The 95,944-nt window shown below is 72.3% G+C and carries 92 protein-coding genes, 1 tRNA gene and 4 pseudogenes; 50 read left to right on the top strand and 47 right to left on the bottom strand.

Annotated features, from left to right (window positions below; all coding sequences use genetic code 11):
- A pseudogene (locus AAW13_RS46160) lies at positions 1 to 552 on the top strand (serine/threonine protein kinase); the annotation flags it as partial.
- A 134-nt stretch (positions 553 to 686) separates the two neighbouring features.
- The gene (locus tag AAW13_RS35775; RefSeq protein ID WP_046732261.1) at positions 687 to 2,216 is read left to right on the top strand and encodes a substrate-binding domain-containing protein; all 1,530 of its coding nucleotides are present in this window, start codon (positions 687 to 689) and stop codon (positions 2,214 to 2,216) included.
- Positions 2,217 to 2,222: 6 nt separating this feature from the next.
- On the opposite strand, the gene AAW13_RS35770 is transcribed toward AAW13_RS35775, so the two are convergent.
- Genes AAW13_RS35770 through AAW13_RS35760 form a run of 3 tightly spaced genes read right to left on the bottom strand, consistent with a single transcriptional unit; the run spans position 2,223 to position 5,417 of the window.
- On the bottom strand, positions 2,223 to 3,275 hold the full coding sequence (locus AAW13_RS35770) for a Gfo/Idh/MocA family protein (RefSeq protein ID WP_240528830.1): 1,053 nt from the start codon (positions 3,273 to 3,275) through the stop codon (positions 2,223 to 2,225).
- 1 nt (position 3,276) lies between these two features.
- On the bottom strand, positions 3,277 to 4,266 hold the full coding sequence (locus tag AAW13_RS35765; protein ID WP_046732260.1) for a Gfo/Idh/MocA family oxidoreductase: 990 nt from the start codon (positions 4,264 to 4,266) through the stop codon (positions 3,277 to 3,279).
- On the bottom strand, positions 4,263 to 5,417 hold the full coding sequence (locus AAW13_RS35760) for a Gfo/Idh/MocA family protein (RefSeq protein WP_046732269.1): 1,155 nt from the start codon (positions 5,415 to 5,417) through the stop codon (positions 4,263 to 4,265). Before AAW13_RS35760 ends, AAW13_RS35765 begins: the two co-directional genes overlap by 4 nt.
- Positions 5,418 to 5,537: 120 nt before the next feature.
- Between AAW13_RS35760 and AAW13_RS35755 the strand changes: the two genes are divergently transcribed.
- Complete coding sequence (locus tag AAW13_RS35755) at positions 5,538 to 6,578, top strand: LacI family DNA-binding transcriptional regulator (RefSeq protein WP_046732259.1); 1,041 nt, start codon at positions 5,538 to 5,540, stop codon at positions 6,576 to 6,578.
- 191 nt (positions 6,579 to 6,769) lie between these two features.
- Here AAW13_RS35755 and AAW13_RS35750 read toward each other — a convergent pair whose 3' ends face one another.
- Positions 6,770 to 7,525 (bottom strand): SLATT domain-containing protein, encoded by a 756-nt coding sequence (locus AAW13_RS35750; protein WP_046732258.1) that lies wholly within the window; start codon positions 7,523 to 7,525, stop codon positions 6,770 to 6,772.
- A 296-nt stretch (positions 7,526 to 7,821) separates the two neighbouring features.
- On the opposite strand from AAW13_RS35750, the gene AAW13_RS35745 reads away from it, so the two are divergent.
- The 4 genes from AAW13_RS35745 (at position 7,822) to AAW13_RS35730 (ending at position 10,128) form a co-directional block, all read left to right on the top strand.
- The gene (locus AAW13_RS35745; RefSeq protein ID WP_063777090.1) at positions 7,822 to 8,166 is read left to right on the top strand and encodes a YbaB/EbfC family nucleoid-associated protein; all 345 of its coding nucleotides are present in this window, start codon (positions 7,822 to 7,824) and stop codon (positions 8,164 to 8,166) included.
- Between the two features lie 107 nt (positions 8,167 to 8,273).
- Positions 8,274 to 8,873 (top strand): recombination mediator RecR, encoded by a 600-nt coding sequence (gene recR, locus AAW13_RS35740; RefSeq protein WP_046732256.1) that lies wholly within the window; start codon positions 8,274 to 8,276, stop codon positions 8,871 to 8,873.
- A complete protein-coding gene (locus AAW13_RS35735) occupies positions 8,866 to 9,531 on the top strand; it encodes a DUF5063 domain-containing protein (protein ID WP_046732255.1) in 666 nt (221 codons plus the stop codon). The genes recR and AAW13_RS35735 overlap by 8 nt, the downstream gene beginning before the upstream one ends.
- A gap of 69 nt (positions 9,532 to 9,600) precedes the next feature.
- Entirely contained in the window at positions 9,601 to 10,128 is a 528-nt protein-coding gene (locus AAW13_RS35730) for a VOC family protein (protein ID WP_046732254.1), read from the top strand.
- Positions 10,129 to 10,398: 270 nt separating this feature from the next.
- Here the strand turns inward: AAW13_RS35730 and AAW13_RS46155 are convergent, their stop codons facing one another.
- A complete protein-coding gene (locus AAW13_RS46155; protein ID WP_046732253.1) occupies positions 10,399 to 10,773 on the bottom strand; it encodes a hypothetical protein in 375 nt (124 codons plus the stop codon).
- A 108-nt stretch (positions 10,774 to 10,881) separates the two neighbouring features.
- Between AAW13_RS46155 and AAW13_RS46150 the strand changes: the two genes are divergently transcribed.
- Together AAW13_RS46150 and AAW13_RS35720 are read left to right on the top strand one after the other, a co-directional pair.
- A complete protein-coding gene (locus AAW13_RS46150; RefSeq protein ID WP_167391767.1) occupies positions 10,882 to 11,049 on the top strand; it encodes a hypothetical protein in 168 nt (55 codons plus the stop codon).
- Between the two features lie 83 nt (positions 11,050 to 11,132).
- Complete coding sequence (locus tag AAW13_RS35720; RefSeq protein ID WP_046732252.1) at positions 11,133 to 11,642, top strand: SgcJ/EcaC family oxidoreductase; 510 nt, start codon at positions 11,133 to 11,135, stop codon at positions 11,640 to 11,642.
- Here the strand turns inward: AAW13_RS35720 and AAW13_RS35715 are convergent.
- A pseudogene (locus AAW13_RS35715) lies at positions 11,608 to 11,883 on the bottom strand (sensor histidine kinase); the annotation flags it as partial. The gene AAW13_RS35720 and the pseudogene AAW13_RS35715 sit on opposite strands and share 35 nt — an antisense overlap.
- Positions 11,852 to 12,022: pseudogene (locus AAW13_RS47155) on the bottom strand (response regulator); the annotation flags it as partial. The pseudogenes AAW13_RS47155 and AAW13_RS35715, both read right to left, overlap by 32 nt.
- Positions 12,023 to 12,234: 212 nt before the next feature.
- Between AAW13_RS47155 and AAW13_RS35700 the strand changes: the two are divergent.
- From AAW13_RS35700 to AAW13_RS35685, 4 genes are all read left to right on the top strand, one after another.
- Positions 12,235 to 13,506: an aspartate kinase gene (locus AAW13_RS35700; protein ID WP_046732250.1), complete on the top strand. Its 1,272-nt coding sequence runs from the start codon at positions 12,235 to 12,237 to the stop codon at positions 13,504 to 13,506.
- A complete protein-coding gene (locus AAW13_RS35695) occupies positions 13,506 to 14,591 on the top strand; it encodes an aspartate-semialdehyde dehydrogenase (protein ID WP_046732249.1) in 1,086 nt (361 codons plus the stop codon). Before AAW13_RS35700 ends, AAW13_RS35695 begins: the two co-directional genes overlap by 1 nt.
- Before the next feature lie 475 nt (positions 14,592 to 15,066).
- Positions 15,067 to 15,741 (top strand): SigE family RNA polymerase sigma factor, encoded by a 675-nt coding sequence (locus AAW13_RS35690; protein ID WP_206306332.1) that lies wholly within the window; start codon positions 15,067 to 15,069, stop codon positions 15,739 to 15,741.
- 200 nt (positions 15,742 to 15,941) lie between these two features.
- Entirely contained in the window at positions 15,942 to 17,090 is a 1,149-nt protein-coding gene (locus AAW13_RS35685; protein ID WP_071659790.1) for a hypothetical protein, read from the top strand.
- Between the two features lie 49 nt (positions 17,091 to 17,139).
- Here the strand turns inward: AAW13_RS35685 and AAW13_RS35680 are convergent, their stop codons facing one another.
- Positions 17,140 to 17,931, bottom strand: a complete 792-nt coding sequence (locus AAW13_RS35680; protein ID WP_046732248.1) for an SURF1 family protein — start codon at positions 17,929 to 17,931, stop codon at positions 17,140 to 17,142.
- Positions 17,932 to 18,088: 157 nt separating this feature from the next.
- Here AAW13_RS35680 and AAW13_RS35675 point away from each other — a divergent pair, with 157 nt between their 5' ends.
- Positions 18,089 to 19,894 carry a S9 family peptidase gene (locus AAW13_RS35675; protein ID WP_240528829.1) on the top strand — a complete coding sequence of 602 codons (1,806 nt, stop codon included), beginning with the start codon at positions 18,089 to 18,091 and terminating at the stop codon, positions 19,892 to 19,894.
- A gap of 173 nt (positions 19,895 to 20,067) precedes the next feature.
- Here AAW13_RS35675 and AAW13_RS35670 read toward each other — a convergent pair whose 3' ends face one another.
- Entirely contained in the window at positions 20,068 to 21,981 is a 1,914-nt protein-coding gene (locus AAW13_RS35670) for an NAD-binding protein (protein ID WP_046732246.1), read from the bottom strand.
- A gap of 174 nt (positions 21,982 to 22,155) precedes the next feature.
- On the opposite strand from AAW13_RS35670, the gene AAW13_RS35665 reads away from it, so the two are divergent.
- Both AAW13_RS35665 and AAW13_RS35660 read left to right on the top strand, forming a co-directional pair.
- A complete protein-coding gene (locus AAW13_RS35665; protein WP_420855509.1) occupies positions 22,156 to 23,274 on the top strand; it encodes a permease in 1,119 nt (372 codons plus the stop codon).
- Positions 23,271 to 24,062, top strand: coding sequence for a TIGR03943 family putative permease subunit (locus tag AAW13_RS35660; RefSeq protein WP_046732245.1), 792 nt, complete (start codon positions 23,271 to 23,273; stop codon positions 24,060 to 24,062). Before AAW13_RS35665 ends, AAW13_RS35660 begins: the two co-directional genes overlap by 4 nt.
- A 31-nt stretch (positions 24,063 to 24,093) precedes the next feature.
- On the opposite strand, the gene AAW13_RS47700 is transcribed toward AAW13_RS35660, so the two are convergent.
- From AAW13_RS47700 to AAW13_RS35645, 3 genes are all read right to left on the bottom strand, one after another.
- Positions 24,094 to 24,345, bottom strand: coding sequence for a hypothetical protein (locus AAW13_RS47700; RefSeq protein WP_338059075.1), 252 nt, complete (start codon positions 24,343 to 24,345; stop codon positions 24,094 to 24,096).
- A 179-nt stretch (positions 24,346 to 24,524) separates the two neighbouring features.
- Positions 24,525 to 24,656 carry a DUF397 domain-containing protein gene (locus AAW13_RS47150; protein ID WP_240528832.1) on the bottom strand — a complete coding sequence of 44 codons (132 nt, stop codon included), beginning with the start codon at positions 24,654 to 24,656 and terminating at the stop codon, positions 24,525 to 24,527.
- Entirely contained in the window at positions 24,619 to 25,533 is a 915-nt protein-coding gene (locus tag AAW13_RS35645; protein WP_046732244.1) for a helix-turn-helix domain-containing protein, read from the bottom strand. The genes AAW13_RS47150 and AAW13_RS35645 overlap by 38 nt, the downstream gene beginning before the upstream one ends.
- A 153-nt stretch (positions 25,534 to 25,686) precedes the next feature.
- On the opposite strand from AAW13_RS35645, the gene AAW13_RS35640 reads away from it, so the two are divergent.
- Positions 25,687 to 26,142 (top strand): ATP-binding protein, encoded by a 456-nt coding sequence (locus AAW13_RS35640; protein WP_046732243.1) that lies wholly within the window; start codon positions 25,687 to 25,689, stop codon positions 26,140 to 26,142.
- A gap of 220 nt (positions 26,143 to 26,362) precedes the next feature.
- Here the strand turns inward: AAW13_RS35640 and AAW13_RS35635 are convergent, their stop codons facing one another.
- From AAW13_RS35635 to AAW13_RS35610, 6 genes are all read right to left on the bottom strand, one after another.
- Positions 26,363 to 27,589: a GNAT family N-acetyltransferase gene (locus AAW13_RS35635; protein ID WP_046732242.1), complete on the bottom strand. Its 1,227-nt coding sequence runs from the start codon at positions 27,587 to 27,589 to the stop codon at positions 26,363 to 26,365.
- A gap of 151 nt (positions 27,590 to 27,740) precedes the next feature.
- Positions 27,741 to 29,012 (bottom strand): cation:proton antiporter, encoded by a 1,272-nt coding sequence (locus AAW13_RS35630; protein WP_046732241.1) that lies wholly within the window; start codon positions 29,010 to 29,012, stop codon positions 27,741 to 27,743.
- A 7-nt stretch (positions 29,013 to 29,019) separates the two neighbouring features.
- Positions 29,020 to 29,505 carry a cation:proton antiporter regulatory subunit gene (locus AAW13_RS35625; protein ID WP_206306331.1) on the bottom strand — a complete coding sequence of 162 codons (486 nt, stop codon included), beginning with the start codon at positions 29,503 to 29,505 and terminating at the stop codon, positions 29,020 to 29,022.
- Between the two features lie 151 nt (positions 29,506 to 29,656).
- Positions 29,657 to 30,028, bottom strand: a complete 372-nt coding sequence (locus tag AAW13_RS35620; protein ID WP_046732240.1) for a peptidoglycan-binding domain-containing protein — start codon at positions 30,026 to 30,028, stop codon at positions 29,657 to 29,659.
- A 136-nt stretch (positions 30,029 to 30,164) separates the two neighbouring features.
- A complete protein-coding gene (locus AAW13_RS35615; RefSeq protein WP_046732239.1) occupies positions 30,165 to 31,529 on the bottom strand; it encodes an alkaline phosphatase in 1,365 nt (454 codons plus the stop codon).
- 231 nt (positions 31,530 to 31,760) lie between these two features.
- Complete coding sequence (locus AAW13_RS35610) at positions 31,761 to 32,666, bottom strand: sulfite exporter TauE/SafE family protein (protein ID WP_046732238.1); 906 nt, start codon at positions 32,664 to 32,666, stop codon at positions 31,761 to 31,763.
- Positions 32,667 to 32,819: 153 nt separating this feature from the next.
- Between AAW13_RS35610 and AAW13_RS35605 the strand changes: the two genes are divergently transcribed.
- Together AAW13_RS35605 and AAW13_RS35600 are read left to right on the top strand one after the other, a co-directional pair.
- Positions 32,820 to 33,815 carry an ATP-binding cassette domain-containing protein gene (locus AAW13_RS35605; protein ID WP_046732237.1) on the top strand — a complete coding sequence of 332 codons (996 nt, stop codon included), beginning with the start codon at positions 32,820 to 32,822 and terminating at the stop codon, positions 33,813 to 33,815.
- Positions 33,812 to 34,621 carry an ABC transporter permease gene (locus tag AAW13_RS35600; protein ID WP_046732236.1) on the top strand — a complete coding sequence of 270 codons (810 nt, stop codon included), beginning with the start codon at positions 33,812 to 33,814 and terminating at the stop codon, positions 34,619 to 34,621. Before AAW13_RS35605 ends, AAW13_RS35600 begins: the two co-directional genes overlap by 4 nt.
- Here AAW13_RS35600 and AAW13_RS35595 read toward each other — a convergent pair.
- Positions 34,599 to 37,817: an ATP-binding protein gene (locus tag AAW13_RS35595; protein ID WP_046732235.1), complete on the bottom strand. Its 3,219-nt coding sequence runs from the start codon at positions 37,815 to 37,817 to the stop codon at positions 34,599 to 34,601. The two genes, AAW13_RS35600 and AAW13_RS35595, sit on opposite strands and share 23 nt — an antisense overlap.
- Before the next feature lie 228 nt (positions 37,818 to 38,045).
- Between AAW13_RS35595 and AAW13_RS35590 the strand changes: the two genes are divergently transcribed.
- The gene (locus AAW13_RS35590; RefSeq protein ID WP_046732234.1) at positions 38,046 to 38,744 is read left to right on the top strand and encodes a GNAT family N-acetyltransferase; all 699 of its coding nucleotides are present in this window, start codon (positions 38,046 to 38,048) and stop codon (positions 38,742 to 38,744) included.
- Positions 38,745 to 39,044: 300 nt separating this feature from the next.
- Here AAW13_RS35590 and AAW13_RS35585 read toward each other — a convergent pair whose 3' ends face one another.
- On the bottom strand, positions 39,045 to 39,704 hold the full coding sequence (locus tag AAW13_RS35585; RefSeq protein WP_046732233.1) for a zinc ribbon domain-containing protein: 660 nt from the start codon (positions 39,702 to 39,704) through the stop codon (positions 39,045 to 39,047).
- Between AAW13_RS35585 and AAW13_RS47695 the strand changes: the two are divergent.
- Positions 39,703 to 40,797, top strand: a pseudogene (locus AAW13_RS47695) (sensor histidine kinase); the annotation flags it as partial. The gene AAW13_RS35585 and the pseudogene AAW13_RS47695 overlap by 2 nt on opposite strands.
- 402 nt (positions 40,798 to 41,199) lie before the next feature.
- Here the strand turns inward: AAW13_RS47695 and AAW13_RS35575 are convergent.
- Positions 41,200 to 41,808, bottom strand: a complete 609-nt coding sequence (locus tag AAW13_RS35575) for a response regulator transcription factor (RefSeq protein ID WP_046732232.1) — start codon at positions 41,806 to 41,808, stop codon at positions 41,200 to 41,202.
- Between the two features lie 257 nt (positions 41,809 to 42,065).
- Here AAW13_RS35575 and AAW13_RS35570 point away from each other — a divergent pair, with 257 nt between their 5' ends.
- Positions 42,066 to 43,061, top strand: a complete 996-nt coding sequence (locus tag AAW13_RS35570) for an MBL fold metallo-hydrolase (RefSeq protein ID WP_420855508.1) — start codon at positions 42,066 to 42,068, stop codon at positions 43,059 to 43,061.
- On the opposite strand, the gene AAW13_RS35565 is transcribed toward AAW13_RS35570, so the two are convergent.
- A complete protein-coding gene (locus AAW13_RS35565) occupies positions 43,031 to 43,543 on the bottom strand; it encodes a flavin reductase family protein (RefSeq protein WP_046732231.1) in 513 nt (170 codons plus the stop codon). The genes AAW13_RS35570 and AAW13_RS35565 overlap by 31 nt on opposite strands.
- Positions 43,544 to 43,832: 289 nt before the next feature.
- Here AAW13_RS35565 and AAW13_RS35560 point away from each other — a divergent pair, with 289 nt between their 5' ends.
- Positions 43,833 to 45,365, top strand: a complete 1,533-nt coding sequence (locus tag AAW13_RS35560) for an acyl-CoA carboxylase subunit beta (protein WP_240528831.1) — start codon at positions 43,833 to 43,835, stop codon at positions 45,363 to 45,365.
- A 179-nt stretch (positions 45,366 to 45,544) separates the two neighbouring features.
- Positions 45,545 to 46,354, top strand: a complete 810-nt coding sequence (locus AAW13_RS35555; protein WP_046732230.1) for an AfsR/SARP family transcriptional regulator — start codon at positions 45,545 to 45,547, stop codon at positions 46,352 to 46,354.
- 98 nt (positions 46,355 to 46,452) lie between these two features.
- Here AAW13_RS35555 and AAW13_RS35550 read toward each other — a convergent pair whose 3' ends face one another.
- Complete coding sequence (locus tag AAW13_RS35550) at positions 46,453 to 46,881, bottom strand: nuclear transport factor 2 family protein (protein ID WP_046732229.1); 429 nt, start codon at positions 46,879 to 46,881, stop codon at positions 46,453 to 46,455.
- A 297-nt stretch (positions 46,882 to 47,178) separates the two neighbouring features.
- Here AAW13_RS35550 and fabG point away from each other — a divergent pair, with 297 nt between their 5' ends.
- The 4 genes from fabG (at position 47,179) to AAW13_RS35530 (ending at position 51,235) form a co-directional block, all read left to right on the top strand.
- The gene (gene fabG, locus AAW13_RS35545; RefSeq protein WP_071659787.1) at positions 47,179 to 47,964 is read left to right on the top strand and encodes a 3-oxoacyl-ACP reductase FabG; all 786 of its coding nucleotides are present in this window, start codon (positions 47,179 to 47,181) and stop codon (positions 47,962 to 47,964) included.
- The gene (locus AAW13_RS35540; RefSeq protein ID WP_046734697.1) at positions 47,964 to 48,701 is read left to right on the top strand and encodes an SDR family NAD(P)-dependent oxidoreductase; all 738 of its coding nucleotides are present in this window, start codon (positions 47,964 to 47,966) and stop codon (positions 48,699 to 48,701) included. The genes fabG and AAW13_RS35540 overlap by 1 nt, the downstream gene beginning before the upstream one ends.
- 58 nt (positions 48,702 to 48,759) lie before the next feature.
- Positions 48,760 to 49,794 carry an LLM class flavin-dependent oxidoreductase gene (locus tag AAW13_RS35535; RefSeq protein WP_046734701.1) on the top strand — a complete coding sequence of 345 codons (1,035 nt, stop codon included), beginning with the start codon at positions 48,760 to 48,762 and terminating at the stop codon, positions 49,792 to 49,794.
- A 484-nt stretch (positions 49,795 to 50,278) separates the two neighbouring features.
- Positions 50,279 to 51,235 (top strand): DUF6081 family protein, encoded by a 957-nt coding sequence (locus AAW13_RS35530; protein WP_143145067.1) that lies wholly within the window; start codon positions 50,279 to 50,281, stop codon positions 51,233 to 51,235.
- A gap of 182 nt (positions 51,236 to 51,417) precedes the next feature.
- Here the strand turns inward: AAW13_RS35530 and AAW13_RS35525 are convergent, their stop codons facing one another.
- Together AAW13_RS35525 and AAW13_RS35520 are read right to left on the bottom strand one after the other, a co-directional pair.
- A complete protein-coding gene (locus tag AAW13_RS35525; protein ID WP_079179093.1) occupies positions 51,418 to 52,671 on the bottom strand; it encodes a flavin-dependent monooxygenase in 1,254 nt (417 codons plus the stop codon).
- Entirely contained in the window at positions 52,671 to 53,081 is a 411-nt protein-coding gene (locus tag AAW13_RS35520; protein ID WP_046734698.1) for a DoxX family protein, read from the bottom strand. The genes AAW13_RS35525 and AAW13_RS35520 overlap by 1 nt, the downstream gene beginning before the upstream one ends.
- 219 nt (positions 53,082 to 53,300) lie before the next feature.
- On the opposite strand from AAW13_RS35520, the gene AAW13_RS35515 reads away from it, so the two are divergent.
- Both AAW13_RS35515 and AAW13_RS35510 read left to right on the top strand, forming a co-directional pair.
- Positions 53,301 to 54,179, top strand: a complete 879-nt coding sequence (locus AAW13_RS35515; protein WP_046734699.1) for an NmrA/HSCARG family protein — start codon at positions 53,301 to 53,303, stop codon at positions 54,177 to 54,179.
- Between the two features lie 11 nt (positions 54,180 to 54,190).
- Positions 54,191 to 55,396: an acyltransferase family protein gene (locus tag AAW13_RS35510; RefSeq protein ID WP_046734700.1), complete on the top strand. Its 1,206-nt coding sequence runs from the start codon at positions 54,191 to 54,193 to the stop codon at positions 55,394 to 55,396.
- A gap of 8 nt (positions 55,397 to 55,404) precedes the next feature.
- On the opposite strand, the gene AAW13_RS35505 is transcribed toward AAW13_RS35510, so the two are convergent.
- Positions 55,405 to 56,904 carry a DHA2 family efflux MFS transporter permease subunit gene (locus AAW13_RS35505; protein ID WP_052768780.1) on the bottom strand — a complete coding sequence of 500 codons (1,500 nt, stop codon included), beginning with the start codon at positions 56,902 to 56,904 and terminating at the stop codon, positions 55,405 to 55,407.
- Between the two features lie 110 nt (positions 56,905 to 57,014).
- On the opposite strand from AAW13_RS35505, the gene AAW13_RS35500 reads away from it, so the two are divergent.
- Both AAW13_RS35500 and AAW13_RS35495 read left to right on the top strand, forming a co-directional pair.
- Positions 57,015 to 57,800, top strand: coding sequence for a TetR family transcriptional regulator (locus tag AAW13_RS35500; protein WP_063777123.1), 786 nt, complete (start codon positions 57,015 to 57,017; stop codon positions 57,798 to 57,800).
- Positions 57,797 to 58,228, top strand: coding sequence for a PPOX class F420-dependent oxidoreductase (locus AAW13_RS35495; protein ID WP_206306330.1), 432 nt, complete (start codon positions 57,797 to 57,799; stop codon positions 58,226 to 58,228). Before AAW13_RS35500 ends, AAW13_RS35495 begins: the two co-directional genes overlap by 4 nt.
- Before the next feature lie 45 nt (positions 58,229 to 58,273).
- Here the strand turns inward: AAW13_RS35495 and AAW13_RS35490 are convergent, their stop codons facing one another.
- A complete protein-coding gene (locus tag AAW13_RS35490) occupies positions 58,274 to 59,218 on the bottom strand; it encodes a TIGR03619 family F420-dependent LLM class oxidoreductase (RefSeq protein WP_052768781.1) in 945 nt (314 codons plus the stop codon).
- A gap of 316 nt (positions 59,219 to 59,534) precedes the next feature.
- On the opposite strand from AAW13_RS35490, the gene AAW13_RS35485 reads away from it, so the two are divergent.
- Both AAW13_RS35485 and AAW13_RS35480 read left to right on the top strand, forming a co-directional pair.
- Entirely contained in the window at positions 59,535 to 60,398 is an 864-nt protein-coding gene (locus tag AAW13_RS35485) for an SAM-dependent methyltransferase (RefSeq protein ID WP_079179091.1), read from the top strand.
- 3 nt (positions 60,399 to 60,401) lie between these two features.
- Entirely contained in the window at positions 60,402 to 60,965 is a 564-nt protein-coding gene (locus AAW13_RS35480; RefSeq protein WP_052768782.1) for a hypothetical protein, read from the top strand.
- 190 nt (positions 60,966 to 61,155) lie between these two features.
- On the opposite strand, the gene AAW13_RS35475 is transcribed toward AAW13_RS35480, so the two are convergent.
- The 6 genes from AAW13_RS35475 to AAW13_RS35450 form a co-directional block, all read right to left on the bottom strand.
- Positions 61,156 to 62,103, bottom strand: coding sequence for an aromatase/cyclase (locus AAW13_RS35475; protein ID WP_046733491.1), 948 nt, complete (start codon positions 62,101 to 62,103; stop codon positions 61,156 to 61,158).
- Positions 62,100 to 62,360 (bottom strand): acyl carrier protein, encoded by a 261-nt coding sequence (locus AAW13_RS35470; RefSeq protein ID WP_046733492.1) that lies wholly within the window; start codon positions 62,358 to 62,360, stop codon positions 62,100 to 62,102. The genes AAW13_RS35475 and AAW13_RS35470 overlap by 4 nt, the downstream gene beginning before the upstream one ends.
- A 42-nt stretch (positions 62,361 to 62,402) precedes the next feature.
- Complete coding sequence (locus AAW13_RS35465) at positions 62,403 to 63,647, bottom strand: ketosynthase chain-length factor (RefSeq protein ID WP_071659786.1); 1,245 nt, start codon at positions 63,645 to 63,647, stop codon at positions 62,403 to 62,405.
- Positions 63,644 to 64,909 (bottom strand): beta-ketoacyl-[acyl-carrier-protein] synthase family protein, encoded by a 1,266-nt coding sequence (locus AAW13_RS35460; protein ID WP_071659785.1) that lies wholly within the window; start codon positions 64,907 to 64,909, stop codon positions 63,644 to 63,646. The genes AAW13_RS35465 and AAW13_RS35460 overlap by 4 nt, the downstream gene beginning before the upstream one ends.
- Before the next feature lie 111 nt (positions 64,910 to 65,020).
- On the bottom strand, positions 65,021 to 65,956 hold the full coding sequence (locus AAW13_RS35455) for a M56 family metallopeptidase (protein ID WP_046730330.1): 936 nt from the start codon (positions 65,954 to 65,956) through the stop codon (positions 65,021 to 65,023).
- Positions 65,957 to 65,964: 8 nt separating this feature from the next.
- Positions 65,965 to 66,348, bottom strand: a complete 384-nt coding sequence (locus AAW13_RS35450) for a BlaI/MecI/CopY family transcriptional regulator (protein WP_046730331.1) — start codon at positions 66,346 to 66,348, stop codon at positions 65,965 to 65,967.
- Between the two features lie 152 nt (positions 66,349 to 66,500).
- Between AAW13_RS35450 and AAW13_RS35445 the strand changes: the two genes are divergently transcribed.
- From AAW13_RS35445 to AAW13_RS35415, 7 genes are all read left to right on the top strand, one after another.
- Positions 66,501 to 67,271, top strand: coding sequence for a hypothetical protein (locus AAW13_RS35445; RefSeq protein WP_046730332.1), 771 nt, complete (start codon positions 66,501 to 66,503; stop codon positions 67,269 to 67,271).
- Between the two features lie 202 nt (positions 67,272 to 67,473).
- Positions 67,474 to 67,770, top strand: a complete 297-nt coding sequence (locus tag AAW13_RS35440; RefSeq protein WP_046730333.1) for a hypothetical protein — start codon at positions 67,474 to 67,476, stop codon at positions 67,768 to 67,770.
- Positions 67,771 to 67,935: 165 nt separating this feature from the next.
- Positions 67,936 to 68,937 carry an ion transporter gene (locus tag AAW13_RS35435; protein WP_046730334.1) on the top strand — a complete coding sequence of 334 codons (1,002 nt, stop codon included), beginning with the start codon at positions 67,936 to 67,938 and terminating at the stop codon, positions 68,935 to 68,937.
- 361 nt (positions 68,938 to 69,298) lie between these two features.
- Positions 69,299 to 69,574, top strand: a complete 276-nt coding sequence (locus tag AAW13_RS35430; protein WP_046730335.1) for a hypothetical protein — start codon at positions 69,299 to 69,301, stop codon at positions 69,572 to 69,574.
- Positions 69,575 to 69,718: 144 nt separating this feature from the next.
- Positions 69,719 to 69,925: a hypothetical protein gene (locus tag AAW13_RS35425; protein WP_046730336.1), complete on the top strand. Its 207-nt coding sequence runs from the start codon at positions 69,719 to 69,721 to the stop codon at positions 69,923 to 69,925.
- A gap of 184 nt (positions 69,926 to 70,109) precedes the next feature.
- Complete coding sequence (locus AAW13_RS47140; RefSeq protein ID WP_046730337.1) at positions 70,110 to 70,451, top strand: hypothetical protein; 342 nt, start codon at positions 70,110 to 70,112, stop codon at positions 70,449 to 70,451.
- Positions 70,452 to 71,049: 598 nt separating this feature from the next.
- Complete coding sequence (locus tag AAW13_RS35415; RefSeq protein ID WP_046730338.1) at positions 71,050 to 71,532, top strand: lipoprotein; 483 nt, start codon at positions 71,050 to 71,052, stop codon at positions 71,530 to 71,532.
- A gap of 156 nt (positions 71,533 to 71,688) precedes the next feature.
- Here AAW13_RS35415 and AAW13_RS35410 read toward each other — a convergent pair.
- From AAW13_RS35410 to AAW13_RS35400, 3 genes are all read right to left on the bottom strand, one after another.
- Positions 71,689 to 71,762 (bottom strand) — tRNA-Pro (locus AAW13_RS35410).
- A 74-nt stretch (positions 71,763 to 71,836) separates the two neighbouring features.
- Positions 71,837 to 72,604, bottom strand: a complete 768-nt coding sequence (locus tag AAW13_RS35405) for a Pr6Pr family membrane protein (protein WP_046730339.1) — start codon at positions 72,602 to 72,604, stop codon at positions 71,837 to 71,839.
- Between the two features lie 63 nt (positions 72,605 to 72,667).
- On the bottom strand, positions 72,668 to 73,594 hold the full coding sequence (locus AAW13_RS35400; RefSeq protein WP_046730340.1) for a metallophosphoesterase: 927 nt from the start codon (positions 73,592 to 73,594) through the stop codon (positions 72,668 to 72,670).
- A gap of 94 nt (positions 73,595 to 73,688) precedes the next feature.
- Here AAW13_RS35400 and AAW13_RS35395 point away from each other — a divergent pair, with 94 nt between their 5' ends.
- The gene (locus tag AAW13_RS35395) at positions 73,689 to 74,156 is read left to right on the top strand and encodes a GatB/YqeY domain-containing protein (protein WP_046730341.1); all 468 of its coding nucleotides are present in this window, start codon (positions 73,689 to 73,691) and stop codon (positions 74,154 to 74,156) included.
- Positions 74,157 to 74,400: 244 nt separating this feature from the next.
- Here AAW13_RS35395 and AAW13_RS35390 read toward each other — a convergent pair whose 3' ends face one another.
- Positions 74,401 to 76,692: a transglycosylase domain-containing protein gene (locus AAW13_RS35390; RefSeq protein WP_046730342.1), complete on the bottom strand. Its 2,292-nt coding sequence runs from the start codon at positions 76,690 to 76,692 to the stop codon at positions 74,401 to 74,403.
- Between the two features lie 549 nt (positions 76,693 to 77,241).
- Here AAW13_RS35390 and wblA point away from each other — a divergent pair.
- The gene (gene wblA, locus AAW13_RS46470; protein ID WP_063777071.1) at positions 77,242 to 77,580 is read left to right on the top strand and encodes a transcriptional regulator WblA; all 339 of its coding nucleotides are present in this window, start codon (positions 77,242 to 77,244) and stop codon (positions 77,578 to 77,580) included.
- A 27-nt stretch (positions 77,581 to 77,607) separates the two neighbouring features.
- Here wblA and bagB read toward each other — a convergent pair whose 3' ends face one another.
- Together bagB and bagA are read right to left on the bottom strand one after the other, a co-directional pair.
- Positions 77,608 to 79,116 carry an ATPase BagB gene (bagB, locus tag AAW13_RS35375; RefSeq protein ID WP_046730344.1) on the bottom strand — a complete coding sequence of 503 codons (1,509 nt, stop codon included), beginning with the start codon at positions 79,114 to 79,116 and terminating at the stop codon, positions 77,608 to 77,610.
- Positions 79,113 to 80,090: an ATPase BagA gene (gene bagA / locus AAW13_RS35370; protein ID WP_046730345.1), complete on the bottom strand. Its 978-nt coding sequence runs from the start codon at positions 80,088 to 80,090 to the stop codon at positions 79,113 to 79,115. The genes bagB and bagA overlap by 4 nt, the downstream gene beginning before the upstream one ends.
- Before the next feature lie 107 nt (positions 80,091 to 80,197).
- Between bagA and AAW13_RS45225 the strand changes: the two genes are divergently transcribed.
- The 4 genes from AAW13_RS45225 (at position 80,198) to AAW13_RS35350 (ending at position 82,732) form a co-directional block, all read left to right on the top strand.
- Positions 80,198 to 80,356 carry a Sp36 family protein gene (locus tag AAW13_RS45225; protein ID WP_019992579.1) on the top strand — a complete coding sequence of 53 codons (159 nt, stop codon included), beginning with the start codon at positions 80,198 to 80,200 and terminating at the stop codon, positions 80,354 to 80,356.
- The gene (locus AAW13_RS35360; RefSeq protein WP_046730346.1) at positions 80,356 to 80,820 is read left to right on the top strand and encodes a RidA family protein; all 465 of its coding nucleotides are present in this window, start codon (positions 80,356 to 80,358) and stop codon (positions 80,818 to 80,820) included. The genes AAW13_RS45225 and AAW13_RS35360 overlap by 1 nt, the downstream gene beginning before the upstream one ends.
- A gap of 134 nt (positions 80,821 to 80,954) precedes the next feature.
- Positions 80,955 to 81,905, top strand: coding sequence for an NUDIX hydrolase (locus tag AAW13_RS35355; protein ID WP_079179090.1), 951 nt, complete (start codon positions 80,955 to 80,957; stop codon positions 81,903 to 81,905).
- A complete protein-coding gene (locus tag AAW13_RS35350; RefSeq protein ID WP_046730347.1) occupies positions 81,902 to 82,732 on the top strand; it encodes an MBL fold metallo-hydrolase in 831 nt (276 codons plus the stop codon). The genes AAW13_RS35355 and AAW13_RS35350 overlap by 4 nt, the downstream gene beginning before the upstream one ends.
- A 110-nt stretch (positions 82,733 to 82,842) precedes the next feature.
- On the opposite strand, the gene AAW13_RS35345 is transcribed toward AAW13_RS35350, so the two are convergent.
- Together AAW13_RS35345 and AAW13_RS35340 are read right to left on the bottom strand one after the other, a co-directional pair.
- Positions 82,843 to 83,712, bottom strand: a complete 870-nt coding sequence (locus tag AAW13_RS35345) for a nucleotidyltransferase domain-containing protein (RefSeq protein WP_240528827.1) — start codon at positions 83,710 to 83,712, stop codon at positions 82,843 to 82,845.
- 42 nt (positions 83,713 to 83,754) lie between these two features.
- Entirely contained in the window at positions 83,755 to 84,429 is a 675-nt protein-coding gene (locus tag AAW13_RS35340; RefSeq protein WP_018547939.1) for a Crp/Fnr family transcriptional regulator, read from the bottom strand.
- Between the two features lie 274 nt (positions 84,430 to 84,703).
- On the opposite strand from AAW13_RS35340, the gene nth reads away from it, so the two are divergent.
- From nth to AAW13_RS35325, 3 genes are all read left to right on the top strand, one after another.
- A complete protein-coding gene (gene nth / locus AAW13_RS35335) occupies positions 84,704 to 85,783 on the top strand; it encodes an endonuclease III (protein ID WP_079179089.1) in 1,080 nt (359 codons plus the stop codon).
- Between the two features lie 118 nt (positions 85,784 to 85,901).
- Complete coding sequence (locus AAW13_RS35330) at positions 85,902 to 86,609, top strand: NUDIX hydrolase (protein ID WP_240528826.1); 708 nt, start codon at positions 85,902 to 85,904, stop codon at positions 86,607 to 86,609.
- A 13-nt stretch (positions 86,610 to 86,622) separates the two neighbouring features.
- Positions 86,623 to 87,822, top strand: a complete 1,200-nt coding sequence (locus AAW13_RS35325; RefSeq protein WP_046730350.1) for a MarP family serine protease — start codon at positions 86,623 to 86,625, stop codon at positions 87,820 to 87,822.
- A gap of 25 nt (positions 87,823 to 87,847) precedes the next feature.
- Here AAW13_RS35325 and AAW13_RS47135 read toward each other — a convergent pair whose 3' ends face one another.
- The 6 genes from AAW13_RS47135 to AAW13_RS35290 all read right to left on the bottom strand — a co-directional run.
- A complete protein-coding gene (locus AAW13_RS47135) occupies positions 87,848 to 88,027 on the bottom strand; it encodes a hypothetical protein (RefSeq protein WP_071659784.1) in 180 nt (59 codons plus the stop codon).
- Positions 88,028 to 88,154: 127 nt separating this feature from the next.
- Positions 88,155 to 89,075 (bottom strand): alpha/beta fold hydrolase, encoded by a 921-nt coding sequence (locus AAW13_RS35315; protein ID WP_046730351.1) that lies wholly within the window; start codon positions 89,073 to 89,075, stop codon positions 88,155 to 88,157.
- Positions 89,072 to 89,557, bottom strand: coding sequence for a phage holin family protein (locus AAW13_RS35310; RefSeq protein ID WP_046730352.1), 486 nt, complete (start codon positions 89,555 to 89,557; stop codon positions 89,072 to 89,074). Before AAW13_RS35310 ends, AAW13_RS35315 begins: the two co-directional genes overlap by 4 nt.
- 168 nt (positions 89,558 to 89,725) lie before the next feature.
- A complete protein-coding gene (nhaA, locus tag AAW13_RS35305) occupies positions 89,726 to 91,117 on the bottom strand; it encodes a Na+/H+ antiporter NhaA (RefSeq protein WP_046730353.1) in 1,392 nt (463 codons plus the stop codon).
- Between the two features lie 186 nt (positions 91,118 to 91,303).
- The gene (gene acs / locus AAW13_RS35300; RefSeq protein ID WP_046730354.1) at positions 91,304 to 93,262 is read right to left on the bottom strand and encodes an acetate--CoA ligase; all 1,959 of its coding nucleotides are present in this window, start codon (positions 93,260 to 93,262) and stop codon (positions 91,304 to 91,306) included.
- Between the two features lie 184 nt (positions 93,263 to 93,446).
- Positions 93,447 to 95,944: bifunctional SulP family inorganic anion transporter/carbonic anhydrase (locus tag AAW13_RS35290; RefSeq protein WP_107483486.1), on the bottom strand; the 2,498-nt coding region annotated here is incomplete at its 5' end.

Genomic DNA, 95,944 nt, shown 5'->3' with positions numbered 1-95,944 from the left:
GAACCCCACCGCACCCGCTCCACCGCCCTGCTCGTCACCGTCGCCCTGATCGTGATGCTGGCCGCGGGCGGCTCGGTCTACGCGCTCATGAACAACGGCAGCGGTGACGACGACAAGGCGGCCGGAAGACCCACCCCCACCTCCTCGGCCGCCGCCCCCACCACGTCCGGGGAACCCACGCCCACCCCGTCGGCCTCCGCGTCGGCCCATCCGGTGGTGCCGACCGCGTTCCTGGGCACCTGGACCACCGCCATAGACAACTCCACCGGCCACAACACCCGCGAACTGACCATCCGCCAGGGAGCGGTGGGCGACACGGTCCTCACCCTGGTCGCCGACGGCCCCGGTTACCACTGCGAGTTCACCGCGAAGCTCGCCGAACGCCCGGGCTCGGACGGCCCGCTGGACATAGGGCCCTCCAAGGTCACGGCGGGCAAGCCGCGTACGTCGTGCACGGCGGGCGAGCCCACCCGGGTGACCCTGCTGTCGGACGGCAGGCTGAAGCGGGCGACGAAGAACGGCGACGAGAGCCTGACGTACGGCAAGGACTGAACTCAGCACGGTCAAGGGGTAGTTGAACGTTCGGCGAACATCGGGACAGCTGCCCCTTTTGTCCCTTCGCATCCCCTCCCCGCCCCTTACGGTGACCCCACCATTCGACTCCGGGGAGTGGCGGGGGCACCCACATGGAGTGGCTGAGCGCGGAGAACATCGTGGCCGTCGGCACCGCGGTCGCCGGCATCGTCGCCTCCGCGGGCATCTTCTGGTACGAACGCCGGGTGCCACGCCGTAAACGCATCGGCTACCGCGTGCAGATGGACAACCCGATCGGCGACGACGTCCGTTCCGGGCGGATCGGCAGACGCCTCGGCCTGTTCGACGAGGCCCCGGACATGGCCGACGCCACCCTGGTACTGCTGCGCATCGAGAACGACGGCTCCCAGGGCATCGGCCGTGACGACTACACCAGTCCCGAACTGCACGGTCTCACCGCGGTGTTCACCGACCGGACGATCCGTGGTGTCTCGGTCACCCAGCCGACCGACAGCGACCACCTCATGCCGCACTTCACCCGGGAGCGCGGCTTCGGCTACTCGGGCAACACCCTGCGCATCCCGCGTGTCCCGCTCAACGCGGGCGAGCACTTCAAGCTGCTCGTGCTGCTCTCCGGCGGTGACGTCGGCCGGGAGATACGGCTCATCGGCGGCCTGCACGACGGCGAGCTGCACACCAACCGCAGCGCCACCCCGGACGACGCGACCCCCCTGTTCAGCCGCGCCTCCCGGCTGATCACCATCATGCTGACACTGAGCGTCGTCGCCCTCGCCACGATCGTCGTGGTCCGCGACGACAGCCCGCCGCCGATGGGCTGCGCCAAGGGCTCGCTGCGGGTCTACGGCTCGACGGCGTTCGCACCGGTGATGGCGGACGCGGCCGGGAAGTACGAGAAGGAGTGCGAGGGGGCCTCGATCCAGGTGGACGCCCGCGGTTCCACGGCCGGGATCAGGGACCTGAACAGTGCCGGGGCGGCCCGGAAGAAGAAGGGCTCACCGCCGCTGATCGCCCTCTCGGACGGTCCCAAGCCCGCCGGGATGCCCGAACTGAAGGAGAAACCGGTCGCGTTGGTGGTCTTCGCGCTGGTCGTCAACGACGCCGTGAAACTGACGGACCTCTCCACGGCCGACGTACGGCGGCTGTACCGGGGCGAGATCACCGACTGGAGGCAGCTGGGCGGCCCAGACCTGCCGGTGGTGCTGGTCAGCCGGGACGCCGACTCCGGTACCCGGCAGGTCTTCCAGCGGCGGGTGCTGGGACGCGGTGAGATCGCCAACTCGTCCGTCGACTGCGTCCACAAGGACGACCCGACGGCGAAGGTGATCCGCTGCGAACTGGACTCGACCGACCAGGTGCTGTCGGAGGTGGCCCGGCTCAAGGGCGCGGTCGGCTACGCCGAGCTGAACGTGGCGGCCGACGCGAAGGGGCTGCACGTCCTCTCCCTGGACGGCGACGCCCCGTCGGTCGAGGCGATCGAGCGCGGCAGCAGCCCGTACCCGTACCGGGAGATCGAGTACGCGTACACGTACGGGCAGCCGCCGGCGGACTCGTTGGCGTCGAGCTTCCTGTCGTACGTCAGCAAGGGCAACGGCGAGGAAGTGATCCGGTCGTACGGGCATGTGCCCTGTTACACGCCGGTGGGAATGAGGCTGTGCGCGTGAGCGCCCTCACGGTGCGAACTCGATGCCGCACGTCCGCCGGATGCCGTCCATCGCCCGCAACGTGACGATCGACGCCTCCAGCGGGCGGAGCGGCGACTCCCGGTGTCCTTCCGCCACGCGTCTCGCCACTTCCGCCGCCTCGAAGTGCAGGGCCTCGTGGGCGGTGCGCGGTTCCGAGTAGGTCAGGGCCGGGCCGCCGCCCGCCGGGGTCAGGTGGACGTCGCCGGGCTGGTAGAAGGGGCCGGGCAGGGTGAGGGTGGCGTGGCTGCCGGCGATGGTCGCGGTGGTCGGGGTGTCGCTGAACAGCGTGGTGTGGACCACGGCCTGGTTGCCGTCGCCGTCCCGCAGGACGGCGGAGAGCTGGCCGTTCACGCCGGCCGGGTGCGGCTGGCCGGCGGCGAGGATCTCGGCGGGCTCGCCGAGCACCCAGGTGGCGAGGGAGACCGGGTAGGTGCCGAGGTCGAGGAGCGGTCCGCCGGCGAGGTCGGCGCGCAGGATGCGGTGGCCGGGCGCGAAGTGCTCACCGTGGTCGGCGAGGACGGAGTGGACGTCGCCGAGGACACCGGAGTCGAGGATCTGCCGGACGACGTCGAAGCGGGGGAGGAAGAAGGTCCACAGCGCCTCGGCGCAGAACAGGCCTCGGGCGGCGGCCAGTTCGGCCAGCTCCGTCGCCTCGGTCGCGTCCAGGGCCAGCGGCTTCTCCACGAGGGTGTGCCTGCCCGCCTCCAACGCCAGCCTCGCGCAGTCGAGATGGGCGGTGTGCTCGGTCGCCACATAGACGACGTCGACGTCCGTCGCCGCGACCAGCTCCTCGTACGAGCCGTAGGAGGCCGGGATGCCGTGCCGGCCGGCGAACTCCCCCGCGCGGGCCGCGTCGCGGGAGCCGACGGCGGTGAACCGCTGCCGGGTGTGCCGCTGGACCGAGCGCACGAACCGCTCGGCGATCCAGCCGGTGCCGAGCACACCCCAGCGCAGGGCGGGCGCCGCCATGGGGTCCGGGGTGCGCGGGGCGGGGAGTGCGGTGGGGAAGGCGGGCGGCCCGGTGCGGGGCGTGGGCAACTCAGACCTCCGGGACCCGGACGGCGGTCGTACGGCCGTCGGCGTGCATGGAAGCGATGACGGCCTCGGCGACCGCGGAGGCCACCAGCCCGTCGTACGCGGTGGCCAGCGGAGCCGGCCGCTCCGCTGCCACGGCGTCGACCCACGCCTGCAACTCCAGGCGGTAGGCGTCGGCGAACCGCGGCCGCCAGTCGGCCGGGTAGCCGGTGGCACGGGTACGGGCGGTGTCGGACACCAGCCGGGCCGGGTCGGTCAGCGCCAGCGTGCCGTGCTCGCCGACGACCTCGCAGCGGACGTCGTAGCCGTACCCGGCGTTGAGGAAGGTCTCCACGGTGGTCAGCGCACCGTCGGCGGTGCGCAGCAGCATCAGCTGCGGGTCGCGCAGCCCGGTCGCCGCCGAGGTGGGCCGGGCCGCATGCCAACTCACCTCCACGACCGGTGAGTCCAGCAGCCAGGGCACGGTGTCGAACTCGTGGATCGCCGAGCCGGTGACGCTGAACTCGTCGGTCGCGCCGGGCGCGGAGGACACCCCCCGGCTCCGGCAGTGCACGAGAAGGGGAGCACCGGCCGTACCGGCGCCGAGGGCTGCCCTGAGTTCGACGTAGCCGGGGTCGAAGCGGCGCATGAAACCGACGGAGATCAAGTCCGCGCGGTCCTCCCGGAGGACCCTTACGCACTCCGCCGCGGTCGGTGCGAGCGGCTTCTCGCACATGACCGGCTTCCCGGCCCGGACGGCGGCGATCGCGAGGTCCGCGTGGGTGCTGTCGTGGGAGGCGATGACGACGGCGTCGACCTCGGGGGCGGCGATCAGCGCGAGGGGGTCGTCGGTGGCCCGTGCCCCCGGTACGGCCGCCGCCACCTCGGCCGCCCGCCCCTTGTCGAGGTCGGCGACGAGGACGACCGCGGCGCCCGACACCCAGCGGTGCAGCGTGTTCACATGGTCGGCGCCCATGTTCCCGGCGCCGACGACCCCGATCCGGACGACGCTCATCCCAGGCTCACCCACGTGCCCTGCTCGGCGGAGCGGCTCATGGCGTCCAGGGCGGTCGCGCTGTGCACGGCGTCCTCCAGGGTCGCGCCGTACGTCGTGCCCTCGGCGACGGACCGCAGGAAGTTGTACGCCTCGATCACCTTGAGGTCGTCGTAGCCCATGGCGTTGGCCGCGCCGGGCTGGAACGCCGCGTACTCGCCGTGGCCGGGGCCGACGAAGACCGTGCTGACGGGCTGGTCCTGGTAGGAGGTGCCGCGGCTGACGCCGAGCTCACCCAGCCGCCGGTAGTCCCAGAAGACGGCGCCCCTGGTGCCGTGCACCTCGAAGCCGTAGTTGTTCTGCTCGCCGACCGAGACCCGGGAGGCCTCCAGGACACCGCGGGCGCCGGAGGCGAAGCGCAGCAGACAGCTGACGTAGTCCTCGTTCTCGACCGGGCCGAGTTCGCCGCCGGTGGCGAGGGTGTGACCGGCGGTGGCACCGGTGGGCCGGGCACGCTCCGGGATGAAGACGGCGGTGTCCGCGGTGAGCGCGGTGATGTCACCGAGCAGGAAGCGGGCCAGGTCGACACCGTGCGAGGCCAGGTCGCCGAGGACCCCGCCACCGCCGCGCGCCCGCTCGTACCGCCAGGTCAGGGCACCGTCCGGGTGGGCCGCGTAGTCGCTGAAGAGCCGGACGCGGACGTGCGTGACGGTGCCGAGCTCACCGGAGGCGATCAGCTCACGGGCGTACGCGACGGCGGGCGCGTTGCGGTAGTTGAAGCCGACGGTGCTCCGCACGCCCGCCTTGGCCGTTGCCTCCGACACCGCGCGGGCGTCCGCCGCCGTCAGGCCGACCGGCTTCTCGATCCAGATGTGCTTGCCCGCGCCGGCCATCGCGACGCCGATCTCGCGGTGCAGGAAGTTCGGGGCGGTGATGCTGACGGCCTGGATCCGGGGGTCGGCGGCGATCTCACGCCAGTCGCGGGTGGTGGACGCGAACCCGAACTGGGCGGCGGCCTCCTCGGCCCGGCCCGGCACCTCCTCGGCGACGGCGACCAGCTCGGGCCGTACGGGCAGCTGCGGGAAGTGGTGGGGAATCCGCTGGTAGGCCTGGGTGTGCACCCGTCCCATCCAGCCGAATCCGACGACGGCGACGCCGAGCGTACTCACGATGGCTGCCCTTCTTTGGACCGTTCCAGAGGTTGCCCGCTCACGATGCGGGCGTGCTTCCGCTGATGTCAAGACATACGGGCGTCTTTACAATGCTCGGGTGAGTGTGGAACGGTCCACGGCATGAGCGCCCCGACCATCCGTGACGTCGCCGCGCGCGCCGGCGTGTCGAAGTCGCTGGTCTCCCTGGTCCTGCGCGGCGCGGCCGGGGTCCGCGAGGACAAGCGGCGGGCGGTCCTCGCGGCCGTCGAGGAGCTCGGCTACCGGCCCAACGCGGCGGCCCGCAGCCTGAGTGAGCGCCGCACCCGCACGGTCGGCGTCCTCCTGAACGACATGCGCAACCCCTGGTTCGTGGAACTCCTCGACGGCCTCAACCGGCGGCTTTACGACGCCGGGCTGCGGATGCTGCTGGCCGACGGGCACCTCAACCGCAGGCTCGGCGAGGACCTCACCCAGACGTTCACCGAACTGCACGTGGACGGCCTGATCGCGGTCGGCACACTGCCCGACCCCGGGATGCTGCGGACGGCCGCCGACCGCGTCCCCACGGTGGTGGCCGGCACCAGGGAGCCGGTCCTGCCGTCCGTGGACATCGTCGCGAACGACGACGAGCTGGGCGCCCGCCTCGCCACCGAGCACCTCATCGGCCTGGGGCACCGGCACATCGCGCACATCGCCGGGCAGGGCGCGGTCGGCGAGGTGCGCCGGCGCAGCTTCGAGGCGACGATGCGCGCACACGGCCTCGCGGATTCGGCGGCGGTGGCGCAGGGCGACCTGACGGAGGAGGGCGGCTACCGGGCGACGGTCCGCCTGCTGAGCGGGGCCCGCCGGCCGACGGCGATCTTCGCGGTCAACGACATGACGTGCGTGGGCGCGCTGTCGGCCGCCGAGGAGACGGGGCTGGTGGTCCCCCGGGACCTGTCCCTGGTCGGGTACGACAACACGTACCTCTCCCGGCTGCGGCACCTGTGGCTCACGACGGTGGACAACGCGAGCGAGGAGGTGGGACGCCGGGCCGCCGAACGTCTCCTGGCGAGGATCGCGGAGCCGGAACGGCCGGCCGAGCTGGACCTGGTGACCCCGTTCCTGGAGGTACGGGGGACGACGGGCGCGCCGTCGGGGACGCCGTCGGGGGCGCCGTCGAGACCGCCGTCGGGGGGCTGAACGCCGTACGCCGTCCGCGGCGCCGTCGTGGCTGCTCGCGCAGTTCCCCGCGCCCCTGGCGGGGCACGTCGCCCGCGGGGCCGCCGTGGCTGCTCGCGCAGTTCCCCGCGCCCCTTCAGGGGCGCGGGGAACTGCGCGAGTGACCCCCGCGCACCCGCAGCCGACCTGCGACGCGGGCTCCTCACCTCATCTCACCTCGGCTCCGGCGGGCGCTGTCTCGGCATGTTCGGCCGGGTCCCGTTCGTGCTCGGCGGCAGTGGCGGGTACCGGCCGTTCAGATGCCCCGCGTCCCCCCGCGGCCCCGCCGCCACCGCCGCCTGGATCGCGAGCGGCGCCGACCCCGTCCGGAACTCGACCATCCAGTCGGCCGTCTCGGTACGGACCAGCTCGGTCACGTCCTCCGAGAACCTCCGCAGCACCCCCAGGCACCGCTCCGCCGCCTCGCTCGCCGTCCCCTCCGCGGGACCCAGCACCTCGCGCACGCTCTCCGACGCCCAGTCGAACTGGAGCACCTGGAGCCGCCGCTGCACCGCCTGCGCGGTTGCCATGTCCCTCATCCAGCCCGACGTCACCCCGAAGAACCGGTCCACGCCGACGCACGCCACCGCCGTCAGCAGCGCCAGATACCCCCAGGGCGCGACCCCGCCGACCACCCCGGTGAGGTCGAGGAGCGGCAGTGCCGCCCCCAGCACCGCGCCCACGGCCGCCCCGCTCCGCAGCGCCCGTGCCCCGCGCCGTTTCCACACCCGGTCCGCCAGATACCACTCGGCCGTCTCCAGCGCCCCGCGCTCCACCCACCGGTACAGCTCGTCGAGCCGCTCGGCCGGCTCGCCCCAGTCCCCGAGCGGGAACGCCCGGCCGGTCAGATCACCCGGCCGCAGTCCGGCCGCACCCTCGCCCCGCCCGTCCTGAGGCGGTCCCTCGGGCTGCATCTCCGGCTGACCCACCCGGCACTCCCTTACTGATCCCGACCGGTCACGTTCCGTGACACGGGCCATGGCATTGAACATGACGCCGGCCACGGCACGGGACCTGACCATGGATGCTGACGACGGGAACCCTTCCTACCGCCCAATGGGTGGCGAAGGCTTGGCTTTCGCCACTTTTCCGCCTGGAAGTGGCGCTTGATCAGGTATAGACCCCCGCTGATTCTCACTCGAAAGAGTGGCGGGGCGATGGCTGCGTCGACCACGTAGGCTCATCCACAACGGGACAACCGAGAATCGACACCCAGGAGCTGATCGTGATCCCCGGTGGTGGCCAGCCCAACATGCAGCAGCTGCTCCAGCAGGCCCAGAAGATGCAGCAGGACCTGGCACGGGCCCAGGAGGAGCTGGCGAACACGGAGGTCGACGGACAGGCGGGCGGCGGCCTGGTGCGGGCCACCGTGACCGGCTCCGGCGAACTGCGCGCGCTGAAGATCGACCCGAAGGCGGTGGACCCGGAGGACACCGAGACTCTCGCCGACCTGATCGTCGCGGCCGTACAGGCGGCCAACGAGAACGCGCAGACACTCCAGCAGCAGAAGCTGGGCCCGCTGGCACAGGGCCTGGGCGGCGGCAGCGGCATCCCGGGTCTGCCGTTCTGATCTCGCCGTTCTGATGTTCGTCGCCCACCAGACACCCGTACCGCCTTCCTAGGACAGGCGGCAGCCAACTACGGTACGTACCGAAAGACTCCAGGAAGGGCAGTCCGTTGTACGAAGGCGTGGTCCAGGACCTCATCGACGAGCTGGGGCGACTGCCCGGCGTCGGTCCGAAGAGCGCGCAGCGGATCGCCTTCCACATCCTCCAGGCCGAGCCCACGGACGTACGGCGTCTGGCGCAGGCCCTCCTGGAGGTGAAGGCGAAGGTCCGCTTCTGCGCGACCTGCGGCAACGTGGCACAGGAGGAACTGTGCAACATCTGCCGCGACGCCCGCCGCGACCCCACGGTGATCTGCGTGGTGGAGGAGCCGAAGGACGTCGTCGCGATCGAGCGCACCCGGGAGTTCCGCGGCCGCTACCACGTGCTGGGCGGCGCGATCAGCCCCATCGAGGGCGTCGGCCCCGACGACCTGCGCATCCGGGAACTCCTCGCCCGCCTGGCCGACGGCACGGTGACCGAACTCATCCTGGCCACGGACCCCAATCTCGAAGGCGAGGCGACGGCCACGTACCTCGCCCGCATGATCAAACCCATGGGCCTGAAGGTCACCCGCCTGGCCAGCGGCCTCCCGGTGGGCGGCGACCTGGAATACGCGGACGAGGTCACCCTCGGCCGCGCCTTCGAGGGGAGACGACTCCTAGATGTCTGACGCCACGCTGCACGACACGACGCTGAACCCGGACGACTTCGCGGTCCAGATCGCGGACCAGGTGGAGAGCTTCCTGGTGGCCGTCACGGAGGTGGCCAAGGGCGACGAGCCGGATTCGGCGGTCCCCTTCCTCCTTCTGGAGGTCTCCCAGCTCCTGCTGGCCGGCGGTCGCCTCGGCGCGCACGAGGACATCGTCCCCGACGAGCGCTACGAGCCCGACATGGGTCCGGAACCGGACGTCGACCAGCTCCGCGAGAACTTCGCGCGGCTGCTGGACCCCATCGACGTCTACTCCGAGGTCTTCGACCCCTACGAGCCGCGCAAGGCCCCCGTCCCGGCCCGCCTCTCGGACGACCTTGCCGACATCGTCACCGACCTCCGCCACGGCATGGCCCACTACCGCGCGGGCCGCACCACGGAGGCCCTGTGGTGGTGGCAGTTCTCCTACTTCTCCAACTGGGGCCCGACCGCCTCCGCGGTCCTGCGCGCCCTCCAGTCCATCCTCATCCACGTCCGCCTGAACCAGCCCCTGGAGGAACTGGACGGCCTGGACACCGACCAGGCCACCATCGGCGACGAAACCCTGGAGTTCGAAGCGGGCCAGGTCATGCAGCAGGAGATCGGCGGCCCCTTGGGAGCACGCACCCCGGCCAAGTAGGACACTCTGCGTCCTAAGCGGTTCCTATGGTCGGCGGTGACATTTCCCGACACCACCGAGGAGACCGCGATGCCCGAGCGGAACAGCGTCGCACCGGACGGTCACACCACGGTCGCGCCCTGGGTCGTCACCGACGACACCGGGGCGTTCCTGGACTTCGTCACCGAGGCGTTCGGGGGTGAGGAGCTGGGGCGGGTTCCCACCGAGGCCGGTTCGATCGGGCACGCCGAGATCCGGATCGGCGACACCGTCGTGCTGGCCTTCGACCGGAGCCCGGACTGGCCCGTCATGCCCAGTCTGCTGCGGGTGTTCGTCGCCGACGCGGACGACACGTTCGCGCGTGCCGTCACGGCAGGCGGCCAGGTCCTCACCGCCCCCGCCGACCACGCCTTCGGACAACGCGGCGGACGCGTCAAGGACCCCTTCGGCAACATCTGGTGGGTGGTCGCGCACGTCGAGGACGTGCCCGAGGAGGAGATGTGGAGCCGGCTGCGTGAGCCCCGGTACGCGGAGGCCATGCGCGTGGCCCAGGAGACCTTCGACGCCGAACTGGGCGGCCGGGGCCGCAGCAGCCCGCCCGTGCAGCCAGGCGGCTGATCCTTCGCTCTGACCCGCCATTCGCAGTTCGGCCCGGGGCTCAAGCCCCGGGCTTCGAGCTCTTCCATGGGGTTTGGGCTGGTTTGATCCGACCCAACCAACCGGGTCTGTAGGCGAGTTGAAGCCGCCTACCTCGAAAGAGTGACGTTCCGTGATCGGCTTGCGTCGGCACGTGAAGGCGCTCTGGGTTCGCGGCACACAGATCGGCCCCGGTCGGTGCGGGAACACCGGCTCCGGGGCCTCGACCTACGTATCGAGGAACCTCGGTACCTACGCGAACGAGGAGCCCCGACAGTGGCTTACGCCCAGCCTAGCCCTGCCCTGCCGTCCCCGTCGCTCCCCATGGCCAAAACGGGTTACGGGAAACGCCCCGCGGGTGACGAAGACCCGTACGCCGACCCGGACTTCGCACACCTGAGCCCCCGCGACCGTGAGATCGCCGTCTTCGTCGACCATCTTCATGAGGGTCATGCGATGGGCTACAAGGCGATCGCCGCCGAGCACCCTCGCTACGGCCAGCAGGAGGACCAGGCGGCGGGCGTGGTGGTCGGGGAGGTGGCCGGCCGCCCGCCAGGCCACCACGCTGGTCGCGCCGGCCGCGCAGTTCAGCACGATGCCGGTCAGGGGTATCAGCGTCGTCGTCATGGTGTAACTGGCTACACCAACGGTTCGGGAGCACGCTCCCTCGTCGCGGGCGCCGGGAGACGGAATCGTTGATCTCGCCAGGTCAGCCAACGAGAACAAGGACCTCCGATGAAAGCCCTGCTCGCCTCCCGCCCCGTCCTGTGGTTCCTCTTCCTCTTCAACCTCGTCGTCGCCGCCGTCGCGCCCCTCGTCGTCGACGGCACCCAGGGCGTGCTGACCGCCGTAGGGATGGGCGTCGTCTCGCTCGGCGCCGGGATCAGCCTGCTGCACCGGTGAGCGGACGCGAATTGGCCAGGCCCTGCACGTCCGTTGTACGTCGGCTGCACAGGCGCTAACCAGCGGAAAGACAGTCTTGGGTCATGACCCGAACGACTCGCAGGACCCGTGTACGCGCCGCCCTCGTCACAGCCACCGCCCTCGTCACCGCCGCCACGGTGAGCGTGGGGGTCAGCCAGGCCGGCGGCTCGAAGGCGCCCCAGAAGCCCAGCAAGAAGCAGATAGCCGCACTCTTCGACCGGTGGAACGCGGCCCTGCGCACCGGTGACCCGGAGAAGGTCGCCGACCTGTACGCGAAGGACGCGGTGCTGCTGCCGACCGTCAGCAACAGGATCCGTACCGACCACGCGGGGATCGTCGACTACTTCGAGCACTTCCTGCGGAACAAGCCGGTGGGCGAGAAGAAGCGGACCGTCGTCGACATCCTCGACTCCGACTCGGCCATCGACACCGGGATCTACGCGTTCACGCTCACCGACCCGAAGACCGGCGCCGAGCGGGTGGTCGAGGCCCGGTACACGTACGAGTACGAGAAGCGCGGCGACCGGTGGCTGATCGTCAACCACCACTCCTCGGCGATGCCCGAAGGGTGACCGACACCCACAGCCCACCGCCGGGAGCGTCCCGCAGGGCGACCGTGCCGCCGTCGTCCGTCACCAGCTGACGTACGACGGACAGGCCGAGGCCGGAGCCGGAGCGGCCGGTCAGGCCCTGGCCGCGCCAGAAGCGGTCGAACGCGCGGGACTTCTCCGCGTCGGTCATGCCCGGGCCCTCGTCCAGGACGGAGAGCGTCACCTCGTCGGCCGTCGCCTCGACGGCCACCGTGATCGAGGAGTACGACGTCGTAGGGGCCGGGGTGGGCGAGTGCGGCGGCGCCCGTGGTGACCCACTCGGCGTCGAAGCCGTACCGCCTCAGGCCGCGCCGCAGCGATTCCGCCACCGGTTCGTCGTCTTCCACCAGCAGTACGCGCACGCCTCGTACCTTAATTCTTGAAACTTAATGCACAGGGCCCTCTGTGAGGCAGGGCACTTTTCGCGTGGCCGGGCGTGCGCTGGGCAGGTTCCGATCCGGAAGCGAGCGGCCGAACACTCCCGGCGCGACGTCTCACCATGCGGGAGCAGGCTGGTGGAATTCGGACGCTCGTTAAACTGAGCCGACACAAACGAACCGAGCGAGGAGCGCACGTGGGCCTTGTCGTGCAGAAGTACGGAGGCTCCTCCGTTGCCGATGCCGAGGGCATCAAGCGCGTCGCCAAGCGGATCGTGGAAGCGAAGAAGAACGGCAACCAGGTGGTTGTCGTCGTTTCCGCGATGGGCGACACGACGGACGAGTTGATCGATCTCGCCGAGCAGGTATCCCCGATGCCTGCCGGGCGTGAGTTCGACATGCTGCTGACCGCCGGAGAGCGTATCTCCATGGCCCTGCTGGCCATGGCGATCAAAAACCTGGGCCACGAGGCCCAGTCGTTCACCGGCAGCCAGGCGGGCGTGATCACCGACTCCGTCCACAACAAAGCCCGGATCATCGACGTCACGCCCGGCCGCATCCGCACCGCGCTCGACGAGGGCAACATCGCCATCGTCGCCGGGTTCCAGGGCGTCAGCGCCGACAAGAAGGACATCACCACGCTGGGGCGCGGCGGGTCCGACACCACGGCCGTGGCCCTCGCCGCCGCGCTCGACGCCGAGGTCTGCGAGATCTACACCGACGTCGACGGTGTGTTCACCGCCGACCCGCGCGTGGTGAAGAAGGCGCGGAAGATCGACTGGATCTCCTTCGAGGACATGCTGGAGCTCGCCGCCTCCGGTTCCAAGGTGCTGCTCCACCGCTGTGTGGAGTACGCCCGCCGTTACAACATCCCGATCCACGTGCGGTCCAGCTTCAGCGGACTACAGGGCACGTGGGTCAGCAGCAAGCCGATTGGGGACAAGAAGGTGGAGCAGGCCATCATCTCCGGTGTCGCGCACGACACCTCCGAGGCCAAGATCACGGTCGTCGGTGTGCCGGACAAGCCGGGTGAGGCCGCCGCCATCTTCCGGACCATCGCGGACGCCGAGATCAACATCGACATGGTCGTCCAGAACGTGTCCGCCGCGGCCACCGGCCTGACGGACATCTCCTTCACGCTGCCCAAGACCGAGGGCCGCAAGGCCATCGACGCGCTGGAGAAGAACCGTCCGGGCATCGGCTTCGACTCGCTGCGCTACGACGACCAGATCGGCAAGATCTCACTGGTCGGCGCGGGTATGAAGACCAATCCGGGGGTCACCGCCTCGTTCTTCGAGGCGCTGTCCGACGCCGGCGTGAACATCGAGCTGATCTCGACCTCCGAGATCCGCATCTCGGTCGTCACCCGCGCCGACGACGTGCCGGAGGCCGTGCGCGCCGTGCACTCCGCCTTCGGCCTGGACTCGGACACCGACGAGGCCGTGGTCTACGGGGGCACCGGCCGCTGATGGCAGCGACTGCCAAGCCGGCGCTCGCGGTCGTGGGGGCGACCGGGGCCGTCGGCACGGTCATGCTCCAGATCCTGTCCCAGCGGGCGGACGTCTGGGGCGAGATCCGCCTGATCGCCTCCGCGCGCTCGGCCGGCCGCAAGCTGACCGTGCGCGGGGAGGAGGTCGAGGTCGTCGCCCTGTCGGAGGCCGCCTTCGACGGGATCGACGTCGCCATGTTCGACGTGCCCGACGAGGTGTCCGCGCGCTGGGCGCCGGTCGCCGCGGCCAGGGGCGTGGTCGTGGTGGACAACTCGGGCGCCTTCCGGATGGACCCGGAGGTGCCCCTCGTGGTCCCCGAGGTCAACCCGCACTGCGCCCGCAACCGGGGCCGCGGGATCATCGCCAACCCCAACTGCACCACCCTGTCGATGATCGTCGCCCTGGGCGCGCTGCACGCCGAGTTCGGGCTGCGCGAGCTGGTGGTGTCGTCGTACCAGGCGGTGAGCGGCGCCGGGCGGGCCGGCGTGGAGACGCTGCGGGCCCAGCTGTCGATGGTGGCCGGTACGGAGCTGGGCACCAAGCCCGGTGACGTGCGGCGGGCCGTCGGGGACAGCACCGGGCCGTTTCCGGAGCCGGTCGCGCTCAACGTCGTCCCGTGGGCCGGGTCGCTGCGGGAGGACGGCTGGTCCTCGGAGGAGATGAAGGTCCGGGACGAGTCCCGCAAGATCCTCGGGCTGCCGAGGCTGCCGGTCGCGGTGACGTGTGTCCGGGTACCGGTGGTCACCACGCACTCCCTGACCGTGCACGCCCGCTTCCAGGGCGAGGTCACGGTCGAGAAGGCCCGGGAGATCCTCGACACGGCCCCGGGTGTCGTCCTCTTCGACAACCCCGCCGCCGGCGAGTTCCCGACGCCGGCCGACGTGGTGGGCACCGATCCGACCTGGGTCGGGCGGGTCCGGCGGGCGCTCGACGACCCGACCGCCCTGGAACTTTTCGTCTGCGGCGACAACCTCCGCAAGGGGGCCGCGCTGAACACCGCGCAGATCGCCGAGCTGGTGGCGGCCGAGCTGACCGGCCGTTCAGGAACGGCGGAGTTTGCGTGAACAGCCGGTGACCACGGGAAACGCCCTTGATGGGAGCGCGCCCACGGTTAGGATTCCCGTAAGAAATGTGGTCCGGAGCATGGTCCGGACCTCTTGAACCCGGGGCCCTCGGCGTTCGAAGATTTTCCTCCCCGTCCTCCGCAACCACGCGGGCGGCGGGGAGCGTCTTTGCGATCGCCCACTTACCGGGCGCTTACGTGGCCGCGGCCTTCGGGGCGTGGGGACGCATGATCCTGGCGTGGGGACGCCGTGATCTGGGCGTGGGGACGCCCGTTCATATGGGACACAAGGGAAGAGCGGGACGAATGTCGGCGATCGAGGCACCGTCGGGTGTGCTGCCGGACGCGCGAAGAGCGAGGTCGAGCACGTCCGGCGAGCTGGCCGGCGGAGGTGGCGCGAACGCGTCCGGCACGTCCGCCGCAAAAGTGACGCCCGGCACGTACAACCCCGCCGGGGGTGAACGTGTCCAACTTGCGTGGCAGACGTACTCGAACTCAGTGCGCCCCGCGGCGCGACGGCCCTCCGGCCGCCCCGCGCCGGCCTGCGCCCCCGCGTGTCCGGCGCGCCCGGCGGCATGCCGGTGATCGCGCCCATGCCCGCAGCGCGGCCCACCCGCATACCCAGCCAGCGCGACGACGCGGAAGGGACGGCCGCCGCCGGTACGACGGTCGACCACCTCACCGAGACCTACCGGGCCCACTACCGTTCGCTCCTCGGTCTCGCCGCGCTCCTCCTCGACGACACCGCCTCCTGCGAGGACGTCGTCCAGGAGGCGTTCATCCGAGTCCACTCCGCCCGCAAACGCGTCCGCGACCCGGAGAAGACCCTGGCCTACCTCCGCCAGACGGTCGTCAACCTCTCCCGCTCCGCGCTGCGCCGCCGCATCCTCGGCCTCAAGCTCCTCTCCAAGCCGATGCCCGACATGGCGAGCGCGGAGGAAGGGGCCTACGACCAGCTGGAGCGGCGTGACCTCATCAAGGCGATGAAGGGTTTGCAGCGCCGGCAGCGCGAGGTCCTGGTGCTGCGGTACTTCGCCGACATGACCGAGGCCCAGGTCGCCGAGACACTCGGCATCTCGCTGGGATCGGTGAAGGCGTACGGCTCGCGCGGCATCGCGGCGCTGCGGGTCGCGATGGAGGCCTCGGCATGACGGACAGCCCCGAGGGAGGCGACTCACATGATCGCCACGAGCCCTACGCCTGGCACGAGCCGACGGGGGACCAGGAGGCTCCCGGCTCGGGAGGCCACGCGGTTCCCGGCCCGGGAGACCGCGAGGACGGCGGTCCGGGGGAACCGGATTCGTCAGGTCACGAGCAAGAGCACAAGCAATCGCACGCTGGGAACGGAACTGTGAACCACGGCCCCGACGAAAAGGGCCCGGAGGGCCTCGGACAGGGCTCTGAAGGGCTCCGGAGCGGGCTCGGCCCCTTCGGCTCCGGCTTCGGCCGCGGTGCCGAAGGCCCCGCCGCCCCGGACGGACCCTCCGACGACGCCCTGGACGCACTCGGCACGGACGAGCTGGCCCTGCGCCGGCTGCTGCACACCGCGGTCGACGACCTCGCGCCCCGCGACGGCGCCCTCGACCGGCTGCGCCGCGCGGTGCCCGCCCGCCGGGCCCGCAAGCGCCAGGCCGCCGTCGGCATGGCCGCCGCCGCCCTGTTCATCGGCACCGCGATCCCGGCCCTCGTGCACGTCTCGAACTCCGGCGGCACCGACCCCAACACCTCCATGGCCGGCCAGGCCTCCCAGGCCCAGGGCGGCTCCGCCGGCGGCAAGGACCCGGACGGCGGCTCCGGCACCGCGGGCGGCTCCGGCGGCCAGACGGCCAGCCGGCCCCCCGGCGACACCAAGGGCGGCGGCAAGGACGAGAGCACCGGGACGGTCGGCGGCACCAAGGTCGTCCCCACGGCGGGCGCCGCCAGCAGCGCCCCCGTCTGTACCTCGGCCCAGCTCGGCACCCCGTCCGCCACCGTCGGCGCCCCCGACTCGACGGGCGTCGTCTACGGCACCTTCCGCGTCGTGAACGTCTCGACGGCGAGCTGTACCGTCGGCGGCCCCGGCAGCGTGAGCTCCCTCGCGCAGGGCGCGGCCGATCCCACCAAGGTCCTCACCGTCCGGCACACCTCGGGTGACGCGGCGGCCGGGCTGCCCGACCCGACGACCGAGCTCACCGGCCTGGTCCTGGCGCCCGGCGCGGCCTACGAGGAGAAGTTCGGCTTCGTCCCGTCGGAGACCTGTCCCACCACCGGCTCCAGCGGCGGTTCCACCGACAGCCCCTCGACCTCCCCGAGCCCGTCCGAGGACGCGAGCAGCGGCACCGGTACGACCACGAGCGGGTCCGAAGGCGTCACCACCCAGCTGCTCACCGAGGACGGCACGGCCGACGGCAGCATCGCGGTGTCGTACACCCCCGAGGCCGGGTCCCCGACCGGCTCGACGACGGTGCCGAACGCATGCGCCGGGACGGTCTACTGGACCGGGGTCCTGTCCGCGGTGTGACGCCCGGCGTGGCCGCGGCCCCGGGCGCGGGTGTCCGCGGCGGGGCCGGTCAGACCGCCGCGGTCGGCCGGCCGGCCTCCTCGTCCGGGACCAGGCCGAGCTCCGCGTCCCGCGCGAACTCCACCTCGCGGCGCAGCAGCCGGAACCACATGAACACCACGAACCCCGCGAACACGAACCACTCGCCGGTGTAGCCGAGGTTCTGGAACGCCTTCAGATCGAGCCCCGAGTTGTCCGGCGCGGTCGCCGGTACGGCCGTCATCCCCGAGTCGGCCTTGTCCAGGGTGATCCACGCGTCGTACACCGGGTACGGCACCAGGTTCACCAGCGAGGCCGCGCTGATCGCCGCCGTCTGTCCCGACGGCAGCCCGCCCTGGGCGCTGACGCCGTTGTCCCCCGGCGTCTCGGAGGCCTGGAGCGCGCCGGTGACGGTGACCTCGCCGGTGGGCGGCGCGGGAGCCCGGGAGGCGTCCGCCTTGCCGGGCAGCCAGCCGCGTACCACGGGCAGGGCCTTGCCGGAGTCGGTGCGCAGCAGGGTCAGCACGTAGTAGCCGTCGTGGCCGTCGAGCTGCCGGCCGGGCACCAGCAGCTGCTTGGCGTACCGGCCGCTGACGGTGGCGCGCTTGCCGGAGGTGGTCTGGTCGACGGGGAGCAGGTCGGCCAGCGGCCGGGCCGCTTCCGTCCGGGCCGTCTCGACCTGCTTGTCGGCGGTGCGGTGCGCGTCGACCCGCGCCTCGAATCGGCTCAGCTGCCACGACCCCATGAAGATGCAGAACGGGATGGCGAGCAGCACGAAGACGTTGATGCCCCACCAGCGGGGTGTCAGCAGGAACCGGTACACCCTGTCCACGGTACGGGGCGCTTTGCGGGGGGTTGGGGGTGGGGTGGCCCGCGTCGGCCCCTCCGCTCCCGGCTGTTCGCAAAGTTATCCACAGGCCACGGGCGCGACCCAGCGCATTGTGGGCGGGGGCAGGCACTATGGGGCCATGACTGCGGCCATGAGTGAGAGCGACATGCCGGACTGGGAGAAGCGCTTCCGCGCCCCTCGGGTCTCCCTGCCGGACTGGGCGGAGGACGCCCCCGACCGTTCCCTGTTCGTGTCGAACGCGACGGGGACGTACGAGCTGTACGCCTGGGACCGCGCCAGCGGAGAGCAGAGGCAGGCGACGAACCGGCCGAACGGCACGACGGACGGGCTGCTCTCCCCGGACGGCGCGTGGATCTGGTGGTTCGACGACAAGGACGGTGACGAGTTCGGCGTCTGGCGCCGCCAGCCCTTCGGGGGCGGCGCCGACGAGGAGGCGGCACCGGGCCTGGAGCCGTCCTACCCCTCGGGCCTGGCACTCGGCCGGGACGGCCGCACGGCGGTCGTCGGCCGCTCCACGGATGCCGAAGGTACGACGATCTACCTGGTCAGAGCCGGTGAGGCACCGTCCGAGATCTACCGGCACGCGGAGTCCGCGGGCGTCGGCGACCTCTCCCACGACGGGTCGCTGATCGCGATCGAGCACACCGAGCACGGTGACGCGATGCATTCGGCGCTGCGGGTGGTCCGCCCCGACGGCACGAAGGTGGCGGAGCTGGACGACACCAGGGGCGGCGCGGAGGAACTGGGCCTGGAGGTGCTGGGCTTCGCCCCGGTCGACGGCGACCCGCGGCTGCTCATCGGCCATCAGCGCCGGGGCCGCTGGGAGCCGCTGGTCTGGGACGTCGTGACCGGCGGGCAGACGGACCTGACCCTGGACCTGCCGGGCGACGTGAGCGCCGAGTGGTATCCGGACGGCAGCGCCCTGCTGATCGCGCACAGCCACAAGGCCCGCAGCGAACTCTTCCGCTACGACCTGGGGACGCACGAGCTGACCCGGATCCCCACCCCGCCGGGATCCGTCTCCGGGGCCACGGCCCGCCCGGACGGCACGGTCGAGTACCTCTGGTCGTCGGCCGCCGAGCCGCCGGTGGTCCGCTCCACGACGGGCGCGGTCGTCCTGGACCCGCCGGGGATGAAGTGTCCCCCGTCGGTCCCGGTCACGGACGCGTGGGTGGAGGGTCCGGGCGGCCTCATCCACGCCCTGATCCAGAAGCCGGCCGGCGCGGTCGGCCCGCTGCCCACCGTCTTCGACCTGCACGGCGGCCCGACCTGGCACGACAGCGACGGCTTCGCGGCCGGCCCGGCGGCCTGGGTGGACCACGGCTACGCGGTGGTCCGCGTCAACTACCGCGGCTCCACCGGCTACGGCCGCGCCTGGACGGACGCGTTGAAGCACCGGGTGGGCCTGATCGAGCTGGAGGACGTCGCGGCGGTGCGGGACTGGGCGGTCGAGTCCGGTCTCGCCGACCCGGACCGGCTGATCCTGACCGGCGGTTCCTGGGGCGGCTACCTCACCCTCCTCGGCCTCGGCACCCAGCCCGCGTCCTGGGCGGTGGGCATCGCCGTCGTCCCGGTCGCCGACTACGTCACGGCGTACCACGACGAGATGGAGTCACTGAAGGCGATGGACCGCACGCTGCTGGGCGGCACGCCGGAAGAGGTCCCCGACCGCTTCGCGGCCTCCTCGCCCCTGACCTACGTCGACGACGTGAAGGCCCCCGTCTACATCTCGGCCGGCGTCAACGACCCGCGCTGCCCGATCCGCCAGATCGACAACTACGTCAGCCGCCTGGCGGCCCGCTCGGCCCCCCACGAGGTGTACCGCTACGACGCGGGCCACGGTTCCCTGGTGGTCGACGAACGCATCAAACAACTGAGGCTGGAGATGGAGTTCGCGGAACGCCACCTGAAGGAGAAGGCCGAGGCACCCCTTTGACCGCACGGCACACTGAGCACACCGGCTGGGAAGCCGAGCACTGCTGACGCGCGGTACTGAAGCGCCCCGTAGGGGCGCTGGGGGTACTCTCGGCCGAAGGCTGGGGGAGGAACCGCGCGCTCAGCCCCCGCCCAGCCGCGGATACGAAGCGGCCGCCCCCACCCGCCCCCCTCTCAACTCACCGAGACGGGTGGCTGGGTGGGCGGCACCCGCCCCGACAACTCGGCCAACCCCCTCCGAGTCGCGGCCACCACCACCCGGTCGCCGCCCCGCATCACGTACTCCCCGTCCGCGACCCCCGCCCGGCCCTCCAACCCCAGCACCCGCCAGGCCCCCGCCCGGAACGCGCCCGCCACGGTCCGCCCCTCCAACTGCGGATGCCCGCCCACCGCCAGCACCGCCACCAGCAGCACCTTCCGCTCCACCGGCACCGCCCCGAGGATCTGCCGCCCCAGCATCGCCCCCGCGAAGGACGGCGCCGCCAGGTACGACACGCTCCGGCTCCGGGTGAGCGCCCGCGGATGCGCCGCCCGCAGCGTCCGGTACACGGCGGTCGCGAAGTCGTCGTCGTACAGCCGCAGCACGGCCTTGAGATCCGGCCGCACGGACCGCGCGTACAGCACGGCCTCCAGATTCGTCGTGTCCGCGCTGGTCACCGCGAGCAGCGCCTGCGCCCGATGGATCTTGGCGGCCTCCAGGACCCCTTCCTGGGTGACGTCCCCGAGCACCACCGGCACCCGCAGCCGCCGTGCCACCGCCAGCCCGCGCGCGTCCGGATCGGACTCCACGCACACCACCGGGACGTGCAGTTCGTGCAGCCGGGTCAGCACCCGCGTGCCGATCTTGCCCAGCCCGAGCAGCACCACGTGCCCGCTCAGCCCGCGCGGCGGCTTCCGCAACGCGGACGCGGTCCGGAAGGTCCCGAGCGCTTCGAGCACCGCCGCCAGCAGTACCGGCAGCAGCAGCAGGCCCATCAGCCCCGACAGCAACTGGAGGATCTGCCGGCCGACCGAGGCCCCGATCGCGGGATCGTCGATGGCGAACAGGTCGAGGAGCGTGTAGTAGAAGGCCCGTACCGGATGGATGCCCGTCACCACGGACAGCGCGATCGCGAGCGCGATCACGCACCCCGCGAGCCCGGCCAGCGACCACCTGAGCCGTCGCGAGAACAGCGAGGCGAGCGCCGGTACGACGCCGGCCCCGACCCCGCCGCCGCGTCCGCCCGGTGCCGTCGTCCCTGCGGACGTCGACACCTGCTCCAGCACCATCACGCCCCGCTCGCCCGCGGCCCGTACCTCCGCCTCGTCGGGCAGCAGCCGCGGCCCCTGGTCACCCGCGACGCCCGCGGGCAGTGGACCGGTGTTGTTGGGGGAGAGCAACGCCAGCGGGAAAGAGCCCGGTCGGGTGCCCTGCCGGGTCACCGCACCGGACCCGGGCGGCAGTTCGACCGCCCGCAGCACCAGCCCGTCGGTCTGGATGACCTTGCCGTTCCCGGCGAGCGCGGTGGCGGCGAGCGCGGGGGCCGCGGTGTCGGCGTCGGAGAGCACGGTCGTGGCGGCGTCCCCCGCACCGCCGTCCGCGTCCCCGATCGCCAACGCGGCCGCCTGGTCGAGGAGTTCCTCGATGTGCTGGCCGAGCCGCCGGTTGTACAGCCGCAGCACCAGCCGCAGCCGGGGGTTCAGCCGACGGGCGGTGAGGGCGGCGCGGATGTTGGTCTCGTCGTCGTCATAGACGAGGGCGAGCGCGGCGGCCCGTTCCACACCCGCCTCGGCGAGCACGGCCTCGGTCGCCTCGGGGGCCTCCAACACGCGTTCCCCGTGCGGGCCTTCCCCGGTGCCCGGACCGGGGCCGCCGGTCCCACCGGCGCTGCCGCTGCCGCCGTTCCCGCCGTTGCCGCCCGCCCGTGCGACGGCGGCGCTGACCACCCGGTCCAGCAGCGCGGCCGAGGCGGCACGGGCGCGTCCCACGACCGGTGGGCGGGCGGTGCGTTCGTTCGGCGGCACGACCAGGGTGACCTGTTCGCCGTACACCGTGCGCAACTCGGCGGCCAGCCGGTGCGCGAGCCCGTCGTCCCCGCACACCACCATGGGTGCCGGGCCACCACCTTGATACGGAACGCTCGCCACGAGGGAAAAGACTGCCTCAACGGGACGCATGGTTCCAGCAACGAAGTGAACAGCCGCCCCGGTCCGCCCGTAGGGAGGGGGAGGGAGCATAATCCCGGATCTGACCGAAGTGCCGGAGGTATCCGACCCGTGGCCATCACCGAGAAAGCCGCCCCGCCCGGGCCGGCCCCCCACGACGAGCGCCCCGGCGGTGCCGACACCACCGAACACGCCGAACGCACCGATCACGCCGATCACGCCGAACGCACCGGGCGCGCTGACCGTCCTGCCGGCCCTGTCGGCGCCGCCCGTTCCGAGCAGGAGGGCTGGCACCTCAACTCGCCCTTGGTCCTGACCCTGTTGCTGCTTCTGGTCGTGGTCTTCCAGGGTCCGGTGCGCGGTGCGCTCGCGAAGCCGGTGATGCAGAGCTGGATGACGGTGTTCGTGGCGGTGGTCGTCCAGGCGCTCCCCTTCCTCGTGCTGGGCGTACTGCTCTCCGCGGCGATCGCGGTGTTCGTACCCCCCTCGTTCTTCGCGCGCGCCCTGCCCAGCCGCCCCGCCCTGGCCGTTCCGGTCGCGGGCCTGGCCGGTGTGGTCCTGCCGGGCTGCGAGTGCGCGTCGGTCCCGGTGGCCGGAGCCCTGGTCCGCCGGGGCGTCACGCCCGCCGCGGCCATCGCCTTCCTCCTCTCCGCCCCGGCGATCAACCCGATCGTGCTGACGGCGACGGCCGTGGCGTTCCCGCGCGACCCCGAGATGGTGCTGGCCCGGTTCGGCGGCAGCCTCCTGGTGGCGTGCGCGATGGGCTGGCTGTGGCAGCGGCTCGGCCGCACCGACTGGCTGCGCACGCCGGCGCACGCGCACCACGAGGGCGAGACGAGGATGGAGGCCTTCTGGTCCTCGGTCCGGCACGACACCATGCACGCGGGCGGCTTCCTGGTGCTCGGCGCGATGGCCGCGGCGACGCTGAAGGCCGTGGCCCCGGCGGAGTGGCTGCGGACCGCGGCCGCCAACCCGGTGGTGGCGATCCTGGCCCTGTCGGTCCTGGCCGTGCTGCTGTCCATCTGCTCGGAGGCGGACGCGTTCGTGGCGGCCTCCCTGACCCAGTTCTCCCTCACCGCCAAGCTGGCGTTCCTGATCGTGGGCCCGATGATCGACCTCAAGCTCTTCGCGATGCAGGCGGGCACGTTCGGCCGCGGCTTCGCCCTGCGGTTCGCCCCCGCCACCTTCGCCGCGGCCATCGCGGGCGCGGTCCTGACCGGGGCGGTGCTGCTGTGAACCGGCAGGCACAGGCGGCGGTGATGTTCCTGGTGGGGGCGGCCCTGCTGCACGCGGGCCTGACCGACCTCTACCTCCGCTACGTCAAGGCGGGCCTGCAACCGCTCATCCTGGCGGCGGGCGCGGTCCTGATCGTCGCGGCCCTGGCGACGGCGTGGTACGAGTGGCGAGCCCGCACCCGCACCCGCACCACATCCGGAGACGACCACACCCACGACCACGACCAGACCCACGACCACGACCAGACCCACGACCACGACCAGACCCACGACCACGCCCATCCGGAACCCCGTATCTCGTGGCTCCTGGTCCTTCCCCTCCTCGCCCTGATCCTCGTCGCCCCGCCCGCGCTCGGCTCCTACAGCGCGGTGCGCGCGGGCACGGCCCTGCAACAGCCTTACGGCTACATGAAGTTGCCGAAGTCGGACCCGATCCCGATCAACCTGGTCGACTACGCGGGCCGCGCGGTCTACGACCACGGCCGTTCGTTCGGCGGCCGGAGCGTGCGCATCACCGGTTTCGTGGCCCTGGACAAGAGCGGCGCCCCCTACCTGGTGCGGATGGCCCTCAACTGCTGTGCGGCGGACGCCCAGCCGGTGAAGGTGGCCCTGACGGGCAAGATCCCCCCGGTCCTCCAGCCGGACGCCTGGCTCCAGGTGACGGGCACCTACACCGCACGCGTCACCCACGACCCGGTGAACAACGGCCCGATCCCGTACCTGAACGTCACACAGGCCAAGCCGATCCCGGTACCGTCCGACCCGTACGACGAGAGCTGGAACAACTGACCCCGGTCAGGGCCATGCGCGCTCGACACGGTCACACCGCACCGCGTACACCGCCGGGCCGCCCTTCGCGACGGCCTGGTTTGGACACGAGGCCGTAGGGGGTGTCGAAGGCGTCCCGTACGGCGGATGCCGCCTCCCTGATCTCGCTCATGCGGAGTCCCAGGGTGCGCGGAGAACGAAGGACGTGTGCCTCGGCCACCGCGATGAACGGCACCGAAGGCTGCCCTTTCCGTACTGGCTCGACCTGGTGCACCGGCGGCGCTCCGGCGGCCCGGCCCTTCACCCACGACACGAGGGTCGACTGCGGACACCCTCGATCGGGATGCCAGTCCCGGCCGGGGAGGGTGGGTGGGCGGGTAGTTCTTTCCCCCGGTTCTTCAAGGAGGTCAGCGGCCCACCGGACCCTCGCGGACAAGGGTCCGGCGAGCCCGGGACATGGACGGCGTCCGGAGCCCGGCGGGCTCAGTGACGGCGGTCCCTGACCTTCAACTCGCCTATGAAAGCGGCCCAGGCGGTGGCGTCGAAGCACAGCGCCGAACCCTGCGGGACCTTGCTGTCACGTACGGGGACGGCGCCGGGGAACCCGTCGGCCACCTCCACGCAGTCGCCCCCCTCCTGATTGCTGTAGCTGCTCCTGCGCCAGGCGGCGTCGTTCAGATCGGGACGGGACGTTCGCTCCACGGTGACTGTCCTCCATCACGGATCGGATCATGTCGAGCGACATGAGCGGGGGCAGGGCTGCCGCCCGTAGCCGATCGTAGGTCAGCGCGAAGCTCCTGACCTCGTGCGGATCCTCGACGAGTTGGCCGTAGTGAGCGCCCTCCGTGTAGGCGGCTTCCGAGCCGTCCGGCATTGTCAGGAGCGTGAGCGAGCCGCCCATGACGTCGTGCTCACCCTGGTCGAACGGCAGTACCTGCACGGTGAGATGAGACCCCGTCGCGACGTCGAGCACTCGCTCCAACTGCTCCCGCATGACCACCGGGCCGCCGACCGGCCGCCTCAGTACCGCCTCGTCGAGGACCACCCACAACTCCGGCCGGTCGGCCCCGCCGAGCCGTTCCTGACGGCCCATACGGGCGGTGACCCGCTCCTCCAACTGTTCCTTGCCGTCGAGTGTTCGGCCGACACTCAGCACGGCTCGCGCGTAGTCCTCCGTCTGCAACAAACCCGGCACCACGTGCGCCGCGTACTGCCGGATGACCACCGCCCGCTCCGAGTACGCCATGAACTTCCGTGACCAGTCCGGAAACGCCTCCCGGTGCACGTACGGCCACAGCTCCGCCAGCAGGTCGTCGGTGCCCAGGACCGTGTCCAGCGCCCGCGCCAGTTCGAGCGTCGGCTTCGCTCCGGAGGCCCGCTCGATCTGGGTGATCCGGGTGCTCACCACGTGCACGGCGGCGCCCAGTTCGGCCTGGGTCAGCCCGGCGGCGAGGCGCAGCCTCCGTACCCGCGCGCCGAACAGCGCCGCCATCGACGTACTGGAGTCGATTCCGTTGGCCAAGGCGTCACTTCCGTCCCTTACGAACCGAGAAGTAAGGCTGTGTCACCTTCCGAGCCTAGGACGCCGGGACGACTCTTGAGTACGGAACGTGACGACTCGTGTACAGGTGAGGATTGGCGGGCTGTGCTGACAGAAACGGTCACATCGGAGAAGGAACCCAAGGAGCCCCGTTGGAGCGCGCAGTTCGCGTCCTCCGCCCAAGGGGCGCGGCACGCTCGGCACCAGGCCGTGCGGTGCCTGGCGGAGTGGGGCTTTCCCGCCGCGTCGGACGCGTCGTGCACGGTCGCTCTCGTCGTCGCCGAACTCGCCGCCAACGCGGTGCGGCACGGCCGGGTGCCGGGGCGCACCTTCGGTCTCCGGCTCGACTTCGACACCGCGGCGGACCTGGTGCGCGTCGAGGTCGCTGACGCCGCCGCGAAGAGGCCGCCGGCCGCCGCGCCCTCGTCCTTCCCCGACGGGGAGTCGGGCCGCGGTCTGCTCCTCGTGGACGCCCTGGCCCTGCGGTGGGGCTGGATGCCTCGTCAGCCCGTGGGCAAGACGGTCTGGGCGGAGGTGTCCGTGACGGCTTGTCGCCAGTGACGCCCGGCTTGTTCGGCCGCGACGAGGTCTACCGCGCACGACGCGGTCGACGGTCGGTGCTTCCCAACAGCCTGGCCTGCTCACTCTTCAACTGCGTGAACCGGTCGCGGGTGTACTCCCGCAGCCCGCGGCCGGGGAACCCCACGACCGACAGATGCTCCGTGAAGTCACCCTGCGCCCAGCGCGCGGCCCGCCACGTCCTGGCCGGTCTTGTCCTGCTTCAGAACCAGTGCAGGCAGTGCGGCGAGCGGTCGGCGCGGAACAGGGCGTCGGCGAGGGTGGCCGCGTCCGGGCGGTGGGCCGTGATGTGCCCGGCACGCACGAGCGTGCCGGGGGCGGTGCCGCCGAGGTAGACCGAGCCCAGGTCGGTGATGTCCAGGGAGAGGTCGGGGGCCCGGTCCGTCGGGACGCAGTCGGCCTTGCCGTCGCGGACGGTCAGCAGGTAGCGGTCGTGCTCGCCGAGGAACGGGTCGTCGACGTCGAGGACGAGCTCGCCGTCCGTGAACCAGCCGCGCGCGGTCAGCGCACGCGGAACGTCCAGCAGCCGCACCCAGAGCCAGTCCATGTCGCCGCTCACCTCGGCGGCGCGGTAGTCCGCGAGCTGCCAGCGCAGCGGGTGGTCGGGCGCGACGTGTTTGAACACGACCTTGGTGACCAGGTCGTGTTCGAGCAGGAACCGGGCCAGGGCCGTGTAGGCGGCGTCGTCGGTGGCGATGGTCTCGTCGACCGTCAGGGTTCCGGACTCGAGCGAGTAACTGGCATACCCGTCCGGGACGCCGTCGGTGTCCCGGTGGACGGCGATGTAGCGCGGCGCCGGGGAGATCGGGGGCTGCCCCGCGCGCAGGGCCCACCAGCGGTGCGGCCGGGACAGCGCGCCGGGCTGGGCGCGGCGGTAGCGGTCGTAGACCTCTTCCAGGATCTCGGCGCACTCGGCGCGCCGCAGTACCTCGACCGTGCCGGTCGTCGATGCGTCCGCGTCGGCCGTGCCGCGTGCCCGTGGGAGGGCGGGGGCGGCGCGGTGGCGGGGGACCGTCAGCTGTCGAGTGTAGGTCGCCGGTCCGTAGCCGAACCTGCGGTATATGAGCGCTTCGGAGGCCAGCAGCACGGAGAGGAAGTCCCCTCGGGCCCGCAGTCCGGTGAGCTGATGCCGCATCATCGCGCGGGCCACGCCCCGGCGCCGGTGCGAGGGCAGGACGCCGACGGCGGTCACCCCGGGGACCGGGACGGGGATCCCGCCGGGCAGGGTGAGCTCGAAGGAGTACGCGCCGGCGGTGCCGACGGGCCGCCCGTCCGCCGTCACGGCGAGCAGGCCGCGGTCCGTTTCGAACGCGGACCACCAGACCCCGCCGCCGTCCTCGGCCGGGGTCTCCGGGAAGAGCCCGAACGCGGCATGGAGCGTGTCGACGAAGACCTGACGGTCCTGGTCGGTCGTGGAACGTATCTCCATCGTCGGCGCTGCCTCCCCGCGGTCCTGCCACCACGGTGCGTGGTGTTCCGGCACAGTGCAGCGCCGACCGGCGGACGGGGTCAATCGAATTACGGCCGTCCCGGTTCCGGTTCCGGGACCGGCCCCGGTCCGCGCCACGCGCCGCCCCCGGCTACGCGCTGCCGACCGCGTCCTGGTCGTCCGCCGTCGCCCTCACTGTCGTCTCCGGGGCCGGAGCCGCGAGCGGGATCGTGCCGCCGTCGGCCAGGAGGGGCTTCGGGTCCCGTGAGCGGTGCGTGAGGCGGCGGGCCAGGGGTTCGGTGTAGCGGGCCGTCAGGGGGCCCAGGATGACGAGGATCAGGACGTAGGCCGTGGCCAGCGGGCCGAGTGAGGGTTCTATGCCCGCCGTGACGGCCAGACCGGCTATGACGATCGAGAACTCGCCGCGGGCCACCAGGGTGCCGCCCGCCCGCCAGCGGCCCCGCGCCGAGATCCCGGCGCGCTTCGCGGCCCAGTAGCCCGTGGCGATCTTCGTCAGCGCGGTGACGACCGCGAGCGCCAGCGCGGGCAGCAGCACCGGCGGGATGCTCGACGGGTCGGTGTGCAGGCCGAAGAAGACGAAGAAGACGGCCGCGAAGAGGTCACGCAGGGGCGCCAGGAGGTGGTGGGCGCCCTCCGCGACCTCCCCGGAGAGCGCTATGCCGACGAGGAACGCGCCCACCGCGGCGGAGACCTGGAGCTGCTGGGCGATGCCCGCGACGAGCAGGGTCAGGCCCAGCACGACAAGGAGCAGCTTCTCGGAGTCGTCGCTGGAGACGAAACGGGAGATGTGCCTGCCGTAGCGGACCGCGATCAGGAGGACCAGCCCGGCCACCCCGAGGGCGATGGCGAGGGTCAGGCTGCCCGCGGCCAGGCCCGCGCCGGCCAGCAGCGCGGTGACGATCGGCAGGTAGACGGCCATGGAGAGGTCTTCGAGGACCAGGATGCTCAGGATCACCGGGGTCTCCCGGTTGCCGAGCCGTCCCAGGTCGCCGAGGACCTTGGCGATCACCCCGGACGACGAGATCCAGGTGACGCCGGCCAGCACCACGGCCGCCACCGGCCCCCAGCCCAGCAGGAGGGCCATGACGGCACCCGGCAGCGCGTTGAGCGCGGCGTCCACCAGGCCCGCCGGGTACTGGGTCTTCAGGTTGGAGACGAGATCGCTGGCGGTGTACTCGAGACCGAGCATCAGGAGCAGCAGGACGACGCCGATCTCGGCGCCGATCGCGACGAACTCCTCGCTGGTGCCCAGCGGGTACAGGCCGCCTTTGCCGAAGGCGAGCCCGGCCAGCAGGTAGAGGGGGATGGGCGAGAAGCTGAAGCGTCCGGCGAGCCGGCCGAGCAGGCCCAGGCCGAGGATGATCGCCCCGAACTCGATGAGGAAGACGGCGGAGTCGTGCACGGAGGCCTCACTCCCGCCCGAGTATCGCGGCGGCCGCGTCGACGCCCTCACGGGTGCCGATCACGATGAGCGTGTCCCCGCCGGCCAGCCGGAAGTCCGGCGCGGGCGACGGAACCGCCTCGGCGCGGCGCAGCACGGCCACGATGGAGACACCGGTCTCGGTCCGCATCCGCGTCTCGCCCAGGAGACGGCCGTTCCAGTGCGACGTGGCGCTGAGTTCGATCCGCTCGGCGACCAGGCCGAGGTCGGTGGTGGAGAGCAGGTTCGGGCTGTGGTGCGTCGGCATCAGCGCGTCGATGAGCGCCGCCGTCTCACCCGAGGACAACCGCACCGACAAGGCGCACGCGTCGGGGTCCTCCTGGCGGTAGGCGCTCAGAATGCGCGATCCGTCCCGGTGCGCGACCACGGACAGTCTGCCCTGCTCCCGCGTGGTGAGGTCGTAACGGACCCCGATTCCCGGCAACGGCGTCCTGCTCAGGCGTGGAGCACCCAAGACCGTCTCCCTGTCTCGTCCTGTCGGTTTCTTTGCGCTTTCTTTAATGACACCCTAACGGGCGCGGCCGGAAAGCGGTTGCGAGCAGGGCGGGGCAGGGCAGGGCAGGGGAGGGGAGGGGAGCAGGAGGGCAGGGGGAGCGGGGCTGTTCTCAGGCCGGGTACGGGACGTAGCAGTCCAGGGCCGGGCGGTACAGGGACTGCCAGGTGCGGGCCCCGACGACACCGTTCGCGGGCAGGCCGTGGCAGGTCTGGATCCACTCGATCTTCTTCAGCAGGGCGGTGCCGTAGATCCCGTCGGGCGCCAGCTTGGGCGGCACGCCGCCCCAGGCGTTGCTGAGGCACTGCGCCTGTCTGACCGCCGCTCCGGTGTCGCCGTACGTGAGGGTCGGCCGGAAGCCCGCGGACACGTAGGCGCAGGAGTCCGCGGGGGTGGCGGCCACCGCGGTGTGGGGTGCGGCGAGGCCCAGCAGGGCGGTCGCGGCGAGCGTCGCGGCCGAGGTGAGCAGTCGGTTGCGTCTCATGCCCGCTCCTTCGGGGCGACTCCAGGGCGATTTCAGAGCGACTTCGCCCATGGTCGCGCGCGGGCGGTGGGGTCCGCGAGTCGAAAGCGGCCGGGGAGGGCGGTGGCGGCCGTCCTCCCCGGCCCCGCGGATCCGGTCAGCGCAGCCGCAGGGCCTCGCGGACCGTGGTGAACAGGTCGGTCTGGTTGGTGACGCCGAGGACGCGGTAGGCGAACGGCCCCTGCGCGGCGATCCGGACCTGCGTACCGGTGTGCTCCTGCGACAGGCCCGGCGTGTTGGACGAGTAGTTGACCTTCAGCTGCTGGCCCTCGTCGGTGACCAGGGTCGAGGACAGGCCGGGCGGGGTGGCCTCCAGCGGGACGATCTGGCTGGTGTGGCCGTGGTCGGCGGTGGTGACGACCAGCGTGTCGGGGTGCTTGGCCGCGTACGCGCGGGCGACCTTGACGGCCTTGTCGAACGCGGCGGTCTCGCCGATCTGGCCGCACGGGTCGGCCGCGTGGTCCTGCTTGTCGATGGAGGCGCCCTCGATCTGAAGGAAGAAGCCCTGCTTCGAGTGCTTGGCCTGCTGCTTGGCCTCCAGGAGCTGGATCGACTTGGTGGCGGAGTCCGCGAGGCTCGGCGTGGTGGCCGGGCGGTTCGGGTTGGAGGTGACGCAGCGCTGCGGGTCGGTGCCGCCGACGGCCGCCGCCTTGCCGGTCCACTCCACCGGCACGTTGCCGGAGGCGAGCAGGCCGAGCACCGGCTTGCCGGCCTTCGCGTTCTTCAGGCCGGCGCTGTCGGTGACCACCTGGTAGCCGAGCTTCTGCGCCTGCTGGGTGACGGTCAGGCCCTTGTACTTGCCGTCGGTCACGGTCTGGTCGAAGCGCTGCTTGCCGCCGCCGATGAGGACGTCGACCTTGTGGTTCACGGACTGCTCGGCGATCGAGCCGGGGCCGCCGGCCGCGATGGTGTCCTTCGCGCACTTGGCCATGTCGGCCGGGCCCTGGCAGGAACGGTCGGTGACGTGCGAGGCGAGCACGGCCGGGGTGGCGTCGGTGAGCTCGGCCGTGGTCACGCTGCCGGTGGCGTAGCCGTTCTTCTGCGCCAGCTCCAGGACGGTCTTCACGGCCTTGTCGCTGCCGGGCGTCTTGGAGATACGGCCGTTGACGGTCTTCACGCCGGTCGCCCAGCCGGTGCCGCTGGCCGCGGAGTCGGTGACGTAGTCCGGAGAGCCGTCCTCGTGCACGGCGTACGTGGTGTAGGCGCCGGTGAGCGGCAGCCTGTCCATGTTCAGGCGGCCGTTCGCGCCGACCGTGTAGTCGCGGGCGAGGGTGATCTCCGAGTCCCCCATGCCGTCGCCGATCAGCAGGATGACGTTCTTCGCCTTGCCGCCCTGGATGGCGTTCTTCGCCTGCTGGGCGCTGTCGAAGGCGCCGGCCGCGGTGGTCACCGCCACGGCGGCGGTGGCCGCGGTGATCACGGCGGTGGCGACCACGAGGTGACGGCGGGTGGATCGGGGCATGGATACGACTCCTTGGGCGTCCGGTGTGCGGATGCGATGACGACGCGGGTCAGATCACCATGTCCACGCAAAGCCAAGGTAAATGGCTGGCCCTGTTGGAGTATCGGAAACGTAACGTACGAGGTGAGCACGGCCCGCCCACGACACGGCCCGCCCACGGCACGGCCCGCCCACGGCACGGCCCGCCCACGGCACGGCCCGCCCACGCGGGGTCGCCCGGTCGCCGGTGTGCTAGGAACCGGTGGTGACGTCCGCCGTCTCGGCGGCCCCGGTCCCCGCGGAGGTGCGCCGGTCGCGCACGTCGACGAGCCCGCCGAGCAGGGCCATCCCCAGGCAGCCGAGCAGGATCACCGCGGACGGCGCCTTCAGCATCGACAGGCCGGACCCGGTGAGCAGCACGACCAGCGCCCAGCGCACCACGGGGCCCGCGACCCGGCTGGAGACGACGGACCCGAGCAGCACGCCCGGGACGGCTCCGATCAGCAGGGTCGCCGCCAGCCCCAGGTCGGCGTCGCCGACGAGGACATGGCCGAGGGCGGCGGCGGCCACCATGGGGATGGCCTGCACCAGGTCCGTGCCGACGAGGTGATTGGCCTTCAGCCGGGGGTGGGCCAGCATCAGCATCACGATGATCAGGGAGCCCGAGCCGACCGAGGTCATCCCCACGATCACCCCGCCGACCAGTCCGATGAGCGGCGTCACCACGGGCCGTACCGGTACGTGCTCGTCCTCGTCGGCCGGGTCCGGGCGGCGGCGGTCGAGCCAGAGGCGGGCCAGCATGCCGGCGACGGCGAGCAGCAGCGCCGTACCGACGACGTACTTGACGCGCTGCTGGAGCGCGTCGCCGTCGCCGAGCGCGCGGAGCAGGAACACCCCGCCGAACGCGGCCGGTACGGCGGTGGGCAGCAGTCGGCGCACGATGTCCCAGCGCACGGTGCCCGCACGCTGGTGGACCAGGGCGCCGAACGGCTTCATGAACACGGACGCGGCCAGGTCGCTGCCGATGGCCGCCGTGGGGTTCACTCCGAACACCATGACCATGATCGGGGTCATCAGCGCTCCGCCGCCCATGCCGGTGAGCCCCACGGCAAAGCCGACCAGGGCCCCCGCGATGACGATCGGAACGGTGGAATGCATGCGCGGGACCTTAACCACCATTCCTATGGGAAAGGTGTGGAAAGGCTGCTCGCTCCGCTCTCACCTGCGTGTTTCAGCGGCCTGAAGCCCGTGCCGGCGGACTGAAACCGGGCTGAAGCCGAACTGAACCGGGGCGGCCGCAAGCTCTGCGGCATGACTTCGACCGACCACGAACTCGCGATCGCAGCCACCGGGTTGCGCAAGGCCTACGGGGACAAGACGGTCCTCGACGGCATCGACTTCCAGGTGCCCGCCGGCACCGTCTTCTCGTTGCTCGGGCCGAACGGCGCGGGCAAGACCACCGCCGTCAACATCCTCTCCACGCTGATCTCCGCCGACGGCGGCGAGGCCCGGATCGGCGGACACGACCTCGTCGCCGAGGCCCAGGCGGTACGGGCCGCGATCGGCGTCACCGGCCAGTTCTCCGCGGTGGACGGACTGATCACCGGCGAGGAGAACATGCTCCTGATGGCCGACCTGCACCACCTGCCCCGCGCCGAGGGGCGCCGGGTGGTGGCCGAGCTCCTGGAGCGCTTCGACCTGGTGGAGGCCGCGAAGAAGGCCGCCTCCACCTACTCCGGCGGCATGAAACGCCGGCTCGACATCGCCATGACCCTGGTCGGCAGCCCTCGGGTCATCTTCCTCGACGAGCCGACCACCGGCCTCGACCCGCGATCCCGCCACACCATGTGGCAGATCATCCGGGAGCTGGTCGCCGGCGGCACCACCGTCTTCCTCACCACCCAGTACCTGGAGGAGGCCGACCAGCTCGCCGACCGCATCGCCGTGCTCAACGGCGGCAGGATCGTCGCCGAGGGCAGCGCCGAGGAACTCAAGCGGCTGGTACCGGGCGGCCACGTCCGGCTCCGGTTCACCGACCCGGTGACCTACGAGCAGGCGGCCACCGCGTTGCGCGAGACCACCCGCGACGACGAGGCGCTCACCCTCCAGATCCCCAGCGGCGGCAGCCAGCGCGAACTGCGCGCCATCCTCGACTGGCTGGACGCCGCCGGCATCGAGGCCGACGAACTCTCGGTGCACACCCCCGACCTGGACGACGTGTTCTTCGCCCTGACGGGCAGCCCCGCAGCCACCGACACCGCCACCGACACCGACACCGCCGTCACCGCCAAGGAGACCGTCCGATGAGTACCGCATCCTCTGCCCCGCGGGCGTACGCCTTCCGCGACAACCTGACCATGCTGCGGCGCAACCTCCTGCACGCCCGCCGCTACCCCTCGCTCACCCTGAACCTGCTGCTCACCCCGGTCATCCTGCTGCTCCTCTTCGTCTACGTCTTCGGCAACGTGATGAGCGCCGGCATCACCGGCGGCCACGCCGACCGGTCCCAGTACGTCGACTACCTGGTCCCCGGCATCCTCTTCCTGACCGTGGCCATGACCTCGCTCGGCACCGCGGTGTCCGTGGCCACCGACATGACCGAGGGCATCATGGCCAGGTTCCGCACCATGGCGATCTCCCGCGCCTCCGTGCTGATCGGCCACGTCGTCGGCAGCGTGATCCAGACCATGATGGCCCTGGTGCTGGTCCTGGGCATCGGACTGGCCATCGGGTTCCGGCCCGACGCCGCGCCGCTGGAGTGGCTCGCGGCGGCCGGTCTGATGGCCCTGGTCAGCGTCGCGGTCACCTGGCTCGCCGTCGGTATCGGTCTGATCAGCCCCAACGCCGAGGGCGCCAGCAACATCGGGACCCCGCTGGTCATGCTGCCGTTCCTGTCCAGCGCGTTCGTACCGGTGGACGCGATGCCGGGCTGGTTCCGCTGGTTCGCCGAGTACCAGCCCTTCTCGCCCTTCATCGAGACCCTGCGCGGACTGCTGTTGGGCAGCGAGATCGGTACGGAGAACGCGGTGCTGGCCATCGGCTGGAGCCTGGGCCTGACCGTGCTGGGCTACTTCTGGTCCAGGGCGGTGTTCAACCGCGAGCCCCGGCAGTGAGCTCGTGCAGGGCCGCCGTCCGCAACTGATCCCGCCCCAGGGCCGCGTACCCCGACCTCGCGTCGGCGTACGCGGCCCCGTCCGCGTTCTCGGCGGCCTCCCGGGACCGGGCCGAGGACATGGTCGGCAGGTCCCGCATCACCGGCAGCCGCTCCGCCAGCGCCAGCAGCCGTACCGCCGCCGTGTCGCCCCGGGCCAGTCCGGCGAACCCGAGCGCCAGCAACACCGAGCCGTACACGGGGAGTTCGAGCAGATCCCCGGCACCGGGCGCGCCGGAGGCGGCACCGGAGCCCCCGGCGGCATCGGGGCCCGCGGCGGGATCGGGGCCGGAGTCCGACAGCATGGCGAGCAGTCGCTCCCGCAGGCCGTCGGCCAGGTGTGCCACCGGCTCCACCCGGCCGTGCTGCGCGTGCGCCGCGAGTGCAGCCGCCTGTACCTGGAGCGACCAGGACTCCAGGAACGGGTCGTCCGCCGCCAGCCGGCTGGCCTCCCGGATCCCTCCGGCCGCCTGCCGCCAGAGCCCGAGACCGACCTCGGTCAGCCCCCGGGCCAGCGCGATCTCCGCCCGCGCCTGGAGCAGTTCGGGGGTGAAGGCCTGCGGCGACTCCGGCTGCCGGTCCGGGGCGGCCAGGCCCAGCCAGTACTCCGCCTCGTCGATCTCCCCGCGTTGCAGACAGGCGGACACCAGCCCGTAGCGGACGCCGATCGCGTCCGACCAGCCGCCGACCTCGCCGATCGCGTCCGCGGCCCGCAGATGGTCGTACGCCTCGGCGCCGCGCTCCGTCTTGAGGCACAGCTCGCTGATCCGCCCGTGACTGAGCAGCAGCATGATCGGATTGCCGAGCGGCCGCACCAGGGCGAGCATCCGGCGCGCGTGGTCCAGCGCCCGCTCCGTGTCGTAGGCGGTCTCCCACAGATAGCTGGCGACGCCCGAGGCGAGGCCCGCCAGCAGCGGTTCGCCGGAGTCGCACAGCTCCCGCAACCGGGCCCAGTCCGGCGGGTGCATGTCCGGGACGGCGGACAGCACGGTGGCCAGCGCCCGCATCACGGTGTCCGGCGGGGCCGGCGGCAGCCGGCGCAGCGTGACCAACTGGCGTACGGCGTGCGGGCCGTAGCCCATGAAGAGGCCGGCCGTGCAGATCGCCGCCGCGCTCCGCACCGCCTCCACGTCCTCCGGGTGCCCGGGCTCCGGGCGGTACCTGGACAGCGGTCCGCCGGTCTCGGCGGCGAGCGTCACGAACCGCAGGTAGTTGTTGCCGACGGACCACAGGGAGGCCAGTACGGCGGTGAGCGCGGCGATCGCCGGGCAGTCGGTCCGGGCCAGCGCGTACCGCAGCGCCAGGACCAGGTTGTCCTGCTCGGCACGGACGCGGTCGAACGCGGCCACCGCCTCGTCGCCGAACATCGCGTCGTGGTACGCCCGGCCGAAGTCCCGTGCCCAGGACAGGAACCGGTCCGTCACCAGCGCGGCCTCGCCCGCCTCGGCCCGCCGCGCGGCACCGAACTCCCGCAGCGTCTCCAGCATGTGGAAACGCACCCCGGAAGGGCCTTCCCCCACCTTGATCAGGGACTGGTCGGCCAACTGCTCCAGCAGATCCAGCGTGCCGCCGTCCCCGGTCCCGTGTTCGCCGAGCACGTACTCCGCCGCGTCCGCGTCGAAACCGCCCGGGAACACCGACAGCGCGCGCAGCGCCGCCCGGCCCTCGGGTTCCAGCAGGTGCCAGCTCCACTCGACGACGGCCTGGAGCGTGCGGTGCCGCTCCGGTGCGTCCCGGGCGCCCCCGCGCAGCAGCGCGAAACGGTCCTGGAGGCGGCGCGCGATGTCGGCCACGGACAGCACGCGCACGCGGGCCGCGGCCAGCTCCACGGCCAGCGGGAGCCCGTCCAGGTGCCGGCAGATCTCGGCGACCTGCGCGGCGGGCAGTTCCACGCCGGGTCTGGCGGCCCGCGCCCGCTGCGCGAAGAGCTCGGCGGAGGTCGCCGGCGACAGCTCCGGCAGCGCGTACACGGACTCCGAGGTCAGCCCAAGAGGAGCCCGGCTGGTGGCCAGCACCCGCAGCTCCTTCGACCGCGAGACCAGCGCCTGTACGAGAGCGGACGCGGCGGCGACGACGTGCTCGCAGTTGTCCAGTACCAGCAGCGCGGGCCCCGGTCCCAGCGCCGCGAGGATGCCGCTCACCACGTCCTTGCCGCCCGCGGGCTGACGGCTGTCCGGGCCGCCGACGGCGGAGGCCACCTCGTCCGCCACGTCGTCGTCCGCGGTGACACCGGCCAGGGGCACGAAGTGCACGACGGACTGTTCGGCCGCTCGGCTCACCGCGTGCGAGAGCCGGGTCTTGCCCAGGCCGCCGGGGCCGACGACGGTGACCACCCGGGCACCCCGCAGCAGCCCGGCCACGGCGGCGATGTCGGCGTCCCGCCCCAGCAGCGGGTTCGGCTCGTGCGGCACGCCGTGCCGGGCGGCCGGCACGTCCGTGCGCAGCAACTCCTGGTGGACGGCCCGCAAACCGGGCCCCGGGTCGGCCCCCAGCTCGTCCCGCAGGCGGCGGCGGTAGGCGTCGAACCGGGTCAGGGCCGCGGCCCGGCCCGTGGTGGCCGCCTCGCAGCGCAGCAGCTCGGCCAGCACCTCCTCGTCCCGCGGCAGCGTCCGGGCCAGCTCCGCCAGCGGCGCGGCGGCCTCCGACCGCCGCCCGACCCGGGCGAGCGCCAGCGCCCGCGACCGGATCAGCGCGCGGTGCACCCGCACCCGTTCGACGCGCAGCGCCACCACCGGGTCGTGCAGATCCTCGTCCGCTCCGGCGCCGACGTTCCCGTCCCAGAGCGCCAGCCCCGCCTCCGCCCGCGCGAGGGCCGCGTCGTGGTCGCCGGCCCGCGCCCGCTCCGCGCTCGCCGCCTCGTGCAGCGCCAGCGCCGTGGCGTCGACCTGCGTCCCGTCCAGCGCCAGCCGGTACCCGGCCGGTGTGCTGACGATCAGCTCGGCACCCAGCTGCGACCGCAGCCGCGACACCAGGACCTGCACCGCCTTGCCCGGCCGCTCCGGCTGTTCGTCCGGCCACAGCCCCGCCACCAGCCGCCCCGTGCTGCACCCGGTGCGCAGGTCCCCGGCGAGCAGCGCCAGCAGTCCGCGCAGCCGGGGCGCGGTGATCTCCCGGCCGCGGCAGACGACTCGGGGCAGCAGGGTCAGCTCGGTGGTCACCCGTGCAGATTAGTTGGGGTGCGCTCCCCTTCGACGCCCTTGGGCGAAGGTACTTTCGAACGCCCTCCGGAGACCGGTACACGGCCACGGCACACTAGAATCCGGCCGTCGTCCGGGCAGCGCGCCGGAACACACCTCCGGAACGCACTCCGGAACACACCTCCGGAACGCGCCTTCGAAACGCGCCTCCGGAACACACCGGGGTTCTTCGGGGCGGAGGGGGAGCGCATGGGCTGGCCGCGGTGGGGCCGGAGACGGGCGGCGGGCCCCCTGCTCCCGTTGCCCGGTCCCTGCTGGTCCCGGCGGCACACCCTGCGTACCGCGCGCCTGCTGCTCTACACCCCCGAGACGTCCCTGGACCTCGCCGCCGCCCTGGCCGCCGCCTCGGACGCCGAGGCCCAGCGGTGGCTCGGCTGGGGCGAACGCGTCCTGTCCGACCCGCACGTCGTCAAGACCCTGCTCGGGCTGCGGCCCGGGGACACCGGCGCCCTGCGTTCGTCCCGGACGACCAGGAACCTGCTGGCCCAGCCCTGGGAACCGGGTCCCGACGACGAGGTGATACTGGTCGCCGTCCGGCTGGACGACGGCAGGTACGCCGGGAGCACGGGGGTGCATCCCGGCACCGGCGAGATCGGCGGCTGGCTCGCCCCCGACGCGCGCGGACAGGGGCTGGGCACCGAACTGTTCACGGCCGCCGTGCTCCTCGCCCACACCCACCTGGGGCTGCGGACGGTACGGGCGGGACACGAACCGGCGAACGGCGCGAGCGCGCGGGCCCTGGCGAACGCCGGTTTCGTCGCCGCCGACGGGCCGTCGCGCCACACCCTCCCGGACGGCCGCGAGATCGAGGCCCGCTGGCTGGAGCACACGACGACGACGCGCACCGCCCGCTGCCCCGGCACGGGCCCGCCCGCGCCACCCGCCTGACGGACCGACGGGCACTTCCCCGAAAGCACCCGGCAGCCCCCGCCCCCCGTCCCCCCGACACCTCTCTCCGGGTTACCTACGGGAGCCGCAGCCTGGGTGGAAGGCGTGGGTTTCCTTGGGGAGCGGCAGTTCGGGTGGAGGGCGTGGGTTATCTGGGGGAGCCGCAGTTTGGGTGGAGGGCGTGGGTTATCTGCGGGAGCCGCAGTTCGGGTGGAGGGCGTGGGTTACCTGGGGGAGCCGCAGCCCCGGCGGAAGGCGTGGGTTGTCTGCGGGAGCGGCAGTTCGGGTGGAAGGCGTGGGTCACCTGGGGGAGCCGCAGCCTGGGCAGAAGGCGGCGCCTTCCGGTACGGCCGCTGAACACGCGGAGCACCGGTCCGACTGGGCGAGTTGATGGCCGCAGCCGGAGCAGAAGGCGGCGCCGCGGGTCTCGGTGCGGCAGTGCGGGCACACCAACTGCCGGGGCGTGGTGGGGTCGTAGCCCTGCCCCGTCCGCTGTCCCGCCGCGTACGCGCGCTGCGACGCCATGTCGTTGAGGCCGCGCTGCTGGGCCGCCATGGCCTCGGCCGCGGTGTCCGGCGCGCAGCGCAGGCACAGGCCCTGGGCGGCGTTCCAGCACCGGCCGCACACGTAGTCGGTGCAGCGTGCGCAGCGGTTGAAGTGCCCCTGGGCGTTGTCGATCGCCCGCTGGAACGCCTGGTCGCGGGCGCGCCCGTAGCCCGCGCCGGCGAGCCCGTCGGCGGCCGAGGTCAGTCCGGTGCCGGTGCGCCCGAGCAGCCCCCACGCCACGTCGACGCCCTTGCGCAGCCAGGTGGCCGCCCGCTCCCCGCCGTACGGCTCGAACGGCGAGCGCCAGGTGTCGTAGCAACGCGCACACGAGAACTCGAACTGGAACCCCGCCCCGGTCCCGTTCCGCTCGCACAGATCCCGGTGGTTGTTGCTGAAGTAGATCTCGCCGCTCATGTGGTCCCCCCACAGATCAGGCCAACGGCAGACATGCCGTACGACGCTGGGAAAACGGTACTGGTTCTGGCCAACGGCAACGACTTCCGGCCATACCGGTACGGCAAAGTCGGCTCCGCGGCAGGCCGGGCGGCACGAGCGCGTCCGGTTCCGCCCGGCCCCGGTCGGCGGCCCGGCCATTGGCACGGTCCACGCGTATTGCGTTCGCACTGGTCAGGGGTGTGGTAGCGGTTGCTGCAAAGACGGCCCGGAATATTGTCATCGGGCGCGGCCGTCGCCGATGACGTCGAAAGGCTCCGGGGTGCATTCGGGGCGCATGTTAGGCTTCAATGAGATTTCTCGAAGGTCAACCTACGGGGGAAGTATGGTGACCAATCTCCCGGGTGGGCAACGACCGTCCCACCTGGCGCTGCATCTGATGTTCGCGATCCAATGCAGCGTGGCTTTTATGATCGCCCTCAACCTGCTGGCCTCGCATCCCAGGCCGGCGCAGATCGTCGGTTTTCTGATCACTCTGCCGCTGGTCGGCCTGGTTCAGGTCATACATTGCGCCCCCGCCGCGCAGGGGTTACGGGAGCGCTACGGAAAGTTCACCCTGATATTGCAGGCCCTCCTGACGTTTATACCGCCGGTGTTTTTCGGCCTTAATTGGGTGGGCCTCGCCGGTCTTCTGGCCGGGGCAATACTGCTGGTTCTCGACCCTCCCCTGTCCATAGGGCTATTCGGTGCGGTGTGCGTCGCGGCCAGCGCCGTCGCAGTCCTCTTCGGAAGTCGAATTTTCGGCGTTTCCTGGCTGGTTGTTTCGATATTGATGATCGGCACGATGATCTACGGCCTCGGTCGCGTCGCCGAACTGGTGGCCGAGTTGCACCGGACCCGTGGCGTGTCGACCCGGCTGGCCATCGAGCAGGAACGGCTGCGGATGGCACGGGACCTGCACGACCTGCTCGGCTACAGCCTGTCCGCCATCACCCTCAAGAGCGAGCTGACCATCCGGCTGGTGGGATCGAGCGACGACCGGGCCCGGACGGAACTCCTGGAGATCCTCCAGGTCTCACGCCAGGCGCTCGCCGACGTGCGCTCGGTGTCCCACGGCTACCGGACCATGCGGATCGCAGACGAGACCACCTCGGTGCGCGGTGTGCTGCTCGCGGCGGGCATCGAGGTGTCCACGGACATGTCCGTGCGCGGCCTCCCCGTCGAGAAGGAGACGGTCCTGGCCACGGTGCTGCGCGAGAGCGTGACCAACCTGCTGAGGCACAGCCGTGCCGACCACTGCCGCATCGTCCTGCGGGAGGAGGGCAGCCGTGTCCGTCTCACCGTCTCCAACAACGGCGTCGTCCCGGGCTCCGCGATGAACCGGCTGGGCGGCGGACTCGACAACCTCACCGAGCGGCTGACCCGGGTGGGCGGCCGGCTCGGCGCGACCGTCGACCCGGACGGCTGGTTCCACCTGGTCGCCGACTGCCCGGCCGGACCACGGCACGGCGCGGGCTCAGCCGATCCAGCCGGCGTCCCGGGCGATCCGCACCGCGTCCAGACGGTTGCGGGCGCCCAGCTTGGTCACCGCCGAACTCAGGTAGTTCCGGACGGTACCGACGGCCAGGTGAAGCTGGGCGGCGATCTCCGAGACCTCAGCCCCTTCCGACGCCAGTGACAGGACGTCGGACTCCCGCTCGGTCAGCGGATGGTCGCCGCGCTGCCAGACGGTGAAGGCCAGCCGGGTGTCGATCACCCGCTGGCCGTCCGCCACCTTGCGGATCGCCGCGGCCAGCTCCGACGGCGGGGCGTCCTTGAGCAGGTAGCCGAAGACCCTGGCGTCCATCGCCCGGCGCACGGTGCCAGGCTGGTCCGTGCCGGTGAGCATCAGGGTCCGGCACTCCGGCAGGTGCTCGTGCAACTGGGCCGCGGCCTCGATGCCGTCCACCCCGGGAAGTCCCACGTCGATCACGGCGACGTCCGGGCGGTGCGCCAGCCCGGCGGAGAGGACCTCGCGCCCGTCGGCCACCTGCGCCACGACACTGAGATCCTGCTCCATCTCCATCAGCGCCACCAGCGCCCCTCGCACCATCCCCATGTCCTCGGCGAGCAAGACGCGAATCACCCGAGCCTCCCCGTTTCCCTGCTGTCCTGATGCTCCCGTTGTCACTCAGTGTCCGTGGCATCCGTCGGGCGGCACAATAGGGCCCGCCGCCGGACCGACGTGCAACTCGGCGCAGGAAAGCGCGTGTTGGGATCACGACACCGGGTGCCGGGGGCCCGTCGGCGGTGTCCCGGGTTCGAGTCGTACTCGACCCGCTGCGGCAAGGGTCGTATCCCAACCGGACCCGCGACGACCGCGGCAGCCCTCGGGAGAACCCTGTGACGACACCGCGAACGACGACACCGCGAACGACGACACCGCGGACGAAGACCACCGGAGCGGCGGCCGGCGAACGGCAGCAGGACCGCGCGGCCCCGGACGACGCGTGGCTGGAGGAGGTGGCGGACGGCGTCTTCGCCTATGTCCAGCCGGACGGCGGCTGGTGCCTGAACAACGCCGGTCTCGTCGTCTCCGGTGGCCGGGCGGCGCTCGTCGACACCGCCGCGACCGAGACCCGGGCCCGCCGCCTGCGGGAGGCCGTGCGCGGGGTGACGGCGGCACCCCCCGGCGTCCTGGTCAACACCCACTTCCACGGCGACCACACCTTCGGCAACTTCGTCTTCCCCGAAGCGCTGGTCGTCGGCCACGAACGGACCCGCAGCGAGGCGATGGCGGCCGGACTGCACCTCACCGGCCTGTGGCCCGACGTGCGCTGGGGCGCCCTCGAACTGGCGCCCCCGGCCCTCACCTACCGCGACGGGGTGACCCTGCACGTGGGTGACGTGCGGGTCGAGGTGCTGCACCCGGGCCCGGCGCACACGACGGACGACTCGGTCGTCTGGCTGCCCGCGCAGAAGGTGCTGTTCACCGGGGACATCGTCATGTCGGGCGTCACACCGTTCTGCGCGATGGGATCGGTCAGCGGCTCCCTCGCCGTGCTCGACCGGCTGCGCTCGCTGGGCGCCCGTACCGTGGTGCCGGGCCACGGCCCGGTCGCGGGCCCCGAGGTGTTCGACGCCACCGAGAGCTACCTGCGGTGGGTCCGGGCGACGGCACGGCACGGCCTGGCCGAACGGCTCACCCCCATGCAGGTCGCCCGCGCCTGCGACCTGGGCGAGTTCGCCGGGCTGCGCGACTCCGAACGGCTACTGCCGAACCTGCGCCGCGCCTACGCGGAGGAGCAGGGCGCGGCCCCCGGGGCGCCGCTCGACATCGGGGAGCTGTTCGCCGAGATGATCGAGTTTCACGGCCGGCTGCCGACCTGCCGGGCCTGAGGCGTCCACACCTCGAACCGCCCCTGGTGGTAGAGCACGGGCGACCGCGGCAGCACCTCGGCCCCCTCCACCCGGCCGATGAAGATCCAGTGGTCGCCCGCCTCCACGGTCTGCACCACCACGCACTCGGCGTACGCCAGCACGGCGTCGACGAGCACCGGGGCGCCGCCCGCGACGGCCGACGGCATCCACCGCAGCCCGGCGAACTTCCGCTCCGAGCGGCCCGCGCAGACCCGGGCCGCCTCCTGCCCGCCGTCGGCCAGCACGTTCACCACGAACGAACCCGACGTCAGCAGGGCGTCCAGGGTCTGCGACCGCTTGTCCACGCAGACCAGCAGCAGCGGTGGCCGGGCCGACACGGCCGAGACCGCGTTGCAGGTCAGGCCGCGCGGGCGGCCGTCCGCGTCCATCGCCGTGACGACCGACACCATCGTAGGGAACGAGCCGAACAGTTCTTGAAAGCGCGTCACTTCCACGGCCATGCCGTCTCACCTCACGTCGGCGGGTCGCTACGCCGGCCACGCTCGCGGCCGCGGCTGGAACTCCGCTGGACCGCCCCTGGAGAACGGTCCCGGTCCACCCGCCTTCGACCGGGCGTCGAGGCGGTCACCGGAGAGTGCGGTGCCGGACGGACACCCCGTCCGGGCGCCGACGAGGAGGCATCCGATGACCACCGCCCAGGAGAGGACCACCGTCCAGGGGAAGACCACCGCCCAGGAGAGGACCACCGCCCAGGAGAAGACACCGGCCGTGTCGCCGCAGCGGCGGCTCGTGGCGGAACTGCGCACCATCCGGGACCGGGCACGGCAGGGCCCGGGTGCGGAGGCGACCGAGGCGCAGCACGCCAAGGGCAAGCTGACCGCCCGCGAACGCATCGAACTGCTGCTGGACGAAGGGTCGTTCACGGAGGTGGAAGCGCTGCGCCGGCACCGGGCGGCGGGCTTCGGCATGGAGGCCAAGAGGCCCTACACGGACGGCGTGGTGACCGGCTGGGGGACGGTGCACGGCCGGCCGGTGTTCGTGTACGCGCACGACTTCCGCATGTTCGGCGGCGCGCTCGGCGAGGCGCACGCCACCAAGATCCACAAGATCATGGACATGGCCCTGGCGGCCGGCGCCCCGCTGGTCTCCCTGAACGACGGCGCGGGCGCCCGCATCCAGGAGGGCGTGACGGCGCTCGCCGGATACGGCGGCATCTTCCAGCGCAACACCAGGGCCTCCGGTGTCATCCCGCAGATCAGCGTCATGCTGGGGCCCTGCGCCGGCGGAGCCGCGTACTCCCCGGCGCTGACGGACTTCGTGTTCATGGTCCGCGACACCTCGCAGATGTTCATCACCGGCCCGGACGTCATCCAGGCGGTGACGGGGGAGCGGGTCGGCCAGAACGCCCTGGGCGGCGCGGACGTGCACGCCGGGACCTCCGGCGTCTGCCACTTCGCCTACGACGACGAGTACACCTGCCTCGAAGAGGTCCGTTACCTGCTGTCCCTGCTGCCGCAGAACAACCGCGAGCACCCGCCGGCCGGCCGCACCGCCGATCCCGCCGACCGGCGCTGCGAGGAACTTCTCGACCTGGTGCCCGCGGACGGCAACCGGCCGTACGACGTGACCCGGGTGATCGAGGAGATCGTCGACGACGGCGAGTACCTGGAGGTCCACGAGCGCTGGGCGCGCAACATCGTCTGCGCGCTCGCCCGGCTGGACGGGCGGGTCGTCGGCATCGTCGCCAACCAGCCGCAGGTGCTGGCCGGGGTGCTCGACATCGAGGCGTCCGAGAAGGCGGCCCGGTTCGTGCAGATGTGCGACGCCTTCAACATCCCGCTGCTCACCCTGCTGGACGTGCCCGGGTTCCTGCCGGGCGTCGACCAGGAGCACGGCGGGATCATCCGGCACGGGGCGAAGCTGCTGTACGCGTACTGCAACGCCACCGTGCCGCGGATCTCCCTGGTGCTGCGCAAGGCCTACGGCGGCGCCTACATCGTGATGGACAGCCGCTCCACCGGGGCGGACCTGGCGTACGCGTGGCCGACGAACGAGATCGCGGTGATGGGTGCCGAGGGCGCGGCCAACGTCATCTTCCGCCGCGAGATCGCCGCCGCCGACGACCCGGACGCCGTACGCGCCCGCCTGGTCAAGGAGTACAGGGCCGAGCTGATGCACCCGTACTACGCGGCCGAACGGGGTCTGGTCGACGACGTCGTCGACCCGGCCGAGACCCGCGAGGTGCTCACCCGCGCCCTGGCGATGCTGCACACCAAGCACGCGGACCTGCCCGCCCGCAAACACGGCAACCCGCCCGCCTGATGCTGACGGCATGCCAGAACCCACTGGTGAGCGGTCGTTAGTGAAGAACTCACGTGCCGGGTGAGACGTTCACGGCGGAGTCGTGACGTGCGCACTGGGCCCCGTGCGGCACTGGGTGACAAGCTCGGCGCACGACCGAACACGACATGAGCACCCGACGCGAATGGGGGAATCTCTCGGTGGACATCGAGGTGTTAGGACAGTTCTCGGTCCGTGAACGCGACCTGTCGATCGTGCCGAGCGCCGGCAAGCCCAGGCAGATCCTGGCCCTGCTGACGCTGCGTGCCGGGCACTTCGTGCCGGTGCCCGCACTGATGGAGGAGGTCTGGGGGGACGACATCCCGCGCAGCGCGGTGACCACCTTGCAGACCTACATCCTGCAACTCCGCCGCAAGATCACCCGGACGCTGCCGCCCGGCTCCGGCCGGTCCGCCAAGGACGTCCTGGTGACCTCGCTCGGCGGGTACCAACTGGCGGCTCCCCTGGAGACCTTCGACCTGCGGGAGTTCGAGCGGCTCGCGGCCCGCGGCGGGGCCGCCCTGGAGGCGGGCGACGCGCGTACCGCGTCCGTCGCGCTGACCCGGGCGCTGGCCTGCTGGAAGGGTCCCGCGCTCGCCGACGTCCCGGTGGGGCGGGTGCTGGAGATGGAACTCCTCGGCATCGAGGAGAGCCGCACCCAGGCGCTGGAGCGCAGGATCGAGGCCGACCTGCGGCTCGGCCGGCACGCCCCGCTCCTCGCGGAGCTGCGGACCCTGGTGGCCCGCCATCCCATGAACGAGAACCTGTGCGCCCTGCTGATGATCGCGCTGTACCGGTCCGGCAGCGGCTGGCGGGCGCTCTACGCCTTCCGCCGGCTGCGCGAGACCCTGATCGAGGAACTCGGCGTGGAACCGTCCTCCCGGTTGCAGCGCCTGCACCAGGCGGTGCTGAGCGGCGACCCCGCGCTGGAGACGGGCGACTGGGAACGACCGGGCCGCCTGGCCGGCTGACCGCCGGGGCGCCGGACCGCCGGACCGCCGGGGCCGGGGCCGGGAGCCGGTGCTCCCGGAACTCCCGGCCCTCGCCGTTCCCGCGCCGCGGCCGGCGTTCAGAACATCTGGTCGTGCGTGACCAGCCGCGACCTGGTGAGGATGCCGTCCTCCCCGGGCACCAGGACGTCGTGCACCACGCAGCTCGGCGCGATCTCCGGCTTGCCGCCCGGCCGGACGGTGACCACCAGGGCGTAGACGGTGGAGCGGATCGTGCCGTCGGACTGCCACTCCAGGGCGATGTGGTTGAACCAGTGCCGGCGCTGGACCGGGTCGTTCTCGAACCGGCGGTGGAACTCCACCAGTTCGGCGACGATGCCGGGCCGGGTGAGCGCGGGCGTGGCACCCGGGGAGTGCTGGAAACTGCCGTCCTCCGTGAAGGTGGCGGCGTAGTCCTCGAACCGGCCGGCGTCCAGCGCCTGCATCTGGTGCGCGTAGAAGTGCTGGACCTGCGAGTACAGGTCGGTACGGACCGGGGTGGCGGTCATCGGCTCCTCCAGGGCTCCGGGTGCGAACGGCTGCTGCCGCACCCACCGTGCCCGGCCCGCCTCGAGAGCAGCTTGAAGGACGGTACGGCGCCCCGCCCCCCGGCGTCCGGCCGTTTCCGTCCCGCCGCCGGCCCGCCGCTGTCCCGCGCCGCCGTCTCGCTGTCACCCCGCTTCCGTCTCCCTCTCGCTTCCACCCCGCTTCCACCCCGCCTCTAGTCCCGCCGGTCAGTCTCGGTCCGCAGGACGCGCGGGCCCCGGAGCGGGCCGGCCGTCGTCGAGGACGCGCAGGGAGGCAGCATGACGGAGGCAGGGCGGCCGGTGGCGTTGGTGACCGGCGCCACCAGCGGGATCGGCCTGGAGATCACCACCCGGCTGGCGGGCGGCGGTGCGAGCGTCTTCATCTGCGCCCGCCGCTCCGAGGAACTCACCCACGTGATCAAGGAGTTGCGGGACCGGGGCCTGGAGGTCGACGGGACCGTCTGCGACGTGAGCGACCCCGAGCAGATCCGGGCGTACGTCCGGTCCGCGGTCGAACGGTACGGGCCGGTCGACGTCCTCGTGAACAACGCGGGCCGGAGCGGCGGCGGCGCCACCGCCGAGATCCCCGACGAGCTCTGGCTCGACGTGATCAACACCAACCTCAACAGCGTCTTCCTCATGACCAAGGAAGTGCTCAACGCCGGCGGCATGCTGGCGGGCGGGCGCGGCCGGATCATCAACATCGCCTCCACCGGCGGCAAGCAGGGAGTCGTGCACGCGGCGCCCTACTCGGCGTCCAAGCACGGAGTGGTCGGCTTCACCAAGGCCCTCGGCCTGGAACTGGCCCGCACCGGCATCACGGTCAACGCGGTCTGCCCCGGCTTCGTCGAGACGCCGATGGCCGGACGGGTCCGCGAGCACTACGCGGCCATCTGGGGCGTGGACGAGCAGGAGGCCCACGACCGCATCACCGCCCGCGTGCCGCTCGGCCGCTACGTGGAGCCCCGCGAGGTGGCCGCCATGGTCGAGTACCTGGTCGGCGACGACGCGGCCGCCGTGACGGCCCAGGCGCTCAACGTCTGCGGCGGACTGGGGAACTACTGATGACCGGCGCCCGGGTCGCCCTCGTCACCGGTTCCTCCTCCGGCATCGGGGAGGCCGTCGCCGTCCGCCTCGCCGCCGAGGGGATCCGCGTCGTCGTGAACTCCGCGCGCTCGGTGGAGGCCGGCGAGAAGGTCGCCGCCGCCCTGCCCGACGCGATCTACGTACGGGCCGACGTCTCGGACGAGACCGAGGCCCGGCACCTCGTCGAGGCCGCCGTCGCGCACTACGGACGCCTCGACATCCTGGTCAACAACGCCGGTGTCTCGCGGCCCGTGCCGCACGCCGACCTGGAGGCGGCCACGCCCGCCCTGTGGCGGGAGATCCTCGGCCTCAACGTGATCGGCACCTGGCAGACGACGGTCGCCGCGATGCCGCACCTGGCCCGTACCGGCGGCGGATCGGTGGTCAACATCTCCTCGATCGCCGGCAGCCGCCCGGCGGGCAGCTCCATCCCGTACGCCGTCAGCAAGGCGGCGATCGAGCACATGACCCGGCTGCTGGCGAACACGGCCGGGCCCGCGGTCCGGGTCAACGCGGTCGCCCCCGGGCTGGTCGAGACGCCCTGGACGCAGGGCAAGGACTTCTTCGCGCCGATCGCGCGGAAGGTGCGGGAGAGCACCCCGCTGCGCCGGGTGGGGCGGCCCGAGGACGTCGCCGAGGCCGTGCTGGGCCTGGCCGACGCCACCTACACGACCGGGCAGGTGCTGCTCGTGGACGGCGGCGCCCACCTCATCTGACCAGGTGCGGGCCCGGCACCGGTCCCGCCAGATCCAGGAGCACGTGGGGGAGCTGACGATGCGACTTGCGGCGAATCTGGTCTACCAGGGCGCGGCCGAACTGGCCCGCGCCGCCGAGACCCTGGGCTACGAGCTCGTGCTGGCACCGGAGGGCTACCGGTCCGACGCGGCCAGCGTGCTGGGCCTGGTCGCGGGCCGTACCGAGCGGATCGGCCTGGCCTCCGGCGTCATGCAGATACCGGCGCGCCCGCCGGGACTGGCCGCGCTCACCGCGGCCACCCTGGACGCGCTGAGCGGCGGCCGGTTCCGGCTGGGCCTCGGGGTGTCCAACCCCGATGTCTCGGACGGCTGGTACGGGGTGCCGTTCGGGCGACCGCTGGAGCGGACCAGGGAGTACGTCGACATCGTCCGGCAGGCGCTCGGCGGTGACCCGGTGACCTACCGGGGCCGGCACTTCCGGCTGCCCGCCGACGGCCGCGACGGGGCGCCGCTGCATGTGCTGACCGAGCCGGCCCGGCCCGGGATCCCGGTCTACCTGGCGGCGGTGGGGCCCCGCAGTCTGCGGCTCGCGGGCGAGATCGCGGACGGCTGGCTCGGGGTGTTCACCCCGCCCGACGCGGTCGCCAAGGCCGTCACCGAGATCCGGGCGGGCCGGGAGAGGGCCGGGCGGGACCTGGCCGGCTTCGAGGTACTGCCCAGCCTGCCGGCGTCGGTCGCGGACGACGTGCCCACCGCGGTGGACGCGTTGCGCGGCCAGTACGTCTACCTGCTGGGCATCGGCGACCCCGCGCACAACTTCTACTGCGCGCTGGCCCGCGAGATGGGCTACGCCGAGGAGATCGAGGTCTTCCTCGGGAGGCTGGCCGACGGCGACCGGGCCGGTGCGGCGGCCGCGCTGCCGCTGGACTTCATCGACCGCACCTCGCTCGCGGGACCGGTGCCCCGGCTCGCCGACCGGATGCGGGCGTACGCGGAGGCCGGCGTGACCACCCTCGGCGTCATGGTGTCGGCGGCGGCGACGACCCTGGAGGGCCGCCTGCGCATCCTGCACGCGGCGGCCGAGGCGCTGAAGGTGTCGGGTGTCGGCGCCTGACACACCGCCGCCGGCCACGCAGACACCGACGGCCGGTACGGCCGGACCGGGCCGTGTGAGAGCCCGCGCCGACGCTCCGCGCCGCTGGGGCGAGCCGAACACGGAGGTAGGCGCGCCGACGCCCAAGGTGGCCGGGGGTCTGCCGTGTGCGGGGCATGCGCCGGTGGCTGAGGTGGCCTGGGGTCTGCCGTGTGGGGGGGGGCATGCGCCGGTGGCTGAGGTCGCCTGGGGTCTGCCGTGTGTGGGGCATGCGCCGGTGGCTGAGGTGGCCTGGGGTCTGCCGTGTGGGGCATGCGTCGACGGCCAAGGCGGCCGGGGCCTGCCGTGTGTGGGGCATGCGCCGGTGGCCAGTACGGCCGGGGGCTGCCGTGTGTGGGGCATGTGTCGGCGGCCAGTACGGCCGGGGGCTGCCGTGAGTGGCTGGGTGGGAAGCGGGCCCGTCAACGGATCGCGCCCGGGAGGGGCGTGGGGAGTCGGAGGCACTGTGACGTACGCACGACATGCCGGCGGTACGGGAGTTCCGGCGGACGGCCGGGGTGAGACGGTGTTCGACGACGAGTTCCGGCTCGCGGACGCCGGCCGGCGACCGGACGGGCTGCCCCCAGGGTGGCTGGCCCGCCCCGCGGCCGGGCTGCCCGCCGGTGACGGGACCGCCCGTGTCACCCCGGAGGGCCTGGTGGTGGCGCCCCCGGGCACGGACCCGGCCACCGGCGAACCCCGGTTCGCCGTCCCGCCGCCGTCGGCACCGCCGGGCCACCTGCGCTGGGCCGCCTTCGCCGGCACCGCCACCCCGCCCGGCTTCACCCTGCCCGACTCCGGACTCCTCACCGCCCGCATGGAGCTGGGCGCCGAGATCCACGGCCCGGCCGCGGCCGCACGGACGGGCGCCGGGCGGCTGCCCGTACCCGGGACCCCGCCCACCCCGGCCGCCGCGGTGGCCGGGGTGGGCGGGGCGACGGGTGCGGACCGCCCGACCGCCGCCGGTTTCGCCGACACCCGGGACGGGATGGGCGGGATGCTCTGCGTGGACCTGGGTTCCGGGCTGGTGCTCGACTTCCTGCTGACCAACGACCGGGTCTGGGTGCTGTACGAGCGGCTGGGCCGGCCCGGCGCCGCGCACGGCACCTTCACGTACGAGATCCCCGTCGCCGTGCGTTCGCCGGACCACCTGCACCGGTGCGCGATACGCGTCGACCGGGCCCGCGGTACGGCGGTGTGGCTGCTGGAGGGCACGGAGGTGTTCGCCGTGCCGGACCTCGGCCGCCGCCTCCCGTCCCGCGCCGCCCACCTCACCCGCTCCGCCGACGGCCCCGAGGAGAGCGTCCGGCCCGACCGGCTCGCCCTGGGCATCGGCCTGTTCGGCGAACTCGCGGAAGGCTCCGGGGTACGCCTCACGGTCCGCCGGGCCACCGTGACACGCTCCGTCCCCGGCACGTCGTAGAGACCCCGGCCGGACACCACACGGCCCGCCCTCCTCCCGGATCACCGGTGAGAAGGGCGGGCTCAGTGCCGTACCCCGCTCAGAACTCCCGTTCGGGGCTCCCGTTCGGGGCTCCTGCTCAGAACTCCCGTTCAGGCTCCCGTTCAGGGCTCCCGTTCGGAGCTCCTGCTCAGGGCTCCCGTTCAGGGCTCCCGATGGGCCGTCAGTACCGCCTGGGCGTAGGCCGTCGCCGCCGGTTCGAAGCGCAGCACCAGGTGGCTCACCGCCGCGCTGACATCGCGCCAGCCACGTTCGAACGGGCTCCCCTCGACCTGCGCGGACGTGCCCGCGGCCCGGAACAGCCGGTCCGCCGCGGTCAGCAGCAGCTCCGCGGCGAGCGCGCAGTCCCGGCCGCCGCGGGCGGTCAGCAGCGGGTCGAGCGCCCCCGCGTCGGCCGCCCGGGCGGTACGGTCCAGCAGCAGCTCGGCGCCGTCCACCTCCCCGGCGGCGCGGGCCAGCACCCCGTGCCGCAGCGCGTTCTCCGCGAGCCGGGGATCGCCGTCGCCGGTTCCCGAGATCCGGGGCGCGGCCCAGCGCGTCCACTCCGCCAGCAGCCCCTTCGCGGCCCCCAGGACCGGCGCCGCGAAGGACAGGCCGTTCACCGCTTTCAGCGGCACCCGGGTGCAGTCGGCGGGCGCGTCCGGGCACTCACCGTCCAGCACGGCCGCGCGGGTGCACACCCGGTGGTCCGGAACGTACACGTCGTCCACGGAGAGGGTGTTGCTGCCGGTGCCGCGCATCCCGACGGTGAACCAGGTGTCCCGGATCGCGTACGCCTCGCGGGGCAGCGCGAAGTACCGCGGCACCTCGACGCCGTCCTCCGCCGTCCGCGCGCACACCAGGGCCCAGTCGGAGAAGTCGACGCCGCTGACGTACGACCAGGTGCCGGTCAGCCGCCAGCCGCCGGCCGCCCGTTCCGCCCGGCCGAGCGGCATCAGGGCGCCGACGAGCAGGGTGTCCGGGCCGTCGGACCAGACCTCGGCCTGCCCCTGGCGGGGCAGGTGGGCGGCCATGCGCGGCACCGTGGCGGCCAGCGCGGCGACCCACGCGGCGGACGTGCAGCCCTCGCCGACGCGGGCGACCGCGGCCAGCAGGTCGGCGAAGGTGCCGTCGGCGCCGCCCCAGCGGACCGGCACGAAGTGCCGCCCGAACCCCGCCTCCGCGACCGCGCGCACCACGTCGGGATGGAGCCGCCGCTCCCGATCCGCGTCGGCGGCATGCTTGCCCGCCAGCGCCGCCAGATCCCGAGCCCGCCCGACGAGGGCGACCGGGGCGACCGGAGCGACCGGGGAGGCCGGAGTGGCCGGAACGGCCGGGGCGACCGGAGTGGCCGGGGCGATCGGGGCGACCGGAGTGGCCGGGGCGGGGGTCGGTCGGTTCTGTGTGGCGTCGGGCATCACGCACCGTCCCCACCGGTCGGCAGGGAGCGCCGGGACGAGGCCGCGGCGGCTATCGCGAGGCCGCCGAGCAGGCTGACGTTCTTGAAGAACTCGTTGCGCTGCATTCGCCGTCGCGCCGGGTCCGACTGGCGCCAGAAGGCGTGCACGGTCAGGGTCGTCGGCACCAGGCAGGCGATCAGCGCGCCGCCGCCGAGCACCGGCGCGACACCGCTGCCCAGGGCCAGCCCGCCGACGACCATGCCGGTGGCGGTCGCCCGGGTGGCGGCCTCCGGCAGCGGAATGCCGTGCTGCCGGGCCAGTTCGGGCAGTGGGCCGGGCTCGCGGAGCACGCCGTAGCCGCCGGCGACGAAGCTCGCCGCCAGCAGGGGCCGGGCCAGCCGGCTGATGAGCTGGGGTCCTTCAGGCATGGGCCGCCTTCTCCTTAGCGTTCGGCGATTCGTCTCCCGGGGGGCCGGGTGGTTCCAGGAGGGCAAGGCTCGCGACGGCGTCTCGAAGAGCGCTCGAAGACGGCTCGCACCCGGCGCCGCACCTCGAGTCGGATTCGAGCGGCGGTGGTGACGCTGGCCGCGAGCCGCGGGACGTACCGGCGTTCCACGGCGCAGCACCGGCTATCCGAGGAGACCGCGATGACGGCAGACGACAAGCGATGGATCCTGGTCCTGGGCGCGACCGGCCGCCAGGGCGGCAGCGCCGCCCGGCACCTGCTGGACCGGGGCTGGACGGTGCACGCGCTCGTGCGCGACCCCGACAAGCCCGCCGCCCGCGAACTCGCCGCCAAGGGCGCCGTGCTGGTGCCCGGCGAGTTCGACGACCGGGAGGCGGTGCGCTCGGCCCTGGCCGGCGCGTACGGCCTGTTCACGGTGTTCACCCCGACCCACGGCAACGGCCTGGACGGCGAGGAGCGGCACGCCCGGCTGTTCGCCGAGGAGGCCGGCCGGGCCGGTGTCCGGCACCTCGTGCACAGCTCCGTCGGCGGCGTGGAGAAGCCGGGCGGGGTGGGCTGGCGGGAGACCAAGCTCCGCGCCGAGCAGGCGATCGGCGCGGCGGGCGTGCCCACCACCCTCCTGCGCCCGGTCTACTTCATGGAGAACTTCCTCGACCTGCCGCCGGAGCCCGCGGCGGACGGCACGCTGGTGTTCCGCCGCGCCCTCTACCCGCACACGAAGCTCCAGGTGATCGCCTCCCAGGACATGGGGCACTTCGTCGCCGACGCGTTCGACGACCCGGACTCCTTCGTGGGGCGCAGCCTGGAGGTCGCCGGTGAGGCGCTGACCGGTCCGGAGATCGCGGCCGCCTTCGCGGCGCACACCGGCCGCCCGGCGCGCTACGAGTTCATCCCGCTGGAGGAGCTGGCGAAGAAGGACGTCTGGATGGCGAAGACCTTCGAGTGGTTCAACGACATCGGCTACCGGGCCGACATCCCCGCGCTTCGCGCCGCCCACCCGGACCTGCTGACCTTCGCGGACCTGCTGCGCCGCAGCGGCTGGACGCCGCCGAACGGCTGAGGGGGCCGCGCATGGACACCGTCGCTTCCGCGGAGACGGCGGCGCACTCGCGCCGCCCCGCCCTGCCGACCCTCACCGGGATGCGGTTCGCCGCCTCCGGAATGGTCTTCTTCTCGCACGCCTTCTTCATCCTGCTGCCCGCGAGCTGGATCTCGGGCACCGGCCCCGGCTTCTGGTGGAGCGCCGCCGGCTCGACGGGCGTGTCGTTCTTCTTCGTGCTCAGCGGCTTCGTGCTGACCTGGTCGGCGCGGCCGGGCACCACGGCGCGCGCCTTCTGGCGGCGGCGGCTGTGCAAGATCTACCCGACCCACCTGGTGACCGCGCTGGCGGCGGTCGTGCTGATGCTGGGGTTCGGCGACGCGTTCACGGCCGGCCAGCTGGTGCCCAACCTGCTGCTCGTGCAGTCCTGGATCCCGAGGTACGACGTCCTCACCGGCATCAACCAGGTCAGCTGGTCGCTGTGCAGCGAGGTGGTGTTCTACGCCGCCTTCCCGTTCCTGCTGCCGCTGGTGAACCGGCTCTCCGTCCGGGCGCTGTGGTGGGGCGCGGTGGGCGCGGTGCTCGCCGTGTGGTGCCTGCCGCTGGTCTCCGCGGTCCTCCTGGACGGCGGCCCGCACCTGTCACCGCGTATGGACTACTCGGTCACCCAGCTGTGGTTCGTGTACTTCTTCCCACTGGCGCGGGCCTTCGAGTTCGTGCTCGGGATGTTCCTGGCCCGGCTGGTGGTCCTCGGCCGTTGGCTCCCGGTCGGGCTCGGGCCGGCGGCGGTGCTGTTCCTCGCCGGTTACGCCGGCGCGCTGTACGCACCCGGGCAGTACGGCACGGTCGCCACCACCATCGTGCCGCTGGCCCTGCTCATCCCGGCCGGTGCGGTCGCCGACCTGGACGGGCGGTACTCGCCGCTGCGCGGCCGGGTGGCCGTCTGGCTGGGCGAGGTGTCCTTCGCGCTGTACATGGTCCACCAGCTGGTGCTCGGTTACGGCGCCCGGGCGATCGGGTTCGGCACGGGGCTGTCCGGCTGGCAGGCGGCGGGGCTCAGCCTGCTGTTCCTGGCCGCGTGTCTGCCGCTCGCCTGGCTGCTGCACTCCCTGGTCGAGATGCCGGTGATGCGGCGCTGGTCCCGGGCCCGCGTGCCCGTGGCCGTACCGGGGCCGCAGCGGCCGGAGCCGGCGCCGCGGCCCGAACGGACCGCGGCACCCTCGTCGGACACCGCGTGAGCGGCACGTCAGGCCGTGCCGACGCCGTCCACGGCGGTGCGTGCGCTGTTCCCCGCTGACCCCGTGTCCTGCCGGCGGCGGCGCTCGACGGCCGCCATCAGCAGGGTCGGCAGCACGGCCAGCACGGCGGTGCCGAAGACCCACCAGAAGGTGGTGCCGAACGCCGTCGCCTGGTCGGCCGGGGTGGTCCCGCCGGCCAGGTGCTGCTGGAGCACCACGACGAACACGGCGGTACCCATCGACCCGCCGACCCGCTGCGCCACGTTGAGCTGCGGTGTCGCGTCGTTGATCTGACCGGGGTCGAGGGCCTGGAAGGCCGCCGTCATGGCCGGCATGACGGACAGGCCGATGCCCAGGCCCCGTACCACCATGGCCAGGCCGAGCAGCCAGTACGAGGTGTCGGCGCCGATGAGCACGAACGGCACGCTGGCGACCACGCTGACCGCCGCCCCGATCACACAGGTGACGCTGCCGATCTTCTCGAACAGCCGGCTGGACAGGCCCATGGCGACGGCGGCGCCGATGCCCTGCGGGGCGAGCAGCAGGCCGGTCGTGGAGGCGTCCTCGTGCCGGACCACCTGGTAGTAGAGCGGCATGAGGATCATTCCGCCGTAGGTGGCCGCGCCGAAGACGAAGGTCACGAACGAGGCGGAGCCGAACAGCCGGTCGCGGTAGAGCCGGACGTCGAGCAGCGGATGCCGGGCCCGCAGGGCGCGCAGCACGAACCCGGCGGTCAGCACCAGGCCCGCCAGGAACGGGCCGAGCACCTCCACCGAGCCGAGCCCGTGGTCGCCGCCCGCCTGGGAGAGCCCGAAGGTGATGCCGACCATGCCCAGGGAGACGAGGACCAGGCCGGCCGTGTCGAGCGGTCCGGGATCCTCGCCCCGCCGGTCGGCGGGCAGCAGGCGCAGCGCCAGGGCCAGACCGGCGACCCCCAGCGGCAGGTTGATCAGGAAGATCCACTGCCAGCCGGCGTGGTCGAGCAGCAGGCCGCCGACGGTGGGGCCGAAGACCGGGGTCAGCACCATCGGGATGCCGACCGCGCCCATCACCCGGGCCAGGCCCTGCGGCCCGGCCGCCGTGACCAGGATGATCTGCCCGGCGGGGATCATCATGCCGCCGCCGATGCCCTGGACGGTCCGGGCGGCGATCAGCGCCCAGGCGCTGTCGACCAGGCCGCAGGCCACCGAGGCCAGGGTGAACAGCAGCAGCGAGGCCACGTACAGGCGCCGCGCCCCGACCTTGCGGGCGGCCCATCCCGTCATGGGGAGGACGGCCGCCTGGGCGAGCAGATAGGCGGTGACCACCCACTGGATGGTCCGCAGGGAGCTGTGCAGTGCCGACGACAGCGAGTCGAGGGCGACGTTGACGATGGTCGCGTCGAGGAAGGCCAGTACGGCACCGACGAGTACGACGATCACGGCTCGCCGCGCCTCGGGTGTCAGTCCCGGCTGTTCCGTCGTGGGGTCCGGTGCGTTGCTGGGAGAAGCACTGGGAGAAGCTGTCACACCAGCAGTCTCAACCGACCGTTCTCCTCTGTCAAACGACTGGTTGATTAAGGCTGGAAGTTGGCTGATTCAGTCAGGTCGATGGTTGACGGCTTTGTTAGGCTGGCATCATGACCTCGACGACCGGCCCGACGGCCGAGGAGACCCCACCGGCGGCGAGCGGGCGACAGGGGTCGCGCCGTTCCCCGGCCCCCGAGGAGCGGCAGCGGGACGCCGAGCGATCCCGCAGGGCGCTGTGCGAGGCCGCCCTGGACGAGTTCGCCGAGAAGGGCTTCGCCGGTGCCCGCGTCCAGGACATCGCGGCCCGCGCGGGCGTCAACAAACAGCTGATCAACTACTACTTCGGCGGCAAGGAAGGGCTCTACCGCGAGATCCAGCGCGGCTGGCCGGAGCGCGAGACGGTCTTCGCCGACCCGGACCTGCCGCTGGAGGAGGTCGCCGCCCGCTACCTCGCCGCCGGCCTCGCGGACCCGCGCCCGGCCCGGCTGCTCATCTGGCGGGGCCTGACCGGAGACTCCACGGCGGGCGAGACGTACGACGACGCCACGCTCGGCCAGGACGTGGCCAACCTGCGCCAGGCCCAGGAGCGCGGCGAGATCGCCGACGACCTCGACCCGGGCTTCGTCCGGCTGGCCCTCATGGGCATCATCCTGGCCCCGGTCGTACTGCCGCAGACGGCCCGCCAGGTGACCGGTCTCGACCCCGGCTCTCCGGAGTTCGACGCCTCCTACGGCGAGCAGCTGCGCCGGCTCATCCGCCACCTCGGCGGCGGCACCGCACCGCGGTCCACGGAAGGGACCGTGACCGAAGCCGACGCACCCGATGGAACCGACGCACCCGACGCCCCCGATGTAACCGACGCACCCGACGCACCCGACGAGGGGAACCCGCGATGAGCGTGCCGTTCAGCGAGGCGGAACTCGGCTACCTGGCCGCGCAGGGACACGGCCGGCTGGCGACGGTCGGCCCGTCCGGCGAGCCGCAGAACCGTCCGGTCAGCTTCGTCCTCGACACGGACACCGGCACCATCGACATCGGCGGCCCGAACCTCGCGGCCAGCCGGAAGTTCCGCAACATCGAGGCACGGCCGGAGGTCTCGTTCGTCGTGGACGACTTCGCGCCCGCCGGCAGCACCGACTCGCCGTACCGCGGCCGGGGCATCGAGATCCGCGGCCGGGCCGAGGCCCTGCGCGACCAGACCCCGCCCAACCCGTACTTCAGCGGCGAGCTGATCCGCATCCACCCCGTCCGCGTCGTCGCCTGGAACCTCGATCCCGACGTCCCCGGCGTGCACGCCCGGGACGTGCCGACGGCCGCCGGCTGACCCCCGTACCGGGCGATGGGCGTCAGCCGGCGTGGCGCTCCGGCGTCACCAGTCCTGCCGGGTCAGCTCCACGAACCGGGCCAGCCTGGCGATCTCGGCGTCCGCGCCGCCCGCCCCGCGCCGGTTGGACAGCGAGACGTGCGTGGCGCCCGCGTCCCGCCAGAAGGCGAGCCGCCCGGCCCACTCCTGCTCCGGCACCAGCTGCAACGGGATCCGCGCCTCGATCCCGAAGGACTCCTCGTCCCGGCCGTACCTGGCGACCAGCTCGCGCAGGCGCGCGACGACCTTCAGCCCGGTCCCGGTGTCCCGCATCAGCGGCCCGAACATCCGGAAGCCGTCCGCCAGCCGGGCCATCCGGTCCAGGACGGCGGGCCGGGGCACCCCGCCCCCGGCGAAGTCGCCGCCGCCCATCCACACCGGCAGCCGCCGCACGGGGCGCGGGTTGAGCGCCACGTCCCGCAGCCGCACCAGCTCACCCGTGTAACTCACCGCCGGCTGCTCCCACAGCAGCCGCATCGCCTCGATCTGCTCCTCGATCAGCCGGCCGCGGACGGCCGGGTCCACGCCCAGGGCGCGGACCTCGTCGCGGTTCCAGCCGACGCTCACCGACAGCCTGAGCCGGCCGCCGGACAGCAGGTCCACCTCGGCCGCCTGCTTGGCGGCGAGCGCCACCGGCCGCTGCGGCAGCAGCACGGCGGCGGTCAGCTCCACCCGGGAGGTGACCGCCGCGAGGTAGGCGGCCTGCGTGAACGACTCGTGCCAGGGCGCGCACGGGGAGATCTCCGAGGGCCAGTCGTCGGTCCGGGCCGAGACCACGTGCTCTCCGAAGCCCAGGTGGTCGTATCCGAGATCCTCGAACGCCTGGACGTAGTCGCGGAGTTCGGCCGGATCGTCGAAGTACGGCAGATCCCCGCCGACCCGCAGCCGACGCCCCGCCGGGCGGTCGGCGACGGCTGCCGGGTCTGCCTCCTGCCGCTGAGCACCAGTCACTGGAAACGACCTCCGTTCGTCGGTACGGCGGCGCCGCACGTCCGTCGTCAGGCTGGCCGAGGGGACTCGACCGGGGCTCAAGCATGGCTCGGGCACGGCGGCCCGCACGAGGCGCGGCCCGGCCCGACGACGTCTTTCGGCCGCTTCCAGCGGAAGTCGAGCGGCACCTGACACAAGTGGATTCGGCACAGGTGCACCCGGCACAGGTGCACCCGGCACGAGTGGATTCGGCACAGGTACACCCGGCACAAGTGCACCTGACACAGGTTGACCCGGCACACGGTGATCCGGCACAGGAAAGGAAAGGGGAGCGCGCATGGGCGAGCTCGACCAGGCACGACTCGGCGGCGCACCGCCACACGGCGACGGACGCCGGCTGCCCGAGGGCGTCGGACTCACGGCGGTCGGCGTGGCGCTGGCCCGGGCACGGGAGAGCGCCCGCGACGACCGGCTCTTCGACGACCCGTACGCCAAGGCCTTCGTGGACGCCGTCGGCGACGAGACGGTCGCCGGCATGAAGATCTTCGGCGGCTACATAGCCCTGCGGACCGCGCTGTTCGACGACTACCTGCTGGCCGCGGCCCGCGGCGGCTGCTCCCAGGTGGTCATCCTCGCCGCCGGCCTGGACACCCGCGCGCTGCGGCTCGACTGGCCCGCCGGGACCCGGGTGTTCGAGATCGACCTGCCGGACGTGCTGGCCTTCAAGTACGACGTCCTGGGCGAGAGCACCGAGCCCACCCGCGGTCGCACGGCCGTCCCGGCGGACCTGCGGGAGGACTGGGGCGCCGCCCTCACGGCCGCCGGCTTCAGTCCGCAGGCGCCGACGGCCTGGCTCGCGGAGGGCCTGCTGCCGTACCTCACCGAGACCGACAACGACCGGCTCGTCGACCGGGTCGGTGAACTGTCCGCGCTCGGCAGCCGGTTCGGCATCGAGGTGGTCAACCCCACCACCACCTACCGCGGCGACGTCAGCGGCTTCAAGCGCATGCAGTCCTCGATCAACGCCCCGTGGCGCTCCACCCAGCCCGACCCGTCGGGCTGGCTGGTCCGGCACGGCTGGCGGCCCGCCGACGCCCCGACCATGGAGGAACTCCACCTGCGCTACGGGCGGGAGGCGTTCCTCGACGAACGGACCGGCACCGGCGCCGGCGGACTCGTCACGGCCGTACGGGAAGGGTGACGGATGACCGCGCCGACCACCCCGGCCGTCGTCACGGTCGCGCTGACCTGCCAGGTGTACACCGAACCCGCCGGTGACACCCATGACATCCCCTACCGGCTCGGCTTCACCGTCACGGCCCCCGGCACGGTCCGGCCCGGCGAGTCGTTCACCGTCGCCGTGCGGCCCGAACCGCTCACCTTCGACCCCCGGTTCAGCAGCCGGGTCCAGGACCTGCGGCTGGGCTTCGTCCCGCCGCGGGACGCGGACCCGGGCGGCGCCGTCCTGTCCGGCGGCAGCGGCCTCGGCGGCACCGAGCCGTACACCCGGCCGGCCGGGGGCGCGCTGATGCTGCACGCCCCCGGGCCCTTCGTGTCCGGTACGACCTTCACCCTGCCGTGTCTTACCTGGACGGTGACCGCCGGACCCGACGGCGTGGCCGAGGTGGCGCTGGGCGGCGGCCCTGACGGCACCGGGCCCGTCTGGGGCTACCGCTGGGAGCAGCCGTCGAAGGGCATGAACGGCGTCGTCACCGGCCGCCCCGACGGACCCGCCCTGCTCGCCAGGATCCGGATCACGGACGGCTGAACGGGCTGAACGGGCGCAACGGCTGAACGGGCGCAACGGTACGGGCGCAACGGCTGCACGGGCTCAACAGCTGCACGGGCTCAACAGCTGAACGGGCTCAACAGCTGAACGGGCGGGGTCCCGGCGGTGGTTCACCGCCGGGACCCCGCCCGTTCGTGTCCGGCCGTCCGTTGCTGCCCGCCGGCTACCGCTACCGGGCCGGGGCGCTCTGCCCGGCCGCGTGCGCCAGCGTGGTGCGGCTGTTGCGGCCGAGCAGTTCCCGCACGTGCCGCCGCGCGTCCGCGGTCGTGCGGTCCGCCCCCAGCTCCCGGGACACCGCCTCGGGGTTCAGGGCCACCGTGTGGCTCGCGGTGGCGAACGGCCCGTCCGGTCCCTCGCCGAACGTCCACAGCCCGCTGTGCCCGAGCAGCAGCTCCGGGGTGCGGAGCTGCTTGTACGCGATCCACTCCGGCCGCCGGCACACCCGTACCGAATGGGTGGTGTGGGTCGAGCCGTCCGCCGTCGCCGTCTCCATCCGCAGGTCCTGCACCCCGGGCGCGGTCTCGGTGAGGGTCACCCCGGCCACGTGCGGAAGCCGCTCGGGCCACAGGTCGGCACGGGCCACGAACTCGTAGGCCGCGTCCGCCGGGCCGGTCAGCGCGAGGGTGTCGGTGAACGAGAACACGATCTCCCGCGGTGGGTGCCCGGTCTCCACGATCCGGGCCAGCGCGCCGAGTTCCGCCGCGCTGTTGCGGTCCAGCGCCTCCTGCACCCAGGACACGGCGGCCGGGTCGTCGTCGACGACCGTGAAGTGGTGCCGCAGGACGACCTCGGTCCGGTCGCCGCCCAGCTCACGGAAGAGCCACTCGCCGCCCATCGAGGCGACCGGCGCACTGCTGACCTCCTGCTCGAAGCCGACCGTGAGCCGGCCCGGGTCGAGGGTGCGGCGCGACACCCAGTCGCTCACCCGGCCGTTCACCGTCGCCCAGAGCCGGATCCGCTCGCTGTCCCGGCCGCCTTCCAGCCGGCGGGCGTGCACGGTGGGGCCGAAGACGGCCGGCCACAGCGTCACGTCCGCCACCAGGTCGTACAGCGGGCCGGGCGGCGCGTGCACCACCCGGGTGTGCTCGGCGTGCAGCGGGCGGGGTCCGGCCGTCACCGGGCGTCCGCCGGGACGGCCCGGTTGACCAGGTCGAGCAGGTCGCGCGGCGTCCTCGCGTCGGCGATCACGTCGTCCGCGAGGGCCACCCCGTAGTCCCGTTCGATCCGGGCGGCGGTCTCCATCAGAGCGAGCGAGTCGTACCCCAGGTCACCGAAGGAGGTGTCGAGGATGTCGCCGCTCAGGTCGATGCCGTCGTCCTCACCGGCGCAGGCGACGAGGATGCGCCGCAGGTCGTCGATCTGGATGTGTGCCATGACGTGGTCTCCTGCCAGGAGTTGATGGGTCGAAGGGGGGCGTCAGCGCGTCGGGCCGGTCACGACGACCGCCGAGTTGAAGCCCCAGCGTCCGCGGGCGAGCACCAGCGCGGCCCGTACGGGCAGGGCGCGGGGTTCCCCGAGGACGAGGTCGATGCCGTAGCCGGCGGGCACCGACGTGGTGTGCGCGGTCGCCGGGACCACGCTGTCCCGGACGGCGAGCAGCGCGGCGACCAGGTCGGCCGGACCGCCGCCCGCGTACATCCGGCCGGTGACGGACTTGGGCGCGGTCACCGGGACCGCGTTCGGCCCGAACAGGCCGCTGATCGCCGCCGCCTCGGCCCGGTCGAGCTCCGGCACCCCGGCCGCGTCGGCGAACACCACGTCGACGTCGCCCGGCGCCAGCCCCGCGTCCGCCAGCGCCAGTTCGGCCGTGCGGCGCAGGCCGGGCGGGCGTCCCGAACCGGGCCGCGGGTCGAAGGTGGACGCGTACCCGGCGAGCGTCCCGTAGATCCGCTCCGCGCCGCGCAGCCGGGCCGAGCCGGCGTCCTCGACGACCAGGATCGCGCCGCCCTCGGCGGGCACGTGCCCGGACGCGGCGGTGTCGAAGGGCAGGTACGCGCGCTCCGGGTCGGTCGCCGTGGTGACCCGGCCGCTCGCCGACTGCGCCACCCAGCCCCACGGATCGAACGCGGAGTCCACCCCGCCGCTCAGCACCAGCCGGGTGCCCCGGCGCACGGTACGGCGGGCGTGCCCCACCGCGTCCAGGCCGCCCGCCTGCTCCGCGACGAGCGCGGCGCTCGGGCCGCGCATGCCGTGCCGGATGGAGATCTGCCCGGTGTTCACGGCGTAGAACCAGGCGAACGACTCGTAGACGCTGACGTGCTGCGGGCCCTTGCTCCAGAGCTTGTTGAACTCCCGGTGGGTGAACTCGAACCCGCCCTGCGAGGTGGAGGTCACCACGCCCATGTCGTAGTCGGGCAGTGTCCCGGCGGCCACGCCGGCGTCGGCGAGCGCCCAGGCCGCGGCGGCCAGCGCGTAGCGGGTCGAGACGTCGGTCTGCGGCAGCAGCCGGCTGGGCAGGTGGTCGGCCGCCTCGAAGTCCCTGATCTGCCCGGCGAGCCGGGCCGGGTAGCGCGTGACGTCGAACCGGGTGAGCTCCCCGATGCCGCTGCGGCCGGTGAGCACGGACTTCCAGTACTCCTCGGTCCCCAGACCGCCCGGCGCCACCACCGAGACACCGGTGACGACCACGGCATCGGCGCCGCTGTCCGTACGGCCGTTCATGCGGCGACCTCCGGTCGGTGCAGCACCATCGCGCTCTGGAACCCGCCGAACCCGCTGCCGACCGACAGCACGGTGTCCACCTGCTTGTCGCGGGCGGTCAGCGGCACGTAGTCCAGGTCGCACTCGGGGTCGGGGGTGTGCAGATTGGCCGTGGGCGGTACGACGTTGGTCCTGATGGCGAGCGCGCAGGCCGCGATCTCGATGGACCCGATGGCGCCCAGCGAGTGCCCGACCATCGACTTGATGGAGCTGACCGGCACGTCGTAGGCGTGCGCGCCCAGGCTGCGCTTGAGCGCTGCGGTCTCGTGGCGGTCGTTCTGCTTGGTGCCGGAGCCGTGCGCGTTGACGTAGTCGACGGCCGTGCGGTCGAGGCGGGCCTCGTCGAGCGCCGCCCGGATCGCCTCGGCCATCTCCCGGCCGTCCGTCTTCAGACCGGTCATGTGGTAGGCGTTGCAGCGGGTCGCGAACCCGCCGACCTCCGCGTAGATCTGCGCGCCGCGTGCCCGGGCCGCCTCGTACTCCTCCAGGACGAACATCGCGGCGCCCTCCGCCAGGACGAAGCCGTTGCGCGAGCCGTCGAACGGCCGGGAGGCGTGCTCCGGGTCGTCGTTGCGGGGCGTGGTCGCCTTGATGGCGTCGAAGCAGGCGACGACGATCGGCGAGACCGGGGTGTCGGACGCCCCCGCGAGGACGACGTCGACGGTTCCCTCCCGGATCAGCTGGACGCCGTGCCCGACCGCGTCCAGGCCGGAGGTGCAGCCGTCGGACACCATCGTCACCGGGCCCTCGGCGCCCACGCTCCAGGCCACCTCGGCGGGCATCACCCCCGGACTGAGGTAGTCGGCCATGTGCGGGGAGAGGAAACCGTCGTCCACCAGCCACTGCCGGCCACTGTCGGACAGCACCAGGTACTCCCGCTCCAGGCTGGTCGCGGACGCCACCGCGCTGCCCAGGCTCACGCCGATGCGGGCCGGGTCCAGAGCGGTGGTCTCCAGGCCGCTGTCGGCGACCGCGTCCCGGGTGCAGGCGACGGCGAACTGGGTCGCGCGGTCCATCCTGCGCACCTCGCGCGGGCTGAACCCCTCCGCCTCGGCGTCGAAGTCCACCTCGCCCGCGATCCGGGACCTGAAGGGGGAGGGGTCGAAACGGGAGATCCTCCGGGTGGCCGTCCGCCCCTCGCTGAGCAGCGACCAGAACGCCTTCGTTCCCAGGCCGCCCGGGGTACGCACCCCGATGCCGGTGATCACAACGCGCCGAGTCATATCGCCTCCGTACGTGCAGCGCATCAGGTCCGTTACTCGGGCCTTCAGCAGGCTGCGGCCGGGGCCTCGAGCCTGGCTCGAAGGAGGATCGGGGGCGGACCCGCGCGGGACCTAGGCGAGAGGCGTGGCCGCGTGCAGGAGGAGCAGCAGGGTGAACGCCGAGTTGGCGGAGGACATGGCCGAGAGCAGGGTGCCGGTGGTGGCCGTCCACACCGCCAGCCCCGCGGTGGTGAACGGCGACGGCCAGCGGCGTACCGCGGGCGGCGGGCCGAGCAGGGCGGCGACCCGGCGCGGCAGCGGGCCCGGCGCGGCGAGACCGGCCAGGGTGGGCGCGGGGGTGCCCCGCGAGACGAGGGCCGCCGTGCCGATCGCCCGGGCGACCGCGCGGCGGTCTCCGACGGTCCGCGCCGCCTCCTCGTCCGCCCAGCGTTCCACCGTGCAGGCGACGGCGGTCCGCAGCGGCAGCAGGAACGGGTTGGCGTGGGCCGCCAGCCGGGCCAGCAGCAGGTAGCGGTGGTGCCGGGCCCGCAGGTGGGCGCGTTCATGGGCGAACAGGGCGCGCCGCTCCCGGGACGCCAGGCACGCGAGCATCGCCGTGGACACCACGACGCGGCCGTACGGACCGCCCGGCAGCGCGTAGGCGTACGCCCGGGAGTCCGGCAGGACCGCGACCTCCGTGTGCGGCAGGCCCCGCAGCGCCCGGTGGGCCCGGCGTCTGACCCGGCGGTGCCTGAACAGCGTGCCCGCGCAGCCGGCGACGACCGCGAGCAGCGCCGGGATCGCCGCCTTCCCGGCGACCCCGTGCCGCGGCACGCTCTCCCGCACCTCGGGGTCCGACCAGCCGTCCGGAAGGGGGTTGCCGGGGAGCTGCGCGGTGCCGACCACCATCAGCAGTGCCAAGCACACCGTGCTGCACAGCGCCATGACGGCGGCGACCGTGGTGAGCAGCACGGTGGCGGTACGGGGATCGAGGCGCTGTTCGCCCAGGCGCGCGATCGGCCACGCCGTCAACGGCAGTACCAGCGGCAGGAAGACGAAGATGCCCACGGATGCGCTCAGTCCCCGTCGCCCGCGTGCCGCAGCAGTTCCCGCAGCAACCGCTCGTCGCCCTCGGGCAGCGTGGTGACGAAACTGGCCAGGACCGCCCGCCGGTCCCGCTCACCGTCCAGCACCCGGCGCATCTTCAGCGCGGCGAGCCCCGCCTGGTCGGCGGCGGGCAGCCACACGAACGACCGGCCCTCGCGTCTGCGGGTGACGGCGTCCTTCGCCAGCAGGCGGCCCAGCACCGTCATCACGGTCGTGTAGGCGAGGCCGGCGGCCAGCCGCTCCCGCACCCAGCCCGCCGTCACCGGCCCGTCGGCCTGGTGCAGCGCCGCGAGCACCTGGGTCTCCAGCGCGCCCTGCGCCCTGCGCCGGCCGCGCGGATCCGGCTCCGCCACGTGCGTCCTCCTCTACAGCTGTGTAGATCCTAGCTCGGGGCCACCTCCCGCTCATGACCCTTCTCCTCTCCCGCCGCACAGCACCGGCTCACGCGGTTCTTAGTCCGCCTGCGGTAGAAGAGTTCCGGACCAAGTGGGAGAAAGGGCAAGGAATGTCCGATTCCCGGACGTCGAGGCGGACGCGCTGGATCTCCGTGCTGGTGTTCGCCCTCGTGCTGTACGTCATCGTCCGGGCGGCGCACACCTCACAGAGCGACGCGACGCCTCCGGCACGGCACCCGGCACCCACCGCGTCCCCGTCGCCGGCCTCGCCCACGCCGTCTGCGCCACCGACTCCGTCCGCCGCGGCAGCCTCGTCCGCCTCGGCGTCCCCGTCCGCTTCGGCGTCCTCCTCGTCCGTCTCGGCATCCCCGACCGTCTCGGCGGCCTCCGACTCGTACGACCCCGCCGACTACGCCCGCCAGGTGCGCGACCGGGCCCGGCAGGCGGGCGTCAGCGCTCAGCTGGTCATGGCGATCCTCTACAACGAGGACTACAAGCCGCACGACCCGGCCTTCGAACGGGCCTGGCAGAGACTCAAGCCGGACGCGGCCTTCGGCATCGCGAACATGCACCGGGCCACCTTCGACGAGGTCAAGCAGGGCCGTGACTTCGCGAACCGGAGCTGGACGGACCTCCCCGACGACCGGGATCTCGCGATCGAGGCCGAGGCCTGGTACCTGCACGACCTGGCCGCGCGGCTGCCCGCCGGCCGGTCGGCGTCGTACCCGAGGAACGATCTGCTGGCCCTCGGCTACAACGCGGGCCCGTCCGACATGCTCGCCTTCGCCCGCGGTGCCACCCCCGGCAGCCAGGCCCGGTCCTACCTCGACGAACTGCACGCGAACTGGACCAGGGCCGGCAGGGCGGTCGCCTCCGGCTGACGTACTCGCACATGGGCGTCACGCGCATGGGCGTCCCGCACATGGGTGTCACGCACATGGACGTCCCGCACATGGATGTCCCGCACATAGGTGTCACGAACATGGACGTCCCGCAGGCGGATGCCCCCAGCTGGATTGCCGGATTGCGCAATAATGGAAGTCGGCGGGATCCGGTCCTGAAGTCGGGGGAGGAAGGACGTGTATGCCGCACAGAGACATCCGGCGGGTGCGTGAGACGAATCTGCGACTGGGCGCCGCGCTCGCCGAAGTCGAAGGCCTGTACACGGCGTTGGTGCGGACCGACTCCCCGGGCCGGCGCCGCCGCCTCATGACGGATCTGGCCCGCGCGGCGGACCGGCTGGCGGGGCTGGCCGCCGCCCCGCCGGGATCGCGGCCCCCGAATTCCGGTGCGCGGCGCTCACGTTGGGCGCGACGGCGGGTGCTGGCCGAACGCGGAGCCGAGTGGATCGCCGCCCGCTACCGACGTGACGTGCCCTGACCCCTCGGACCCCCGCACCGCGATGCCCGCGCCGGGCACTCTGCTCTACAGTGCTGTAGAAGTTTCTCCCGAAGAGTGATCACAGGAGTGATCACCGAACAGGCCTGTCTCCCCGTCGAGTTGACCGGACGACGGGCCGGCGCGACAAGGAGCCGGGGCAGCACGATGCCGGAGCCGTACGACCAGACGAACACCGTCGACCTCCGGCCCGGCCGCCCGGAACTGGCCCGGCGCTGCCGAGCCGTGACGGAGGCGCGCTGGTTCGCCCTGACCGTCTTCGCCGTGATCCTCCTGAACGCCGCGCTGCTCGGCGTGGAGACGTACTCCGGCGCCGTCGCGCAGTGGCACTTCTGGTTACGACTGGCCGAACACGCCTGCCTGGCCGCGTTCACCGCCGAGATCCTGCTGCGCCTGGCCGCCCACGCGGACCGCCCGCGCGACTTCTTCAGGGACCCGTGGAACCTGTTCGACCTGGCCGTGGTCCTGTGCGCGTTCCTCCCGGTCGTCCGCGAGAACACCACCGTGCTGCGCCTGCTGCGGCTGGCCCGCGTCCTGCGCACGGCCCGCTTCCTGCCCCAACTGCGGATCGTGCTGGTCGCGGTGGCGCGCAGCCTGCCCGGCACGCTGAGCTTCCTGCTGGTCGGCGCACTGCTGCTGTACGTGTACGCGATGGTGGGCTGGGTCTTCTTCGGCACGCACGACCCCGACCACTACGGTTCCATCGGCCGAGCCGTCCTCACCCTGTTCCTCCTGATGACCCTGGACGGCATCGGCGACGCGGTCCACGCGGGCCTGGAGATCTCCCGCTGGAGCCTCGCCTACTACGCCTCGTACGTCCTCATAGCCTCCTTCGTCCTGGTCAACGTCCTGATCGGCGTGGTCATCACCTCCCTGGACGAGGCCCGGGAAATGGAACGGGAGACGGAGAGGGGGACGGAGAGGGAGACGGAGATGGAGACGGGGAGGGAGACGGAGGGGGAGACGGGTAGGGAGACGGGGACCACGACCGGTCCCCGCCCGGCCGCCGCCCGGCAGGACGACCCCGTGCTGCTGACCCGCATCGCGGCGGCCCGCCAGGCCCTGGACGAGCTCGAACGCGACCTGGCCCGAGCATCGTCCCCACACCCCACGCCCTCCCTCAACCACGCCCACGACCGCGACCCGTGACCTACCTCGACCGAAAGCCGTCAAGGCGCACGCGAGACGGCGCTCCTGCCCTACAACTCCCGATAGCCCTGACCTCGGTAGCCCTGACCTCGGTAGCCCTGACTTGGACAGCCGCTCGGACAGCCGCCCGGACGACAGCGGGTCGTCAACGCCTTTCGTACGGTCGGCCCGCGGGTGCCCAGGACGGGCGGGGGAGAGGATGCGACGCTGGAGTGAGGGGCCCGCGAGTTGAGGGTCGAGTGCGCCTCACCCGGTCCGGCCCCGTTCGCCGAGCGCCGAGCGTCGCCAGGCGGCTCTCCCGCGTGGATCCGGCCTTCCGGGACCGGGGCCGCGCGACCACCCCGGAAGGCAGGTGCGTCCCATGCGCACGTCGACCCGTATCGCCGGTGCCCTCACCGGTCTGACCCTCACCCTCGGTGGCGCGGTCCTCGCCGCTCCCGCGGCCCGGGCGGACATACCCGCCTGTACGCGGATGGCCGAACTGGCCGGTGCCACCGCCTCGGACTCCGTCACAGCCGCCTGTGGGCGCGGCGTGAGCGGAGACGTCCAGAGTTGTGTGACCGGGCTGACCGGGGCCGGAGTGGCGGGCGGCGCCGCGACCGCGGCCTGCCGGGCGGCGGCCCACGAGCCGCGTTAGACACCGCCGGACAGGGCCGGACACCGCCCCGCTCCTTGCCTCGCGGGCCTCCCGTGGTGCGCCCATGCTGAGTAGAGAGGGCGTCGTCGTCCTGGGACCTGTCCTTCCCGAAGGCCGAACGAAGGCGCCTCGGAGGAGGAAGACATGCGTATGCGAAGAGTCCTGGGCCTCGCCCTGGCCGCGGCAACCCTTGCCGGCGTGAGCGTCGCCGGCGCTGCCGGCGCCGGGGCCGCCTCGTCTCCGAACATCTCCAGGGACGACTGCACGGCCGCCGGCGGGCAGGTCGTTGCACGCCCCTACGCCGGCTACGCCTGCACGCTGCCTGACGGAACCAGCCAGGCCGTCACCTGACCGGACCATCACCTGACCGGACAGCGCACCCGCGGCCTGCTCCCCGACAGTCGAGCCCCCACGGGGAAGACTCCGTCGTTCGGCCCATCAAGGGCACCGCCCGCAGCGCCGAATAGGACCAGGCGGAGTAGCCCCGACCCCCGCCGCGGCGGACCGGGGCCCCGACGGCACACCGCTGGTCAAGGTGTCCCAGGGCGACCCGTACGCGTGGTGCACCGACGGAGCGAGGTCCCCCGACAGCGTCGTCCACCCCGGTACCGAGGTCGAGCCGTACCTGTCCGTCGATCCGCGCGAGCGCAAACGGGTGGTCACCGTGTTCCAGCAGGACCGCTGGAACGACGGCGGCGCCCGCGGCCTGGCGGCCGGCTGGACCACGGACGGCCGCACCTTCCACCGGAGCACGCTGCCGTTCAGCCTGTGCGCCCCCGGCGGCGCGGACACACCGCCTACCGACTGGCCACGCTGCCGCACGGAAACCCGAAGCTCCGCACCGAACGGCGGATCTCGCGCGTCTTCGACTGGCTGAGGGCGCCGTTGGCCGGAGGCTACTTCCTGGGCGACTACCAAGGCCTGGTGGCGGACGGCAAGGGAGTACGGGCGATGCTCACCGAGACCCACTCGGGCGCACCGCTGAACCGTACGGATGAACCGTACGGACGTGTACACCGCCACACTCCGCACCCACTGACCGAAGCCCGGCCGCCACCGATGAGCCGACCCGGCCGGAGCCGACCCGGTCGGGGCGCATGGCTATGGCTGCCCGGTCGACGCACCGCTGTCGGCCGGCGCACCGCAGCCGGGCTCTGTCGCCGCAGCGGCCACGGAGTCCGGCACACCCTCCCGCGCGGCCCGTCCGCAGCCGGCGAGAGACGCCTGGAGCCCCGCCTCGGCCCGCACACCGACTCGGCCGCCCTCCAGACGTTCCGCCGCTGACCGGCGGCGTCCGGCACGGGCCCGCGCGCGCGGTAGAGCACCGGCACCGGCACCGGCCGGCAAACCCGCGCCGCATCCGCCCAAAAGCCTCCCGCCCTGTACCCACGCGCTGAACACCCGTCGGCACTCGGCCGTACCCCCCTTCGGGGATGTCCCTTCACCCGCGCAACCGCGATGATTCGGAGCCTTTCGTGCCCCAGCAGCAGCGACGTTCACCCACCGGCCGCCTCGTTCGCGGAGCGGCCGTCCTCGGCAGCCTGGCCCTTCTCCCGCTGACCGCGGCCTGCACCGGCGAGGACGACGCCACCGACGACAAGTCCTCGAAGACCCGCACGGTCTCCGCCCAGGAGGCCCAGGTCGTGGCGCCCGCCAAGGTCGAGGTCATCGCGAACCTGACGCAGTGCAAGCCCAAGATCCGGGTCGAGGCGGAGGAACTGCGCGAGGGCGTGTGCCACACCAAGGGCGGCGACTACCTCATCACGACGTTCCCGGAGGAGCGGCACAAACAGACCTGGCTGGACACGATCGCCATGTACCAGGGCACCTACCTGGTCGGAACGCGCTGGGTGGTCAGCGCCCAGCCGAAGGTGCTCAAGGCGTTCCAGCCCAAGCTGGGCGGCGACATCGTCCACATGACCGGCATGGGCCCAGGCGTCACACAGAGCCCGTCCTGACACCGACGGACGCCACACATGCGGCACCCCCGCCGTATACATGCGGCACCCCTGCCGCGCCCGGTCACCTCGTCGTACCGGGCGCGCAGGGGGAGGGCGGCCCCCGAGTACGACAGAGGGCACATACTCACGTGAGTATGTGCCCTCTGCTTAGCGTCGGGGTGGCGGGATTTGAACCCACGACCTCTTCGTCCCGAACGAAGCGCGCTGCCAAGCTGCGCTACACCCCGGTGTCGCTGCTGTGGTGCTTGTCGCGGCGACGTCGTTTACTCTAGCCCACTGCTGGCTGGAGACGAAATCCGGTTTAGGGGCGGCGGCCGACGGGGTTCGGGCGGGTGTGGTCCAGGGCTACCAGGAGGACCGCCAGGGCGTAGCAGGAGAGGCCCAGCAGGAGCGCGTTGGCCAGGGTGCCGCGGTAGCCGTGCTGCTCCGCGTCCAGGAACGGGTAGAGGTAGCGGCCCGGTGTGCCGGGGAGGAGCAGGCCGGCCCGGACGAGGGTGTACGTCAGGTAGGCCAGCGGGTACAGCATCCACGCCGCCGTCTGGCGCAGGTGGAGCCGACCGGGAGCGGTGAGGAACAGCCAGTCCACGACCGCCGCGAGCGGGGCCGCCGTATAGAGGAGCTGCAACGCCAGCCACTGGCCGTGCCAGGCCACCGGCGGGTGCGTGGAGCCCGTCATCGAGAACGGCGGGGTCGTGTGGCCCAGGAGCAGGTGGTAGACCAGCGCCGAGATCACGGCGTACAGCAGAGCCGCACCGGTCAGGGCCGAGGGCAGGGGGCGGCCCGCCTGCCAGGCGCGGCGGGCCGAGGAGAGGCTGACCAGGGTCAGCAGGATCGCCGCCTGGACGCCGAAGTAGCTCAGGATCCGGTCCGGGCTGCCCAGCAGCAGCTCCAGGGCCACGCCGGAGATCGCCAGCACGGCCGTCAGCAGGCGGAACACGGCGGTCACCGGGCGTGGCGTGGGGGCCACCACCGCCGTCGCGGGAACGTGCCCGGGCCACAGCACGGGCGTGCCCGGGACCGCGGGGAGATCCGGGATGTCCCTGGGTATCGGGGGTATCGGGGCCGTCATGCCCTCAACGTAGGAGGGCGATGCGGTCACGGCATTTCGGTGTACTCCGGGCGGGTTACGCCCTTACTCCCGCCCCACCAGCGTCAGCAGCGTCGCCTCCGGGGGGCACGCGAAGCGGACCGGGGTGTAGCGGTTCGTGCCGCAGCCCGCCGAGACGTGGAGGTAGGAGGTACGGCCCTCCGCCGTGTGCCGGGACAGGCCCTTCACCCGGTCCGCGTCCAGGTCGCAGTTGGTGACCAGCGCACCGTAGAACGGGACGCAGATCTGACCGCCGTGGGTGTGGCCGGCGAGGACCAGCGGGTAGCCGTCGGCCGTGAAGGAGTCCAGGACACGCAGGTAAGGGGCGTGCACGACGCCCATCGAGAAGTCCGCCGTACCGGACGGACCGCCGGCCACCTGTACGTAGCGGTCGCGCTTGATGTGCGGGTCGTCCAGGCCGGTCAGCTCGACCGAGACACCCTCGACCTTCAGGACGCCCCGCGTGTTCGTCAGGTTCAGCCAGCCCGCCCCGTCGAAGCCGTCCCGCAGCTCCTCCCAGTCGAGGTGGATCGCGCCGACCACCGGCGGGTTGCCGTTCAGACCGTGCTTGCCGCTCACCTTCTCCGCCAGGTAGCGGGCGGGGTTGCGCGGCTTGGGGCCGTAGTAGTCGTTGGAGCCGAAGACGTACGCGCCCGGGAACTCCATCAGCGGGCCCAGCGCGTCCAGGACCTCGGGGATGCCCTCCGGGTCGGACAGGTTGTCGCCCGTGTTGATCACGAAGTCCGGGCGCAGGCCCGCCAGCGATTGCAGCCACCGCTGCTTCTTGCGCTGGCCGCTCACCATGTGGATGTCGGAGACCTGGAGCACGCGCAGCGGGCGCATCCCCGGCGGGAGCACCGGGACCGTGACCCGGCGCAGGCGGAACGAACGGGCTTCGAAGCCGGCCGCGTACAACACACCGGCGGCGCCGAACGCCGCGATTCCCAGGGGTACTCCGTATCGAGCGCGCATATGACCATCGTGTCAGACGCGGAGCGGGCCCAGAGACCGGCGGGTGCCGAAATCGGCGGGCGTTCCTCGTGCGGCACCTGCGACAATCACATTCATGACCACCACGCTCAAGTCGAAGCTCCAAGAAGACCTCAACGCCGCGATCAAGGGCCGCGACGAGCTCCGCTCGGCCACGCTCCGGATGACGCTCTCCGCGATCACCAACGAGGAGGTCGCCGGCAAGCAGAAGCGCGAGCTCTCCGACGACGAGGTGCTGAAGGTGATCGCCAAGGAGGCGAAGAAGCGCCGGGAGGCGGCCGACGCCTTCGCGCAGGGTGGTCGCGCCGAGAGCGCCGAGCGGGAGAAGGCGGAGGGTGCGGTGCTCGCCGGGTACCTGCCCAAGCAGCTCACCGACGAGGAGCTGGACGGGATCGTCGCGGAGGCCGTCGAGGAGGCGAAGGCGGCGGGTGCCGAGGGGCCGCGGGCCATGGGCGCCGTGATGAAGATCGTGAACCCGAAGGTGGCCGGCCTGGCCGAGGGCGGCCGGGTCGCCGCCTCGGTGAAGAAGCACCTCCAGAGCTGACCCGCGAGTTCCCGGCCATACGGCCATGCCATACGGCCATACGGCGGTACGGCCATACGGCGGTACGGCGGTACGACGGTGGGGCCGCACCTCTGGAGAAGAGGTGCGGCCCCACCGTCGTAACAGAGGGCCGTAGAGGACCGTGAAGGACCGCGGAGGACCAGAAGCCCGCAAGCTCGCCGGACCGGAGGCCCGCAAGATCGCGGACCGGAGGCCCGGAGGCCCGCCGGTCCGCGGCGGGGTGTCAGCCCCGGCGGCCGCCGTTGCCGTTGCCGCCGTTCCCGTTGCCCTGGATGAAGCCGTCGGGGAAGGAGAACGTCGGGGTCGGGGTGGTGCCGCCGTCCGTCGTGCCGCCGTCGTTCGTGCCGCCGTCGGTCAGACCGCCGATGAGGCCGCCGATCAGGCCACCGGTGTCACCGTTGGTGCCGTCCCCGGTGCCGGTGTTGTCGCCTTTTCCCTTATCACCCTCATCCGGGATGTCGATGAGGTTGAAGGACTCGTCCGCCTTGCCCTCCAGGGCGCCCGTCATGGCGTCCTTCCAGATCGGGCCCGGGGTGTCGGCGCCGAAGACCTCGGAGTGGTAGACGCCGCCGATGGTGATGTTGGTCATCTCGACGTTCTGCTTGGCGCTGCCGACCCAGACCGCGCCCGCGAGGTTCGGCGTGTAGCCGACGAACCAGGCGTTCTTGCGGGCGTCCGTCGTACCCGTCTTGCCCGCGCTCTCACGGTCGTCGAGGCCGGCCTGCTGACCGGTACCGGAGTCGACCACACCGCGCAGCAGGGTGTTGATGGTGTCGGCGGTCTTCTCGCTCATCGCGCGCGAGCAGGTCGACTTGGGCACGGCCAGCGACTTCTGCTCGTTGCCGATCTTCTGGGTGATCGACTCGATGGCGACCGGCGTGCAGTACATGCCGCGGTCGGCGAAGGCGGCGTACGCGCTCGCCATGGTCAGCGGGGAGAGGCCGATCGCGCCGAGGGCGATGGCCGGGGTCTGCGGGAGCTTCGAGCCGTCGCCCTGGTGGACGTGGAGCGAGTCGGTCATCTTGACCACCGGGCACAGGCCGATGTCGGAGATCAGCTGGACGAAGTAGGTGTTGATGGACTTCGCCATCGCCTTCTTCATCTGGTACGGCCCGACCTCGGACTCGTTCTCGTTCTCGACCTGCTCGCCCGTCGTGTTGACCCACTGCTTGCCGTCGCACTGCTGCACGGGGCTCGGGTAGTTCATCTTGTACGGCGACGAGTACTCCTGTGTCGCCGACTTGCCGCCCTCGATGGCGGCCGCGGCCACGAACGGCTTGAACGTCGAACCCGTCGGGAAGCCGTAGTTGGAGCCGCCGTAGTCCCGGTCGACCGAGAAGTTGTACTCGGTCTCGTTCTTGCTGTAGCCGTACGGCTTCGACTGGCCCATCGCCAGGATCTTGCCGCTGCCGGGCTCCACCAGGGTGGCGGCGGCCGCGACCGAGTCGGACTTGTAGACGTGGTCCTTGATCGAGGCCTGCACCGAGTCCTGGGCCTGCGGGTCCAGTGTCGTACGGATGGTCAGGCCGCCCTGGTTCCAGAGCTTGGCGCGCGCCTCCCGGGTCTTGCCGAAGGTCGGGTCGGTGAGGAAGACGTTCTCGACGTACTTGCAGAAGAACCCGGCGCCCTTGGTGGCGGTGATGCAGCCGTTCTTGGGCTGGGTGACATGCAGGCCGAGCGGTGCTTCCTTGGCCTTGTCGGCCTCCGCCTGGGAGATGTCGCCGAGCTGTGCCATGCGCTCCAGCACGGTGTTGCGCCGCTTGGTGGCCTCGGCCTCGTCGTTGACCGGGTCGTAGCGGCTCGGTGACTGGACGATGCCGGCCAGCAGGGCCGACTGCTCCAGGGTCAGGTCCTTGGCGTGCTTGGAGAAGTAGCGCTGGGAGGCGGCCTCGACGCCGTAGGCCTGCTCGCCGAAGAAGGTGATGTTCAGGTAGTTCTCGAGGATCTTCTTCTTGCCGAGCTTCTCCTCCAGCTGGATCGCGTACTTCAGCTCCTTGACCTTGCGGCCCAGGGTCTGCTGGGTGGCCTCGGCGACCTTGGTCGGGTCGTCGCCGGCCTCCTCGATGAAGTAGTTCTTCACCAGCTGCTGGGTGAGCGTGGACGCGCCCTGGGCGACGCCGCCGCTCTGCGCGTTCTTGTTCAGCGCCCGCAGCACGCCCTTCAGGTCGATGGCGCCGTGCTGGTAGTAGCGCGAGTCCTCGATCGCGACGATCGCCTTCTGCATGTACGGCGAGATGTCCTTGAGGTCCACCACCGTGCGGTCACGGGAGTAGACCTGGGCGATCTGGTTGCCCTTGCTGTCGAGGATCCTGGTGCGCTGACTGAGCTGCGGGCTCTTCAGGTTGGCCGGGATCTCGTCGAAGCCCTGGACCGAACCCTTGGCCGCGAGACCCAGGGCGCCGGCCGCGGGCAGCGCGATGCCCGCCATCACGGCTCCCGCGAGCACGCTGACACCGAGGAACTTGGCGGCCTGCTGCGTGGCCGACAGACCACCGCCGGAGCGCTTGTTTGGCATGGGGGCAGCCTAATCCGTAGCGATGAGCGTTCCGGGTGAGCGGGCCGCCCTCGGGATGTTCGAGTGCCGGATCGTGACATACGGGACCAGGCCCGACGCACTGGGCGTGACGCGGCGCACGGCACGACGGCATGAACGGTCTACCTCGCCATTCGCCGGACACGCGTACAGGCCTTGGCCTAAGCTGCTCTCAACTGTCACAGCAGTGCGGCCACGTATCAATACGTCCGGCGACCCCGAATCGTTCCGGAACCAGCCCACTTTTTTTCGGGCGATGTGTTGATGGCGTGTCCGAATCCGCCTCGTGTGTCATCCGGCGTCCGTTGTGGCGCACCACGGCTGTCCCGCTTTGCCGGGATGATCACGCATGTCGTCAGCTCACTCCCGCGGGTGATCTGCCGCTTACCCATAGTCCGTTCGGGCCATTCAAGATTGGGCCCGAAGGGGGTGTTGCGCTGTGCCCACCTTCCGTAACGTCCTCAACTGGCGGCGGTGAATATGCCGCTGCCGCCGTGGGGGAGCCTCGATTCGGGAGAGGACGGCGCCGGTATGGGCTGGGTAACCGACTGGAGTGCGCAGGCTGCCTGCCGCACTACCGATCCGGATGAACTGTTCGTTCAGGGAGCAGCGCAGAACAGGGCCAAGGCGGTGTGCACCGGATGTCCGGTACGCACTGAATGCCTGGCCGATGCGCTGGACAATCGCGTCGAGTTCGGCGTGTGGGGAGGCATGACGGAGCGGGAGCGTCGCGCACTGCTGCGCAGGCGGCCCACCGTCACCTCCTGGCGCAGGCTCCTGGAGACAGCGCGCTCGGAGTACGAGCGGGGGACCGGGATCGTCCCCCTCGACAACGACGAGGTGTACGAGAACTACGCGGCCGTGAGCTAGCCGTGAGGTGAGCCGGACCGGACAGGTCTACGGCAGCTCCGGCCGGCCGGCCGCGAGCCGGTCACCGATGTCCCGCAGTCCCGCGAGGTCGTGCACGTCGCCGGGCAACGCGGCCACCTCCACCATGGCCACCTCGGGGTGGCGCGCGGTGAAGCGGTCACGTGTGCGCTGCTCGCGGGAGAGCAACTGCATGCGCTCGGCGTGCAGCCTCAGCAGGCCTGCGGTGAGCTGGTCGACGGTGCGGTCCGGGTTTTCCGGCGATGACGATGACGAGGGGGATTCGTCAGTCATGTCCGCAGGCCCTGACGAGGGGGATTCGTCGGGCCGGGACCCGGACGGCGCGGGCGCGGGCGGTTCAGAACTGCCGTACGTGTCGGGAGAGTTACGAAGTCCAGCTTTCCCTCCCCCCTGATCCACAATGCGGGACTCCTCAAGATTTTCCCCGGCCTCGTTCTCCCCGGCCTCGTTCTCCCCGGCCTCGTGATCCGCGGGCTGGTGATCCGCGGCCTCGAGATCCGCGGCCTCGAGATTCTCCGCGGCGGCGATCGCACGCTCGGCGGACAGCCGGTCGGCGCCGCTGCCGTGGACACGGTTGAGGACCAGACCGACCAGTGGCATGTCCTCCGCGGCGAGCCGCTCCACGAAGTACGCGGCCTCGCGCAGCGCGTCCCGCTCCGGGGCCGCCACCACCAGGAACGCCGTACCGGGCGCCTGGAGCAGCTTGTACGTCGCGTCCGCGCGCGTACGGAACCCGCCGAACGTCGTGTCCATCGCGGCCACGAACGTCTGCACGTCCTTCAGCAGCTGCCCGCCGAGCAGCTTGCCCAGCGTGCCGGTCATCATCGACATTCCCACGTTCAGGAAGGCCATGCCCGCGCGGCCGCCCAGCTTGGCCGGTGCGGTCAGCAGCCTGATCAGCTTGCCGTCCAGGAAGGAGCCGAGCCGCTTCGGCGCGTCCAGGAAGTCCAGCGCGGAGCGGGAGGGCGGGGTGTCCACGACGATCAGGTCCCACTCGTCCCGGGCCCGCAGCTGGCCCAGCTTCTCCATCGCCATGTACTCCTGCGTGCCCGCGAAGCCCGCCGAGAGCGACTGGTAGAACGGGTTGGCGAGGATGGCGGCCGCCCGCTCGGCGTCCGCGTGCGCCTCCACGACCTCGTCGAAGGTGCGCTTCATGTCCAGCATCATGGCGTGCAGTTCGCCGTCGCCGTCGGTGCCCTTCACCCGCCGCGGCACGTTGTCGAGCGAGTCGATGCCCATGGACTGGGCCAGCCGCTTGGCCGGGTCGATGGTCAGCACCACCACCTTGCGGCCCCGCTCGGCCGCCCGCAGCCCCAGCGCCGCCGCGGTGGTCGTCTTGCCGACGCCGCCCGAGCCGCAGCACACCACGATCCGGGTCGTCGGGTCGTCCAGCAGCGGGTCGACGTCCAGCACGGGCGCGTGCGCCAGCCGGCGCGCGCCGTCCTGGACCGGCTCCTGGGCCGGCTCCTGGGCCGTGTCCCGGGTCGGGTCCTGTGCCGGGTCCGGATCCGGAGTCATGACATCCCCTGTTCCCGCAGCTCGGTGGCGAGTTCGTACAGGCCCGCCAGGTCCATCCCCTCGGCGAGCAGCGGCAGTTCGTGCCGGGGCAGGTCCAGCTCGGCCAGCACCGCCCGCTGCTCGTGCTCCAGCGCGTACCGCTCGGCGTACTCGGCGGCCTGCGCCAGCAGCGGGTCCACCAGCTGCCCGGCCTTGCCGCCACGCCGTGCCCCGCCGAGCCCGGCACCCGACAGCGCCTGCGCCACGGCGGTGCGCGGCACGGTGCGTACGAGTTCCAGGTCGGCGGCGTCCAACACCTCCGGCCGGACCATGTTCACGATGACCCGGCCCACCGGCAGCCGGGCGGCCCGCAGTTCGGCGATGCCGTCGGCGGTCTCCTGGACCGGCATCTCCTCGAGGAGTGTGACCAGGTGCACAGCCGTCTCCTTGGACTTCAGCACCCGCATCACGGCCTGCGCCTGATTGTGTATCGGGCCGATCTTGGCCAGCCCGGCCACCTCGTCGTTGACGTTCAGGAAGCGGGTGATGCGGCCCGTCGGCGGGGCGTCCATCACCACGTAGTCGTAGATGAACCGCCCTGCCCTGTCCTTCCGGCGCACCGCCTCGCACGCCTTGCCGGTGAGGAGGACGTCCCGCAGACCGGGCGCGACGGTGGTCGCGAAGTCGATCGCGCCCAGCTTCTTCAGCGCCCGCCCCGCCCCGCCGAGCTTGTAGAACATCTGGAGGTAGTCCAGAAGGGCCAGTTCGGGATCGATGGCGAGCGCGTGCACCTCACCGCCTCCCGGCGCGACCGCGATCTTCCGCTCCTCGTACGGCAACGCCTCCGTCTCGAAAAGCTGGGCGATGCCCTGCCGGCCCTCGACCTCCACGAGAAGCGTCCGCTTCCCCTCGGTCGCGAGGGCCAGCGCGAGTGCGGCGGCGACCGTCGTCTTTCCGGTCCCGCCCTTGCCGCTGACGACCTGGAGCCTGCTCACGTCTTCGAGCCTAACCAGTCGGCCGGACACTCACGCGGGAGGCTGTGGATAACGCTGCTCACGGTCGTACGTCTGCCCCGTGCTCCCCAGCGGATAAAGTCGGCCGCATGACCAAGTGGGAATACGCAACCGTGCCGCTGCTCGTCCATGCCACGAAGCAGATTCTGGACACCTGGGGCGAGGACGGCTGGGAGCTCGTCCAGGTCGTGCCCGGGCCCAACAACCCCGAACAGCTCGTGGCCTACCTGAAGCGGGAGAAGCCCTGATGAGCGCCGTGGAGGCCAGGCTGGCCGAACTCGGACTCACGCTGCCCGCGGTCGTCCCGCCGCTCGCCGCCTACCAGCCGGCCGTGCGCTCGGGCGCGTACGTCTACACCTCCGGCCAGCTGCCGATGGTCGACGGCAAGCTCCCGGTCACCGGCAAGGTGGGTGCCGAGGTCACCGCGGAGGAGGCCAAGGAACTCGCCCGCACCTGCGCGCTGAACGCCCTGGCCGCCGTGAAGTCCGTCGCCGGTGACCTGGACCGGATCGCACGCGTGGTGAAGGTCGTCGGCTTCGTCGCCTCCGCCGCCGACTTCACCGGGCAGCCGGGTGTCATCAACGGTGCCAGCGAACTGCTCGGCGAGGTCCTCGGCGACAAGGGCGTGCACGCGCGCAGCGCGGTGGGCGTCGCGGTGCTGCCGCTGGACGCGCCGGTCGAGGTCGAGGTCCAGGTCGAGCTGGAGCCGTAAGCCGTAAGCGCTGAGCGCTGAGCGCTGAGCGCTGAGCGCTGAGCCCCGAGCGGTGATCTGTGAGCCGTGAGCCGTGACGGGAACGCCACAGGCCACCCCTCGAACATTCGCGCACCAGGGGATAGCCTCCGGTAATGGCCGATGGACAGTGGTATCCCCCGGAGTGGCCGGACCGCATCCGCGCACACACGGAGGGCACCCTCGTACCGGTGCCGCCGAAGCGCGCGGCGACCGTGCTGCTCCTGAAGGACACTCCGGACGGTCCTGTCGTCCACATGCTGCGCAGACGCGCCTCCATGGCCTTCGCCGGAGGCGCGTACGCGTATCCGGGCGGCGGTGTCGACCCGCGCGACGACGACCACCAGGTCCGCTGGGCGGGCCCCACGCGCGCGTGGTGGGCCGAGCGGCTGGGGGTGGACGAGGCGGGCGCCCAGGCGATCGTCTGCGCGGCCGTACGGGAGACGTACGAGGAGGCGGGCGTCCTGCTCGCGGGTCCGGCCCCCGACCGGGTCGTCGGGGACACCACCGGGGACGACTGGGAGGCCGACCGCGCCGCCCTGGTCGCCCGTGAGCTGTCCTTCGCGGAGTTCCTGGACCGGCGGGGCCTGGTCCTGCGCTCGGACCTGCTGGGCGCCTGGACGCGCTGGATCACCCCGGAGTTCGAGACCCGCCGCTACGACACCTGGTTCTTCGTCGCCGCCCTGCCCGCGGGCCAGCGCACCCGCAACGCCTCCACGGAGGCCGACCGTACGGTCTGGATCCGCCCCGCGGCGGCCGCCGCCGGCTACGACCGGGGCGAACTGCTGATGATGCCGCCCACCATCGCGACCCTGCGCCAGCTCACGCCGTACGCCACCGCCGCCGAGACGCTCGCGGTGGCCCCCGCGCGGGACATGACGCCGGTACTGGCGCGGGCCCGCCTCCAGGACGGCGAGATCGTCCTGACCTGGCCGGGCCACGACGAGTTCACCAAGCACATAGCGACCGCCCCCACGGCGGAACCCATCGCAGGACCCGTCGCGGGAACCGTCGCGGGACCTGTCCCAGGAGCCGTCCCAGGTCCCGTCGCAGGAGGCCCCGCATGACGAACGCAGCAGCCCTGCCCGGCCAGCCGCGGGACGCGGTCCTCTCGGGGCCGGCCACCGCGCGGGCCGTCAACGTGCTGGCGCCCAACGCCTCCGTGATGACCCTGGACGGCACCAACACCTGGATAGTCGCCGAACCCGACTCCGACCTGGCCGTGGTGATCGACCCGGGCCCCCTGGACGAGGACCACCTGCGCGCGGTCGTGGACACCGCGGAGAAGGCCGGCAGACGCGTCGCCCTCACCCTGCTCACCCACGGTCACCCGGACCACGCCGAGGGCGCCGTGCGCTTCGCGGAACTGACCGGCACGCGCGTGCGTGCCCTCGACCCGGCGCTCCGGCTCGGCGACGAGGGCCTCGCCGCCGGTGACGTGATCACGACCGGCGGACTGGACCTGCGGGTCGTCCCCACGCCTGGCCACACCGCCGACTCGCTCTGCTTCCACCTCCCGGCCGACCGCGCGGTCCTCACCGGCGACACCGTCCTGGGACGCGGCACGACGGTGGTGGCGCACCCGGACGGCCGCCTCGGCGACTACCTGGACTCGCTGCGGCGGCTGCGCTCGCTGACGGTCGACGACGGCGTGCACACCGTCCTGCCGGGCCACGGTCCGGTCCTGGAGGACGCCCAGGGCGCCGTGGAGTTCTACCTGGCCCACCGCGCCCACCGGCTCGCGCAGGTGGAGACGGCCGTCGAGAACGGCCACCGGGGCCCCGCCGAGGTCGTCGCCCACGTCTACGCCGACGTGGACCGCTCCCTGTGGCCCGCGGCGGAGCTGTCGGTACGGGCCCAGCTGGAGTACCTCAGCGAACACGGGCTGATCTGACCGAGGGCCCGTGAAGGCCGCAGGTGGCCCCGGCGGTCGCGGTGGGGTCGTGGGGGTCGCGGTGGGGTCGCGGGGGTTCCGGTGGCGCGGTGGTCGCGGGGGTCCTGGGGTCAGTCCCAGCCGGGCGGCCTCGGGGTCTTCACGCCGTGCACGCGCGCGTACTCGTCCGCGAGCCAGGGGCCGAGGTCGTCCACGTACGACCGCAGGACCGCCCGGTCACCGACCGGCTCGTACCCCGACTCGGCCGCCCGGCGCAGCTGTTCGCCGCGGTCCGGGTAGTAGCCGGCGAACGCCTCCGCCATCTCCCGCAGGTCGCTCGTCCAGCCGTTCCAGCGGGGCATGACGAGGGTGAAGCCGGTGCGGACCAGGTGCCGTGACATGAAGCGCACCAGGGGCCGCAGGGCCTCCTCGGTGCCCTCGGTGCCCTCGGTGCCCTCGGTGCCCTCGGTGCCCTCGGCGGCCGCGATCCGGTCCCGCCAGCGCGGCAGGAGCCGTGCCAGGTCGCCGTTGGTCTCGCGGGCGAGCAGGGAGTCGGGGCGGTAGCGGGGCAGGAACTCGGCGAGATCCTCCCCGAGCAGCGGAGTGCACTGACAGGCCACGAACCAGCCGATGTCGTACCGCTCCAGTTCGCTGAGCACCCGCGCGCGGGAGAAGAGCAGGGTCCCGACCCCGTCGATCTCGGGGAACTCCTCGTCCAGGGCCCCGCCCAGCGCGCGGGCCGTGGCCCGGTCGGCGTCGGTCGGCTCCTCGCGCAGGACGGCCACCAGGTCCAGGTCGCTGCGGCCCACGCGCGCGGTACCGCGGGGGATCGAACCGTAGAGGTACGCGCTGTCCAGCCGCGCCCCGAAGGCCGCCAGGAGCCGGTCACGGGCGGCGGTGACGACGGGACGGAAGACGGGCCCCACGCGCGCGTGCGAGCCCTCGCGCACGATGAAGCCCAGGGAGTCGAGCCCGCGACATGACTCAGGGTCCCGTCTCACGGAGGCGGAACCCTGAGTCATGTCGCGTGAGCTCTGCTCGGTTCAGCGGGACCGCTTGGCCAGCCGCTCGACGTCCAGCAGGATCACGGCCCGCGCCTCCAAGCGCAGCCAGCCGCGCTGGGCGAAGTCGGCCAGCGCCTTGTTCACGGTCTCGCGGGACGCGCCGACCAGCTGGGCCAGCTCCTCCTGCGTGAGGTCGTGGACGACGTGGATGCCCTCCTCCGACTGCACGCCGAAGCGGCGGGACAGGTCCAGCAGGGCGCGCGCGACACGGCCCGGCACATCGGAGAAGACCAGGTCGGACATGGCGTCGTTGGTCTTGCGCAGCCGGCGGGCGACCGCACGCAGCAGGGCGGTGGCCACCTCGGGGCGGGCGTTCAGCCAGGGCTGGAGGTCGCCGTGGCCGAGGCCGAGCAGCTTGACCTCGGTCAGCGCGGTGGCGGTCGCCGTCCGCGGGCCCGGGTCGAACAGCGACAGCTCGCCGATCAGCTCGCCGGGGCCGACGACGGCGAGCATGTTCTCGCGGCCGTCGGGGGAGGTGCGGTGGAGCTTGACCTTGCCCTCGGTGACGACGTACAGCCGGTCGCCCGGGTCGCCCTCGTGGAACAGGGAGTCACCTCGGGCGAGGGTCACCTCACTCATGGAGGCACGCAGCTCCGCGGACTGCTCGTCATCGAGCGCCGCGAAGAGCGGGTTGCGCCGCAGAACGTCGTCCACGAGTTCTCTCCTTGTCGACCTGCTCAGGGGATCTTGCTCCCCGTGGTACCAGGGGACCGTGCTCCCCATTTTGCCGGACCGTCCAAACAGTGTGATCTGTCACAAGGATGCCGCACCGGTGTCCCGAGGTAAGCGGCAGGGGTCCAATCGGGGGCTGATCTTCCGGGTCCGGGGCACATGTCGGTGCCGGGCTTTAGGCTGGCCGGGTGTCCAAATCGCCGGTGAGAGCACAGGCCAAGGGGGCTGGGCGGTGGCTGTACGTCGTGATTCCGCTATGGGCGAACAAGGGTCCGATGCCGCCCACAGCGAACCGAAAAATTCGAAAAAACCGGCAAAAGCCGTGAAGAAGGCGGCGGTGGAACAGGCCCCGGCGACAAGGGTCCCGGCGAAGAAGACGGCGGCGAAGAAGGCCGCGACGAAGAAGGCCGCGGCGAAGAAGGCCGCGGCGAAGAAGGCCGCGGCGAAGAAGGCCGCGGTGGCGAAAAGGGTCCCGGCGAAGAAGTCCGCGACCGCGACCGCGGCGGCCGTGGGTGGTCAGGCCGCCGCCGAGGCGCCGCGCGTCGCCGGGAAGACCGAGTCGCACACCGCGCTCGTCCGCCGCGCCCGGCGGATCAACCGCGAGCTCGCCGAGGTGTACCCGTACGCCCACCCCGAGCTGGACTTCGAGAACCCCTTCCAGCTCCTGGTCGCCACGGTGCTGTCGGCCCAGACCACCGACCTCAGGGTCAACCAGACCACCCCCACGCTCTTCGCCAGGTACCCCACCCCCGAGGACCTGTCCGCCGCCAACCCGGAGGAGGTCGAGGAGATCCTCCGGCCGTGCGGGTTCTTCCGGGCCAAGACGAAGTCGGTGACAGGGCTCTCCAAGGGCCTGGTGGAGCAGTTCGGCGGTGAGGTCCCGGGCCGGCTCGAGGACCTGGTCAAGCTGCCCGGCGTCGGCCGCAAGACCGCCTTCGTGGTGCTCGGCAACGCGTTCGGCCGACCCGGCATCACCGTGGACACGCACTTCCAGCGCCTGGTCCGCCGGTGGCGGTGGACCGCGGAGACCGACCCCGACAAGATCGAGGCGGCCGTCGGCGCGCTCTTCCCCAGGACCGACTGGACCGACCTCTCGCACCACGTGATCTGGCACGGCCGCCGGATCTGCCACGCCCGCAAGCCCGCCTGCGGTGCCTGCCCGATCGCTCCGCTCTGTCCGGCCTACGGCGAGGGCGAGACCGACCCGGAGAAGGCGAAGAAGCTGCTCAAGTACGAGAAGGGCGGCTTCCCGGGGCAGCGCCTCAAGCCCCCGCAGTCGTACCTGGACGCGGGCGGCAGGCCGGCGCCGCCGCTGGGCGCCGTACCGGGGGCATGACCCGGAGAACCAGGGACATGACCTAGGGACCTTCTGAGGGGCGACGGACGGAACGATCAAGGAGTCTTGGGGCGTTGGAACAGGCAGGCCGGGGGAGCAGGGCAGGACGGGGGATGCCGTGACACACAGCAGCAGGGCACGCACCGACGGGCCGCGCGCGAGCGTGGCCCTCAGCAAGGAGGGCCTGCCGGACTGGCTGGAGCCGGTGGTGCGGGCCGCCGAGACGGTCAAGCCGGTCCAGCTGAGCCGCTTCCTGCCGCCGGAGAACGGCACCGGCCGGCAGTCGGCCGTCCTGATCCTCTTCGGCGAGGGCCCGGACGGCCCCGAGCTGCTGCTCATGGAGCGGGCCGGTTCGCTGCGCTCGCACGCCGGGCAGCCCTCGTTCCCGGGCGGCGCCCTCGACCCGGAGGACGGCGACCCGAAGGCCGACGGGCCGCTGCGGGCCGCTCTCCGTGAGGCCGAGGAGGAGACCGGGCTGGATCCGGCCGGCGTCCAGCTGTTCGGGGTGCTGCCGAAGCTCTACATCCCGGTGAGCCACTTCGTGGTGACCCCGGTGCTGGGCTGGTGGCGCGAACCGAGCCCGGTGGGCGTGGTCGATCCGAACGAGACGGCGCGGGTCTTCAGGGTCCCCGTGGCGGATCTCACGAATCCGGCCAACCGGGCCACCGCGGACCACCCCAGCGGCCACCGAGGTCCGGCATTCCTGGTCGAATCGACCTTGGTGTGGGGGTTCACGGCCGGTGTGATCGACCGCTTGCTGCACTACGCGGGATGGGAGCGCTCCTGGGACCGCGAGAAGCTGGTCCCGCTCGACTGGCGGTCATGACAGGGTGATCCCCGTGAATGTGCTGGACATCCTGTTGCTGGTCGCCGCCGTGTGGTTCGCGATCGTCGGCTACCGCCAGGGGTTCGTGGTCGGCATCCTGTCGGTGATCGGCTTCCTGGGCGGCGGACTCGTCGCCGTCTACACCCTGCCCGTCATCTGGGACGCGGTGACCGACAAGGCCGAGGTGAGCACGACCGCCGCGGTGGTCGCCGTGGTCGTCGTCATCGTCTGTGCCTCCGTCGGCCAGGCCCTGACCACCCACCTGGGCAACAAGCTGCGCCGGTACATCACCTGGTCCCCGGCCCGTGCCCTGGACGCCACCGGCGGCGCGCTCGTCAACGTGGTGGCGATGCTGCTCGTCGCCTGGCTGATCGGATCCGCGCTCGCGGGCACCACCCTGCCGACACTCGGCAAGGAGGTCCGCAGCTCCAAGGTGCTCCTCGGGGTGTCCAGAGCGCTGCCCGACCAGGCCGACACCTGGTTCGCGGACTTCTCCGCGGTCCTCGCGCAGAACGGCTTCCCACAGGTCTTCAGCCCCTTCGCCAACGAGCCGATCACCGACGTCTCGCCGCCCGACCCCGCCCTCGCCAACAGCGCGGTGGCCACCGGGGCCAAGCAGTCCATCGTCAAGGTGACGGGCACCGCGCAGAGCTGCGGCAAGATCCTGGAGGGCACCGGCTTCGTCTTCGCCGACCGCCGCGTGATGACCAACGCGCACGTGGTCGGCGGGGTCGACGAACCGACCGTCCAGATCGGCGGCGAGGGCCGCAGGTACGACGCCAAGGTGGTCCTCTACGACTGGCAGCGCGACATCGCCGTACTGGACGTGCCCAACCTGCGCGCGAAGGCGCTGAAGTTCGCCACGAAGGACGCCGAGACCAGCGACAGCGCGATCGTCGCCGGCTTCCCCGAGAACGGGTCGTACGACGTGCGCGCCGCCCGGGTGCGCGGCCGTATCACCGCCAACGGCCCGGACATCTATCACCGCGGCACCGTCGGCCGTGACGTCTACTCGCTGTACGCGACCGTCCGCCAGGGCAACTCAGGCGGCCCGCTGCTCACGCCCGAGGGCCGGGTGTACGGGGTCGTGTTCGCGAAGTCGCTGGACGACGCCGACACCGGGTACGCGCTGACGGCGAACGAGATCCGGCCGGACATCGCCCGCGGCCGTACCGCGAACCAGCAGGTGGGCACCGACAGCTGCGCCCTCTAGAACCCCGTCGGGGCCCTCGGAGGGATCAGCCGCGGGTGTGGCGCAGACGTACCGAGACCCAGCGGGCCCGGCGGCGCAGGATATGCGGAATTCCCACCCTGAGGTCCGTGCCCGGCAGCTGCGGGACAGCTCCTCGGTGAGGGTTCAGACCGCCCGTCGTACGGCGGTTTCGGGGTGCGTCACTGTAGTCGTGCGTCCAGCCCATACCCCGACGTCTGCCCCCGCCCCAAGGTCGATAACCGCCCGCGTGCGCCCCAATCGGCCTATGCGCGGGGCATGTGGCCGTTCGTAGAACAGGTGTGCAGATCCGGATACCGGGCGCATCGGCGCGGTCACCGATCGGGTTCGGGGTCTTTCAGCCAGTTGATCAGCTCGGTGGAGAAGGCCACCGGGTCCTCCTCGTGCGGGAAGTGCCCGAGCCCGTCGAACAGCCGCCAGCGGTACGGCGCTTCGACGTACTCACCGGAGCCGGCCGCGCTGCGGGTGCGGGTCACCGGGTCCAGGGAGCCGTGCAGGTGCAGGGTCGGCACCCGCACCGGGCGCTTCATCCGGCGGTTGAACTGGATGCCGTCCGGGCGGGCCAGCGACCGCACCAGCCAGCGGTAGGGCTCGATCGAGCAGTGCGCGGTGGACGGGACGCACATCGCCCGCTGGTACGTCTCCACCGCCTTGTCCTCGGGCAGCCGCGGCCCGGACCAGTCCCGGATCAGCCGGCCGACCAGCGCTCCGTCGTCGGCGGTGAGCTGCCGCTCGGGGATCCAGGGGCGCTGGAAGCCCCAGATGTAGGAGGCGGCGGCAGACTGCCGGCGGTCCCGGAGCATCGCCGAGCGCCAGCGTCGCGGATGCGGCATGGACACGACCGTGAGCCGTCGTACCAGCTTGGGGCGCATCGCCGCCGCCGTCCACGCCAGGTAGCCGCCGAGGTCGTGGCCGACCAGCGCCGCGTCCGGCTCACCCAGGGAACGGATCACGCCGGTGATGTCGAGGGCGAGGTTGGCCGGGTCGTAGCCGCGCGGGGTGCGGTCGCTGCCGCCGACGCCCCGGAGGTCCATGGCGACGGCCCGGAAACCCGCGTCGGCGAGTGCGGCCATCTGGTGCCGCCAGGCCCACCAGAACTGCGGGAAGCCGTGCACCAGCATGACCAGCGGGCCGTCGCCGAGCTCGGCGATGTGGAAGCGGGCACCGTTCGCGGCGACGTCCCGGTGCGTCCAGGGGCCCTCCGGCCGGATGGCCGAGGGTGCGGGATCCGTCATGAGGTCGAGCGTCCCACAGCCTCGATGGCCGGCACGTCGTCCCGGGGGAGTTCCGGGCGGGGGTGCGGCTTGGCGTTCTGAAGCACGCCCGCCGTCTCCTTCATCGACGCGGCCACCTTCTGCGGGCCCTGGCTCTTCTTGGCCTTCTTCGCGAACACCACGCCGACCAGCGCGAGGACGACGGCCACCAGGACGTTCGCCGCGAAGGAGAGCAGGAAGCAGATCGCGAGATTCCAGTGGCTCCAGGTCCGAATGCCGTACGCCAGTGCGAAGTTCAGCATCGGCAGGGAGAACAGCAGCAGCACGCCGGCCGCGGAGAACGCGCCACCGCTCGTCGCGCCCTTCTTGACGTCCTGCTTCAGCTGGGCCTTGGCCAGCGCGATCTCGTCGTGCACCAGCGCCGACATCTCGGCCGTGGCCGAGGCGAACAACTGGCCGATGCTGCGTTCGGCACCGACCGGGCTGCCGTCGGGTGCGCTCATCGCGGTCTCCCTCTGCGTACTTGTCATCGTCTTTTGTACCGTCTCGTCAGATCATGCCGGACGGCCGCCCTGCTCGCCTGCCCCGCCCGGTACTTCGGCAAGCGCGTCACACCTTCGGCACGGCCGGAGGACGGTCAGAGGGCGGCCGCCGAGCGGCCGGGGAAGCGGCTACCGGGCGGCTTTCCCGGCTGCCTTCTCGGCGGCGATCCGGCGGTGTTCGGCGGCCTTGCGGTCGTAGATCTCGGCCATCCGCAGGTGGTAGGCCGGGTCGTCCTGTTCGTAGACGTCCGGGATGCCGTCGCGGTCCTCGTCCCGCTCCTCGGCCTCGACCAGCCGGCGGTAGCGGGCGTTGCGTATCTTCAGCAGCACGGTGGCGCACAGGGCCGCGATCAGCGATCCGGTGAGCACGGCCGCCTTGACCTCGTCCGTGAGGAGGGCGTCGCCCTCGAAGGCGAGTCCGCCGATCAGCAGCGACACGGTGAAGCCGATCCCGGCGAGCGAGGCGACCGCGAAGACGTCGCCCCAGGCGAGGTCCTCGCCGAGCGACGCCCGGGTGAAGCGGACCGTCAGCCAGGACCCGCCGAAGATCCCGACCGTCTTGCCGACGACCAGCCCGAGGACCACCCCGAGCGTCTCGGGCCGGCCGAACACGTCCGCGAGCTCGCCCTTGGACACCGTCACACCGGCGCTGAAGAGCGCGAAGAGCGGCACGGCCAGCCCTGCCGACAGCGGCCGCACCAGATGCTCGATGTGCTCACCGGGCGAGTGCTCCTCACCCTCGCGGGTGGTGCAGCGGAGCATCAGGCCCATGGCGACCCCGGCGATCGTCGCGTGCACGCCGCTGTTGTACATCAGCGCCCAGATCACGAGCGCGAGCGGGACGTACACGTACCAGCCGCGCACGCCCTTCCGCAGCAGCAGCCAGAAGACGGCGAGGCCGAGGACCGCGCCGCCGAGCGCGGCGAAGTCGATCCGCTCGGTGAAGAAGACCGCGATGATCAGGATGGCGAACAGGTCGTCGACCACGGCGAGGGTGAGCAGGAAGGCGCGCAGCGCGCTCGGCAGGGAGGTCCCGATGACCGCGAGCACGGCCAGTGCGAACGCGATGTCGGTGGCCGTCGGCACCGCCCAGCCCTGCGTGGAGCCGCCGCCGGCCAGGTTGGTGAGGGTGTAGACGAGCGCCGGTACGGCCATGCCGCACAGCGCGGCGACCACCGGCAGCACGGCCGCCCTGGGGTCGCGCAGGTCACCGGCGACCAGCTCCCGCTTGAGCTCGATGCCGGCGACGAAGAAGAACACCGCGAGCAGGCCGTCGGCGGCCCAGTGGGCGACGGAGAGGTGCAGGCCGAGGGCGTCGGGGCCCAGGTGGAAGTGGCTGACGGTCTCGTAGCTCCGGTGCAGCGCCGGGATGTTCGCCCAGAGCAGCGCGGCGATCGCGGCGATCAGGAGCAGTACCCCGCCGACGGTCTCGGTCCGCAGCGCGTCCAGCACGAAGGTGCGCTCGGGCAGCGAGAGCCGGTCGAGGACCTTGCGGACGGGGGTGGTGCGAGGCGCGGACACGAGGGACCTTCGGTCGGTGGGCAGGACGGGACTACTTGCCGACCAGACTTCCCGGCACACCTTGGGTCACGCTGTTTTGCTTAGTTTACCTAAGGTGCCGAGGGGAACGCCAGGTGGATCTCACGGTAGGTGCAAAAAGGGCGCCCGGCGCGTTTCACGCCGGGCGCCCTTCCGGGGTGCGGGGGCTCAGTCCTCGCTGGGGGCCGCGGGGAGCTTCGCCTGGATGAGATCCATGACGGTCGAGTCCGTCAGCGTGGTCACGTCACCGAGCTGGCGGTTCTCGGCGACGTCCCGGAGCAGCCGGCGCATGATCTTGCCGGAGCGCGTCTTCGGGAGCTCCTGCACCGGCAGGACCCGCTTCGGCTTGGCGATCGGGCCGAGGGTGGCGCCGACGTGGTTGCGCAACTCGTTGACCAGGCCCTCGTCCTCGGCGTTCGCGGTGCCGCGCAGGATCACGAAGGCGACGATCGCCTGTCCCGTCGTCTCGTCCGCCGCGCCCACCACGGCGGCCTCGGCGACCGACGGGTGCGAGACGAGCGCCGACTCCACCTCGGTGGTGGAGATGTTGTGCCCGGAGACCAGCATCACGTCGTCCACCCGGCCGAGCAGCCAGATGTCGCCGTCGTCGTCCTTCTTCGCGCCGTCACCGGCGAAGTACCTGCCCTCGAACCGGGACCAGTACGTGTCCAGGAACCGCTGGTCGTCGCCCCAGATCGTGCGGAGCATCGACGGCCACGGTTCCGTCAGTACCAGGTAGCCGCCACCGCCGTCGGGCACCTCGTTCGCCTCGTCGTCCACGACGGTGGCGGAGATGCCGGGCAGCGGGGTCTGCGCGGAGCCGGGCTTGGTCGCGGTGACGCCCGGCAGCGGCGTGATCATCATCGCCCCGGTCTCGGTCTGCCACCAGGTGTCCACGATCGGGGTGCGGTCGGCGCCGATGTGCTTGCGGTACCAGATCCAGGCCTCGGGGTTGATGGGCTCACCGACGGAGCCGAGGACCCGCAGGGAGGACAGGTCGAACTTCGCGGGGATGTCGTCGCCCCACTTCATGAACGTGCGGATCGCGGTCGGCGCCGTGTACAGGATCGTCACCCCGTACTTCTGCACGATCTCCCAGAACCGGCCCTGGTGCGGGGTGTCCGGGGTGCCCTCGTACATCACCTGCGTGGCGCCGTTGGCGAGCGGCCCGTAGACGATGTAGGAGTGGCCGGTGACCCAGCCGACGTCGGCCGTGCACCAGTACACGTCGGTCTCCGGCTTGAGGTCGAAGACCGCCCAGTGCGTGTACGACGTCTGGGTGAGGTAGCCGCCCGAGGTGTGCAGGATGCCCTTCGGCTTACCCGTGGTCCCGGACGTGTAGAGGATGAACAGCGGGTGCTCGGCGCCGAAGGCCTGCGGGGTGTGCTCGGCCGGCTGCCGGTCGACGACCTCGTGCCACCACACGTCCCGCGTGTCGTCCCAGGCCACTTCCTGCCCGGTACGGCGGACCACCAGCACGTGCTCGACGTTGCCGGCCTTGCCGACCGCCTCGTCCACGGCGGGCTTGAGCGCGGACGGCTTGCCGCGCCGGTAGCCGCCGTCGGAGGTGATGACGACCCGTGCGTCCGCGTCCTGGATACGGGTGGCGAGCGCGTCCGCCGAGAAGCCGCCGAAGACCACCGAGTGCGCGGCGCCGATCCGGGCGCAGGCGAGCATCGCGACCGCCGTCTCCGGGATCATCGGCATGTAGATCGCGACCCGGTCCCCGGCCTGGACACCCAGCTCCACAAGGGCGTTGGCGGCCTTGGAGACCTCGTCCTTCAGCTCGGCGTAGGTGATCGCGCGGCTGTCGCCCGGCTCGCCCTCGAAGTGGATGGCGACCCGGTCGCCGTTGCCGGCCTCCACGTGCCGGTCCACGCAGTTGTACGCGACGTTGAGCTCGCCGTCCTTGAACCATTTCGCGAACGGCGGGTTCGACCAGTCCAGTGTCTCGGTCGGCTCCTTGGCCCAGGTCAGCCGGCGGGCCTGCGCGGCCCAGAAGCCGAGCCTGTCAGCCTTGGCCTCCTCGTACGCCTCGGCCCTGACATTGGCGTTCGCGGCCAGGTCAGCGGGCGGCGCGAAGCGTCGCTCCTCCCTCAAGAGGTTGGCCAGGCTTTCGTTGCTCACGACATCTCCCTTTCGCAGGGTGTCCCCGTGTCCGTTGTGTCCCAAGCCACACAGCTCATCAGACCTGGGGGGCCGGTGACAAGGGCCGTCGGAATATTGGTTTAGACCTGTCTGGGCGGGAAGGGCGCAGCCAGGTCGCCCGAGCCGGCCAGGACGGGACCGACAGGCCCGCGCCGGCCCCACCTCAGGCCGGGCTGGGCAGCTCCTCCGCGCCCGGCACCCCCTCGAACACCTTCACCTCGTCCTCACCTTCGTACCGGCCCAGCAGATACGCCTGCGCGTCACCCACATGGAAGTACATCCCGTGCAGCTCCAGTTCGCCGGCGTCCAGCGCCCGCGCCACCGAACCGTGGGCCCGCAGATGCTCCAGCTGCTGGACCACGTTGGTCAGGCAGAGCCGCTCCACCGCGTCCACGGCCGCCCGGTCCGCCAGCCGGACCTGGGGACGGCTGGCGTCGGCCAACCGCGCCAGACTCGGCAGACCGTGCCGCAGCCACCGCCAGAGCGGGGTCGTCCCCTGCCCGGAGCCGGGGACCGAACCGGGGCCGGAGTCTGAGTTGGGGCCGGGGCCGGGGCTGGGGCTGGGGTCGGAGTTGGGGCCGGGGCTGTGGTCGGAGTTGGGGCTGGAACCCGAGCCGGGCGCCGAGTTGGGGCCTGAGCCGGAGCCGCAGTTCGGGCTGGAGCCTGCGTCGAGGTCGAGGTCGAGGTCGGGGCCGGGGTTGGCGCCGGAGTCGGGGCTCGGGTCGGTCAGGTTCCGGGTGGCCTCGCTCAGGGCCTGCATCGCCCCGCAACCCGAGTGCCCGCACACCGTGATCGACCGCACCTTCAGCACGTCCACCGCGTACTCGATCGCGGCGGCCACCGAGTCGTCGCCGTTCTCCTCACCCGGAAGGGGGACCAGGTTGCCGACGTTGCGCACCACGAACAGGTCACCCGGACCACTGGAGGTGATCATCGAGGTGACGAGCCGGGAGTCGGCGCAGGTGAGGAAGAGCTGCGACGGGCGCTGCCCTTCACGCGCCAGCCGGGCCAGCTGGTCCCGCACGAGGGGGGCGGTGTCGCGCTGGAACGCACCGATCCCGCGGGCGAGTTCATGCCGGGCGCCCTGGAACCCGCCCTGCCGGCGTCTCGGACCGTGAGGTACGCGGACCTTCGGCCGATGGCCGTATTCCGGTGAGCCGACGCCCGCCCGGCAGCCGGTCAGCTCGGCGGACCCGCCCTGCGCGGTGTGGGCCCTGCGCCAGTCCCGAAGTGACTCGTACGCCGCGTGGTCCATGAACGAGCCGTCCAGCTCCACCACGGCGTGGGCGCCTCGGGGTACGAGATGCAGGACTCTGCTGAGCCGGGGGACCGCGAGGAACGTCAGCTGTCCTCTCACGTGTACGTGATGGATACCTCCCTTCTCTTCGTGCGTGATGCGGGTGCGGGCGAGGCGGTTCAGGGCGACGGCGACGGCCACGGCGACTCCGAGGACCACCCCCTCCAGCACCCCGACGGCGACCACGCCGAGCGTGGTGACGGCGTACACCAGCACTTCTCGGTGGCGGGTCACCGTGCGGATGTGGTGCAGGGACACCATCTGGATGCCGACGGCCATCACCAGGGCGGCGAGTGAGGCGAGCGGGATGAGATCCAGGACCGGGACCATCAGCAGCGCGGCGACCACTACGAGAACGCCGTGCAGCATCGTGGAGTTCCGGCTCACGGCACCGGAGCGCACATTCGCCGAACTGCGCACCGCGACCCCGGCGACCGGCAGGCCGCCGAGCGCCCCGGAGACGATGTTGGCCGCTCCCTGCCCCAGCAGCTCCCGGTCCAGGTCGGACCGGCCGACCCGGGACTGGGCGCCGGGGCGGCCGGCGACCAGCTTGTCCACGGCGACGGCGCCCAGCAGCGACTGCACGCTGCACACCAGCGTGGTGGTGAGCACGGCCGCGACGATGCCGAGCACCGGTCCGTCGGGCAGCCCGGCCAGCGCGTGGCTGCTCCAGGAGGGCAGGTCGACGCGGGGGAGGGTGAGTCCGGTGAGTGCGGCGGTGGCGGTGGCACCGGTGACGGCGACCAGCGCGGCCGGGACCTTGCGCAGCAGTTCCCCCGGTCTGCCGGGGATGCGGGGCCAGCCCAGCAGCAGGGCCAGGGTCAGCGCGCTCACCGCCACGGCGGCCGGGTGCAGGTTCGCCAACTGGGCGGGCAGCGCCCGGACGTTGGCGAGGACCGAGCTCTGTGGGTTGCCGCCCAGGACGATGTGCAGCTGGGCGACGGCGATGGTGACACCGATGCCGGCCAGCATGCCGTGCACCACCGCCGGACTGACGGCCAGTGCGGTGCGGGCCACGCGCAGGCAGCCGAGGCCCAGTTGGGCCAGCCCGGCGAGCACGGTGATGCCGCAGGTCGCCCGCCAGCCGTAGCGGTGGATCAGATCGGCCGTGACCACGGTCAGCCCGGCGGCGGGGCCGCTGACCTGGAGCGGGCAGCCACCGAGCCGCCCGGCGACCAGGCCGCCGACGGCCGCCGCCACCAGTCCTGCCTGGAGTGGGGCGCCGGTGGCGAGGGCGATACCGAGGGACAGCGGCAGGGCGATCAGGAAGACCGCGACGGACGCGGACAGATCGGCGCTCGCCACGGGGAGGCGGCGGCGCGGGGGCAGGGAGGGGGGCGTGGACGCGGGGGTGGATGAGGGGG

The organism is Streptomyces humi (genome assembly GCF_001005085.2).
Lineage (GTDB): Bacteria > Actinomycetota > Actinomycetes > Streptomycetales > Streptomycetaceae > Streptomyces > Streptomyces humi.
The sequence above is the reverse complement of the archived record's forward strand: the minus strand, read 5'-3'. Positions and strand labels throughout refer to the sequence as shown.

What these genes read in the sequence shown, in the direction of transcription:
- AAW13_RS35775 (WP_046732261.1), top strand. Translation starts at nt 687, where the DNA reads ATGGAGTGGCTGAGCGCGGAGAACATCGTGGCCGTCGGCACCGCGGTC.
- AAW13_RS35765 (WP_046732260.1), bottom strand. Translation starts at nt 4,266, where the DNA reads ATGAGCGTCGTCCGGATCGGGGTCGTCGGCGCCGGGAACATGGGCGCC.
- AAW13_RS35755 (WP_046732259.1), top strand. Translation starts at nt 5,538, where the DNA reads ATGAGCGCCCCGACCATCCGTGACGTCGCCGCGCGCGCCGGCGTGTCG.
- AAW13_RS35735 (WP_046732255.1), top strand. Translation starts at nt 8,866, where the DNA reads ATGTCTGACGCCACGCTGCACGACACGACGCTGAACCCGGACGACTTC.
- AAW13_RS35730 (WP_046732254.1), top strand. Translation starts at nt 9,601, where the DNA reads ATGCCCGAGCGGAACAGCGTCGCACCGGACGGTCACACCACGGTCGCG.
- AAW13_RS46155 (WP_046732253.1), bottom strand. Translation starts at nt 10,773, where the DNA reads ATGACGACGACGCTGATACCCCTGACCGGCATCGTGCTGAACTGCGCG.
- AAW13_RS46150 (WP_167391767.1), top strand. Translation starts at nt 10,882, where the DNA reads ATGAAAGCCCTGCTCGCCTCCCGCCCCGTCCTGTGGTTCCTCTTCCTC.
- AAW13_RS35720 (WP_046732252.1), top strand. Translation starts at nt 11,133, where the DNA reads ATGACCCGAACGACTCGCAGGACCCGTGTACGCGCCGCCCTCGTCACA.
- AAW13_RS35695 (WP_046732249.1), top strand. Translation starts at nt 13,506, where the DNA reads ATGGCAGCGACTGCCAAGCCGGCGCTCGCGGTCGTGGGGGCGACCGGG.
- AAW13_RS35675 (WP_240528829.1), top strand. Translation starts at nt 18,089, where the DNA reads ATGAGTGAGAGCGACATGCCGGACTGGGAGAAGCGCTTCCGCGCCCCT.
- AAW13_RS35670 (WP_046732246.1), bottom strand. Translation starts at nt 21,981, where the DNA reads ATGGTGGTGTGCGGGGACGACGGGCTCGCGCACCGGCTGGCCGCCGAG.
- AAW13_RS35645 (WP_046732244.1), bottom strand. Translation starts at nt 25,533, where the DNA reads ATGGCGGCGCTGTTCGGCGCGCGGGTACGGAGGCTGCGCCTCGCCGCC.
- AAW13_RS35635 (WP_046732242.1), bottom strand. Translation starts at nt 27,589, where the DNA reads ATGGAGATACGTTCCACGACCGACCAGGACCGTCAGGTCTTCGTCGAC.
- AAW13_RS35620 (WP_046732240.1), bottom strand. Translation starts at nt 30,028, where the DNA reads ATGAGACGCAACCGACTGCTCACCTCGGCCGCGACGCTCGCCGCGACC.
- AAW13_RS35615 (WP_046732239.1), bottom strand. Translation starts at nt 31,529, where the DNA reads ATGCCCCGATCCACCCGCCGTCACCTCGTGGTCGCCACCGCCGTGATC.
- AAW13_RS35610 (WP_046732238.1), bottom strand. Translation starts at nt 32,666, where the DNA reads ATGCATTCCACCGTTCCGATCGTCATCGCGGGGGCCCTGGTCGGCTTT.
- AAW13_RS35605 (WP_046732237.1), top strand. Translation starts at nt 32,820, where the DNA reads ATGACTTCGACCGACCACGAACTCGCGATCGCAGCCACCGGGTTGCGC.
- AAW13_RS35600 (WP_046732236.1), top strand. Translation starts at nt 33,812, where the DNA reads ATGAGTACCGCATCCTCTGCCCCGCGGGCGTACGCCTTCCGCGACAAC.
- AAW13_RS35590 (WP_046732234.1), top strand. Translation starts at nt 38,046, where the DNA reads ATGGGCTGGCCGCGGTGGGGCCGGAGACGGGCGGCGGGCCCCCTGCTC.
- AAW13_RS35585 (WP_046732233.1), bottom strand. Translation starts at nt 39,704, where the DNA reads ATGAGCGGCGAGATCTACTTCAGCAACAACCACCGGGATCTGTGCGAG.
- AAW13_RS35565 (WP_046732231.1), bottom strand. Translation starts at nt 43,543, where the DNA reads ATGGCCGTGGAAGTGACGCGCTTTCAAGAACTGTTCGGCTCGTTCCCT.
- AAW13_RS35550 (WP_046732229.1), bottom strand. Translation starts at nt 46,881, where the DNA reads ATGACCGCCACCCCGGTCCGTACCGACCTGTACTCGCAGGTCCAGCAC.
- fabG (WP_071659787.1), top strand. Translation starts at nt 47,179, where the DNA reads ATGACGGAGGCAGGGCGGCCGGTGGCGTTGGTGACCGGCGCCACCAGC.
- AAW13_RS35540 (WP_046734697.1), top strand. Translation starts at nt 47,964, where the DNA reads ATGACCGGCGCCCGGGTCGCCCTCGTCACCGGTTCCTCCTCCGGCATC.
- AAW13_RS35535 (WP_046734701.1), top strand. Translation starts at nt 48,760, where the DNA reads ATGCGACTTGCGGCGAATCTGGTCTACCAGGGCGCGGCCGAACTGGCC.
- AAW13_RS35525 (WP_079179093.1), bottom strand. Translation starts at nt 52,671, where the DNA reads ATGCCCGACGCCACACAGAACCGACCGACCCCCGCCCCGGCCACTCCG.
- AAW13_RS35520 (WP_046734698.1), bottom strand. Translation starts at nt 53,081, where the DNA reads ATGCCTGAAGGACCCCAGCTCATCAGCCGGCTGGCCCGGCCCCTGCTG.
- AAW13_RS35515 (WP_046734699.1), top strand. Translation starts at nt 53,301, where the DNA reads ATGACGGCAGACGACAAGCGATGGATCCTGGTCCTGGGCGCGACCGGC.
- AAW13_RS35510 (WP_046734700.1), top strand. Translation starts at nt 54,191, where the DNA reads ATGGACACCGTCGCTTCCGCGGAGACGGCGGCGCACTCGCGCCGCCCC.
- AAW13_RS35500 (WP_063777123.1), top strand. Translation starts at nt 57,015, where the DNA reads ATGACCTCGACGACCGGCCCGACGGCCGAGGAGACCCCACCGGCGGCG.
- AAW13_RS35495 (WP_206306330.1), top strand. Translation starts at nt 57,797, where the DNA reads ATGAGCGTGCCGTTCAGCGAGGCGGAACTCGGCTACCTGGCCGCGCAG.
- AAW13_RS35485 (WP_079179091.1), top strand. Translation starts at nt 59,535, where the DNA reads ATGGGCGAGCTCGACCAGGCACGACTCGGCGGCGCACCGCCACACGGC.
- AAW13_RS35480 (WP_052768782.1), top strand. Translation starts at nt 60,402, where the DNA reads ATGACCGCGCCGACCACCCCGGCCGTCGTCACGGTCGCGCTGACCTGC.
- AAW13_RS35470 (WP_046733492.1), bottom strand. Translation starts at nt 62,360, where the DNA reads ATGGCACACATCCAGATCGACGACCTGCGGCGCATCCTCGTCGCCTGC.
- AAW13_RS35465 (WP_071659786.1), bottom strand. Translation starts at nt 63,647, where the DNA reads ATGAACGGCCGTACGGACAGCGGCGCCGATGCCGTGGTCGTCACCGGT.
- AAW13_RS35460 (WP_071659785.1), bottom strand. Translation starts at nt 64,909, where the DNA reads ATGACTCGGCGCGTTGTGATCACCGGCATCGGGGTGCGTACCCCGGGC.
- AAW13_RS35445 (WP_046730332.1), top strand. Translation starts at nt 66,501, where the DNA reads ATGTCCGATTCCCGGACGTCGAGGCGGACGCGCTGGATCTCCGTGCTG.
- AAW13_RS35440 (WP_046730333.1), top strand. Translation starts at nt 67,474, where the DNA reads ATGCCGCACAGAGACATCCGGCGGGTGCGTGAGACGAATCTGCGACTG.
- AAW13_RS35435 (WP_046730334.1), top strand. Translation starts at nt 67,936, where the DNA reads ATGCCGGAGCCGTACGACCAGACGAACACCGTCGACCTCCGGCCCGGC.
- AAW13_RS35430 (WP_046730335.1), top strand. Translation starts at nt 69,299, where the DNA reads ATGCGCACGTCGACCCGTATCGCCGGTGCCCTCACCGGTCTGACCCTC.
- AAW13_RS35425 (WP_046730336.1), top strand. Translation starts at nt 69,719, where the DNA reads ATGCGTATGCGAAGAGTCCTGGGCCTCGCCCTGGCCGCGGCAACCCTT.
- AAW13_RS35405 (WP_046730339.1), bottom strand. Translation starts at nt 72,604, where the DNA reads ATGACGGCCCCGATACCCCCGATACCCAGGGACATCCCGGATCTCCCC.
- AAW13_RS35400 (WP_046730340.1), bottom strand. Translation starts at nt 73,594, where the DNA reads ATGCGCGCTCGATACGGAGTACCCCTGGGAATCGCGGCGTTCGGCGCC.
- AAW13_RS35395 (WP_046730341.1), top strand. Translation starts at nt 73,689, where the DNA reads ATGACCACCACGCTCAAGTCGAAGCTCCAAGAAGACCTCAACGCCGCG.
- AAW13_RS35390 (WP_046730342.1), bottom strand. Translation starts at nt 76,692, where the DNA reads ATGCCAAACAAGCGCTCCGGCGGTGGTCTGTCGGCCACGCAGCAGGCC.
- wblA (WP_063777071.1), top strand. Translation starts at nt 77,242, where the DNA reads ATGGGCTGGGTAACCGACTGGAGTGCGCAGGCTGCCTGCCGCACTACC.
- bagB (WP_046730344.1), bottom strand. Translation starts at nt 79,116, where the DNA reads ATGACTCCGGATCCGGACCCGGCACAGGACCCGACCCGGGACACGGCC.
- AAW13_RS45225 (WP_019992579.1), top strand. Translation starts at nt 80,198, where the DNA reads ATGACCAAGTGGGAATACGCAACCGTGCCGCTGCTCGTCCATGCCACG.
- AAW13_RS35360 (WP_046730346.1), top strand. Translation starts at nt 80,356, where the DNA reads ATGAGCGCCGTGGAGGCCAGGCTGGCCGAACTCGGACTCACGCTGCCC.
- AAW13_RS35355 (WP_079179090.1), top strand. Translation starts at nt 80,955, where the DNA reads ATGGCCGATGGACAGTGGTATCCCCCGGAGTGGCCGGACCGCATCCGC.
- AAW13_RS35350 (WP_046730347.1), top strand. Translation starts at nt 81,902, where the DNA reads ATGACGAACGCAGCAGCCCTGCCCGGCCAGCCGCGGGACGCGGTCCTC.
- nth (WP_079179089.1), top strand. Translation starts at nt 84,704, where the DNA reads ATGGGCGAACAAGGGTCCGATGCCGCCCACAGCGAACCGAAAAATTCG.
- AAW13_RS47135 (WP_071659784.1), bottom strand. Translation starts at nt 88,027, where the DNA reads ATGGGCTGGACGCACGACTACAGTGACGCACCCCGAAACCGCCGTACG.
- AAW13_RS35315 (WP_046730351.1), bottom strand. Translation starts at nt 89,075, where the DNA reads ATGACGGATCCCGCACCCTCGGCCATCCGGCCGGAGGGCCCCTGGACG.
- AAW13_RS35310 (WP_046730352.1), bottom strand. Translation starts at nt 89,557, where the DNA reads ATGAGCGCACCCGACGGCAGCCCGGTCGGTGCCGAACGCAGCATCGGC.